The 113697-nt window shown below is 71.5% G+C and carries 103 protein-coding genes (2 of these 103 only partly in view); 55 read left to right on the top strand and 48 right to left on the bottom strand.

The features are described from left to right. From EJC51_RS06410 to EJC51_RS06400, 3 genes are all read right to left on the bottom strand, one after another. Window positions 1–943 carry the 5' end (the start) of a HEAT repeat domain-containing protein gene (locus EJC51_RS06410; protein ID WP_126270137.1) on the bottom strand. Its footprint begins 3020 nt before the window's first position, so the window shows 943 of its 3963 coding nt (coding positions 1–943); the start codon lies at window positions 941–943; its stop codon lies off the left edge, out of view. Window positions 944–973: 30 nt separating this feature from the next. Beyond that, window positions 974–1357, bottom strand: a complete 384-nt coding sequence (locus EJC51_RS06405; RefSeq protein ID WP_166682835.1) for a toll/interleukin-1 receptor domain-containing protein — start codon at window positions 1355–1357, stop codon at window positions 974–976. A 107-nt stretch (window positions 1358–1464) separates the two neighbouring features. Next, a complete protein-coding gene (locus EJC51_RS06400; RefSeq protein ID WP_126270135.1) occupies window positions 1465–3222 on the bottom strand; it encodes a serine hydrolase domain-containing protein in 1758 nt (585 codons plus the stop codon). 104 nt (window positions 3223–3326) lie between these two features. Between EJC51_RS06400 and EJC51_RS06395 the strand changes: the two genes are divergently transcribed. The 6 genes from EJC51_RS06395 (at window position 3327) to EJC51_RS06370 (ending at window position 9371) form a co-directional block, all read left to right on the top strand. Next, a complete protein-coding gene (locus EJC51_RS06395) occupies window positions 3327–4436 on the top strand; it encodes an NAD(P)H-dependent flavin oxidoreductase (RefSeq protein ID WP_126270134.1) in 1110 nt (369 codons plus the stop codon). Between the two features lie 64 nt (window positions 4437–4500). Further along, on the top strand, window positions 4501–6063 hold the full coding sequence (locus tag EJC51_RS06390; RefSeq protein WP_126270133.1) for an acyl-CoA synthetase: 1563 nt from the start codon (window positions 4501–4503) through the stop codon (window positions 6061–6063). A gap of 30 nt (window positions 6064–6093) precedes the next feature. Then, window positions 6094–6438: a hypothetical protein gene (locus tag EJC51_RS06385; protein WP_126270132.1), complete on the top strand. Its 345-nt coding sequence runs from the start codon at window positions 6094–6096 to the stop codon at window positions 6436–6438. Between the two features lie 378 nt (window positions 6439–6816). Continuing rightward, window positions 6817–7773, top strand: coding sequence for an ABC transporter ATP-binding protein (locus EJC51_RS06380; protein ID WP_126270131.1), 957 nt, complete (start codon window positions 6817–6819; stop codon window positions 7771–7773). Continuing rightward, the gene (locus tag EJC51_RS06375) at window positions 7770–8564 is read left to right on the top strand and encodes an ABC transporter permease (protein ID WP_126270130.1); all 795 of its coding nucleotides are present in this window, start codon (window positions 7770–7772) and stop codon (window positions 8562–8564) included. Before EJC51_RS06380 ends, EJC51_RS06375 begins: the two co-directional genes overlap by 4 nt. A gap of 12 nt (window positions 8565–8576) precedes the next feature. Then, window positions 8577–9371, top strand: coding sequence for a MerR family transcriptional regulator (locus tag EJC51_RS06370; RefSeq protein WP_126270129.1), 795 nt, complete (start codon window positions 8577–8579; stop codon window positions 9369–9371). A 156-nt stretch (window positions 9372–9527) separates the two neighbouring features. Here the strand turns inward: EJC51_RS06370 and EJC51_RS06365 are convergent, their stop codons facing one another. The 5 genes from EJC51_RS06365 to EJC51_RS06345 form a co-directional block, all read right to left on the bottom strand. After that, entirely contained in the window at window positions 9528–10226 is a 699-nt protein-coding gene (locus tag EJC51_RS06365) for an alpha/beta hydrolase (protein ID WP_126270128.1), read from the bottom strand. A 73-nt stretch (window positions 10227–10299) separates the two neighbouring features. Further along, complete coding sequence (locus EJC51_RS06360) at window positions 10300–10749, bottom strand: hypothetical protein (protein ID WP_126270127.1); 450 nt, start codon at window positions 10747–10749, stop codon at window positions 10300–10302. Then, window positions 10736–11041 carry a hypothetical protein gene (locus tag EJC51_RS06355; protein ID WP_244362529.1) on the bottom strand — a complete coding sequence of 102 codons (306 nt, stop codon included), beginning with the start codon at window positions 11039–11041 and terminating at the stop codon, window positions 10736–10738. Before EJC51_RS06355 ends, EJC51_RS06360 begins: the two co-directional genes overlap by 14 nt. Window positions 11042–11095: 54 nt before the next feature. Then, window positions 11096–11377, bottom strand: a complete 282-nt coding sequence (locus EJC51_RS06350) for a hypothetical protein (RefSeq protein ID WP_126270126.1) — start codon at window positions 11375–11377, stop codon at window positions 11096–11098. 139 nt (window positions 11378–11516) lie between these two features. Beyond that, complete coding sequence (locus tag EJC51_RS06345) at window positions 11517–13910, bottom strand: penicillin acylase family protein (RefSeq protein ID WP_126270125.1); 2394 nt, start codon at window positions 13908–13910, stop codon at window positions 11517–11519. Window positions 13911–13973: 63 nt separating this feature from the next. Between EJC51_RS06345 and EJC51_RS06340 the strand changes: the two genes are divergently transcribed. Further along, entirely contained in the window at window positions 13974–15467 is a 1494-nt protein-coding gene (locus EJC51_RS06340; protein WP_126270124.1) for an acyl-CoA synthetase, read from the top strand. Here the strand turns inward: EJC51_RS06340 and EJC51_RS06335 are convergent. Together EJC51_RS06335 and paaK are read right to left on the bottom strand one after the other, a co-directional pair. After that, complete coding sequence (locus EJC51_RS06335; protein WP_166682834.1) at window positions 15448–19998, bottom strand: toll/interleukin-1 receptor domain-containing protein; 4551 nt, start codon at window positions 19996–19998, stop codon at window positions 15448–15450. The two genes, EJC51_RS06340 and EJC51_RS06335, sit on opposite strands and share 20 nt — an antisense overlap. Window positions 19999–20064: 66 nt before the next feature. Further along, a complete protein-coding gene (gene paaK / locus EJC51_RS06330) occupies window positions 20065–21369 on the bottom strand; it encodes a phenylacetate--CoA ligase PaaK (protein ID WP_126270122.1) in 1305 nt (434 codons plus the stop codon). A gap of 207 nt (window positions 21370–21576) precedes the next feature. Here paaK and EJC51_RS06325 point away from each other — a divergent pair, with 207 nt between their 5' ends. Both EJC51_RS06325 and EJC51_RS06320 read left to right on the top strand, forming a co-directional pair. Then, the gene (locus tag EJC51_RS06325) at window positions 21577–22443 is read left to right on the top strand and encodes an alpha/beta fold hydrolase (protein ID WP_126270121.1); all 867 of its coding nucleotides are present in this window, start codon (window positions 21577–21579) and stop codon (window positions 22441–22443) included. 38 nt (window positions 22444–22481) lie between these two features. Continuing rightward, entirely contained in the window at window positions 22482–23165 is a 684-nt protein-coding gene (locus EJC51_RS06320) for an alpha/beta fold hydrolase (protein WP_126270120.1), read from the top strand. A gap of 47 nt (window positions 23166–23212) precedes the next feature. On the opposite strand, the gene EJC51_RS06315 is transcribed toward EJC51_RS06320, so the two are convergent. Then, entirely contained in the window at window positions 23213–24985 is a 1773-nt protein-coding gene (locus EJC51_RS06315; protein ID WP_126270119.1) for an alkaline phosphatase family protein, read from the bottom strand. Between the two features lie 114 nt (window positions 24986–25099). Then, on the bottom strand, window positions 25100–26710 hold the full coding sequence (locus tag EJC51_RS06310) for an acyl-CoA synthetase (protein ID WP_126270118.1): 1611 nt from the start codon (window positions 26708–26710) through the stop codon (window positions 25100–25102). Window positions 26711–26914: 204 nt separating this feature from the next. On the opposite strand from EJC51_RS06310, the gene EJC51_RS06305 reads away from it, so the two are divergent. The 9 genes from EJC51_RS06305 to EJC51_RS06265 all read left to right on the top strand — a co-directional run bounded on the left by EJC51_RS06305 (window position 26915) and on the right by EJC51_RS06265 (window position 36523). Further along, window positions 26915–27715: a crotonase/enoyl-CoA hydratase family protein gene (locus tag EJC51_RS06305; RefSeq protein ID WP_126270117.1), complete on the top strand. Its 801-nt coding sequence runs from the start codon at window positions 26915–26917 to the stop codon at window positions 27713–27715. Between the two features lie 12 nt (window positions 27716–27727). Beyond that, window positions 27728–28669 (top strand): Zn-ribbon domain-containing OB-fold protein, encoded by a 942-nt coding sequence (locus EJC51_RS06300; RefSeq protein WP_126270116.1) that lies wholly within the window; start codon window positions 27728–27730, stop codon window positions 28667–28669. Between the two features lie 5 nt (window positions 28670–28674). Then, entirely contained in the window at window positions 28675–29718 is a 1044-nt protein-coding gene (locus EJC51_RS06295) for a thiolase domain-containing protein (RefSeq protein WP_126276840.1), read from the top strand. Beyond that, complete coding sequence (locus tag EJC51_RS06290) at window positions 29715–30881, top strand: thiolase domain-containing protein (protein ID WP_126270115.1); 1167 nt, start codon at window positions 29715–29717, stop codon at window positions 30879–30881. The genes EJC51_RS06295 and EJC51_RS06290 overlap by 4 nt, the downstream gene beginning before the upstream one ends. Window positions 30882–30987: 106 nt before the next feature. Beyond that, the gene (locus EJC51_RS06285; RefSeq protein WP_097260181.1) at window positions 30988–31230 is read left to right on the top strand and encodes a DUF397 domain-containing protein; all 243 of its coding nucleotides are present in this window, start codon (window positions 30988–30990) and stop codon (window positions 31228–31230) included. A 162-nt stretch (window positions 31231–31392) separates the two neighbouring features. Continuing rightward, entirely contained in the window at window positions 31393–32304 is a 912-nt protein-coding gene (locus EJC51_RS06280) for a universal stress protein (protein WP_126270114.1), read from the top strand. Window positions 32305–32366: 62 nt separating this feature from the next. Then, window positions 32367–32975 carry a CGNR zinc finger domain-containing protein gene (locus EJC51_RS06275; protein ID WP_126270113.1) on the top strand — a complete coding sequence of 203 codons (609 nt, stop codon included), beginning with the start codon at window positions 32367–32369 and terminating at the stop codon, window positions 32973–32975. Window positions 32976–33084: 109 nt separating this feature from the next. Further along, window positions 33085–35967 (top strand): ATP-binding protein, encoded by a 2883-nt coding sequence (locus EJC51_RS06270; RefSeq protein ID WP_126270112.1) that lies wholly within the window; start codon window positions 33085–33087, stop codon window positions 35965–35967. A gap of 58 nt (window positions 35968–36025) precedes the next feature. Further along, window positions 36026–36523, top strand: coding sequence for a hypothetical protein (locus EJC51_RS06265; protein ID WP_097260169.1), 498 nt, complete (start codon window positions 36026–36028; stop codon window positions 36521–36523). Window positions 36524–36535: 12 nt separating this feature from the next. On the opposite strand, the gene EJC51_RS06260 is transcribed toward EJC51_RS06265, so the two are convergent. Continuing rightward, window positions 36536–38482, bottom strand: a complete 1947-nt coding sequence (locus EJC51_RS06260) for an N-acetylmuramoyl-L-alanine amidase (RefSeq protein WP_166682833.1) — start codon at window positions 38480–38482, stop codon at window positions 36536–36538. A gap of 271 nt (window positions 38483–38753) precedes the next feature. Beyond that, window positions 38754–39893 (bottom strand): aminoglycoside phosphotransferase family protein, encoded by a 1140-nt coding sequence (locus tag EJC51_RS06255; RefSeq protein WP_126270111.1) that lies wholly within the window; start codon window positions 39891–39893, stop codon window positions 38754–38756. Between the two features lie 275 nt (window positions 39894–40168). Between EJC51_RS06255 and EJC51_RS06250 the strand changes: the two genes are divergently transcribed. After that, window positions 40169–41659 carry a DNA-binding protein NsdB gene (locus EJC51_RS06250; protein WP_126270110.1) on the top strand — a complete coding sequence of 497 codons (1491 nt, stop codon included), beginning with the start codon at window positions 40169–40171 and terminating at the stop codon, window positions 41657–41659. A 50-nt stretch (window positions 41660–41709) separates the two neighbouring features. On the opposite strand, the gene EJC51_RS06245 is transcribed toward EJC51_RS06250, so the two are convergent. Both EJC51_RS06245 and EJC51_RS48600 read right to left on the bottom strand, forming a co-directional pair. Then, a complete protein-coding gene (locus EJC51_RS06245; RefSeq protein ID WP_126270109.1) occupies window positions 41710–43137 on the bottom strand; it encodes a PP2C family protein-serine/threonine phosphatase in 1428 nt (475 codons plus the stop codon). 264 nt (window positions 43138–43401) lie between these two features. Next, complete coding sequence (locus EJC51_RS48600; RefSeq protein WP_244362527.1) at window positions 43402–44970, bottom strand: sigma factor; 1569 nt, start codon at window positions 44968–44970, stop codon at window positions 43402–43404. A 188-nt stretch (window positions 44971–45158) separates the two neighbouring features. Between EJC51_RS48600 and EJC51_RS06235 the strand changes: the two genes are divergently transcribed. Beyond that, complete coding sequence (locus EJC51_RS06235) at window positions 45159–45572, top strand: SsgA family sporulation/cell division regulator (RefSeq protein ID WP_126270108.1); 414 nt, start codon at window positions 45159–45161, stop codon at window positions 45570–45572. A 24-nt stretch (window positions 45573–45596) separates the two neighbouring features. On the opposite strand, the gene EJC51_RS06230 is transcribed toward EJC51_RS06235, so the two are convergent. Together EJC51_RS06230 and EJC51_RS06225 are read right to left on the bottom strand one after the other, a co-directional pair. Continuing rightward, complete coding sequence (locus tag EJC51_RS06230) at window positions 45597–46022, bottom strand: DUF7144 family membrane protein (protein WP_244362525.1); 426 nt, start codon at window positions 46020–46022, stop codon at window positions 45597–45599. 43 nt (window positions 46023–46065) lie between these two features. Further along, window positions 46066–47166 (bottom strand): baeRF3 domain-containing protein, encoded by a 1101-nt coding sequence (locus tag EJC51_RS06225; RefSeq protein ID WP_126270107.1) that lies wholly within the window; start codon window positions 47164–47166, stop codon window positions 46066–46068. Window positions 47167–47283: 117 nt separating this feature from the next. Here EJC51_RS06225 and EJC51_RS06220 point away from each other — a divergent pair, with 117 nt between their 5' ends. Then, on the top strand, window positions 47284–48702 hold the full coding sequence (locus tag EJC51_RS06220) for a basic amino acid/polyamine antiporter (protein WP_126270106.1): 1419 nt from the start codon (window positions 47284–47286) through the stop codon (window positions 48700–48702). An 18-nt stretch (window positions 48703–48720) separates the two neighbouring features. Further along, window positions 48721–49980, top strand: coding sequence for an arginine deiminase (locus tag EJC51_RS06215; protein ID WP_126270105.1), 1260 nt, complete (start codon window positions 48721–48723; stop codon window positions 49978–49980). Between the two features lies 1 nt (window position 49981). On the opposite strand, the gene EJC51_RS06210 is transcribed toward EJC51_RS06215, so the two are convergent. After that, on the bottom strand, window positions 49982–50416 hold the full coding sequence (locus EJC51_RS06210; RefSeq protein WP_244362522.1) for a PaaI family thioesterase: 435 nt from the start codon (window positions 50414–50416) through the stop codon (window positions 49982–49984). Between the two features lie 76 nt (window positions 50417–50492). Here EJC51_RS06210 and EJC51_RS49135 point away from each other — a divergent pair, with 76 nt between their 5' ends. Next, window positions 50493–50921: a MarR family winged helix-turn-helix transcriptional regulator gene (locus EJC51_RS49135; RefSeq protein ID WP_126270104.1), complete on the top strand. Its 429-nt coding sequence runs from the start codon at window positions 50493–50495 to the stop codon at window positions 50919–50921. Window positions 50922–51015: 94 nt separating this feature from the next. Here the strand turns inward: EJC51_RS49135 and EJC51_RS06200 are convergent, their stop codons facing one another. After that, a complete protein-coding gene (locus EJC51_RS06200) occupies window positions 51016–52611 on the bottom strand; it encodes an alpha/beta hydrolase (protein ID WP_126270103.1) in 1596 nt (531 codons plus the stop codon). Window positions 52612–52907: 296 nt separating this feature from the next. On the opposite strand from EJC51_RS06200, the gene EJC51_RS06195 reads away from it, so the two are divergent. Next, window positions 52908–53531, top strand: coding sequence for a chaplin (locus EJC51_RS06195; RefSeq protein WP_244362520.1), 624 nt, complete (start codon window positions 52908–52910; stop codon window positions 53529–53531). Between the two features lie 153 nt (window positions 53532–53684). Here the strand turns inward: EJC51_RS06195 and EJC51_RS06190 are convergent, their stop codons facing one another. The 3 genes from EJC51_RS06190 to EJC51_RS06180 form a co-directional block, all read right to left on the bottom strand. After that, on the bottom strand, window positions 53685–54419 hold the full coding sequence (locus EJC51_RS06190) for a class I SAM-dependent methyltransferase (RefSeq protein ID WP_126270101.1): 735 nt from the start codon (window positions 54417–54419) through the stop codon (window positions 53685–53687). A 32-nt stretch (window positions 54420–54451) separates the two neighbouring features. Continuing rightward, on the bottom strand, window positions 54452–58735 hold the full coding sequence (locus EJC51_RS06185; RefSeq protein WP_126276837.1) for an aminotransferase class I/II-fold pyridoxal phosphate-dependent enzyme: 4284 nt from the start codon (window positions 58733–58735) through the stop codon (window positions 54452–54454). A 130-nt stretch (window positions 58736–58865) separates the two neighbouring features. Continuing rightward, entirely contained in the window at window positions 58866–59345 is a 480-nt protein-coding gene (locus EJC51_RS06180) for a nucleoside deaminase (protein WP_126270100.1), read from the bottom strand. 100 nt (window positions 59346–59445) lie between these two features. Between EJC51_RS06180 and EJC51_RS06175 the strand changes: the two genes are divergently transcribed. Together EJC51_RS06175 and EJC51_RS06170 are read left to right on the top strand one after the other, a co-directional pair. After that, window positions 59446–60222 (top strand): GNAT family N-acetyltransferase, encoded by a 777-nt coding sequence (locus tag EJC51_RS06175; RefSeq protein ID WP_126270099.1) that lies wholly within the window; start codon window positions 59446–59448, stop codon window positions 60220–60222. A 56-nt stretch (window positions 60223–60278) separates the two neighbouring features. After that, window positions 60279–61217 (top strand): NAD-dependent epimerase/dehydratase family protein, encoded by a 939-nt coding sequence (locus tag EJC51_RS06170; RefSeq protein WP_126270098.1) that lies wholly within the window; start codon window positions 60279–60281, stop codon window positions 61215–61217. A 37-nt stretch (window positions 61218–61254) separates the two neighbouring features. Here EJC51_RS06170 and EJC51_RS06165 read toward each other — a convergent pair whose 3' ends face one another. Together EJC51_RS06165 and EJC51_RS06160 are read right to left on the bottom strand one after the other, a co-directional pair. Further along, window positions 61255–62127, bottom strand: a complete 873-nt coding sequence (locus EJC51_RS06165) for a GNAT family N-acetyltransferase (protein ID WP_126270097.1) — start codon at window positions 62125–62127, stop codon at window positions 61255–61257. A 96-nt stretch (window positions 62128–62223) separates the two neighbouring features. Continuing rightward, entirely contained in the window at window positions 62224–62487 is a 264-nt protein-coding gene (locus EJC51_RS06160; protein ID WP_126270096.1) for a GlsB/YeaQ/YmgE family stress response membrane protein, read from the bottom strand. Between the two features lie 275 nt (window positions 62488–62762). On the opposite strand from EJC51_RS06160, the gene EJC51_RS06155 reads away from it, so the two are divergent. Continuing rightward, complete coding sequence (locus EJC51_RS06155) at window positions 62763–64211, top strand: M6 family metallopeptidase (RefSeq protein ID WP_126270095.1); 1449 nt, start codon at window positions 62763–62765, stop codon at window positions 64209–64211. Here the strand turns inward: EJC51_RS06155 and EJC51_RS06150 are convergent. After that, the gene (locus EJC51_RS06150; protein ID WP_126270094.1) at window positions 64204–64749 is read right to left on the bottom strand and encodes an ATP-binding protein; all 546 of its coding nucleotides are present in this window, start codon (window positions 64747–64749) and stop codon (window positions 64204–64206) included. The two genes, EJC51_RS06155 and EJC51_RS06150, sit on opposite strands and share 8 nt — an antisense overlap. 55 nt (window positions 64750–64804) lie before the next feature. Between EJC51_RS06150 and EJC51_RS06145 the strand changes: the two genes are divergently transcribed. Together EJC51_RS06145 and EJC51_RS06140 are read left to right on the top strand one after the other, a co-directional pair. Then, window positions 64805–65533: a phosphotransferase gene (locus EJC51_RS06145; protein WP_126276836.1), complete on the top strand. Its 729-nt coding sequence runs from the start codon at window positions 64805–64807 to the stop codon at window positions 65531–65533. A 71-nt stretch (window positions 65534–65604) separates the two neighbouring features. After that, a complete protein-coding gene (locus EJC51_RS06140; RefSeq protein WP_126276835.1) occupies window positions 65605–66372 on the top strand; it encodes an ArsR/SmtB family transcription factor in 768 nt (255 codons plus the stop codon). Window positions 66373–66459: 87 nt separating this feature from the next. Here EJC51_RS06140 and EJC51_RS06135 read toward each other — a convergent pair whose 3' ends face one another. Beyond that, window positions 66460–66900 carry an SPW repeat protein gene (locus tag EJC51_RS06135; RefSeq protein ID WP_126270093.1) on the bottom strand — a complete coding sequence of 147 codons (441 nt, stop codon included), beginning with the start codon at window positions 66898–66900 and terminating at the stop codon, window positions 66460–66462. A gap of 222 nt (window positions 66901–67122) precedes the next feature. After that, the gene (locus tag EJC51_RS06130; protein WP_126270092.1) at window positions 67123–67728 is read right to left on the bottom strand and encodes a sigma-70 family RNA polymerase sigma factor; all 606 of its coding nucleotides are present in this window, start codon (window positions 67726–67728) and stop codon (window positions 67123–67125) included. 117 nt (window positions 67729–67845) lie between these two features. On the opposite strand from EJC51_RS06130, the gene EJC51_RS06125 reads away from it, so the two are divergent. After that, window positions 67846–68844: a MerR family transcriptional regulator gene (locus EJC51_RS06125; protein ID WP_126270091.1), complete on the top strand. Its 999-nt coding sequence runs from the start codon at window positions 67846–67848 to the stop codon at window positions 68842–68844. A 12-nt stretch (window positions 68845–68856) separates the two neighbouring features. Here the strand turns inward: EJC51_RS06125 and EJC51_RS06120 are convergent, their stop codons facing one another. Further along, window positions 68857–70230 (bottom strand): cryptochrome/photolyase family protein, encoded by a 1374-nt coding sequence (locus tag EJC51_RS06120; protein WP_126270090.1) that lies wholly within the window; start codon window positions 70228–70230, stop codon window positions 68857–68859. Between the two features lie 37 nt (window positions 70231–70267). After that, window positions 70268–71800, bottom strand: coding sequence for an SDR family oxidoreductase (locus EJC51_RS06115; RefSeq protein ID WP_126270089.1), 1533 nt, complete (start codon window positions 71798–71800; stop codon window positions 70268–70270). Between the two features lie 162 nt (window positions 71801–71962). Here EJC51_RS06115 and EJC51_RS06110 point away from each other — a divergent pair, with 162 nt between their 5' ends. Next, the gene (locus EJC51_RS06110; RefSeq protein WP_126270088.1) at window positions 71963–72148 is read left to right on the top strand and encodes a hypothetical protein; all 186 of its coding nucleotides are present in this window, start codon (window positions 71963–71965) and stop codon (window positions 72146–72148) included. A gap of 32 nt (window positions 72149–72180) precedes the next feature. Here the strand turns inward: EJC51_RS06110 and EJC51_RS06105 are convergent, their stop codons facing one another. Then, entirely contained in the window at window positions 72181–73107 is a 927-nt protein-coding gene (locus EJC51_RS06105) for a LysR family transcriptional regulator (protein WP_207924888.1), read from the bottom strand. A 138-nt stretch (window positions 73108–73245) separates the two neighbouring features. Here EJC51_RS06105 and EJC51_RS49535 point away from each other — a divergent pair, with 138 nt between their 5' ends. The 8 genes from EJC51_RS49535 to EJC51_RS06065 all read left to right on the top strand — a co-directional run bounded on the left by EJC51_RS49535 (window position 73246) and on the right by EJC51_RS06065 (window position 80160). Beyond that, window positions 73246–73329 (top strand): putative leader peptide, encoded by an 84-nt coding sequence (locus EJC51_RS49535; protein ID WP_356352894.1) that lies wholly within the window; start codon window positions 73246–73248, stop codon window positions 73327–73329. A gap of 126 nt (window positions 73330–73455) precedes the next feature. Then, window positions 73456–74565 (top strand): dimethylsulfone monooxygenase SfnG, encoded by a 1110-nt coding sequence (gene sfnG, locus EJC51_RS06095; RefSeq protein ID WP_126270086.1) that lies wholly within the window; start codon window positions 73456–73458, stop codon window positions 74563–74565. 13 nt (window positions 74566–74578) lie between these two features. Beyond that, window positions 74579–75796: an acyl-CoA dehydrogenase family protein gene (locus EJC51_RS06090; RefSeq protein ID WP_126270085.1), complete on the top strand. Its 1218-nt coding sequence runs from the start codon at window positions 74579–74581 to the stop codon at window positions 75794–75796. A gap of 65 nt (window positions 75797–75861) precedes the next feature. After that, a complete protein-coding gene (gene ssuE, locus EJC51_RS06085; protein ID WP_126270084.1) occupies window positions 75862–76416 on the top strand; it encodes an NADPH-dependent FMN reductase in 555 nt (184 codons plus the stop codon). A 7-nt stretch (window positions 76417–76423) separates the two neighbouring features. Beyond that, window positions 76424–77608 (top strand): SfnB family sulfur acquisition oxidoreductase, encoded by a 1185-nt coding sequence (locus tag EJC51_RS06080; protein WP_126270083.1) that lies wholly within the window; start codon window positions 76424–76426, stop codon window positions 77606–77608. A gap of 22 nt (window positions 77609–77630) precedes the next feature. Further along, window positions 77631–78776, top strand: coding sequence for an LLM class flavin-dependent oxidoreductase (locus EJC51_RS06075; protein ID WP_126276834.1), 1146 nt, complete (start codon window positions 77631–77633; stop codon window positions 78774–78776). A gap of 40 nt (window positions 78777–78816) precedes the next feature. Next, window positions 78817–79641 carry an alpha/beta fold hydrolase gene (locus tag EJC51_RS06070; protein ID WP_126270082.1) on the top strand — a complete coding sequence of 275 codons (825 nt, stop codon included), beginning with the start codon at window positions 78817–78819 and terminating at the stop codon, window positions 79639–79641. 105 nt (window positions 79642–79746) lie between these two features. Continuing rightward, window positions 79747–80160 carry a RidA family protein gene (locus EJC51_RS06065; RefSeq protein ID WP_126270081.1) on the top strand — a complete coding sequence of 138 codons (414 nt, stop codon included), beginning with the start codon at window positions 79747–79749 and terminating at the stop codon, window positions 80158–80160. Here the strand turns inward: EJC51_RS06065 and EJC51_RS06060 are convergent. Next, a complete protein-coding gene (locus EJC51_RS06060) occupies window positions 80157–81194 on the bottom strand; it encodes an acyl-CoA dehydrogenase family protein (protein WP_126270080.1) in 1038 nt (345 codons plus the stop codon). The two genes, EJC51_RS06065 and EJC51_RS06060, sit on opposite strands and share 4 nt — an antisense overlap. A gap of 98 nt (window positions 81195–81292) precedes the next feature. Between EJC51_RS06060 and EJC51_RS06055 the strand changes: the two genes are divergently transcribed. Further along, window positions 81293–81649, top strand: coding sequence for a YciI family protein (locus EJC51_RS06055; RefSeq protein WP_126276833.1), 357 nt, complete (start codon window positions 81293–81295; stop codon window positions 81647–81649). After that, window positions 81646–82812, top strand: a complete 1167-nt coding sequence (locus EJC51_RS06050; protein ID WP_244362518.1) for an RNA polymerase sigma factor — start codon at window positions 81646–81648, stop codon at window positions 82810–82812. The genes EJC51_RS06055 and EJC51_RS06050 overlap by 4 nt, the downstream gene beginning before the upstream one ends. 72 nt (window positions 82813–82884) lie before the next feature. Here the strand turns inward: EJC51_RS06050 and urtE are convergent, their stop codons facing one another. The 6 genes from urtE to EJC51_RS06020 all read right to left on the bottom strand — a co-directional run bounded on the left by urtE (window position 82885) and on the right by EJC51_RS06020 (window position 88961). Further along, window positions 82885–83577 carry an urea ABC transporter ATP-binding subunit UrtE gene (urtE, locus tag EJC51_RS06045; protein WP_126270078.1) on the bottom strand — a complete coding sequence of 231 codons (693 nt, stop codon included), beginning with the start codon at window positions 83575–83577 and terminating at the stop codon, window positions 82885–82887. Beyond that, window positions 83577–84329, bottom strand: a complete 753-nt coding sequence (gene urtD / locus EJC51_RS06040) for an urea ABC transporter ATP-binding protein UrtD (protein ID WP_126270077.1) — start codon at window positions 84327–84329, stop codon at window positions 83577–83579. Before urtD ends, urtE begins: the two co-directional genes overlap by 1 nt. Then, entirely contained in the window at window positions 84326–85417 is a 1092-nt protein-coding gene (gene urtC / locus EJC51_RS06035; protein ID WP_126270076.1) for an urea ABC transporter permease subunit UrtC, read from the bottom strand. The genes urtD and urtC overlap by 4 nt, the downstream gene beginning before the upstream one ends. Then, window positions 85414–86310, bottom strand: coding sequence for an urea ABC transporter permease subunit UrtB (gene urtB, locus EJC51_RS06030; protein WP_126270075.1), 897 nt, complete (start codon window positions 86308–86310; stop codon window positions 85414–85416). The genes urtC and urtB overlap by 4 nt, the downstream gene beginning before the upstream one ends. Before the next feature lie 62 nt (window positions 86311–86372). Further along, window positions 86373–87641, bottom strand: a complete 1269-nt coding sequence (gene urtA / locus EJC51_RS06025; protein WP_126270074.1) for an urea ABC transporter substrate-binding protein — start codon at window positions 87639–87641, stop codon at window positions 86373–86375. Window positions 87642–87848: 207 nt separating this feature from the next. Further along, window positions 87849–88961 carry a substrate-binding domain-containing protein gene (locus EJC51_RS06020; protein WP_126270073.1) on the bottom strand — a complete coding sequence of 371 codons (1113 nt, stop codon included), beginning with the start codon at window positions 88959–88961 and terminating at the stop codon, window positions 87849–87851. A gap of 78 nt (window positions 88962–89039) precedes the next feature. On the opposite strand from EJC51_RS06020, the gene EJC51_RS06015 reads away from it, so the two are divergent. From EJC51_RS06015 to EJC51_RS06000, 4 genes are all read left to right on the top strand, one after another. Further along, window positions 89040–89477 (top strand): MarR family winged helix-turn-helix transcriptional regulator, encoded by a 438-nt coding sequence (locus EJC51_RS06015; RefSeq protein WP_126270072.1) that lies wholly within the window; start codon window positions 89040–89042, stop codon window positions 89475–89477. A gap of 122 nt (window positions 89478–89599) precedes the next feature. Further along, window positions 89600–90925 carry an aldehyde dehydrogenase family protein gene (locus EJC51_RS06010; RefSeq protein WP_126270071.1) on the top strand — a complete coding sequence of 442 codons (1326 nt, stop codon included), beginning with the start codon at window positions 89600–89602 and terminating at the stop codon, window positions 90923–90925. 413 nt (window positions 90926–91338) lie between these two features. After that, the gene (locus tag EJC51_RS06005; RefSeq protein ID WP_126270070.1) at window positions 91339–93723 is read left to right on the top strand and encodes a phosphoketolase family protein; all 2385 of its coding nucleotides are present in this window, start codon (window positions 91339–91341) and stop codon (window positions 93721–93723) included. Window positions 93724–93779: 56 nt separating this feature from the next. After that, window positions 93780–94673, top strand: coding sequence for an aldo/keto reductase (locus tag EJC51_RS06000; protein ID WP_166682832.1), 894 nt, complete (start codon window positions 93780–93782; stop codon window positions 94671–94673). On the opposite strand, the gene sph is transcribed toward EJC51_RS06000, so the two are convergent. Together sph and EJC51_RS05990 are read right to left on the bottom strand one after the other, a co-directional pair. Next, window positions 94674–95648, bottom strand: a complete 975-nt coding sequence (gene sph, locus EJC51_RS05995) for a sphingomyelin phosphodiesterase (RefSeq protein WP_126270069.1) — start codon at window positions 95646–95648, stop codon at window positions 94674–94676. Window positions 95649–95757: 109 nt separating this feature from the next. After that, window positions 95758–96216, bottom strand: a complete 459-nt coding sequence (locus EJC51_RS05990; RefSeq protein WP_126270068.1) for a pyridoxamine 5'-phosphate oxidase family protein — start codon at window positions 96214–96216, stop codon at window positions 95758–95760. 295 nt (window positions 96217–96511) lie between these two features. On the opposite strand from EJC51_RS05990, the gene EJC51_RS05985 reads away from it, so the two are divergent. Continuing rightward, on the top strand, window positions 96512–96904 hold the full coding sequence (locus EJC51_RS05985) for a VOC family protein (protein ID WP_126270067.1): 393 nt from the start codon (window positions 96512–96514) through the stop codon (window positions 96902–96904). 44 nt (window positions 96905–96948) lie between these two features. Further along, on the top strand, window positions 96949–98013 hold the full coding sequence (locus EJC51_RS05980) for an adenosine deaminase (RefSeq protein WP_126270066.1): 1065 nt from the start codon (window positions 96949–96951) through the stop codon (window positions 98011–98013). Here the strand turns inward: EJC51_RS05980 and EJC51_RS05975 are convergent. The 3 genes from EJC51_RS05975 to EJC51_RS05965 all read right to left on the bottom strand — a co-directional run bounded on the left by EJC51_RS05975 (window position 98001) and on the right by EJC51_RS05965 (window position 101012). Further along, complete coding sequence (locus tag EJC51_RS05975) at window positions 98001–98510, bottom strand: mycothiol transferase (RefSeq protein WP_126270065.1); 510 nt, start codon at window positions 98508–98510, stop codon at window positions 98001–98003. The genes EJC51_RS05980 and EJC51_RS05975 overlap by 13 nt on opposite strands. Before the next feature lie 28 nt (window positions 98511–98538). Then, complete coding sequence (locus EJC51_RS05970) at window positions 98539–100026, bottom strand: carotenoid oxygenase family protein (protein WP_126270064.1); 1488 nt, start codon at window positions 100024–100026, stop codon at window positions 98539–98541. A 68-nt stretch (window positions 100027–100094) separates the two neighbouring features. After that, the gene (locus EJC51_RS05965) at window positions 100095–101012 is read right to left on the bottom strand and encodes a LysR family transcriptional regulator (RefSeq protein ID WP_097260062.1); all 918 of its coding nucleotides are present in this window, start codon (window positions 101010–101012) and stop codon (window positions 100095–100097) included. Between the two features lie 159 nt (window positions 101013–101171). Between EJC51_RS05965 and mgrA the strand changes: the two genes are divergently transcribed. After that, entirely contained in the window at window positions 101172–102167 is a 996-nt protein-coding gene (gene mgrA / locus EJC51_RS05960; RefSeq protein WP_097260060.1) for an L-glyceraldehyde 3-phosphate reductase, read from the top strand. On the opposite strand, the gene EJC51_RS05955 is transcribed toward mgrA, so the two are convergent. Together EJC51_RS05955 and EJC51_RS05950 are read right to left on the bottom strand one after the other, a co-directional pair. Beyond that, on the bottom strand, window positions 102157–102456 hold the full coding sequence (locus tag EJC51_RS05955) for a DUF1905 domain-containing protein (protein ID WP_126270063.1): 300 nt from the start codon (window positions 102454–102456) through the stop codon (window positions 102157–102159). The two genes, mgrA and EJC51_RS05955, sit on opposite strands and share 11 nt — an antisense overlap. Before the next feature lie 63 nt (window positions 102457–102519). Further along, window positions 102520–102921, bottom strand: coding sequence for a nuclear transport factor 2 family protein (locus tag EJC51_RS05950; RefSeq protein ID WP_126270062.1), 402 nt, complete (start codon window positions 102919–102921; stop codon window positions 102520–102522). Window positions 102922–103265: 344 nt separating this feature from the next. On the opposite strand from EJC51_RS05950, the gene EJC51_RS05945 reads away from it, so the two are divergent. The 4 genes from EJC51_RS05945 to EJC51_RS05930 are packed head-to-tail and all read left to right on the top strand — an operon-like array spanning window position 103266 to window position 107587. Beyond that, a complete protein-coding gene (locus EJC51_RS05945; RefSeq protein ID WP_126270061.1) occupies window positions 103266–103676 on the top strand; it encodes a hypothetical protein in 411 nt (136 codons plus the stop codon). Window positions 103677–103726: 50 nt separating this feature from the next. Then, window positions 103727–106063, top strand: a complete 2337-nt coding sequence (locus EJC51_RS05940) for an ABC transporter ATP-binding protein/permease (RefSeq protein ID WP_126270060.1) — start codon at window positions 103727–103729, stop codon at window positions 106061–106063. After that, window positions 106063–106608, top strand: coding sequence for an SH3 domain-containing protein (locus tag EJC51_RS05935; RefSeq protein ID WP_126270059.1), 546 nt, complete (start codon window positions 106063–106065; stop codon window positions 106606–106608). The genes EJC51_RS05940 and EJC51_RS05935 overlap by 1 nt, the downstream gene beginning before the upstream one ends. Further along, entirely contained in the window at window positions 106598–107587 is a 990-nt protein-coding gene (locus EJC51_RS05930) for a serine/threonine-protein kinase (RefSeq protein WP_126270058.1), read from the top strand. The genes EJC51_RS05935 and EJC51_RS05930 overlap by 11 nt, the downstream gene beginning before the upstream one ends. Before the next feature lie 420 nt (window positions 107588–108007). Here EJC51_RS05930 and EJC51_RS05925 read toward each other — a convergent pair whose 3' ends face one another. After that, window positions 108008–109285: a streptophobe family protein gene (locus tag EJC51_RS05925; protein WP_126270057.1), complete on the bottom strand. Its 1278-nt coding sequence runs from the start codon at window positions 109283–109285 to the stop codon at window positions 108008–108010. A gap of 160 nt (window positions 109286–109445) precedes the next feature. On the opposite strand from EJC51_RS05925, the gene EJC51_RS47645 reads away from it, so the two are divergent. After that, complete coding sequence (locus EJC51_RS47645; RefSeq protein ID WP_165951333.1) at window positions 109446–110744, top strand: DUF6777 domain-containing protein; 1299 nt, start codon at window positions 109446–109448, stop codon at window positions 110742–110744. A 96-nt stretch (window positions 110745–110840) separates the two neighbouring features. Continuing rightward, window positions 110841–111296: an ATP-binding protein gene (locus EJC51_RS05915; protein WP_126270055.1), complete on the top strand. Its 456-nt coding sequence runs from the start codon at window positions 110841–110843 to the stop codon at window positions 111294–111296. 39 nt (window positions 111297–111335) lie between these two features. Here the strand turns inward: EJC51_RS05915 and EJC51_RS05910 are convergent, their stop codons facing one another. Both EJC51_RS05910 and EJC51_RS05905 read right to left on the bottom strand, forming a co-directional pair. After that, window positions 111336–112223, bottom strand: coding sequence for an RNA polymerase sigma factor SigF (locus tag EJC51_RS05910; RefSeq protein ID WP_126270054.1), 888 nt, complete (start codon window positions 112221–112223; stop codon window positions 111336–111338). A gap of 169 nt (window positions 112224–112392) precedes the next feature. Further along, window positions 112393–113190 (bottom strand): class I SAM-dependent methyltransferase, encoded by a 798-nt coding sequence (locus EJC51_RS05905; protein WP_126270053.1) that lies wholly within the window; start codon window positions 113188–113190, stop codon window positions 112393–112395. A 343-nt stretch (window positions 113191–113533) separates the two neighbouring features. Between EJC51_RS05905 and EJC51_RS05900 the strand changes: the two genes are divergently transcribed. Beyond that, window positions 113534–113697: the 5' portion of a helix-turn-helix domain-containing protein gene (locus tag EJC51_RS05900; RefSeq protein ID WP_166683004.1), read on the top strand. It continues 235 nt past the right edge of the window; the window shows 164 of its 399 coding nt (coding positions 1–164); its start codon is at window positions 113534–113536; its stop codon lies beyond the right edge, outside the window.

The following is a 113697-nucleotide window of genomic DNA, read 5'->3' as shown; positions in this document are numbered from 1 at the left end:
ACAGGTGATGCTGGATCATGTCCTCCAGCGACCCGGCGATCCTGCTCGTGTCGAGATCACGGCAGCGGATGAGGAGAGGGAGCCAGTCGGCGTCGGGCAGGGTGTCGACGTCCGGGAGCTGGCTCCAGTCGGGGTCGGACTTCAGGCGCAGCAGATACGCCGTCGCGATCCACCGCAGCATGGTGCTCTTCCCGGCGCCCGGGTCGCCCAGGACCACCAGGTGCTTCGACTGTTCGAGCCGCTCTCCGACCGAAAACCGCGATCCGGCCTCCGGTTCGTCGTCGGACTCCTCGTCCAGTTCCTGATCGTGCTCCTTGCGGCGCGCTTCGAGATCCTGGAGCTTTCGGTCGAGGTCGTGCGCGTCCATGCCCGGCGGGATGTCGACCGTGACGCGCAGGGACACGTACAGGCTGCGCAGCAGCAGATCCCTGGTGATGAGTTCGCGGTCCCCGATGGGGAAGTTGGCGAGATCGACGATGTCGCAGGTTTCCAGGGCGAGTTCTCGATAACGCTGTTCGAGCTGGTCCAGCCGCTGTTCGGCGCCGGCCGGCCTCCGGGTCGGGTAGTACTCCGACAGCGCCGCCAGGAGTTCGGCGACGGCTCTGGCGGGGTCCTCCCAGTACCGCGCGATCCGGCCGTCGAGCGTCAGGAAGTCGAGATAGGCGTTCTCCTCCATCTGGAGCGCGAAGATCCGCGCCTCTTGATGGCGTCTGGCGGCGTTGACGAGGAAGTTGGCCCAGCCCGTCCCGATCGCCCTGACGGTCCCGCACAGCACCACCGGGCTGCCCTGCGCGATCGCCTGCGACGCCTTCTGCATGAGGGAGTCGCCGACGAACAGGCTGCCGTGATGCACGACTTCGTACCCGGCGTCCTCCAGCGGCTTCGCGATCTCGGCGGCCACTGCCTCGTCGCCGTCGGCATGCGCGATCAGGATCTGGACCATCGTGCCCCCGAAAATGTTCAGCGAATGGCTTTAACGAATGGCCCTCAAGAGCTGCGCGCATCCCGTGTCCCAGTCCTGGGAGAGATCCGCGTAGCGGAGATCGGCCAGAATCGCCGGGGCGGAGCCACCGAACCTCACCGGCAGGATGCGGACCCCGCAGCCGTCCAGCTGGCGGTGGAGGGCCGACATCCATTCCCGGGAGATCCACGGGCTCATGACACCGGCCGCCGAATAGCAGAGCACCAGATAGGACGTTCCTTCGAGCCCGGTGGTGATGCGGTCGACGATGGAATCCCCGATTCCGATCTCCCATTCGTCGAACCACACCTGGTGCCCCGCGGCGGAGACCACCTCGGCGAGCCGCTCCGCCTGGGACACGTCGACCTTGCGATGACTGATGAAGACGTTCGCCATTTCCATCCCGGGTCGACGGTCGTGCGCGAGGAAAACCCGCGAACTGCATTGATTCACAAGGCTCATGTGATTCCCGACGATGCTACCTGCCTGTGGCAGCACCACCGTCAGTCGACGGCTGGGGCCCACCCCGCGGCGACGACCCGTCCGGAGTCGCCCGGCCGTGACTCGTCGAAGAGGACGACGTCAGCGGTCTCGACCCGCAGTCCGTCGACATACGCCCCGCGCCCGACGTACAGCCGGTCCGTGGTGTAACGCCAGCGCAGGGATAGCTGCCGGTGTGCCGGAAGTGCGGCCGTCAGCCGGTGCCACACCCGCCCCGACCAGCCGGTGACCGTGCCGGAGGAATGCTCCTCGGTCTCGGTCGTGAACGGCAGCGCGTGCCAGGTCGTGCCCTCGTCCGTCGAGGCCTCCAACGTCAGCGTGTCCGCCTGCGGTTCGGTGTCCCACCACAGGGCGCAGCGCAGGCGTGCGGCGCCGGAGGAGGTGTCCAGCGCCGGGAGCGTCAGGGTGGCCGTCGTGGCGTTCGCCATGCCGGAGAACCAGGCGGTACGGCCGTGCCGTGGGCGGACGGGGACCGCGCGCGCCAGATGGTTCGCGGCGGCGACCCGGGGTGCCGAGCCCGAGCGCCAACTGCGCACCGGGTGCACCGAGTTGCCCAGCACGATCAGGAAGGAGTCGGTCGTCGGGTCGAGGACCAGGGAGGTGCCGGTGAAACCGGTGTGGCCCGCGGTGCGCGGCGTGGCCATCGCGCCCATGTACCAGTGCTGGTAGAGCTCGAAGCCGAGGCCGTGTTCGTCGCCGGGAAAGGCGGTGTTGAAGTCGGTGAACATCAGCTCCACCGACTCGGGGCGCAGGATGCGCGCACGGCCGTAGACGCCGCCGTTGAGCAGTGTCCGCCCGAGGACCGCCAGATCCCAGGCGCAGGAGAAGACGCCCGCGTGGCCGGCGACTCCGCCCAGGCTGAACGCGTTCTCGTCGTGCACTTCGCCCCATACCAGACCCCGGTCGAGACCCGACCACGGTGTACGGGCGTCCTCCGTCGCCGCGATCCTCGGTTTCCAGGAGGTAGGCGGGTTGTAGCGGGTGCGGCGCATGCCGAGCGGGGCGGTGATCTCGTCGTGGAGGAGGGCGTCCAGGGTGCGGCCGGTCAGCTTCTCCAGGACCAGTTGGAGCGAGATCAGATTCAGGTCGGAGTAGAGGTACTTGGTGCCGGGCGGGTTGAGCGGCGCCTCGTTCCAGATGAGGCGCAGCTTCTCCTCGTACGTCGGCGCGTTGTAGAGCGGGATCCAGGCGCGGAATCCCGAGGTGTGCGTGAGGAGTTGACGGATGGTCATGCCCTGCTTGCCCGCGGCGCCGAACTCGGGGAGGTAGGAGGCGACGGTCGCCTCCAGTTCCAGGCGGCCCCGCTCGATCTGCTGGACGGCGAGGATCGAGGTGAACAGCTTGGAGACCGAGGCCAGGTCGAAGACGGTGTCCTCGGCCATGGGGATCTGGTCGGCGGGCGGGAACTCCACGCCCGTGTCCGTCTTCTCGTCGTACGCCGAGTAGCGCACCGCCGTCCCGATCGGCCGGTGCAGGGCCACGGTGCCGCCGCGTCCGGCGAGGAGCACGGCGCCCGCGTACCAGGGGTGCTTGGGGGAAGGACCGAGGAACGACTCGGCGTCGGTGACGAGTTGACGGAGGTGGTCCGCCAAGAGGCCCGCCTGCCGCGCGGATCCGTGGCGGAGCGTGGGCCGTCCGCCGGGGGGCGCCGCCGACGCGGGGCCGGCCGGGAACGGGGCGATGGCGAGGGCGCCCCCGAGTGCGAGGACTCTTCGGGTGAGCTGACGGCGGGACAGTCCGGTGTGCGCCTCATCAGTCATCGGGAAACTCTATCCCCGGCAGGTGACTTCAGCCCCGGCACGGAATCTGACGGAGCATCAGGAAACCTCTTCCGTCCTCCGGAGGACTGCGGCATCCTGCGCCCATGCAGACGGAGCTGAGCAAGAAACTGGGAGTCGAGCACGCCATCTTCGGCTTCACGCCGTTCCCCGCCGTCGCTGCCGCCATCAGCAGGGCCGGTGGCTTCGGGGTGCTCGGTGCGGTCCGCTACACCGCCCCCGACGACCTCAAACGCGACCTCGACTGGATCGAGGGTCACGTGGACGGCAAGCCGTACGGCCTGGACGTCGTCATGCCCGCCAAGAAGGTGGAAGGCGTCACGGAGGCGGACGTCGAGGCGATGATCCCCGAGGGGCACCGGCAGTTCGTCCGGGACACCCTCGCCAAGTACGGCGTGCCCGAGCTGGCCGAGGGGGAGGTGTCTGGGTGGCGCATCACCGGGTGGATGGAGCAGGTCGCCCGCACCCAGCTCGACGTCGCCTTCGACTACCCGATCAAGCTGCTCGCCAACGCCCTCGGCTCGCCGCCCGCCGACGTCGTGGAACGCGCTCACGACCGGGGCGTGCTCGTGGCCGCCCTCGCGGGCAGCGCCCGGCACGCGCTCAAGCACAAGGAGGGCGGCATCGACATCGTCGTCGCCCAGGGCTACGAGGCCGGCGGTCACACCGGCGAGATCGCCTCCATGGTGCTGACCCCGGAGGTCGTGGACGCCGTCGGCCCGCTGCCCGTGCTGGCCGCGGGCGGCATCGGCAGCGGACAGCAGGTGGCCGCCGCGCTCGCCCTCGGCGCGCAGGGCGTATGGCTGGGCTCGCTCTGGCTCACCTGCACCGAGGCCGACATGTCCTCGCCCGCGGTGACCCGCAAACTCCTCGCGGCGAGCTCCTCCGACACCGTCCGCTCCCGCGCCCTGACCGGCAAGCCTGCCCGGCAGCTGCGCACCGAGTGGACCGATGCCTGGGACGACCCCGACGGCCCCGGCGCCCTCCCCATGCCACTCCAGGGCCTCCTCGTCGCCGACGCCCTCACCCGCATCCAGAAGTACGAGGTCGAGCCGTTGCTCGGCACCCCCGTGGGACAGATCGTCGGCCGGATGAACCGCGAACGCAGCGTCCAGGACGTCTTCGACGACCTCACCCGCGGCTTCGAACAGACGGTGGACCGCATCAACCGCATCGCCGGAAGGAGCGGCCGGTGACCAGGACACGCCCGCCGGAAGAAGCGGCGAGGGACAGGCACACGTCCACCGGAAGGAGCGGCCGATGACCAGCACCACGAGCACACCCCCCGCCGGATTCTGGGCGCAGGCCGCCGTCGAGCCCGATCGCACCGTCCTCGTCGCCCCGGACGGCGAGGAGTGGACCGCGGCGCGGCTGCACGCCGCCGCCAACCGTCTCGTCCACGGCCTGCGTGCCGCCGGACTGCGTCGCGGTGACGCCTTCGCCGTGGTCCTGCCCAACGGTGTCGAGCTCTTCACCGCTCATCTCGCCGCCACCCAGGCCGGGTTGTACCTCGTCCCGATCAACCACCACTTCGTCGGCCCCGAGATCGCCTGGATCGTCGCCGACTCCGGCGCCAAGGTCTTCCTCGCCCACGAGCGCTTCGCCGCGCCCGCCCGCCACGCCGCCGACGAGGCGGGCCTCCCGGCCACGCACCGGTACGCCGTCGGCGCGGTCGAGGGCTTCCGGCCGTACGCCGAACTCCTCGACGGACAACCGGAGTCGGCGCCGGAGGACCGCGAGCTCGGCTGGGTCATGAACTACACCTCGGGCACCACGGGCCGCCCCCGCGGCATCCGCCGCCCGCTGCCCGGCAAGGCGCCGGAGGAGGCCTACCTGGGCGGCTTCCTCGGCATCTTCGGCATCAAGCCGTACGACGACAACGTCCACCTCGTCTGCTCGCCGCTGTACCACACGGCGGTCCTCCAGTTCGCGAGCGCGTCCCTGCACATCGGACACCGCCTGGTCCTGATGGACAAGTGGACACCCGAGGAGATGCTGCGCCTGATCGACACACACCGCTGCACGCACACCCACATGGTCCCCACCCAGTTCCACCGCCTGCTGGCACTGCCCGAGGAGACCCTCGCACGGTACGACGTCTCGTCGATGCGCCACGCCATCCACGGCGCCGCCCCCTGTCCCGACCACGTCAAGCGGGCGATGCTGGACTGGTGGGGCCCGTGCGTGGAGGAGTACTACGCGGCCAGCGAGGGCGGCGGCGCCTTCGCCACGGCGGAGGACTGGCTGAAGAAGCCCGGCACGGTCGGAAAGGCCTGGCCCATCAGCGAGTTGGCGATCTTCGACGACGAGGGCAACCGGCTGCCGGCGGGTGAACTCGGTACCGTCTACCTGAAGATGAACACCGGCGGCTTCTCGTACCACAAGGATGAGTCCAAGACGAGGAAGAACCGCATCGGCGACTTCTTCACCGTCGGTGACCTCGGCTACCTCGACGAGGACGGCTATCTCTTCCTCCGCGACCGCAAGATCGACATGATCATCTCCGGCGGCGTCAACATCTACCCCGCCGAGATCGAGTCCGCCCTCCTGTCCCACCCCGCCGTCGCCGACGCGGCCGCCTTCGGCATCCCGCACGACGACTGGGGCGAGGAGGTCAAGGCCGTCATCGAACCGGCCCCCGGCCAGGACCCCGGCCCGGACCTCGCCGCCACCCTCCTCGCCCACTGCGCCGAACACCTCGCCGGCTACAAGTGCCCCAAGACCATCGACTTCATCACGGAAATGCCCCGCGACCCCAACGGCAAGCTGTACAAGCGGAGGTTGCGGGATCCGTACTGGGAGGGGCGTACGCGGCCCGTGTGACCACCTGGAGAAGGACCTCTACGCCCGGCGATGGGGGGCGTCCCTCCCCTCATCGGCGGCATTACGGAGCGTGCCCCGTCGTTCGGCTTCGACGCGGCGCGTGTTGTCGCGCATGCGCTGCGTGCCCGGCACCTCGAAGTGTCCTGGGCCGCGGGGCTCGTGGGCCTGCGGGTCATCGGACTGCCGTTGACCGACCGGGTTCTGGACGGCCATCTGCTGCCCAGCGCTCTGCTCGCGGCGGCGGTGAGCGTCCGTGGCAAGGAGGAACGCCCGCCGCTCTCACGGCGGTTCGCCTCATGGTTGCTGCGCCGGCTGGGACGCCTGCTCTTCGCCGTCTTCCTCGCCGCGACAGTGCATTGGCAGGGGCGGGGGTAGGGGCCATGGTTGCAGGGCAGGACGGGCGGCAACGCCACTGGAACGTGGAGAACCAGTGCTGGGAGGAACGTCCCGCGAGCAGGCACGCCGCGACTCCGCCGCCGCCCCGCCGACCGGGAGAGGCACTCCGTCCGCGCCGCCTCGCGGCCCGGACGGCACTCCGGACGCTGACGTGCGACCACGACCACGGCTCATTTCCGGCCTCAGGAATCGGTTGCGGGGTGGTCGTGCTTCTTGGCGGCCTGTCACCAAGTACTTGGCGCGCTCATGCGACAGCCGACTGGCCGGTGTGAGGCAGAGGCCGACGTCTCGGGGCGCGCTGCCACGTAGCCGCAACAGTTGACCCTGACGCAGGGGCAACCTCTCAGCATGGTCGGCATGACGACGAGAACCAATGCGATCGAGGTCTCCGGGCTACGCAAGTCGTACGGTGACCACGAGGTGGTAGCCGGAGTCGACCTGACCGTCCCCGCAGGCACCGTGTACGCCCTGCTCGGACCCAACGGGGCCGGCAAGACCACCACCGTCCGGATCCTGTCCACCGTGCTGCCTGCGGACGCCGGTGAGGCTCGGGTCGCCGGGTACGACATACGCCACGAGGCAGACCAGGTGCGTGCGTCGATCGGAGTGACCGGGCAGTTCTCCGCCGTGGACGAGTTACTCACCGGGCGGGAGAATCTGCGGCTGATGGCCGACCTCGGTCACCTGGACCGGCGTCGTGCGGAGAGTGCGGTAGAGCAACTGCTGGAGCGGTTCCGCCTGGCTGATGCCGCCGACCGACGCGCGGTGACGTACTCCGGCGGTATGAAGCGGCGGATGGACCTGGCAATGACCCTGGTCGCAGGGCCGCGGCTGATCTTTCTCGACGAGCCGACCACGGGCCTCGACCCACGCAGCCGCCGTGACCTGTGGGACATCGTGCGGGAGCTGGTGGCCGACGGGGTCACCGTCTTCCTCACCACCCAGTACCTGGAGGAGGCCGACCAACTCGCCGACCGGGTCGGTGTGCTCGACGGAGGCCGACTGGTCGCCGAGGGCACCGCGGCCGAGCTGAAGCGGCTGGTCCCCGGCGGACACGTCGAGCTTCAGGCCGCTGACACTGAAGGCCTGGCCGACTTGGCACGCCAGTTCCCCGAAGCGAACCCGAACGTAACGGCGCTGACCCTGACCCTGCCGCACGACGGCAGCCTCACCACGCTGCGACGGCTGTTGGCCGAGGTCGACGACGACGCGGTCACCGGGCTCTTTGTACACACCGCGGACCTGGACGACGTGTTCCTGGCGCTCACCGACCACTCCACCGCCGACGAGTCTCCAGAAGAGGTGCCGGCATGAACACCGCGTCGTATGCCGTCCGCGATTCGGCGACCATGTTGCGCCGCAACCTGAAGCACATGGCCCGGTACCCGTCGCAGACGCTGATGCTGATCGGCCTGCCGCTGCTGTTCCTGCTGCTGTTCGTCTACGCCTTCGGAGGCACCATGGGCGCCGGTCTGCCCGGAACCCCGGCGAGGGAGCGCGGCGACTACCTGACGTTCATCACTCCCGGGATCTTGGTGATGGCAGTGGCAAGCGTGTCCATCAGCACGGCCGTCTCGGTCGCCACCGACATGACAGGCGGGATCATCGACCGGTTCCGGACCATGGCCATCGCCAAGGTCTCGGTGCTGACCGGCCACGTGCTGGGCGCGATGGTCCAGACTGCGCTGGCACTCGCAACGGTCCTGGGCGTTGCGTTCCTGCTCGGTCTGGAGACCGGCGCCTCAGCGATGCAATGGTCGGGCCTGGTCGGTCTGCTCGCGCTGTTGTCGCTCGCGATGACCTGGTTCACCGTGGCGCTGGGGCTGGCCAGTCCGAACCCGGAGGCCGCGAGCAACTGGCCGATGATCTTCATCATGCTGCCGTTCGTGGGCAGCGGATTCGTGCCGATCGAGTCGATGCCGACCGGGCTGCGATGGTTCGCCGAGTACCAGCCGTTCACGCCGATCATCGACGCCTTCCGCGGTCTGCTGGCCGGATCGCCCGATGGTTCGGACGTGCTCTGGGCCGTCGGCGGGTGCACGATGATCGGGCTGGTCGGCTACCTCTGGTCACGGCGTCTCTACCGGACCCGGGCAGCGAAGTAGGAGGCTGGTCCGATGCTGACTATCGGCGAGCTGGCGTCGTATGTCGGAGTGACAGTGCGCGCGGTGCGGCACTATCACGCCAAGGGGCTATTGCCAGAGCCGGAGCGGGACCACTCCGGCTATCGGAGGTATGGCGCCGGCGCCGTGGTCGAGCTGGTCAAGATCCGGACCCTCGCCGAGGCCGGCGTCCCTCTGGCGCGCGTGCGGGAGCTGCTGCATGCCGACGAGGAGGAGTTCGCCGCGGCGGTGGCAGAAATCGACAAGCGGCTGCGGACGGAGATCCGGGAGCGGCAGCGGCATCGCGAGCGGATCGCCCGTCTCGCCGCCGGGGACAGCCTGGCACTGCCCCAGGAGGTGGTCGAGTTCCTTGACCGGCTGCGGGCGCTCGGGGTCGACGAGCGGATTGTCCAGGTCGAGCGCGACGGCTGGATCCCGCTGGCCGCGCGCTCACCCGAGCGGGTCCCGGAGTGGATGGAACGAAAGCGGGAGCAGATCGCCGACCCGCAGATCATCGACTTCTATCTCACTCTGGGCAAAGCTCTCGACCGTACCGACGACGACCCACGCCTGGTCGAACTGGCCGACAAGCTGGCCGCCTACATCACGCAGATGGCCAACGAGCAGGGCGAGTTCTACGTCGACGACACCGGCATCGAACCACCGTTCGCCGAGCTGCTGGATAGACATGTGTTCGACACCCTGCCGCCGACCCGTCGGCTGATCGAACTGCTCACGAAGCGAGGCTGGACCGGCTGGACGAAGCTTGAGCGGGTGAACCCAACACAGGATGCGGCCGGAACTCGGTAGGAAGACGCTACAGGGCGGCGTTCCTAGCGGGGTGGGACCTTGCTGACGTTCACTGGCTCAGCCAACCTCCGCGGAGTCCCAACGCAAGGGACCTGGAGTCCCTCGACCTCGCCGAGTCGGCGTAGGCACTCGTCGTCGGCGCGGACTACAGAAGTATCAGCCCAGATGCCGGGCGAAGAACCGCAGCGAGTCGTCCATCTCGAACCGCGGCAGATCTCCGTGCTTGCCAGGGTTGGCGTGCAGCGTCTTCTCAGCCGAACCGATGGCATCGAACAACGCCTGGCTCTGTGCACGAGGGATCCGCTCATCGTCCCGCTGGACCAGAAAATGCACCGGCACGGTGATCTGCGCGGCGGTCCCGGCCAGCACGGGCGCCCCTTGCAGGCCCAGCACCGCGGCGCGGACTCGAGGTTCTGCGGCGACGAACGGGATACCGAGCGCGCAGCCCAGTGACACGCCCCAATAGCCCACCGGTCGGCCGCCGATATGGTCGAGTTGCTGGACTGCGGTCAGGACCGTCTGCCATTCCGCGATGGTCTGCCCGACCACGAGCGTGTACAGGGCGGTGTCCAGCCCAGCCGTTTCCTCTCCGGCGGCCATCCGCGCCCGGTACTCGGTCGCGAGCCGGTCGAACTCCTGGTCCCTCGGCCGACCGCCGTGGTGGGGCACGTCGGTCGCGGCGACCGCGAACCCGCGCTCGGCGGCGAAGCGATGCGCGCGGGCCAGGATGCCGGGGGCCTTCTTGTGTTGCCCGCCACCGTGTCCCATCAGGATCAGGGGGCGAGTGCCGTGGGTGTCTTCAGGCGTCCACAGCACGCCGGGGATCTCATCGAGAATGAAGAGCTGTTCGGTCACGCCGCCCCACGACGCCCTGGAGCCGAGTCAGTCTTCTGTCTAGCTTCTCTGAACCATCGGTGGCGGGTTGGGATTACGTCTCGTCGGGGCCGATTTCGGCGTTCAGTGCGCGTAGAGCGTCATCGTATTGGCGACGGTCGAACTGGAACGGACCGAATGCCGTGTACTCGCGAGTCTTGCGATGGGGTTGCTCAAAGGAGTCCCAGATCACGAGGCCGGCTGTCGTGGTGATACGGGCCAGGAGGGGCCAGCATCCCCATTCGCCGCATTCGCAACCGAGAACGGGTGTCTTGGGGCCCATCGCGTTGGCGGACCGTCCGAGGAAGTGATCCTGCATCGGGCCGAACTGGAAGAACTCCGGGATCAGACCGCCGTATGCGTCGCCTGCGGGCTGCATCCCGGCCGCGATCTCGAACCCGTCGATCAGCTCGGTAAGCGGTGCTCCGTCGATGCGGGGGACGATCACGAGCGGGCCGCCGTCGCCACGGTGCCGGCAGTGGAACCGGATGTCATTGCTGGTCATCCAGTGATTGTGCCAGCGAAGCCGTTCCCTCCATCTGGGGACTTTGAGCTGGGGCTATGCCTGGCATGCCGAGGTCGATCGCCGTACCGCCGGAAGTTTGTCGGTCCATGTGAACGAGCTTGTCTTCGGCGCCAGCCAAGCTGATCCGGAGCCCTTCGACCTCTCCGAGCCAGCCTTCGCGCTCGGCCTCGGCGATGCGGGCGACGAGGCTGTCGCGGATCACCTCCAACCGGCCGCACTGGGCCGGGTCGGGCCGGCTGGAGAAGCGAGCAGCCAACGCAAGCGTGTTCATGAACACAAGGGCCTGAAAAGGCGACCGCAGGTGCCGATGGAGACCTTGCGCTTCTCAAAGTGGTGAGGAAAGCGTCCCATTCCCCCTGTCGATATCGCGTAGCAGGCGGCGGATGATGGTGGAAAGGGCGTCCGCCAGTTCCGGGCTGACCAGCAGGAGCCGTTCGCTGTCAGGCTTGGCCAGGGCGACGCTCCAGGTGTTCCACGGCGAGGAATCCACGGCCGACCAGTCGTTCCAGGTGTTCCTGTCCGATGCGTACCCCAGCCCCGGCGGCTTCGTGGAGCAGTCGCTGACGAACGCGCACGACGCCGGGACCGCCGTCCTGCTGGAGTACACCGCGGACTCCTTCGGAGGCGAACCCGGCATCGGCCCGTGGCGCACCTGCAACCGCCACCGCTGCCACACCGCACTCGGCGGCCAGCCGCCCATCACCCGCGTCAACAACCCTGCGGGTCAATGCATCCAGCGCCGAGGCTCAGCGTTCGCGCACCCGCACCACCTTCAACCCCGGCGACGACAGGATGTCCTTCTCGCAGAACCGGGACGTCACCCAGCGCTCCTGCGAGAAGAGGCGGGTCTGGTCGCTGTAGTGCGGGGAGTTGGGGTTCGAGGACTGGGAGTAGGTGAGGAGGGTGCGGGCTACCGGGCAGCGGCTGCCGTTCCAGCCGACCGCCTGGATGTAGCTGGAGCCGGTCGAGACCTCGGTGTAGCCGCCGTTGGCCGCGTCCCACACCGGCTCGACCTTGTTCCAGACGCCGAGCGACTCGGTGCCGCCGGGGACCGGGATGCGCTTGCCGTTCCGGATGACGAACTGGTGGTCTCCCAAGGGGGAGTTGAGCGGGATGTTCGCCGTGCGGAGCTCGGTGACCGTGTCCGCGAGTGCCGTGGTGAACGCCGTGGTGCCCGTGTTGAGGGTGTTCGGGGTGCCGACCGGGTCGGCCGTCGAGAACGGCACCTTCCACAGCTGGGCCGCGGGGATGCGCCGCCACAGGCGGTCGAAGAGCAGCGCGCCCAGGCTGCCCGTGTTCGCCGTGCGGTCCCACGCCGCGAGCACCCCGCACGCCTCGGTCACGTCAACGGCCTTGCCGTCACTGCCCGTTGCCGTGCCGCCGGGCAACGCGGCACACGCCTTCGCCGCGTCGGCCGCGGTCAGGTCGCCGGCCGGTACCCGGTTGGCGAACTGCTGCGCCTGGAGGTCCGCCACCGTCAGATCGCCGCGCCGCGCCAGCGCCGCCACGTCCTCGATGGCCCCGCGCGTCCGCAGCGACCGCTGCGTGCCGATCGTGCCGAAGATCCGCTCGTACCTGGTCAACGGCCGCTCGGCGTTGGCCAGCCAGGCGCTGTCGTTGGAGTTCTCGGCGTACGGCGCGTCCGTGAGCGTCGGCATCTTCGCCGGGCCGAAGATCCCGGGCTGTACGGCGTCCGCGTCGCCGCCGAGCGCGCAGTCGCCGCGCGAGCCGTCGAGGACCGCGAGCCCCGCCGACGGGTAGGTGACCTTGCCGAGCGGGGTGGAGCAGCGCTGGGCCAGCTCGTCGGTGACGCGGGGGAGCACCTGGGACTGGGTGAACAGCGAGTGACCGGCCGCGTCGGCGGCGATCGTGTTCACCCACGGCAGCCCCTGCGTCCGCTGGAGGGACTTGAGCACGTCCGCGGTGCCGCGCGCCTTGCTGAAGCCGAGCGCGGTGTCGGAGGCACGAAGGTTGGCCGCGTTCGGGTCGTTGAGGGCGTACGCCGTCGTGGTCGTCCACGGCAGCGGGACGGACGCGCCGAGCGACGTGACGACGGGGCCGTACCGCGTCCACCACTGAGTGCGGGTGACCGGGGCGCCGTCCTTCGTCCCGACGGTGACCGTGCGTCGCGTCATCCGCTCCGGCTCGCCGTCGACGAGATACGTCGTCGGGTCGGCCGGGTCGAGCGTGAGCTGGTGGAGGTTGAGGGGGACGCCCGTGGCGACGGTGTGGCTCCACGCCACCCGGGCGTTGTGGCCAATGGACATCGTCGCCGAGCCGAGCAACGAGCCGCCGGAGACGTTCAGTTCACCCGGGATCGTCTGTTGCGACTGCCAGAAGCGGCGCCCGCCCTGCCAGGGGTAGTGCGGGTTGCCGAGCAGCAGTCCGCGGCCGTTCGCGGTCGTCGCGCCGCTGAAGGCGACAGCGTTGGACCCCATGTCGGCGGAGTCGGCGGCCAGCAGCTCCCGGGCCGCCCGGGCCGTGTCCTGGGCGTTCGGGGCGCCCGCGGCGGCCGTCGTCGGCGGCTGGGCGGCCGTGATCCCGTCCACACCCCTGCCCTGGCCGCCCAGTACGGCGAACGCGAACCCGCGTGCCGCGACGTCGAGTTCGGTCACCGGCCGGACCCAGGCGGCACCCTTGCACGCCGGATCGGTGATCCGGTTCTGCCGCAGCCAGGCGTTGTACCCGGCGGCGAAGCCCCGCATCAGGTCCTTCACTTGCCGGCTGGGGCCCACCGGCGCCGGTTCGGCGAGCAGCTTCTCCACCGTGCCGGACTCGCGAACTCCCTTGAAATAGAGGTCGCTCGAGAGGTTCCTCGTGGCCGAGGAGAGGGAGGAGTCGGGCGCGGCATCGGGGCCGAAGAAGCGGGACCGCTCGCCGCGCACGGTCACGAAACCGTCGGCGAGCGTGCACACCTGGTCGGCGGCCTGCGCCCACCCGGTGCCGAAGCCGAGGTTCGCGTAGTCCTTGGCGACGATGTGCGGAATGCCGTACTCGGTGTAGCGGATGGTGGCGGACAGGCCGCCGTGCGAGGGGTGTTGCTGCCGGCCGTGGCCCTGAGCGGCGGCGGCCGGCAGGGCGGAGGTGGCGGTGAGCAGGGCGACGGCCGCGACGACGGCACGTCTGAGGCGGGTGCGCATGGTGCCTCCCAACGTCATTGAGGGAAGGAGCGGTTGAGCGTACCAACCGGTAGGTTGACCTGTATGACGTCTGGACACGGCAGCACGGTTGACGGGGTGCTGCGCCGCAGCGCCCGGCGCACCCCGGCGCGGGTCGCGGTGGAGTACGGCGAGCGCTCATGGACGTACGAGGAACTCGACGCGGCCGTCTCCCGCGCGGCGAGTGTCCTCCTCGGCGAGGGCCTCGCGCCCGGCGACCGGGTGGGCGCCTACGGGCACAACTCCGACGCCTATCTCATCGCGTTCCTCGCCTGCGCCCGTGCGGGCCTCGTGCACGTCCCGGTCAACCAGAACCTGACCGGCGACGACCTCGCGTACATCGTCGGCCAGTCGGGCAGCACGCTGGTCCTCACCGATCCCGACCTCGCCGCCCGACTCCCGGACGGCGTGCGGACGTTGCCGCTGCGGGACGCCGACGACTCCCTGCTCGCGCGCCTGCCCGCGGCCCCCGCGTACGACGGCCCGGAGCCGCGCAGCGAGGACCTCGTCCAACTGCTCTACACCTCCGGTACGACCGCCCTCCCGAAGGGCGCGATGATGACGCACCGCGCCCTGGTGCACGAGTACCTCAGCGCGATCAGCGCCCTCGACCTGAGCGCCGGCGACCGCCCCGTGCACTCGCTCCCGCTGTACCACTCGGCGCAGATGCATGTGTTCCTGCTGCCCTACCTCGCGGTCGGCGCGACGAACGTCATCCTCGACGCGCCCGACGGCGACCGCCTCTTCGACCTGATCGAGGCGGGCCGCGCCGACAGCCTCTTCGCACCGCCCACGGTCTGGATCGGCCTGTCCAACCGCCCCGACTTCGCCACCCGCGACCTCGGCGGACTCCGCAAGGCGTACTACGGGGCGTCGATCATGCCGGTGCCGGTCCTGGAGCGGCTGCGGGAACGGCTCCCCAAGCTCGCCTTCTACAACTGTTTCGGCCAGAGCGAGATCGGCCCGCTGGCGACGGTCCTCGCCCCCGACGAGCACAAGGGCCGGATGGACTCCTGCGGGCGCCCGGTTCTCTTCGTCGACGCACGGGTCGTGGACGAGGACGGCAAGGAGGTGCCCGACGGCACGCCCGGCGAGATCGTCTACAAGTCCCCGCAGTTGTGCGAGGGCTACTGGGACAAACCCGAGGAGACCGCCGACGCCTTCCGTGACGGCTGGTTCCGCTCCGGCGACCTCGCGGTCCGCGACGCGCACGGCTACTTCACCATCGTCGACCGGGTGAAGGACGTCATCAACTCCGGTGGCGTACTGGTCGCTTCCCGTCAGGTCGAGGACGCCCTGTACACGCACGAGGGCGTCGCCGAGGTCGCGGTGATCGGGCTGCCCGACGAACGGTGGATCGAGGCGGTCACGGCGGTGGTCGTGCCGCGCGGTGAGGTGACAGAGGAGGCGTTGATCGCCCACGCCCGGGAGCGGCTCGCCCACTTCAAGGCGCCGAAGCGGGTGGTGTTCGTGGGTGAGTTGCCCCGGAACGCCAGCGGGAAGATCCTCAAGCGCGAACTCAGGGACCGGTTGGGCTGACGACTCCGTCCCGCAGCCGTTCGAGGTCGCCGGTGTCCGGGTTGACCACGAGGTCGGCCAGCGCCTCCGGGGGAAGCCACCGCAGATAGCCGGCGATCATGCCGAGCGCCGCGTAGGAGCCCGACAGGGCGGCCGCCTGGAGCCAGTACGCCCAGATGGCGTGTGCGTCGTCGACCGGGAGGATCTGGACCGTGGCCCTGCACAGCCTTTCGAAGGGGGCCAGTTCGCCGCGGCGGGCCATGGTGAGGGTGTCGGAGAGCGCCTCCCGGAGCAGCTCCGTCGCGTCGTCGGACCGGCCGGCGGCATCGAGGCCGATGGCCACCGTGGCGAGGTACTCGGAGCGCTCGGCGAAGCTGAGCGACGCCAGACCGCTCACGCGGGCCGGATCCACTTCGGCAGCGAGTTCGGCTGCCAGCTCCGCATCGCCGTCCGCGGCCGCCGCGGTCGCCAGCAGCGCGGTCAACGAGGCACGGACAGCGCGGTCGACGTCCATGTCACGCAGATAGTCCTCCGCGTAGCCGATCACCTGTTGGTCGGATGCCAGGCCGAAAGGCAGGTGCGGCCGGTCGAGGAACGTACCGGCGCAACGGACGGCCGCCAGATGAAGGCCTCGATCCCACAGGTACCAGGCGACAGCGGCGGCCGTCGCTCCGTCCTCGGGCCCCGTCGTCGGATCGAGTGCGCACCGCGCGGCCCACAGGTACCGGCTCACTGCCTCGGCGGAGCGGGCGGACGGGGACACCCATCCGGCTCCCTCGACGAACTGCTCGCAGGTCCGCAGCCATGCCCGGGCCTCCGTCTCCTCGCCGGCCCGCGCCATGACCAACGCCATGGAGGCCGCGCCGGTCGCCCTGGACACCGCCGCCGCGGCGATGGCGTGGTCCGACATCTCGATCGGGTACTCCACCCGGTCGCTGGACGGCAACGTGTCCGCGATCTCCGCTTCCGGACCCGAAGGCACACTCGTGGCGATGTCGGCGGCGATGTTCCGAGCCCCGCTGAGGTCGTACAGATCGATGGTGTCGGCCAGGATGTCGAGCCCGCCCGCAGCCTGCCGCAGGTCGGCCAACAGGCCGGGAACGGCATCGAGTTCGGCGGACCGTCCAGGTCGGCGAGCCGCCACGGCGGTCAGGACCATCGCACGCGCCCTGGCCTCGGGCACGACCAGAGCCCGGTCCTCCAGGGTTCGACGGGCCAGCCGCCGTACCTCCTCCGCGCGGCCGGCATCGGCGAGCAGCCTGGCCCGGACCGCGAGGGACAGCGGCACATCCGATCGGGCTTCCAGAGCCGTCACCAGCGGCGCCATCGGGCCGTCGAGGCCGTGGACGCGCAGCACGAGGGACACGGCCTCGTCCAGATCTCGGCCCGCGTCCAGTGCGCCCAGTTCCTCGGCCAACTCGCGCACCGCGTCCCGGAAGCGGTCGGTGAGACCGGGGTCGCCGGGGGAAGGCATCACCGCGGCGAGGGCGGTCGCGAGACACAGGGCCCGGCCACCGGGAAGGGAAGGGAGATCGGCGAGTTCGATCGCCTCGGCGAAACGGCCGCTCGCCGCGAGGTCCTTGACAAAGGTGAGCTTGAAGTTCGGCGTACCGCCCCATTGCTGCTCTGTCGCGAACGTCACCGCGGCGAGGTTCTGGGGCAGCGGCTCACCGGTCCGCACGAGGAGAGAGGCGAGGAGGACGGCCGCCTGCGCCAGGCCCTGGGGTATGCCGATCGAATGCGGCGCCCACCATTGAGGCCCCAGCGACTCTTCGGCGACCCGCACCAGGTGCCGCACGATGTCGACCGCGGTCGCGTGTGCTCCGCAGTGCCAGTGGGTCTCGGCGATGGCCCCGCCGATACCGACCGCCACCTCCACGTCGTCGGCCTGGAGGAACCGGTACCCCGCCGTGAGGTCGCCGGACGTCGCCCGCAGGAGGTCCGCCGCGTACGGTCGGCCTTGGGCCTCCGCCACGTCCGCGAGGCGCAGGCACTCCTCCCGCACGCCTCGGTCGAGGACCGCGTCGACGACGTCGTGGAGTGCCTCGCCCGCCGTGGTTCCGTCACTGATCGAACCGAGCAGCCCGACAGCGTCGTCGAGCCGTCCGGCCCGCGCGAGATGGCGCGCCAGCCCGCGGCGTCCGACCGGCACGTAGTCGGGGGAGAGGGCGTCGACCATGGCGCGCGCTTCGTCCAGGTCGCCGACGGCCGCCAGGGCGACGGCGTAGCGATACCGTGCTGCGTTCACGAAGTCTTCGTCCCGTCCCCGGCCCGCCGGCGGCTCCGGGTAGGCGTCGAGCAGCGCCCGTCCCACCGCCGGCTCGCCCTCGGTCGCCAGCTGCTCCACCGCCACCAGGGGAAGCAGATGGCCGTACAACTCCCAGGACGGATTGGTGACCGTCACCAGATCGGCCGTGGCGCCGGCCCGCCAGGCCACCGGGGCCAGCCGCACCAGCGAGTCCAAGGGGACCCGGGCCACCTCGACCAGCTCGTCCTCGGTGCCCTCCCACTCGTCCGGATGGGGGAAGTGCACCAGCGCGTGTACGGCGTTGAGGCCCGTGAGGCCTGCCAGCACCCCGCTCTCCACGCACCCGCCGAGCTCCGCGATCGTCTCCGCGGCGACCCGGCAGACCCGCCGGGCCAGGGACAGCTCGCCGCTGTCCACAGCGACCTCGGCCACCTCCAGCAGTGCCACGAAGCGCTCCATCGCGTCGGGGTGGTCACCCGCCCATCGCAGCGCCCGATCCAGGTCACCCGCCTTGGCCAGGGCGGCGATCAGCCAGGGCGACGCCTCGCGCAGCGTCACGGCGATCTGCCCGGTGAGGACGCTCAAGCGGGCGAGGTTCACCAGATCGACGGGCGGCTGCACCGCGACGTCGATCGCCCGACGTGTGTCGTCCAGGGCCTGGCCCAGATCGCCACGGCGCCGCCACTGCCGCTGGACCCACTCCCTGGTCACCACCTCGAAGAGGGTGGCCCGGTCGTCGAGCGCGGCGAGGTGACCGACCAGGTGATCGAAGACGTAACCGTCGTCGGCCAGTTCCGCCCAGCTCGCCGGGTTCTTCTCGTGGCGGTAGCTCGTGACGAGGGCCCGCGCCAGGGCCGGCGGATCGGGGTGCCGGATGCGCACGAAGTCCTCGTGGAGGCCGTGCAGTCGGAACCGGTCGCCCTCGGGAATGCTCTGGAGCAGCAGACGGCGTTCCAGGACCGGAATGACGAGCCTCGACTCCAGTGGCGTGAGCCGCCCCGGCCGTGACCAGAGCCGGACCAGCACCGCACGGGTCAGCAGTGCGCCCGGCTGGAATCCGGCCAGCTCCAGATAGCATTCGGCCGCCCGGGGATCGTCGGCCTTGAGCGCTTCGAAGGAGGCCGCGAGCACCGCCAGCACCGTGCGGTGCGGGTAGCCGGGGGAGAGCCCCGCCAGTTCGTCGAGCCGTCGGGCGTCGAGTGCCTCGGCGACGTCTCCCCAGGGCGTCAGGTTCGCGATCATCGCGCCGACGATCGCGAGGGCGAACGGCAGCCCGTCGCAGGCCTCCAGGACGACCTCCGCCTCCCGGGGCAGCGGGCCGCCGCCCGCCCAGTCGGCGAGGAGCTCGCGCGCGGTGTCCTCGTCGAAGCGGTCCACCGCGACCTGTTCGGCACCGAGTGCCGTCCCCACGGCCTGGTCGAGCGTGCTCAGCAACAGCCGCGCACCCGCCCCGAGGGCGCTCACGAACGGCATCACGGCTTCGGCGTCCCGTACGTCGTCCAGGACGACCAGCACTTCCCGGTTGCCGAGCGCGTTCGCCAGCCGGAGGTCGACCTCCCCTTCGCTCTCCGGCAGCAACGAACCCGGCGCCACCAGCCGCAGCAACTCGCGGGCGGCGGTGAGGGGTTGGAAGTCCGGACCCGCGGCGAGCCAGACGATGCCGTCGGAGAAGACCCGGCGGGTGCGGGTGGCCGCGGCGAAGGCGGCGGCCACCGTGCTCTTTCCGGACCCCGGGATGCCGTACAGCGCCACGACGCGAGGCGCCTGGCCGGCCTCCTGAGGGCCCATGCGGTCCGACAGGAGGGCGTCGGACAGCCGCGCGGTCAGCTCGGCCCGGTCGCGGGCATGCGGGGGCCGCCCCGGCAGGTGGAAGCACTGCCCGAGCGGCCGTACCGGCTCGCCCAGCAGTCTCGCGAGTTCGGCCACGGCCGCGTCGACCGGCTGCCGTTCGGCGTCGACCGCGTGATAGTGGGCGAGCCGGTCGGGAAGGTCGCTGAAGGAGACGGCCCGGACCACGGGTACGACGGGCTTGCCGATGTCGTCGGCGTACCGCCATTCCTGGTCGACGTAGTCGGAGGACAGGGCTCCCGGGGCGGCCAGCAGGACGAGCCGGTCGGAGGCTTCGATGGCGCGCCGGATCTCCTGTCCGAACGTGGTCCCGCGGTTGGGCATCGCCTCCCGGTCGAACCACACCCGGTACCCCGCGAGGGCGAGGCCCTCCAGCAGCGCCCGGCGGAAGCCGGGATCGTCCGCGCGGGCGTAGGACAGGAAGGCGTCGTACCGGTGCTCCCCCGAATCCACCATGCTCCCCATCGTCGCAGGGAGGGCCGGTGTGCGCTCAACTTCCTTACTACTGTTGGCTGTTCGACATCACTGCTTGTTGTTCGACCGCAGGTCCACGATCCGCCGGATCTTCCCCACCGACCGCTCCAGCGACTCGGGTTCGACGACCTCGACGGAGACCGACACGCCGATGCCGTCCTTGACGGCCGCGGCGATGGACCGTACGGCGGCCTCCCGGTCCTCCGGTGTGGCGTCGGGCCGGGCCTCCGCGCGCACGGTCAGCGCGTCGAGCCGCCCCTCCCGGGTCAGCCGCAGCTGGAAGTGGGGCGCGACGCCCGGGGTGCGCAGCACGATCTCCTCGATCTGCGTGGGGAAGAGGTTGACGCCCCGCAGGATCACCATGTCGTCACTGCGCCCGGTGACCTTCTCCATGCGGCGGAAGACCCGGGCGGTGCCCGGCAGCAGGCGTGTCAGGTCCCGGGTCCGGTACCGGATGACGGGCATCGCCTCTTTCGTGAGCGAGGTGAAGACCAGCTCGCCCTGCTCGCCGTCCGGCAGCACCTCGCCGGTGATCGGGTCGACGACCTCGGGGTAGAAGTGGTCCTCCCACACATGCAGTCCGTCCTTGGTCTCGACGCACTCCTGCGCGACGCCCGGGCCGATCACCTCCGACAGCCCGTAGATGTCGACCGCGTCGATCGCGAACCGCTCCTCGATCTCCCGGCGCATCTGCTCCGTCCACGGTTCGGCGCCGAACACGCCGACCTCCAGGGAGGTGCCGCGCGGGTCCACGCCCTGCCGCTCGAACTCGTCGAGGATCGTCAGCATGTACGACGGCGTCACCATGATGACGCGGGGTTTGAGGTCCTGGATCAGCTGGACCTGACGGGCGGTCATGCCGCCGGACGCGGGGACGACCGTGCAGCCGAGCCGTTCGGCACCGTAGTGCGCGCCGAGTCCGCCGGTGAACAGGCCGTATCCGTACGCCACATGGACCGTGTCGCCGGGGCGCGCGCCGGCCGCGCGCAGGGAACGGGCCACCATGTCGGACCAGAGCGAGAGATCGCCGTCGGTGTAGCCGACGACGGTCGGGCGGCCGGTGGTGCCGCTGGAGGCGTGGATGCGCCGGATACGGTCCCGGGGCACGGCGAACATCCCGTACGGGTAGTTCTCGCGCAGGTCGGCCTTGGTGGTGAACGGGAAGCGGGCGAGGTCGGCGAGCGAGCGGCAGTCGTCGGGGTGGACGCCCGCCTTGTCGAAGGACTCGCGGTAGAACGGCACATGGTCGTACGCGTGCCGCAACGACGCCCGCAGCCGCTCCAACTGAAGCGCCCGCAACGCCTGTCCGTCCAGCCGTTCCCCCGCGTCCAGGAACTCCGCCGCATCCGCCATCGGGACGTCCACCTCACCAACCACAGCAATCCGGGCGACCGATCATTCGGTCGAGGTCTCGGGGATCAGTAATCCAGGCCGCGGGGGATCAAGCAAGAGGTGGACGTCCACTTTTCCGGACGGGCCGGGCCGGCGGATTGTCCGGATGCGCCGGGCGGCGGACGGAATTCCGTTGCGGCCGGCGCAGTCGGTCGTGAGGATCACGGTATGCCGATCTTCACCGCGCCCGACGGAACCGAGCTCGCCTACCACCTGAAGGGCGCGGGCGATCCCCTCGTGGTCCTGCCCGGAGGGCCCATGCAGGCCTCCCGCTACCTCGGCGACCTGGGCGGCCTCGCCGCGCACCGGCAGCTCGTGCTGCTCGATCTGCGGGGGGCCGGCGACTCCGCCGTGCCGGTGGACCCGGCGACGTACCGGTGCGACCGGCTCGTGGACGACGTGGAGGCGCTGCGGGTCCAGCTGGGGCTGGAGCGCATGGACGTCCTCGCGCACTCGGCCGGTGGCAGCCTCGCCATGCTGTACGCCGCCCGGTACCCGGAGCGGGTACGGCGGCTGGTGCTGGTCACCGCCAATCCGTGGGCGCTCGGGACGGCGGCCCCGCCCGAGGACCGGCTGGCCGCGGCGCTCCTGCGGAAGGACGAACCGTGGTTCCCGGCGGCGTTCCCGGCCTTCGAGGCCTGGCTGAACGGGGCGCCTGACTACGATCCCGCCATCGCACCCTTCTTCTACGGCCGCTGGGACCAGGCCGCCGAGGAGCACCACGCCCGCGGCGACGAGGAGTTCAACGACGAGGCCGCGGACGTGTACGGCTCCTCCGGTGCCTACGACCCGCCCGCCACGCACACGGCGCTCTCCAGGCTGCCCGCCCCGGTCCTGGTCCTCGCCGGTGAACTCGACGGAGCCCCCAGGCCCGACCTGGCCCGCCGTACCGCCGACGTCTTCCCGCACGCCGAACTCGCCGTCCAGCCGGGCGCCGCGCACTACCCGTGGCTCGACGATCCGGAGTGGTTCGTACGACGGGTCGCCGCGTTCCTCGACGGGAGCGGAACCCCCGCTCTGCCCACGGCAGAGTAGGGGCCCGCCCTGTCGCGTCCCCGGATACGTTGCCCCGTATGAACACCGTCAAGGCCAACGGCATCACCCTCGCCTACCGCACCTGGGGCCCCGAGGACGCGCCGCCCGTGCTCCTGCTGCACTGCCGTGGCGCCGACGGCGCGGACTGGACCGAGGTCGCGGAACGGCTCGCCACGGGGCCGCGTCGGGTGTACGCCCCCGATCTGCGCGGTCACGGGCGCAGCGACTGGCCGGGCGGCTATGCGTGCGAGGCGATGCGTGACGACGTGCACGGCTTCCTCGACGCGCTCGGCATCCGGCGGGCGGATGTGGTCGGGCATTCCCTGGGCGGCACCGTCGCCTATCTCCTCGCCCAGCACGCCCCAGACCTCGTACGGCGGCTCGTCCTGGAGGACGTACCCGCGCCCTTCCCCCTCGACCCGCCCCGCCCGCCCGCCGAACGGCCCGCCGGAGACCTGCCGTTCGACTGGGCCATGGTCCGGGACACCGACCGGCAGCGGAACGCCCCCGATCCCGTGTGGTGGGACCACATGGGGCGGATCACCATGCCCACGCTGGTGATCGGGGGCGGGGCCACGAGCCTCATTCCGCAGGATCAGGTCGCCGCGGTCGCCGCCGCGATCCCCGACGCACGGCTCGTCACCGTCGACGGGGCCGGACATCTCGTGCACGAGACGTGTCCGGACGAGTTCTTCGCGGCGGTGGAACCCTTCCTCGCGTAGTGACCCGTTATTTCGCCGAGTAATCCCTTACGTGGTGGAGTGACCCGTTACTTCGCGTACGCCGTCATGAACCGGTCCCGGAACTTGTCCATGGCCCACACCGGCGCGTTCCCGGCCGGCTTGAGGCCCTCCGTCCAGCCCCAGGAGGAGATCCGGTCCAGCACCTTCGGGTCGCGGGCCACGATCGTGATCGGCACGTCCTTGTTGGTGTCGCCGCCGGTGACGGTCGGGACGGGCTGGTGGTCGCCGAGGAAGACGAGGACCGTGTTGTCGTCGCCGTAGCGCTCGACCCACTCGGTGAGGCTCTGCAACGAGTACTCGATGGCCTTGCGGTACTCGGTGCGCACCCGCTTCGCGCTCTTCCAGACCTCCTTGGGGTCCGTCCCCTCCTTCTTGATCTGCTCGAAGACCGAGCCGTCGCCGAGCTGGTCCCAGCCGATCATGTGGGCGATCGGCGACCAGGGGTTGTGGCTGGAGGCGAGGATGATCTCCGCCATGATCGGGTCGCGGTTCTGCTTGCCGTGCTCAAGGCGCTCGAAGGATTCGAGGCTGAACTGGTCGGGGACCGGCGTCCAGCTGAAGTAGGGGCCGTTGTAGCCGAGGTGGGTGGAGTCGTAGATGTGGTCGAGGCCGAAGTACTTGCCCTCGGGCCACGCCTTGCGCACCCCCGGCACGATGCCGACCGTGCGCCAGGCGCCGGTCTTCTGGAAGTAGCTGGTGAGGGTCGCGCGGTCGCCGGTGGTGAGGCTGCGGTAGCGCTGCTGGTTCTTGACCCACAGGCCGGACAGGAACGTCGAGTGCGCGAGCCAGCTGCCCGCACCAGTGACGGGCGAGCTGAGCCAGCCGCTGCGGGACTGGAAACCGGCCGCCTTGAGCCGGTTGTCGCCGTCCTGGAGGGCCGCGTCGATCTGCGGGGCCATCGCCGGGTCGTCGATCGCGACCCGGCCGTAGCTCTCGATGAACGTGAACAGCACGTCCTTGCCGCGCAGTCCGGTCAGCAGCTGGTCGGGCGGGGTGTTCGCGAAGGCGTCGACCTTGGCCTGCTTCTCGAAGACCTTGGCGTCGACGAGGCCGTCGTGCACCTGCTGGACCCGGTTGGCGACGAACTGGATGTTGCCCTTGGTGGCGAAGGTGAGCCCGCTGAACTGCACGCCCATGGTGAAGCAGACGATCCAGACGGTGCCCAGGACGAGGGTCGTACGGGCGGCCACCGCGCGGTGCCGGGCCATGAGGTTCGACAGCCGCACCACGGAGAGCGTGCACAACGCGAGCACGGACACGAAGAGCACGATCACCGCGGTGATCGCGAGCAGCTCTCCCGAACGGCCGTACGACTCCCGGACGAAGTCCGCCGCGTCGTCCAGCAGGATCCAGTCGAAGACCAGGTCGAAGGGGCGGGCCAGGGTCTGCCGGAAGCCCATGTCGAGGAACTTGACGACCGTGAACAGGCCCAGGAACACGCCCGAGGCGACGGCCGTGATCCGGCGCGCTCTCGTCGGTAGTGCCAGCAGCAGGCCGGCGAGAAGGATCGCCTCGACGGGCAGGCGCAGGAAGGACTCGAACCTGATCCAGTCGAGACGGTTGGGCACGAGCAGTGCGCCGAGCACCAGCGCGGCGGCCAGCACGGTCGTACCGATGGTCACACCGCGCGCGGTACGGGGGTAGCGGTGACGCCAGCCGAACCAGCCGGGTTTCCCGGAGGGCGCCGCCTCCTCCGGCCCTTCTGCCGCTTCCGCCTCAGCCGGTTCCTCGCTCCCGGTGGCGTCCGACGTCTCGGTGCTGTCCGACGACTGACGAGAGCGAGGTGTGAAGAGCGACACCCGGCGGTCCTTCCGTACGGTCTTGCGATTGCATGACGAACAAAGCCCTGGAGCGAGCCTGCCACCACCAGTACGTCCGTGTGTCACCGACGGTTCAATCGAGGGGGGCGGAATTCATCCGTCCGCCCGCGCCGCCACCTCTCGCGCCCACCGGTAGTCCGCCTTGCCGCTCGGGGAGCGCCGTATGGACTTCGCGATCACCAGCTGCCGGGGGATCTTGTACCCGGCGAGGTGGGACCGGCAGTGCGTCTGGATGTCGTCGAGCGACGGCTGCGCCGCGCCGTCCCGCAGCTGTACGACCGCTGCCACATGGTGGCCCCACTTCACGTCCGGCACTCCGGCCACCAGGGCGTCGTACACGTCCGGATGGGACTTGAGCGCCTGCTCGACCTCCTCGGGGTACACCTTCTCGCCGCCGGTGTTGATGCACTGCGACCCGCGCCCCAGGACGACGACGACCCCGTCCTCGTCGACGGTGGCCATGTCGCCGAGCAGCACCCAGCGCTCGCCGTCCTTCTCGAAGAAGGTCTCGGCCGTCTTCCGCGGGTCGTTGTAGTAGCCGAGGGGGACGTGGCCGCACTGTGCGACCCGGCCCACCTCGCCCGGCGCGATCGGCTCGTGGGTGGCCGGATCGACCACCTGGGTACGGGAGTTGACCCGGACCCGGAAGCCCCGCTCGGGGCCGGAGTCGTCCGTCGCGGTGCCGTTGAAGCCGGACTCCGAGGAGCCGAAGTTGTTCAGCAGCATCGCGTTCGGGACGAGGGCCTGGAACTGCCGGCGCACCGTGTCCGACATGATCGCCCCCGACGACGACACGCTGAACATCGACGACATGTCCGTGCCCTTCATGGGCCCTTCGAGTGCGTCGATCAACGGGCGCAGCATCGCGTCGCCGACCAGGGACATGCTGGTGACGCGCTCCTTCTCGACGGTCCGCAGCACCTCCTCGGGCGTGAACTTTCGGTGGATCACGACGCGTTGGCCGAAGTTGAAGCCGATGAAGGCGGTGAGCGTGGAGGTGCCGTGCATCAGCGGGGGGGTGGGGAAGAAGGTGATCCCCGAGCCACCCGCGGCGACCCGCTCGGCGAGTTCCTCGGGCTTCTTCACCGGCTCACCGGTCGGTGCGCCGCCGCCCATCCCCGAGAAGAACAGGTCCTCCTGACGCCACATCACACCCTTGGGCATCCCGGTGGTGCCGCCGGTGTAGATGATGAACTGGTCATCGCCCGAGCGTCGCGGGAACCCGCGCTCGGGCGACCCGGCGGCCTCGGCGTCCGCGAAAGCCACGGCGTCCGGCCCCGACTCCGCGTCCCCGACCCGCACCAGGTGCCGCAGCTTCTCCGTCAGCGGCAGCGCCGCCGCCACCCGCTCGCCGAACTCCGCGTCGAAGAACAGCCCCACCAGGTCGGCGTCCCGGTACAGGTACACCAACTCGTCCTCGACGTACCGGTAGTTGACGTTCACCGGCACGATCCGCGCCTTGAGGCAGCCGATCGCGGCCTGGAGGTACTCGATGCCGTTGTAGAGGTGCAGTCCGACGTGCTCACCGGGCCGGATGCCGTGGTCGATCAGATGGTGGGCGATGCGATTGGCGGCCGCGTCCAGCTCCGCGTACGTCAACCGGCGCTCCGCTCCGGTGCCGGGGATGTCGAGGTACACCAGCGCCTCGCGGTCCGGGACCGCGTCCACGACCGACTCGAACAGGTCGGCAAGGTTGTACTCCACAGCTCCTCCTGACCTCGCCCATGACCGGCTGCCGGTCATCAGAGCAAAGGGCGGCACAACTGTGAAGGGTCCGCGCACAACAAATCTGACTGTCTGTCAGAAAACTCTTGAAGAGGTCGGTCCGCTCCTGCAACCTGTTCTCGTTCTGCCGGTCCGTCGGCAGAGGGATGCTCGGCGGAGAGATGCTCGGAGGGGAGACGGTCCATGGGTGGGACGGAACACCTCACCGTGCGGCGCGAGGGCGCCACACTGGTGCTCACGCTCAACCGGCCGGAGGCCAAGAACGCGCTCTCGCTGGCGATGCTCGTCGGCCTGTACGACGGCTGGCTGGAAGCCGACGCGGACGACACGGTCCGCTCGATCGTGTTCACCGGCGCGGGCGGCTCCTTCTGCGCCGGCATGGACCTCAAGGCCCTCGCCGGGAAGGGCATGGAGGGCGAGCAGTACCGCGACCGCCTCAAGGCCGACCCCGACCTGCACTGGAAGGCGATGCTCCGCCATCACCGCCCCCGCAAACCGGTCATCGCCGCCGTCGAGGGGTACTGCGTCGCGGGCGGCACCGAGATGCTCCAGGGCACCGACATCCGCGTCGCCGGGGAGTCGGCGACCTTCGGCCTCTTCGAGGTCAAACGCGGCCTGTTCCCTATCGGCGGCTCCACCGTCCGCCTCCAGCGCCAGATCCCGCGCACCCACGCCCTGGAGATGCTCCTCACCGGCCGCCCGTACAGCGCCCGCGAGGCCGCCGACATCGGACTGATCGGCCACGTCGTCCCCGACGGCACGGCCCTGACCAAGGCCCTGGAGATCGCCGAACAGATCAACGCCTGCGCCCCGTTGGCGGTCGAAGCCGTCAAGGCGTCCGTCTACGAGACCGCCGAACTGACCGAGACCGAGGGTCTCGCCGCCGAACTCAAGCGCGGCTGGCCGGTGTTCGACACCGCCGACGCCAAGGAAGGCGCCCGCGCCTTCGCGGAGAAGCGCCCGCCCGTCTACAAGCGCCACTGAAGGAGGCCGGCGATGCCGGAAGTCCTGAAAGCCCCGCTGGTCGTCGAGTTCCCCTTCACCCGTTCCCTCGGCCCCGTCCAGAGCGCCTTCCTGACCGGCCTGCGCGACCGCGTCGTCCTCGGCGTACGCACCGGCGACGGCCGCACCCTCGTCCCGCCCGTCGAGTACGACCCCGTCACCGCGGAGGAGATCCGCGACCTCGTCGAGGTGGCCCCCACCGGCACCGTCACCACCTGGGCCTGGAACCACGAACCCCGCCGCGGTCAGCCCCTGTCCTCGCCCTTCGCCTGGGTCCTCGTCCGCCTCGACGGCGCCGACACCGCCCTCCTCCACGCCCTCGACGCCCCCGGCCCCGACGCCGTCCACACCGGCCTGCGCGTCCGCGTCCGCTGGGCCGAGGACCGCGTCGGCGCGATCACCGACATCGCCTGCTTCGAGCCGTACGACGGCGATCCCGCCCAACCCACCGGCCACAGTGGCGAGTTCGAGGACCCGGTCACCGGCATCGTCGCCGCCGCCCGCCTCGACTACACCTACTCACCCGGCCGCGCCCAGACCGCCTACATCAACGCCCTCGCCGACCACCGCGCCGTGGGCGAACGCTGCCCGTCCTGCCGCAAGGTGTACGTCCCCCCGAGGGGCGCGTGCCCCACGTGCGGAGTCGCCACCGCGGAACAGGTCGAGGTGGGCCCGGCCGGCACGGTCACCACCTTCTGCATCGTCAACATCAAGGCGAAGAACCTCGACATCGAAGTCCCCTACGTCTACGCCCACATCGCCCTCGACGGCGCCGACCTCGCCCTGCACGGACGCATCGGCGGCATCCCGTACGACCAGGTGCGGATGGGACTCAGGGTCGAACCGGTGTGGACCGACGGGGGCCGCTACCCCGACCACTACCGGCCCACCGGCGAACCCGACGCGGACTACGAGACCTACAAGGAGCTGCTGTGACAGCCGTGACCAGGGACATCGCCGTCGTCGCCTTCGCCCAGTCCGACATCCTGCGCACCACCGAGGAACAGTCCGAGGTGGAGATGCTCATGCCGGTCCTGCACGACGTCCTCGACCGGACCGGCCTGAAGACCGCCGACATCGGCTTCACCTGCTCCGGCTCCTGCGACTACCTCGCCGGGCGTGCCTTCTCCTTCACCCTCGCTCTCGACGGCGTGGGCGCCTGGCCGCCGATCTCCGAGTCGCACGTGGAGACGGACGGTGCGTGGGCGCTGTACGAGGCGTGGACCAAGCTCCTGTCGGGGGACGCCGACACCGCGCTGGTGTACTCGTACGGCAAGTCCTCGCCCGGCTCCGTCCGCGACGTACTGACCCGTCAGCTCGACCCGTACTACGTGGCACCCCTGTGGCCCGACTCCGTCGCCCTCGCCGCCCTCCAGGCACAGGCCCTGATCGACGCGGGCGACACCGACGAGCCCGCCCTGGCCGGCATCGGCACCCGCAGTCGCGCCACCGACAACACCCGTGCCCAGCTGCGAGGTTCGGTGCCGCAAGGGGACTATGTCGTACGACCCCTGCGCACCGGCGACTGCCCGCCCATCGGTGACGGCGCCGCCGCCGTCGTCCTCGCCGCGGGGGAGCGAGCCCGCGAACTGTGTTCCCGCCCCGCCTGGATCCGCGGCATCGACCACCGCATCGAGGCCCACGGCCTCGGTGTCCGCGATCTCACCGACTCACCCTCCACCCGCCTGGCCGCCGAGAAGGCGGGCGCCTTCGAACGGCCCGTGGACACCGCCGAGTTGCACGCGCCGTTCAGCTCGCAGGAGGTCGTGCTGCGCAAGGCGCTGCGGCTGGACGAGAACGTGCGGGTCAACCCGTCCGGTGGCGCCCTCGCCGCCAACCCGATGATGGCCGCGGGACTGATCCGCATCGGCGAGGCCGCCGCGCGCATCCACCGGGGCGAGTCCGACCGGGCCCTCGCCCACGCCACCTCCGGCCCCTGTCTGCAACAGAACCTGGTCGCCGTACTCGAAGGGGATCCGCGATGAGCAAGGAGCCCGTGGCCGTCACCGGCATCGGCCAGACCAAGCACGTCGCCGCCCGCCGGGACGTCTCGATCGCCGGGCTCGTCCGGGAGGCGGCCGGGCGCGCCCTCGACGACGCCGAGTTGACGTGGGCCGACATCGACGCCGTCGTCGTCGGCAAGGCGCCCGACTTCTTCGAGGGCGTCATGATGCCGGAGCTCTACCTCGCCGACGCGCTCGGCGCGGTGGGCAAGCCGATGCTGCGGGTGCACACGGCGGGATCGGTCGGCGGGTCCACCGCGCTGGTCGCCGCCAACCTGGTCGCGGCCCGCGTCCACGGCACCGTGCTCACCGTCGCCTTCGAGAAGCAGTCCGAGTCCAACGCCATGTGGGGACTGTCCCTCCCCATCCCCTTCCAGCAGCCGTTGCTGGCCGGGGCGGGCGGCTTCTTCGCGCCGCACGTGCGCGCGTACATGCGCCGCACCGGCGCGCCCGACACGGTCGGCTCCCTGGTCGCGTACAAGGACCGGCGCAACGCCCTGAAGAACCCCTACGCGCACCTTCACGAGCACGACATCACCCTGGAGAAGGTCCAGGCCTCGCCCATGCTCTGGGACCCCATCCGCTACTCCGAGACCTGCCCGTCCTCCGACGGCGCCTGCGCGATGGTGCTCACCGACCGGGCCGGGGCCGCCCGCGCGCCCCGGCCGGCGGCCTGGATGCTCGGCGGCGCCATGCGCAGCGAACCCACGCTCTTCGCGGGCAAGGACGCGGTGTCGCCGCAGGCGGGGAAGGACTGCGCGGCGGACGTGTACCGGCAGGCCGGCATCGCCGACCCGCGCCGGGACATCGACGCCGTCGAGATGTACGTGCCGTTCTCCTGGTACGAGCCGATGTGGCTGGAGAACCTGGGCTTCGCCGACGAGGGCGAGGGCTGGAAGCTCACCGAGTCCGGGGTCACCGAACTCGACGGCGACCTGCCCGTCAACATGTCCGGCGGCGTGCTGTCCACCAACCCCATCGGCGCCTCCGGCATGATCCGCTTCGCGGAGGCGGCCCTCCAGGTGCGCGGGCAGGCGGGTGAGCACCAGGTGGACGGGGCGCGGAAGGTGCTCGGGCACGCCTACGGCGGCGGCTCGCAGTTCTTCTCCATGTGGCTCGTGGGGTCCGAACCCCCTGATGCGTGAAACGCGACCCGGAAGGTCGTTGAAAGGTCCCCCTCACGTGGCCTGTCGGCGGCCGAAGTGGATCGCTAGGCTGGCCGCGGACGACGCAATCGGGAGGAGCACGGACGTGGCCGAGACCACCATCCAGCAGCAGCCGCTCATGGGCTGGGACAAGCCCGAGCTGGACCTCAGCACCGCCGAATGGCAGTCCAGCAGCCGTGGCCTGGGGGATGTCCAGATCGCCTTTGTCGAGGGATTCATCGCGATGCGCAACAGCGGCCGCCCGGAGAGCCCTTCCCTGATCTTCACACCCGCCGAGTGGGGTGCCTTCGTGTCGGGCGCGAGGGAAGGGGAGTTCGACCTCACCTGACAGCAGACGAGACGAGGTGACGTGTCGCGGCTCGGTGTGAGCCGCTGATCCGGGGGTGTTCCACCCGTTTTTCCGGACACGCGACCGTGAGCACACCTCCGGGGTGACCGCCTGAGCGAGGCTGGCCCCGGGGGACGGTCGTATCCCGGAGGTGAGGAACCCATGAGCACCCTGCCGGTCATCGCGGCGGTCGACGGTTCGGACGACAGCCTGCGCGCCCTGGACTGGGCCCTGGACGCCGCCCGCAGACGGCAGGCACCGCTGCGGGTGGTCCATGTACGGCAGTACGCCGCCTGGGCGCGGCCCGACGTACTGGCCGCCGGGCCGCCCGCGCCGGACGACGACCCGGTCCTCGACGACGTACGCGACCGCCTCGCGGACATCCCCGACCGGCCGGTCACGGAGTACCTCGCGCTGGAGGGCGCATCGAGCACCGTCGTACCCGAACTCGGCTCCACAGCCCAGCTGTTGGTCCTCGGCTCCCGGGGACGCGGTGGTTTCGCCGGCCTGCTGCTCGGCTCCAACGGCATGGCCGCGGCTCGCGACGCGGAGTGCCCGGTGATCGTGGTGCCCCCGCCGGGCCGCGAGGTGCATGAGGAGGTGGAGGTCGAGCCGGGCCCGCGCGTGGTCGTCGGCCTCCAGGTCGACGCCCCCGGCGAGGCGACGCTCGCCTTCGCCCACACCGAGGCCGCCCTGCGCGGCGCCCGCCTCCAGGTCGTCGCCGCCTTCCAGTGGCCGCTCCAGGCCTGGGCCGTCCCCGGCGAACTCGTCCCGCCGATCGTCGACCAGGACGCCGTCGAGAACGAGACCCGCACGCTCGCCGAGGGATTCCTCGCCCCGCACCGCAAACGCCACCCGGACGTGACGGTCGACATCTACACGGCGCCGGGCGACGCGGCGGGCCATCTCGTCGCCGCCTCGAAGGACGCCGAGCTGGTCGTGGTCGGCCGCCATCGGCGCAGACTGCTGGCGCCGGCGCGCATGATGGGCTCGGTGACGCAGGCGGTGCTGCTGCACGCGGCGAGCCCGGTGGCGGTGGTGCCGCCCGAGGCGGCGAATGGGGAGCGCGCCTAATGAGGAGCGCGCCTAATAGGGAGCCCGCCTAATGGGAAAGTGTGCCCTCTATCATTAGATCCATGCAGGACTCGATCAGCAGGGACGCCCGCCTCGCGCTCGACCTCGCCCTCACCGTCCGCCACGACGGCCAGGGCGGCGTCGCCGACGACCTGACCGACCCGGCCGGCCTCACGGCCTGGGTCCAGGCCCACCCCGGCACCGTGGCGCCGGGCTTCGCCGCCGGGGACGCGGAACTGGCCGCCGTACGCGAACTGCGCGCGGCGGTCCGGGCCTTGTTCGCCCGCGCGGTACGCCCGGGCGCCCCGAGCCCCGCCGACGCGGCCCGCCTGATGCCGGTGCCTGACGCCGTCGACCTTCTCAACACCGCGGCCGCCCGCACGCCCACGGTCCCGGTGCTGCACTGGGCCGAGGACGCCGATCCCGTCGTGGAGCACCGGGTGCCGGACGGCGAGGAGGACCTCACGGGGGTGCTCGCACGGGCCGCGATCGCCTTCCTCACCGGTCCTGACCGGGAGCGGCTGCGCGCCTGCCATGGGCCGCGCTGTGTGCGGTACTTCCTCAAGGAGCATCCACGCCAGGAGTGGTGCAAGCCGGCGTGCGGGAACCGGGCTCGGGTGGCCCGGCATCACGAGCGGCACCGGAGACCCGCCGACAGCCTCGGTCAGTAATGGCCGAACCGGGTCACGCGACCCGCCCGAGGCGTACGCTGAGGTGCCTGTAGGTCACGGTGTGCGCCCGCTCCCCGCGCGGACGTACCACCGCGGCAGGGGGTGTGCCATGGGTCGGCGCAGCATGCGGAGCAATCGGACGCTCTTCGAGCGCGAGAGTGAACTCGCTGCGGTGGACGAGGCTTTGGGAGAGCTCACCGGGCTGCGCCCCGACGGCGCCGAACCGGGCGGGCAGCGCCGCGGCGCGCTCCTCGCCTTCGCCGGACCCGCCGGACTCGGCAAGACCACCCTGATGGCCGAGGTCCGCCGCCGCGCCGCGGCCCGAGGCTGCACCGTCCTGTCCGCCCGCGGCGGCGACCAGGAACAGCGCGTCGCCTTCCATGTCGCCCGGCAACTGCTGCAACCCCAGTTCGCCGGCGCGGCGGAGGCCGATCTCCGTGCCCGGTTGGGCAGTTGGTACGACATCGTCGGCCCCGCCCTCGGCCTGTGCGCCCCGACCGACGGCGCCCCGCCCGACCCGCAGGGCCTGCGCGACGGCCTCGACTGGGTGCTCACCCATCTCGCCGTGCAGCGCGCCCCGATGGTCCTGGTCCTCGACGACGCGCACTGGGCCGACCCCGAATCCCTGGGCTGGCTCGCCGCGTTCGCACCCCGCGCCGAGGACCTGCCGCTCCTGATGGTGGTCGCCTACCGGCCCGACGAACTTCCCGACCACGCCGAGTCGTTCAGGGGACTTCCGGGGCGCGCGGGCGGTCGTCCCATCGACCTCGAACCGCTCAGCGCCGTCGCCGTCGCCCGCCTCGTCCGTGAGGCCCTCGGCACCCATGCCGACGACGCGTTCTGCCGGGAATGCTGGGCCGTCACCGCCGGCAACCCCTTCGAGACCGTCGAGCTCACCGCCAAGGTCCACGACCGCGGCCTCAACCCCACCGAGACCGGCGCCCATCTGCTGCGCGACCTCGCCGCCGCCGTCAAGGGCAGCGGCCTGATCGCCCGCCTCGAACGCCTCGGCACCTCCACCGTCCGCTTCGCCTGGGCCTGCGCCGTCCTCGGCACCGAGATCCACCCCACGCTCGCCGCCGCCGTCGCCGGGCTCGGCCACGAAGAAGCCGCCGACGCCGCCGACGCCCTGCGCGGCGCCCGCATCCTCACCGGCGCCGAGACCCTGGAGTTCGTCCACCCCCTCATCGCCACCGCCGTCTACCGGGCCATCCCCTCCGGCGTCCGTGTCGCCCTGCACGGCCAGGCCGCCTGGTGCCTCATCAACGACGGCCAGGGCCCCTCCGCCGCCGCCCGCCACCTCCTAGAGACCCACCCCGAGGGCGACAACTGGGTCGTTCAGCAACTGCGCGCCGCCGCCGCCGAGACCCTCCGCTCCGGCGCCCCCGACGCCGCCCGCAGCTACCTCGCCCGCGCCCTGCGCGAACCCCCGCCCTTCGAGGACCGGGCCGCCGTCCTCCACGAACTCGGCAGCGCCTCCCTGCTCACCGAACCCGCCACCACCGTCAACCATCTGCGCGCCGCCCTCGAAGAACCCATAGCCGACCCGGAGTTGCGCCACCGGATCGTCTACCGCCTCTCCCAGGTCCTCGCCCACAGCGACCGCCTCGCGGAGGCCTCCGACACCCTCGCCCGCGAGATCCGCGTCACCGACGACGCCCGCGTCAAGCTGCGCATGGTCTCCGAGCAGTTCATGTGGGACGCCTTCCGGGCCGACGAACCCGACCACCCCTCCCGCTCCCGCCGCCTCGCCAAACTCGCCGACCGCCTCAAGGGCCGCGACCTCACCGAGCGGTACATCATCGGCCTGCGCACCTGGGACGCGGTCCTGCGCGGCGAACCCGCCCACATCGCCCTCCACCACGCCGAGCGCGCCCTCGCCGGCGGCCTCGGCTGGGCCGAACCCGACCGCGGCTTCGAGGTACCGGTCCTGGTCGCGCTCGCCTTCATGTACGCGGACCGCCCCGGCCGCACGGAAGAACTCTTCGCCGCCGGCATCGCCGACTTCGAACGCCAGGGCTGGCGCGGCGCCCACCTCTCCTTCGGCTACACGCTCCTCGCCTACCTCCGCTACCGCCGCGGCCGGCTCGCCGAGGCCGAGGACTTCGTCCGCGCGGGACTGCGGCTGGCCGAACGCGTCGGCCCCGGCACCCCCGCCCACTGGTACGCCGTAGGCATCCTCATCGAGGTCCTCCTCGCCCGCGGCCGGGTCGCGGAGGCCGCGCGGACCGCCGAGGACTACGCCTTCAGCGAGCCCTTCCCGGCCGCCGTCGTCTTCCCCGACGCCCAGACCGTCTACGGCGAACTGCTCCTCGCCCGCGGCCTCACCAAGGACGCCGTGGGCCAGCTGGCCGCCGCGGGCCGCCGCCTCGACCCACGCGGCATCCGCAACCCCGCCTGGTGCCCCTGGCAGCTCCACCTGGCCCGCGCCGAGAGCCACGACACCCCCGAACGCGCGGTCACCACGGCCCTCGAAGCCCTCTCCAGGGCCCGCCAGTTCGGCACCCCCTCCGCCATCGGCCAGGCCCTGCGCACGGCGGCGGAGGTCTCCTCGGGTTCAGCGCGGGTGAAGTACCTGGAGGAGGCCGTCGCCCACCTGGAATGCTCCCCGGCCGGGTACGAGCTGGCGTGTGCGCTGGTCGCCCTGGGCACCGAGCTGCGGCGCACCGGGCGCGCCCCGGAGGCCGCCGAGCAGCTGTACCGGGGGCTGGACGCGGCGGTGCAGTGCGGCGCCGACGGGCTGGTGGAGGAGGCCCGCGACGAGCTGGCCGCGGCGGGCCTGCGCCCCCGCCGTCTGCACAGCACCGAGACGGACGCGCTCACGTCCCGGGAGCGCACGGCGGCCAACCTGACGGTGGAGGGCCTGGGCAAGGCGGAGATCGCGACGGAATTGCACATCGACGAGCAGACGGTCGTACGCCTGCTGTCGGCGGTGTACCGAAAGACGGGAACGGACAGCACAGGACTGCGGGAGGCATTGAAAGGGACCTGAGGGCAAGAGCGTCAAGGGGCGTCCGCCCCATCACCTCAAGGCCCCGTACGATAGGCACATGTCGTTCCTCCGCCGCCGCAGCGCGACTCCCGCCGGCCCAGACTTCGACGTGCTGGCCATGGACCCGGGCGACTGGCCCGGCAACCTCGGCGCCGGCCTGCTGCCCGCCCCCGACGGCACCTGCCAGGGCGTCTTCCTGCGCTACGACCTCTTCGGCGGCCGCGGCCCCGCGATGATCATCGGCAACCTCCCCGAGGGCTCCCCGGCCCGTGACCTCGCCGAGGGCGAGATCCCCTTCGAGGTCGCCCAGCTGCTGATCGCCCTGGAGAACGACGAGGAGGTGACCGTCACCGAGACCGAGGACATGCCCGTGATGCAGGGCGACAACCTCATGATCGTGCGCCGCCTCAAGCTCTCGGAGAGCCGGATCTCCTGCGTGCAGTTCGACCGCAGCGACAACGTCCTGGTGACCATCGCCGCCTGGGACCGCCCCATCACCGACGACCTGTACGCCCTGCTGAAACCGCTCCCGGCTGAGCTGTTCCAGCAGGGCTGAACCGGCCGCCCCCTAGCGGGACGGCCGCACGTCGACGTCGGCGGCCCGCACGAACGCCACGCGGTGGCCGTACTGGATCTCGTAGTAGAGGTCCTTGCCGACCACGACCTTGTGGGAGTCCGTGGTGAAGGTGACCGCGTAGTAGTACTCGCCGGGCACCTTGTCGCCGACCACGTACTGCTGGTTCTCCAGCACCTTGTACGGCAACGGCGACACCGCCTGCGCGGGCACCCCCGCCGGATAGGCGGAGGCCTCGGGGTAGGCGCGGCCGTACACCGGGATCTCCTTCAGGCCGGCCCTGGGCATGATGACCCGGCCGGACGCGGGCACGGCGGTCGGGTCCTTCGCCGGGTTCTTGAACCAGGCCTTCTGGCCCAGGTACCAGATCGCCGTCCAGTCCCCGTCGCGGTCGGCGACCGCGTACTGCTGGCCGGTGGAGACCCGCGAGGAGATGTCGTTCACTCCGGTCGTCGGTGCGGTGCCCCGGCCGATGTCCTTGATCAGCGGGTAGGACTCGCCGGGGCCGGAGTACAGGCGCACCTCGCTCGACCCGTGCGCCGCGCACGGCACGTCCTTGGTGACGCAGCCGGTGTACTCGGGCTGGTTCGTCGCGTAGCCGGGACGGATCGTCACCACCCCGGAGTTCTTCTTCGCGGTGGCCTTGAAGGGGTGGCCGAGCAGGGCGAAGTAGTGCCGCCAGTCCCAGTACGGGCCGGGGTCGGTGTGCATACCGGGGACGGTCGACGTGGTCGGGCCCGGCACGTTGTCGTGGCCGAGGATGTGCTGCCGGTCCAGCGGGATGCCGTACTTCTTCGCGAGGTACTTCACCAGCCGGGCCGACGAGCGGTACATGGCCTCCGTGTACCAGGCGTCCGGGTTCGCCAGGAAGCCCTCGTGCTCCAGACCGATCGACTTGGCGTTGATGTACCAGTTGCCCGCGTGCCAGGCCACGTCCTTGGCCTTCACATGCTGGGCGATGTGGCCGTCGGTGGAGCGCAGGGTGTAGTTCCACGACACGTAGGTGGGGTCCTGGACCAGGTTGAGGACGCCGTCCCAGGCGCCCTCCGTGTCATGGACGACGATGTACTTGATGCTCTGCGCGGCCGGACGGTCGCCCAGGTCGTGGTTGCCGTAGTCGTTGTCGCCGAACTCCTCGTACGGCGCCGGGATCCACTCGCAGGACACCGACTTCGGGCACTCGGTGCCACCGGTGTCGAGCGTGCGCAGGCCGGTCTCGGCGAGCTGCGCGGTGGCGGGGGAGAGGCCGGGCTGCGGCGCGAGGGCGACCTGCTGCCCGGCGTCCGTGGTGCGCTCCTCGCCGGTACGGATCACGTCGTACACGTCGTTGGCGTACGCCGCCGCCGTCGCGGTGTCGTCCGCGCCGGAGAAGCGGGCCACCGCGGCGTACCAGTCCGCCGGGTCGTCGCTGAGCGGCTCGCCCAGGTCCTTCTGGGCGTCGGCGAGCAGCGCGGCACCGCCGGCGACGTTCGCCGCCGGGTCGGTGCGCAGCTCCTGTGCGCTCAGGCCGGTCAGTTCCGCCGCCTTCGGCAGCGTCCTCAGCCGGGCAGGGAGCTCGGCGGGCGTCGGCACCTCGGCGGTCGGCAGGAGCGGCGTGCGGGCGCTGTCGCCGCGCGCGTCCTCCGTGCCCTCGCCGTGGTGAGTGGCGGCCCCGGCCAGGGCGGTGCGGGCGTCGGTGAGATGCATGGGGCCGTAGCCGCCGGTCACGCTCGGCGCCCCGGCGTGCGCGTCCCAGCGGGACTGGAGGTAGGAGACACCGAGAAGGACGCTCTGCGGTACCTGATACTCGGCGGCCGCCGAGGCGAAGGCCAGCTGGAGGCTGTTCGCCGACGTCTGCGCGCCGGACGGGGCCGCGCCGAGGAGGGGGAGCAGCAGGGCCGCCGTCGCGATGACGGTGCGCGTACGTCTGTGCCCGGAGGCACGGTGGGCAGGGACTCGCAAAGCAGCCTCCTGGGACGGTCGGGCGCGATGAGCCGTGCGGGGCCGGGCGTGCGTCAGTGGTACCGGCTTGCCGACGATCCGTCAATCATGCCCAGGGAAGGGCGAATTCCCTTGTCAACCAGGGGGTGCGGGAGTTTCGTGGCGGCGGCCCGCGGGCCTGCGGGGCGTCAGTGGCGTACACCAATGGACCGGCCCGACAGGGAAGGCGAGCGGACATACGAAGGTCCGCGGTGCGCCGCTGTCCCTGGCGCACCGCGGACCTTCGTCCCCGTCAGCGAGTGCCGACCGCCGCGCGTACGGCCCGCCGGGCCAGCTGGCAGTCGTCGTGCAGCCGCCTCAGCAGCAGCCGCTGTTCCTCGCCGGACGGCGCAGCACCCGGGTGGGCCGCTCCCGGTGCCGCCGGGGTCGTGTCGTGCATCGAACGCTGCACGGCCGTCTCGTACGTACGGATCTCACGGGTCAGCACGAGCATCAGATTGACCAGGAACGCGTCGCGCGAGGCCGGACCGGCCGACTGCGCGATCTGGCTGATCTGACGCCGGGCCACCGGCGCGTCCCCGAGCACCGACCACAGCGTCGCCAGGTCGTACCCCGGCAGGTACCAGCCCGCGTGCTCCCAGTCCACCAGCACTGGACCGGCCGGTGAGAGCAGGATGTTCGAGAGCAGTGCGTCGCCGTGGCAGAACTGGCCCATGCCCTGCCGGCCCGCGGAGAGCGCGATGCCGTGCAGCAGCTTCTGAAGGTCGCCCATGTCCCGGTCGGTCAGCAGGCCCAGCTCGTGGTAGCGGTTGATCCGCGCCGCGTAGTCCAGCGGGGCGTCGAAGGTGCCCGCCGGGGGCCGCCAGGCGTTGAGCCGGCAGATCGCGCCGAGTGCCGCCCTGATGTCCGCCCGGGGCGGCGCCTCCGCCGGGTGCCGGTGCAGGGCCGCCACCCGTCCGGGCATCCGCTCGATCACGAGGGTGCAGTTGTCCGGGTCCGCCGCGATCAGCCGGGGCACCCGCACGGGCGGGCGCTGCCGGACGAACGAGCGGTATGCCGCTATCTCGTGGCGGATCCGCTCGGCCCACGCAGGGGAGTGGTCCAGTAAACACTTCGCGACGGCCGTGCTGCGCCCGGTCGTCCCCACCAGGAGGACGGAGCGTCCGCTGCGGCGCAGCACCTGCACCGGAGCGAACTCCGGGCAGATCCGGTGCACCGACGCGATCGCCGTACGCAACTGCGCGCCCTGAGGGCCGGACAAGTCGAGTCTCCCGCTGAGCGGTTGGGTACCGATCCCCGGAGCACGCCGCGTCCTGCCGGCACCGAGTACGGGGGCCGCCGGGCGGGCGGGATCGAGGTAGGGGCCGCTGCCCGCCGGGCGGGGGTGCAGCGACCGGGGCGGGGCGGACACGGAGGACGATGCTGTGTACATGGGCGAAACAGATCCCTTCGTGTGCCAGCAGTGCAGGTATGTCTGCGCAAACGGGTTACGTCTGCGCCATCGCGCCACCCGGCCCGGCCGCCCGGGTGCACCCTGGGGAATGCACCCGTCATATGTAGGAGACCGGGTCGGGGTGGCGCGTTCCTACCTGACACCCGATGCCCAGTGGCACACCATCTGGCGCACCCTGGCGAACCCTGGCGAATAGTCGCCCGGCAACTCTCCCCGGGCTACTGTCAACTCAGCCGAGAACCTGGGGGCTTGACGTGAGCGGACAACCCAACACCCGACTTTCGGACCTGTTCGGCCTGGCCGGCTGGTCCAAGGGTGAACTCGCGAGGCTGGTCAACCGGCAGGCGGCGGCCATGGGCCACCCCCAGCTGTCGACCGACACCTCGCGGGTGCGGCGGTGGATCGACATGGGAGAGATCCCGCGCGATCCGGTGCCCCGGGTGCTGGCTGCCCTGTTCACCGAGCGTCTCGGCCGTGTCGTGACCATCGAGGACCTCGGTCTGGTCCGGCACGGGCGTGCGGGGAAACGGCAGGACGGCGGGAATGCGGAACATCCCGACGGTGTGCCGTGGGCGCCCGAGCGGACTGCTGCGGTCCTCACCGAATTCACGGGAATGGACCTCATGCTCAACCGACGCGGCTTGGTGGGCGCGGGTGCCGCGCTCGCCGCGGGATCCGCACTCAGCAGCGCCATGCACGACTGGCTCCACACCGATCCGGCCCTCACGGCCGACGCCCCCCAGTTCGACGATCCTCTGCACGCCGACCCCGCTGGGTTCGACCGCTACGAGGCCGCCCCCATCGGGTCGCAGGAGATCGAGGAACTGGAGCGCTCGGTCGAGGTGTTCCGGGCGTGGGACGCGGCCCGCGGCGGCGGGCTTCAGCGCAAGGCAGTCGTAGGCCAACTCAACGAGGTGGGCGGCATGCTCGCCTACCGACACCCCGACCATCTCCAGCGGCGCCTGTGGGGCGTCGCCGCCAACCTCGCCGTCCTCGCGGGCTGGATGTCGCACGACGTCGGTCTGGAGCCCACGGCCCAGAAGTACTTCGTCATCGCCGCCCATGCGGCCCGTGAGGGCGGTGACCGGCCGCGCGCCGGGGAGGCGCTCTCGCGAGCGGCTCGCCAGATGGTGCACCTCGGCCGGCCCGACGACGCGCTCGACCTGATGAAGCTCGCCCAGTCCGGCTCCGGCGACGAGGTGCTGCCGCGGACCATGGCGATGCTCCACACCGTGGAGGCCTGGGCACAGGCGTCCATGGGCAAGGGGCAGGCGATGCGCCGCACGCTCGGCCAGGCGGAGGACCTCTTCGTCTCCGACCGCAGCGATGTGCCGCCGCCGAGCTGGATGCAGATGTTCAAGGAGGAGGACCTGTACGGCATGCAGGCCCTGGCCTACCGCACGCTGGCGGAGCACGAGCCCGGCGCGGCCGTGCACGCCCAGCACTACGCGGAGAAGGCCCTGGCCCTGCGGGTCGACGGACGGCAGCGGTCGAAGATCTTCGACTTCCTGTCGATGGCCTCCGCCTGCTTCATCGCCGACGACCCGGAACAGGGCGGTACCTACGCCCGGCTGGCCCTGGTGTCGATGGGGTCCAACTCCTCGCACCGCACCTGGGACCGGCTGCGCCAGATGTACCGGCTCACCGCCGAGTACTCCAGCTACCCGAAGATCCACGAGCTGAGGGAGGAGATCAAACTGGCCCTGCCGAAGCCGGTGAAGGGCGGCAACAGCGCACGGGCATAGGGGGTTTGTGCGCTGAGACAGATTCCCGGCTAGTTGGTGAGCTTCCTCGGCTAGTTGGTGAGCTTGGCGATGAGCACGCAGGCGTCGTCCGCGCGCTCGGTCCCGCCGAACTCCTCGACGACCAGCCGTACGCAGTCCTGTGCGGTGTCGGCCTCGCCGAAGCGCGGCGCCAGGTCGAGGAGACGGTTCACGGCCTCCGTGCTGTCCTGCCCGGGCACCAGCCCGTCGGTGTGCAGGACCAGCAGGTCGCCCGCTTCGAGGGGCTCTTCGGCCTGTTCGTAGACGGCGCCGGAGGTCGCGCCGAGCAGGACGCCGTCCGGCGCGCTCAGCCTGCGCCCCGTCCCGTCGCGGAACAGCAGCGGGGCGGGGTGTCCGGCTTGCGCCCAGGTGAGGGTGCGGGTCTCGGGCCGGTAGCGGCAGCAGAGCGTGCTGCCCAGGGCCGGTTGGACGGTGGCGTCGAGTAACTGGTTGAGCCAGGACAGCAGTTGGCCCGGCCCGGTGCCCGCCATGGCCATACCGCGGACGGCGCCGAGCAGTGTCGCCATACCGGACGTCGCGGCGACACCGTGTCCGGTGAGGTTGCCGACGCTGAGCAGCATGTCACCGTCGGCGAGTTGGAGGGCGTCGTACCAGTTGCCGCCGATGAGCGCGCTCGTCGACGACGGCAGATAGTGCGCCGCGAGATCGAGGGGCTCCGGTCCCTGCTGCGGGAGCCGCAGGGAACCGCGCCACGGCGGCAGCACGGCCTCCTGCAGCTCGACCGCGAGCCGGTGCTCCGTCTGCGCGCGGTGCCGGTGGTGCTGGAGCGAGTCACGGGTCTCGCTCACCACCCTCTGACTGCGGCGCAGTTCGCTGACGTCCCGCAGTACGGCCCACATCGAGGCGGTGCTGCCGTCAGTGTCGAGCACGGGCTCGCCCATCATGTGCACCGTGCGCACGGAACCGTCCGTGTGCAGCACCCGGAACTCGCCGTCGATGGGCCGCGCGTCGACGAGACAGTCCGTGACCATCGAGGTCAGCTTCGGCCGGTCCTCGTCGAGGACCAGGGAGGGGAGTTCGTCGAGGGTGAGCGGGGGAGTGGCCGGGTCGCGTCCCAGGATCTGGTACAGCTCACCGGACCAACTCGCCTCGTCCGTCAGCAGGTTCCACTCCGCGCTGCCCACCCGGCTGAGCAGGGAGCCGCGCCGGGGAGCGGTCGGCGTGGACTGCTCGGCGGGCGCGGGGCCGGCGGGTGCGGGCACGGACGGGCCGTCCCGCAACTGGGCCAAGTGCGCGTCCAGGTCGTTGAGTTGATGCAGCGCCAGGTCGCAGAGCGCGCGCTGCCAGCGTCCCTGCGGGTCCGATCCGTCCTCCCGCGCGTCCCGCCGTACGGCGTCCACGTCGCCCTTGAGTCGTCGCGCCTGCGATATCAGCGCGTCGACCGAGCCGCGCCCGGGTGGCTGGGCGGCTGGGTGGTCCGCGGAGAGGTGGGACGGCATGACGCACTCCGATGCGGGACGGTACGACCAAGGCGGGCGGAGGGACCGTTACGACTGTTGCACAGCCCGCGACGCCCTGTAAGGGATTTGGCAACACACGATACGGTGGTGCTTCTGGCATATGCCACAGTCTTCACGGAGGGGTTTCGTCGTGCTGTTGCCGTACGCCGCCTGATGGGGCAAGTCGTAGGCAGCGTACGTGAGTTGACGGAACGCCGGGGGACTCGGGCGCGGATTCATCTGCGTGTTCTACGGTCGCGTGTTCTAAGAGGCGTAACAGATCAGGACAGGGCCGTGCGCCACGCAGATCCGGGGCGGGACGGTGGGCTCGGGAGCGGGCTCGACGGGGTGGGGATCGACGGGTGTCGGGTCGACGGATGCCGGGGTGTCGATCGGGGTGGGAGTCACCGGCGTGGGCGTCGGGGTGACCGGCTCCGGGGTCGGCTCGACGGGGGTCGGTGACGCGGATGTGGGCGTGGGTGGCACCACGCGCGGCGTGGGTGCGGGCGTCGGTGTGACCGGTGCCGGCGCGGGTGGCGTCGCGCCGGCGGAGGGCTGGGTGGCGGCCTCCGGTGCCGGGGCCTGGGCCGATGCCTCCTCCGCCTTCGCGGGTGCCTGCGGCGTGGTCCCCTCCTCCGCCTCCGCGGGTGCCCCCGGCGTGGCCCCCTCCTCCGCGGCGACCGTCCCCGGCGCCGCCGGGCTCACGCCGGCCGCGGCCACCCCCGGCACATCGGCGGCGGGCGCCTCGTCGCCGTTCCCGGCCTCGCCCGGCTCCGCCCCCGTCGGCCCCGCCTCCCGTGTCGGTGCGGGCGCGCTCTGCGTCGCGGCCGCTCGTGGCTCGGGCGCCGGCGCCGGGTGGCCCGCCCCGCTCAGCGCGATCCCGGCGGCGATCGCCGCCCCCGCCACCGACGCCCCGATCGCGGTCACCGTCGCGGCCGGCACCTTGGACCCGCCGGTCACGACATGACGTACGGCGTGCAGCAGGCCGTCACCCCCATGGGCCCCGGAGCCCGAGGCGGTGGCCGCGCCCGCACCCGCCGACCCGGCTGCCGACGGCAGCAGGAACGTGCCCGAGCCGCCCAGGACGAAGATCACCAGTGCCGGCCCCACCAGTGCCGGCAGCCGGTCGTTGGCGCGCATCAGCACCGCGAGCCGCGCCCGGCAGTCGGCGCAGTCGTCGAGGTGGGCGAGGAGCTGCTCGGACCGGCGAGGTGTGGACGCCTCGCGTACATGGGCCGGCATGCGGTCCCAGTGCGCCTGGCACCCCGGGTCGGCCGGGGTGCCGGGATGCGCCCGCAGGAACGCCTGGCGCATGCCCTCGCGAGCCCGGTGCAGCAGCACGGCGGTGGCCCCCTGCCGGGTGCCGATGCGGCGGCCGATGTCCTCCAGTGGGACGTCCTCCGCCTCCGCGAGCCACAGCGCCTTGACCCACCGCCGCGGGAGCTGACCGAGCACCCGGGACAGCAGGTCGACGGAGGAGACCCGCTCGGCCGGGTCGTCGCCGACGGCCGCCCCCTGGATGCCCTCGGCGGCCCACGGGTCCTGCGGGGTCTCGCGCGCCGCCGTGCTGCCGACCGTCGCGGCGAGATGGCGGACGGTCGTCATCAGGTACGCCGGGACGTTGTCGACCTCGTGGCCCGCCGCCAGCCGCCGCCAGACCCGGAAGTGCGCCTCGGCCACCAGGTCCTCGGTAACCCAGGGGTCACGGGTCAGTGAGTGGGCGTAGGCGATCAGGCGCTGCTGCTCCTGCTCGTAGACGCGGGTGTACGCGGCTATGGAGGAGTCGGGGGACTCCGAGGCGGACGTGGACGCGGCGGCGGGGCCGTCGGACATGGCAGGAACTCTCCCGTCCCCTGCGGTGGGTTCGGACAAGTTCGTAACCTTAGATGACGAATGCACCTTTTGAGGGTGACGCAGGTCACAGCAATTGATGAGGGCTTCCGCGTAATGCAGACGGCCCCTGCGAGGTCGTAAAGACATCGGCAATAGGGCCGACCTCCGACCCGTAGTGGAGACCGACCATGGACATCACCATCGAGCAGCCCGCCCAGGGCCGTCTGGTCACGGCCGACGAGCAGGAGCTGCCCGTCGCCGCGACCTTCCGCTACACCGCCGCCGACCCGCTCGCGGTGCACATCGACTTCCCGCCGGAGATCTCCCTCGACGGCGACGTGGTCACCTGGACCTTCGGGCGCGCTCTGCTGGAGGCGGGCCTGCGCGGACCGGCGGGCAGCGGGGACGTGCACCTGTGGCCGTGCGGCCGGGCCCGTACGGTCGTGGAGCTGCACTCGCCGTACGGGCTGGCGCTGCTCCAGTTCGACACGTCGGCGCTGCGCCGCTTCCTGCTGCGCACGTACGCGGTCGTGGCGGCCGGGCAGGAGGACGTCGGAGCGGAGGTCGAGCGGGGGCTGAGCGCGCTGTTCGGGAGCGTCTGAAGGGACTCTTGCCGCCGCCCCCTGTCAGGGGCGCCGGTCGTCCACCGCCATGGCTCTGGCCAGGGTCCAGACGGCGACGATGTCGAGCGTCATCACGCTGATCGACCACAGCGGATAGAACGGGATGAACATGAACTGTGTGATCAGGCTGATCGCGCCCAGCGCGGCGCCGGCCCCCGTGCCCCAGCTCTTGCCGAGGAGTACCCCCAGGCCGGCGGCGACGAGTCCGATGCCGACGACGATGTGGATCCAGCCCCAGGCCGTCAGGCTGAACTCGTAGGTGTAGTCGGGCGAGCTGAAGATGGTGTCGCGGGTGACGCCGACGACACCGAGGAGGATGCTGAGCGTCCCGCTGAGCTCCAGCGCCCAGCCGGCGAAGAGGGTGAGGCCGCCGCCCAGGTGTCGTGCGCTGTATTCGGGGCGTCGGACCCCGCTGGATGTCTGCGCCATTTCAGGGCCTTTCCGTGCGGTGTGGTCATCCCCGAGATCGGCCTCAGTACCGCAGCACCCCCGCGATCCCCCGGGCGTCGCCCAGCGTGCCGTCCGGGACGAAGCGCACGTCGGCGCCCGTCTCCAGGCACTGCTCGACGATCTCGTCCACGATGTCCTCGCGGGCGTCGAGGTCGTCGCTCGCGGCCGGGACCAGATGATCGCCACCGGCGTCACGCACGGTGATCCGGTAGTTCTCCTCCACGGCCAGCAGCCGCACCCGGCCCTCCCGGGCGTTCTGCCAGACCTCGTCGACGCCGGCCGCGAAGGCCCGCCGGCCGCGCGCCGTCTCCAGCTCGCGGGCCACGGCTGCGGTGTTCTTGCGGTTCTCGGCCTCGTGCAGCGGCCGTACCGCCTGCCAGACGGCGTCCGGCGTGCCGTGGGCCAGGCCGCCGTGCGGGACGTGCACGGCCTCCTTCGTGACGCTGCCGACCTCGTCCAGCACCGACAGCGCGGCCTGCTCGCCGGTGACGTAGAGCGGGCGTGGCTGGTCCCGGAGGATCTTGGCCATCGCGGTGTCGGCGTCGCGCAGGAAGTGGCGGGTGCTCTCGTCCCGGAACGTGCTCGGCATGTCGCCGATGCGTTCCTGGCGTTCGGCGTCGAAGTTCTCACGGTGGTCCCTGGTGAGCGGGAAGCCCGCCAGGTGCTCCTCGACGACACGGTCCGTGCCGCCGTTCCAGAGCGTGGCGCGGTCGGGGGCGACCGAGAGGACCCAGAAGGGGCGCTCGGAGGCCTGCGCGGAGACGAGGTTGCGGGTCAGGAAGGTGTCCGACAGTACGACGCGTTCGGGCACCGAACGGGCGAGCGACCACACCTGGTGCTCACCCGGCGCGGCGAAGATCACCAGACCGTCCTCGGCGTGGGCCAGGTCGACCTCGGTGAGGGCCTGGTCGAGCTGGCGGGCGACGTCGATGCGCCGCTCCCGGGGAACGGCCGGATCGGCCTCCAGCTGTTTCTTGGCCTCGGCCACGACATTGCGCAGCCGGACCGGGTCCTGGGTGTTCTCGGGTTCCCGGCGATGGGTCGGGGTCAGCACGGACACCGCCGGATAGGGGCGCGGGCGCCGCAGCTCGGAGAGGGTCGTGGGACTGAGTGCGTGCTCCATATCAGCACGATAGGACTGATTGCCCGATAGGGCATTAGGGGCAATCAAGTCAGGCAATCAGGGCATTTCGCTGTTAGCGTCGCTGGGGTCTCCTCATGACGGACGGATAGGTCTCCGATGAGTCAGGCCGACACCAAGACCCAGGCGCCCCCCGCCGCGAAACTGTCCCTGCCGACGCTCACCACCATGGTGGTCGGCTCGATGGTCGGCGCCGGTGTGTTCTCCCTCCCGCGCCGGTTCGCGCAGGAGACCGGGGTGGCAGGGGCGCTCATCGCCTGGGCCGTGGCCGGTACCGGCATGCTGATGCTCGCCTTCGTCTTCCAGACGCTCGCGGTGCGCCGGCCCGATCTCGACGCGGGTGTGTACGCCTACGCCAAGGCCGGTTTCGGTGAATACCTGGGCTTCTTCTCGGCGTTCGGCTACTGGGCGAGCGCCTGCGTCGGCAACGTGACGTACTGGGTGCTGATCATGTCGACCATCGGCGCGATCGCCCCCGCGCTCGGCGACGGCGACACCGTCCTCGCGGTGGTGCTCTCCTCGGTCGGCCTGTGGCTGTTCTTCGCGCTGATCAGCCGCGGGGTGAAGGAGGCGGCGGCGATCAACCGGATCGTCACGGTCGCCAAGGTCGTGCCGATCATCGTCTTCGTCATCCTGGCGCTCTTCTATCTCAAACCGAGCGTCTTCGCCGACAACTTCGGCGGCGCCGACTACGCCGGCTCCCTCTTCAACCAGGTCAAGGGCACCATGCTGGCCACGGTGTTCGTGTTCCTCGGGGTCGAGGGCGCGAGCGTCTACTCCCGGCACGCACGGCGCCGTGAGGACGTCGGCCGGGCCACGATCCTCGGCTTCGTGAGCGTCTTCGCGATCTTCGCGTCGGTGACGATCGTGTCGTACGGCATCATGCCGATGGCGGAGATCGCCGAACTGCGCCAGCCCTCCATGGCCGAGGTGCTGGAGCACGCGGTCGGCACCTGGGGCAAGGTCTTCGTGAGCGTCGGCCTGATCGTCTCCGTGCTCGGCGCCTATCTGGCCTGGACGTTGATGGCGGCCGAAGTGCTGTACGTGGCCGCCAAGGACGACGACATGCCCCGCTTCCTCAAGCGCGCCACCGCCGCCGACGTGCCCGTGCCGGCGCTCGTGATGTCCACGGTGCTCAGTCAGATCGTCCTCGTCGTCACCCTGTTCTCCGACGACGCCTTCAACTTCGCCCTCGACCTGACCAGCGCCCTGACCCTGATCCCGTTCCTGCTGGCGGCGGCCTTCGCGGTGAAGATCGGCTGGGGCGGACCGCGGGGCCAGTTGGCGATCGCCGTCGTCGCCACCGTCTACACCGCGTTCCTCATCTACGCGGCGGGCCTGAAGTTCGTCCTCGTCTCCTTCATCATCTACGCCCCCGCCACCGTGCTGTTCGTGATGGCCCGCAAGGAACAGGGCCGACGGCCGTTCTCCGCACGTGAGTTGGTGATCCTCGCGGTGTCGGTGGCCGGCGCGGCCCTCGGCATCGTGGCCCTGGCGGTGGGCTGGATCAGCCTGTGAAGACCCGGAAGGTGCACCGTGACCAGTAGTCAAGACACCCGTCCCGCGTACGGCGTCCACTCCGAGGTCGGCAGACTGCGCAAGGTGCTGGTCTGCGCCCCCGGGCTCGCCCATCGCAGGCTCACCCCCACCAACTCCGACGACCTGCTCTTCGACGACGTCATGTGGGTGGAGAACGCCCAGCGCGACCACGCCGACTTCGTCAACAAGCTGCGCGAACGGGACGTCGAGGTCGTCGAGTTGCACGACCTGCTCGCCCAGACCATGGCGGTGCCGGGCGCCCGGGACTGGCTCCTGGACCGGAAGATCGTCGCCAACGAGGTCGGCCTCGGCCTCGTCGAGCAGACCCGCGCGTACCTGGAGACCCTCGAACCCGAACGCCTCGCGAAATACCTGATCGGCGGCCTGGCCACCACCGACCTGCCCGAGGACTTCCGCTCCGGCTATCTCGACCTCGCCCGGGAATCCACCGGCGTACGCGAGTACTTGATGCCGCCGCTGCCCAACACCCTCTACACCCGCGACACCACGTGCTGGCTCTACGGCGGCCTCACCCTCAACCCGCTGTACTGGCCCGCCCGGCACGACGAGACGCTGCTCATGAAGGCCGTCTACAGCTTCCACCCCGACTACGTGGGCTCCACCGTCTGGTGGGGTGACCCCGAACTCGACTGGGGGCAGGCCACGTTCGAGGGCGGAGACATCATGCCCGTCGGCAACGGCGTCGTCCTGATGGGCATGAGCGAGCGCACCTCACGCCAGGCCATCACCCAGGTGGCCGCCGCGCTGTTCAAGAACGGCGCCGCCGAGCACGTCATCGTCGCCGGCATGCCGAAACTGCGCTCCGCGATGCACCTCGACACCGTCTTCACCTTCGCCGACCGCGACCTGGTCACCCTCTACCCGACCATCATGGACGGCGTCCACACCTTCTCCCTGCGCCCCGGCGACAAGGCGCCCGGCATCGAACTGATCGACGAGGGCTCGACCCCGTTCGTCGACGTCGTCGCCAAGGCGCTCGGACTGCCCGGGCTGCGGGTCGTGGAGACCGGCGGGGACGTGTACGCCTCCGAGCGCCAGCAGTGGGACAGCGGCAACAACGCGGTCGCCCTGGAACCCGGCGTGGTCTTCACCTACGACCGCAACACCCAGACCAACACCCTGCTGCGCAAGGCCGGCATCGAGGTCATCACCATCGTCGGCGCCGAGCTGGGCCGCGGCCGGGGCGGCGGCCACTGCATGACCTGCCCGATCGTGCGGGACCCGGTCGAGTTCTGAACTAGCCTTTCCCTACCGGTCCCTGGAGCAGGGCGATGTTGCCCTGCGCGACCGCGCACAGGCTCTCCGCGCCGGTGTCGTCGACCGTGACGACGTCGCAGCGGGTCACCACCCGGGTGCGGCCGGCCCGCACCACCCGGCCGTGCGCCCGCAGGACCGTGCCGGTCGCCGGACGCAGATAGTCGACGGTGAACCCGGACGTGATCAGGCCCGGCCCCGCGACGGTCGCCGCGGCGAGTGTGAGGGTGTTGTCGGCCGCGTAGGCGAGCACCCCGCCGTGGACGAAGCCGTACTGCTGGAGCAGCTCCTCTCGGATGTCCAGTTCCAGGGTGGCCTCACCGTCCCCGAAGGCCGTCACCCGGGCGCCCAGCAGTCTGCTGAAGGGCTGCTCTCCGAGGACCTTCCGGGCCAGCTCCAGATCCATCGTGTCGCTCACGCCGCTCACCCCGTCATCTCACTTCATCAGTGAAGTGAGGGTGGCGCGAGCCAGTGTCCTCTGTCAACATCGGCCCATGTCCGCCGAGCCCGACCTGCGCCTCTACTTCCTGCTCCAGCGGGCGGCCCACCGTCTGCGGACGAGCGCCGACCGGCGCTGCGTGGCCGCCGCGGGGGTGACCACGGCCCAGATCGGCGCGCTGTTCGCGGTGCGCGACGAGCCCCGGCAGACCCAGCAGCAGCTCGCCCGCACGCTCGGCCTGCGCGAGTCGGCGGTCACCGCGCTCGTCGCCCGGCTCACCGCGGCGGGGCTCGTCGCGAAGTCGGCGCACCCGACTGAACACCGGGCCGTGGTCCTGGAGCTGACCGAGGCGGGTGAGCGGGCGCTGACCGCCGCGCAGCCGGAGATCGACCGCTTCAACGCGGAGCTGCGTGCCGTGCTCGGCGACGACGGCTTCGGCCAGGCCGCCCAGGCGCTGCGACGGTTGGCGTACTGGGAGGCGTGACCCGCGCGCGAAGCCGGCGGGTCCACCGTCCGCCAGTCCGAGCGCGAGCAGCGGCCCCGCGGCGGACGGGTTCACCCGAGGACGGTGAAGGCGCTCACCGGTCGTCCTCCTCCGAGCCGCAGGAGCTGCCGCTGGGCGGCAGGGAGCCGTACAGCAGGAAGGTGTCGACCTTGCGCTGCACGCACTTCGAGGAGCCGTACCCGGTGTGGCCGTCGCCCTTGTTGTCGAGCACCACGGCCGCGTCGCCCAGCCGCTTCGCGGTCTCCACCGTCCAGCGGTACGGCGTCGCCGGGTCGCCGCGGGTGCCGACAAGCAGCATCTTCGGGCTGTCGACGTCCCGGACGTCCTCGCGGATGTAGTCGGTGCCCTTGGGGCGGCCGTAGCACATCAGGACCTCGGTCAGGCGGTAGCGGCCGAAGACGGGGGAGACCTCCTCGTACTCGGCGCGCAGCCGGCCGAGGTTCCGGGTGATCTCGTCGGCCCCGGGGCGGTCCGGGTCGTCCGCGCAGTTGATCGCCATCAGCGCGGCCGGCAGGTTGTCCAGCGGGACGTCCTCCTCGTCGGCGAGCCCGCCGTCGCCGTCGTCGCCGGCCGCCCGGCGCGGCAGCGCGTAGCCGCCGCCCGTGAAGCTCAGGACGCCACGCGTGTCGCCGTCCTCGACGAGCTGGGCGACGGCCCGCTCCAGGGACGGCCACAGCTCCCTGCTGTAGAGGGCCTGGGAGATGGCGCCCACGAGGTCCTGGCCGGAGAAGGTGCCGCCCCAGTCGGTCGGCACCGGGTCCTCGTCCAGGGAGTCGATCAGCCGTACCACCTGGTCCCGGGCGCTGCGCGGGTCCTGGCCGAACGGACAGGCGATGTCCTCGGCGCACCAGTCGATGAAGTCGTCCAGCGCCTTCTGCTGCCCTTCGGCGCCCACCAGGGCCTGCTCCGTCATGGGCTCGGTCAGGGTGTCGACGCCGTCGAGGACCAACCGCCCCACCTTCCCCGGGAACTGGGCCGCGTACACCGCGCCGAGCCGGGTTCCGTAGGAGAAACCGAGGTAGTTGAGCTTCTTGTCGCCGAGTGCCTGGCGCATCACGTCGAGGTCGCGAGCCGCGTCGACGGTGCCTATGTGGGGCAGGACGGGGCCGGAGTGCTCGGCGCACGCGGCGGCGGCCCTCTTCAACTGCGTGAGCACGGACCGCGGATCGTCGCTCACCTCGGAACCGTCGTCCGTCGCCGCCAGCGCCTCGTCGGTGCCGTCCCCGCAACTGACCGGCGAGGACCGGCCGACGCCGCGCGGATCGAAGGACACCACGTCGTAGCCCTTGGTCAGGCCCATGAACTCGTCGCCACCGGCGGCCAGTTCGCTGACGCCGGCGCCGCCCGGACCGCCGAAGTTCAGCAGCAGCGAACCCCGGGAATCGCCGGTCGCCCGGTATCGGGCCAGGGCCAGTTCGAGCGTGCCCGCCTTGGGCCGGGAGTAGTCGAGGGGGACGGTGACCTTGCCGCACTGAAGGTCCTTGGGCGCGTCCAGGCCCTTGCACCTGGACCACGTGACCTTCTGGTCGTAGAACCGCGACAGGTCCGGCTCGTCCTTGTCCTTGTCCGTGGTCACCGTCGGCAGCCCCGCGCCCAGCAGCGCCAGTCCGACCGCCCCGGTGACCGCGCAGTGCCGGAGCAGGGGCCGCCCAGACAGCTTGGCCAGCATCGATGCCTCCAAGGGCGCCCGTCGCGGACCGGGAGAACGGCACCCACGCTCACGATAGGCGGCGTCCGGAAGGGGCGCCTCCGGGCGGGCGGGATCATATGAAGTGCCTTATCCTGCGCCGCTCCGTACGCATTCGACGGTTTTACTGCTAGTTCGACAACCGTGCCGCTCGATGGGGTGAAAGGCCGATAAGCCATAACTCGGATTGGTTCACCCGCGTTCTATCCGGTGCGGGCGACTGCCCGTGACCAAGTCTGGAAGGCAGGGAACCTATGAAACGGGTTACCCGAAACGGTGTGATCGCCGTCGCCGCGGTGTCCGGCGCCATGGCTGTGTCGATGCCGGCGTACGCCGATTCCTCGGCGGACGGTGCCGCGGCCGATTCGCCCGGGGTGATCTCCGGCAACACGATCCAGCTGCCGGTGCACGTACCGGTCGACGTGTGCGGCAACACCGTGAACGTGGTGGGGCTCCTGAACCCGGCCGCGGGCAACAGCTGCGCCGACGAGAGCGGGGCGGCCTCCGGGGCACCCGCGGGCGCCACGGCCCAGGGCGACGAGCAGGACTCGCCCGGCGTGATCTCCGGCAACGGCGTCCAGCTCCCCGTCCACCTGCCCGTGAACATCACGGGCAACAGCGTGAACGTGGTCGGCGTCGGCAACCCGGCCACCGGCAACGAGTCCGTCAACACCCCCGGCGACGCACCCGGCGAGACCCCGCGGCACCCGGCCCCGAAGCCGTCCGTGCCGCCCAAGGCGCACCCGGGCCCCAAGGCCACCGTGCCCGCGCCCCGGCAGCCCGTGGCCTCCCTCGCCCACACCGGCACCGATCTCACGCTCCCGGCCGCGGCGGGCAGTGCCGCGCTGCTGCTCGGCGGAGCGGCGCTGTACCGGCGGTTCCGCCCCGGGGCGGAGCGCTGACCCCCTTCCCGCGAGGACGACGGAAGACCCTGCCGGAATGGCGACCGGCGGGGCCTCCGCCGCGCTCACCGAGGTGCTGCGACAGCCGTTGGTGGGGCCTCCGCGGTGCTCACCGAGGTGCTGCGACAGCCGTTGGTGGGGCCTCCGCGGTGCTCACCGAGCCGCCACGGTAGCCGTCAGGAGCACCATCCCCGAGTCCCCGTAGTCCGGCAGCGTCGGATCGGAATCGATGTGATGGACCGTCAATTCGACGGTCAGCGGAGCGAATACGGCCCTCACGGTCGCCGGGTCCACGGGGCAGCCCGGCCACCGCGACGCCGGCCCGATCCGGTACGTCGGCAAGTTCTCCATGAACGCCGCCACCAGACTCCCGCCCGGCGCGACGCACCGCACGAACGCGCGGCAGAAGTCCGCGAACTCCTCACGGTCCTCGGTGGCCCCCTCCGCGACGAAGTGCATCGACGCCAGCCCGTATCCGCCCCGTTCGAGGGCGCGGACGTCCTGGTGGACCACGTGCACGGGCGCGAGCGACCTGGCCAGCGTGGCGGGCAGGTCGGGGTTGAGGCGTCGGCACAACGCGTGGAAGGGCAGCCAGCTCGCCTCCGGCCCGCACAGGATCTGCCGCTCCAGGTAGGCGATGTTGCCGGCGCCCGCCTCGACGGCCTCGATGCGGCGGCTGGCGGCCGACGCGAGGATCAGCGGGTAGAGATTGGGTCCCGCGCCGAACTCCACCGACCGCGCGATCTCGCCCGGTGCGAAGCGGCGGTAGAAGGCCGAGTGGTGGGCGATGACGGCGGCGTCCGAGGGGTGCAGCTCGCGGTAGTTCTCCGCGAGGTAGTCCGCGACCGGCCAACGGTCCCAGTCCACGTCGTCGTTGTGCGTCGTCATCACCCACTCACCTCTTGGGCCGTCACCGACACTCACCCCTTCGACCGCAGCCGGAACCTGGCGGCCAGCCGCGACAGCGTCGCCGTGAGCCGCTCGATGTCCTCGTCGGAGTTGAGCGCCGTGATCTGGACGCGGAAACCGACCCGGTCACGGGGGACGAGGGGATAGGCGGCGAGGGTCACGTAGATGCCCTCCTCCCACAGGAACGCGGCGACCGCGTCGAGGTCGGACGGGTCCGCCAGCGGGATCTCCACGATGGGCAGCCGGTCCCTGTTGAGGGTCAGCACCTCCAGGTCGTCGAGATGGTCGAGCACCCGGACCGTCTTGCGGTACAGCTCGGCCCGTATGACGTCACCGCGACGCTCGTTGACGTCCAGACCGGCCAGCACGGTCGCGAGGGACGCGGTCGGCGACGGTCCCGAGTACAGATAGGGGGCCGCGGCCGTCTTGAGCCGCTCCTTGAGCCCGGTCGGCAGCGCGAGGAAGGCCAGCAGCGAGGAGTACGCCTTGGAGAAACCGGCGGTGAGGACGATCCCGTCGTACGTCTCCCCGGTGTGCCGCAGCACGCCGTTGCCGCGCGAACCGTACGGGCAGCTCTCGTCGGGGCCGCGCTCGCCGAGCACCCCGAAGCCGTGCGCGTCGTCCACGTAGAGCGTCGCGCCCCGGCTGCGGCACACGGCCGCCAGCGCGGGCAGGTCGGGCACGTTGCCGCTCATGCTGTTGACGCCGTCGAGGCACACCAGGCGGGGGCCGCTGCCGGGCACCGCGGCGAGCAACGCGTCCAGTTCCTCGGGACGTTCGGCGTGGAAGCGGCGCAGGGTGGCGCCCTGGCCGCGGGCGGCGACGCACCCGTCGTACACGGTCCGGTGCGCGGCCGCCTCGACGAGGACATGGCCGCCCTCGGCGAGCACCGGGATGACGGAGGAGTGGATGAGGGTGAGCGTCGGCAGCAGCAACGTGTCGGGGGCGCCCAGGAGTTCGGCCAGCCGCTCCTCGATCTCGGGGTAAGGCCGCGGGCTGCCGATGAGCCGCGACCAGCTCGGGTGGGTGCCCCATCGGCGCACCATGGGCTCGATGCGGGCGGCGATCTCCGGGTCCCAGTCGAAGCCGAGGTAGTTGCAGGACGCGAAGTCGATCAGCCAGTGGCCGCGGCTGCGGATGTGCCGGCCCCGCACCTCGTCGAGGACCGCGTCGCTCATCAGGCTGGTACGCCGCAGATGCTCCAGGTCGGCCCAGCGCACCGCCCGTTCACCCCGCACCGGCGTCTTCCCGGCGGCGGGCGCCCCGTTGCCGGCGGTCGCGCTCCGGACGCCTTCCGGCTCCCGCAGTACCCGTTCGCTCTGCTGCACCGTCATCGGCCGGGCGAACAGATAGCCCTGCCCGAACCGGCACCCCATCCCCGCCAGCAGGTCCCGCTGCCCGGGCTCCTCGATCCCCTCGGCGATCACCTGCATCCCGAGCGTGTCGGCGATGCGCACGATGCCCTCGACGAGCGCGACCTGCTGCGGGTCGCGTGTGATGTCGTCGATGAACGTCTTGTCGATCTTCAGCACGTCGATCGGGAAGTCCCGCAGATAGCGCAGCGAGGAGAAGCCGGTGCCGAAGTCGTCCACGGCGATGTGCACGCCCAGCTCCTTGAGCGCCTGGAGCACTCCCTGGATCTGGATGTCGTGACGCAGCAACAGCGTCTCGGTGAGCTCCAGTTGGAGTGACCCCGGCGCCAGCCCGGGCGTCCTGAGCGCCTCGCCGACCTGGTCGACGAAACCGGCGTCGCGGAACTGCCGGGCGGAGACGTTGACGCTGACGTATGGCGGCTCGCCCGGCCGCGGCAGCCGTTGCAGGCCCGCGATGTCCTGGACCGCGTTCTCCAGCACCCAGGAGCCCAGCACCGCGATGTGTCCGGTCTCCTCGGCCAGCGAGATGAACTGCTCCGGCGACACCGGCCGGCGGCGCGGGGACGGCCAGCGCACCAGCGCCTCGAAGCCGACCACCTCGCCCGCGGTGATGTCCACGACGGGCTGGTAGCGCAGCGCGAACTCCTTTCCGGCGACCGCCTGGGCGAGCCGGCTCTGGAGGTCGTGCCGCTCGACCATGCGGCTGTGCAGCAGTGGCTGGAAGCGCCGCCACTGCCGCTTGCCGGCCGCCTTCGCCGCGTACAGCGCCAGGTCGGCGTGGCCCAGCAGTTCCTCCGCGTCGGTGCTGTCCCGGGCCGTGGCCACCCCGACGCTCGCGGAGACGGTCACCGACTCCTCGCCGAGCACGAACGGCCGGGTCAGCGTCTGGATCACCTGTGCCGCCAGCAGCTCCGCGTCCAGCGGCTCGCGCGCGTCCTCCATCAGCACCGCGAACTCGTCGCCGCCGAGCCGGGCCGCCGTGTCGGTGCGCCGCAGCGCCTTGGACAGCCGGCTGCCGACGGCCATCAGCAGATGGTCGCCCGCCGAGTGCCCGAGGGTGTCGTTGACCAGCTTGAAGTCGTCCAGGTCGATGAAGAGCAGGCAGGTCAGGGAGGACTCGCGGCGGCCGCGCAGCAGGGCCCGCTCGATGCGCTCCAGCAGCAGGGTCCGGTTGGGCAGGCCGGTCAGGGAGTCGTGGAAGGCCCGCTGGGTCAGCTCGTGCTCCAGGCGCCGCTGCTCGGTCACGTCGCGCAGGGTGACCACGAGTCCGGCGACCGTGCGCTCGTCGCGGAAGTCGCTGCACCGCACCTCCACCTCGACCCGGCCGTCCCGGTGCCGCACCCACCAGTGGTCGTGGGTGGCCCGTGGCCCGCTCTCCCGTACGGCGTCGAGCTGCCGGGCCGCCCGGTTGCGGTCGCGCGGGTCGACCAGGTCGGGCAGGGAGGCCCCGACGAGGTTCGTGTGGCCGAAGACGGAGGCCGCGGACGGGCTGGCGTAGCGGACGGTGTTGTCGTCCTCGACGATCAGGATGACGTCGGAGGTGTTCCGCACGAGCGTACGGAAGTAGGCCTCGTTCTCGCGGCGGACGATCTCCTGGCGCAGCGCGACGCGCTCGACGGCCAGGCCCGCGTGGGAGGCGAGGATCTCCAGGGAGGCCCGCGTCTCGTGCAGCGGCTGGGGCGGGCCGCCGACCAGCAGCACCCCCGGGATCTGTGCCGCGGGCCGGTCGGGCGGTGTCATCGGGCAGGCGAGGACGGCGGGCAGCCCCCCGAAGCCGGCGGCGAGGACGCCGTCGATCTCGGCGCGGGACATCATGCGGCTGCCGTCGGGGGTGAACGCCGCGGCCCGCTCGGCGAGCAGCAGCCGGGTGCGGTGGCGCACCGTGGGGCCGAGCAGGGTGTCGACGGCCGTCTCGCAGGACCGGGCGACCTCCTCCAGCCGTACCGCCGAGACCAGCGAGGCCCCCGCCCGGCGCAGTGCCAGCTCCCGCGCCACCGCCTTGCGGTGGACCACGACGATGCCCGCCAGCCGCAGGATGACCAGCAGGAACAGCACACTGGAGAAGCCGGCGATCACGGCGGCGTGGTGGGGTGAGCCGGTGAGCCCCTCGTGGAGCAGGACGGCGGGCGCGATGAGGGTCGCGGCGGCCAGCAGGAGCAGCCGGCGCGGCCGGGGGAGCAGCGACACCTTCTGCGGTACGGCCGCGGTCAGCGCCACCATCGACGGATGCAGGGCGGCCAGTCCCCACGCCGTGTAGAAGACGATCCACCCGGTGTCCAGCAGGGTGCCGGTCTCCCACATGGAGTTCAGCTGGAGGATGCCGTACGCGATGTCGAAGCCCAGCAGTGTCGCGGTGCCGACGAACAGCAGCTGCACCGACCGGTTGTGGCCGTCCACCGGGCTGGGGGTGAGCAGCCGGGCCAGCAGGGCGAGGACCAGCACGTCACCGAGCGGGTAGGCGATGCTGATGGCCCGCTGCTGCCAGGTCTGCCCCTCCACCTCGGTCAGCGGCTGCACCAGGTACACCCACACCGGCAGCGCGAGACCGCTGGTGAGGATGAGCGCGTCGAGCAGGCTCGGCAGGTCGTGGCCCGACCACCGGTAGCGGACCAGGCCGGACAGGCCGATCGCGAAGAGCGGGTAGGTGGCGAGGTAGCAGGCGTCCGCGGGGGAGGGGAACGGGTTGGAGGCGCCGAAGTAGTCCTCCATCACGTTGTAGTACGTGTCGCCCGCGGTGAAGGTCAGCAGCCCGGCGGCGAGCACCCACCAGGGCCAGCGGTGCGCGGGGCGGTGCAGCCGGCTACCGGTGAGTACGGCGGCGACACCGGAGAGTCCGATGACGGCCCACAACGGCGTACGCGCGCTGGGAACCGTCAGATAGACGAGGGTGGCGACGGCGACCGCCGCGATGTAGGCCGCCATCAGCCGATGTGCCGGCAGCAAGGGCAAGCGCCTCCCCCTGTGGCGGAGACCGGGCCGTCCTACCTGGTCCGGGATCCTTACCGATCGTAGGCACCCCACCCGGACGGCTGCATCCCGAGCCCCACGGGCCTCAGCGCTCGTGGAAGCGGCGGTGCAGCGCGTGCACCTGCTCCGTGAGCTCCGGCACCGGCCCGTCCACCACCACGTCCGGCGCCACCTCCCGCACCGGCAGGGCGCGCACCGGAGCCGCGGGCACGCCCAACTGGCCGAGCCACTCGACCAGTTGCTCGGAGGAGGCCGCGTACACGATGCGGCCGAGACCCACCCAGGCATGCGCGGCGGCGCACATCGGGCAGTGCTCGCCGGAGGTGTACACGGTCGCCGCCGCGCGCTCCTCGGGGGTCAGGCGGGCCGCGGACCAGCGCGCCAGTTCGAACTCGGGGTGCCGGGTGCGGTCCCCCGAAGCGACCCGGTTGTGGTCCTCGGCGAGCACCGCGCCGTCCCCGCCCACCAGGACCGAGCCGAACGGCTCGTCCCCGGCCTCCAGCGCCTCGGCGGCCAGCTCCACACAGCGGCGCAGATACGGCAGCTCCTCGTCCTTCACGACCATGGCGTACGGCCCTCCTCGACCCGGCGGCTGCGGAATGTTCCCGGACATCATGGCCCGTAAAGGTGTTGCCCCGGGTGCCTCCTGGTGCTGGAGTGAACCCATGGATCATGACGCGGTGCTCGCCCTGTACGACCGGGACATGCGCGAGGGCGCGCAGCCGGACAGTCCGGAGTCCCGGATCGAACGGACGGGGAAGGTGGTCCGGCAGGTCTCCACCGCGCAGGGCTGGAACGGCGTGGTGTGGTCCGACCTGGACGCCGGCAGCGCGGACGCCGCGATCGCCGAGCAGATCGCGTACTACTCCGGGCTCGGTCACGAGTTCGAGTGGAAGCTCTACGGCCACGACCTGCCCGTGGACCTCGGACAGCGGCTCCGGTCGGCGGGGTTCACTCCGCAGCCCGAGGAGACCCTGATGATCGGTGAGGTCAACGACCTCACCCTGGACGCCGAGCCGCCCGAGGGCATCCGCGTCCTGCCCGTCACCGACCAGGCCGGTGTCGACCTCGTGGCCGACGTGCACGAGGCGGCCTTCGGCACCGACAGCACCCGGCTGCGCCACCAGCTGCTGGCCCAGCTCACCGCCGAGCCCGACACCGTGGTCGCCGTCCTCGCCCTGGACGGGGACACCCCGGTCAGCGCGGCCCGGATGGAGCTGGTCCCCGGCACCCGGTTCGCCGGCCTCTGGGGCGGCGGAACCGTCGAGGCCTGGCGTGGTCGCGGCATCTACCGCGCCCTGGTGGCCCTGCGGGCCCGCGAGGCCGCCGAACGCGGTTACCGCTACCTCCAGGTCGACGCCATGAGCACCAGCCGCCCCATCCTGGAACGCCTCGGCTTCGAACCACTGACCACGACGACGCCGTACCTGTACACACCGTGACGTAGCGCACGCGGACGGGATGTCACGCCGGTGCCCGCCCGATCCGTCGCAGAGTCATGACGACGAACCGGAGCGAACCCAGCAACAACCAGAGCCAGAGCATCCTGCTCGCGGGTGCCAGTGGCGTCCTCGGCCGGCACATCACGCGCGCTCTGACCGAGGCCGGGCACAAGGTCACGGGCCTCGGCCGCGGCCGGGACAACGGCGTGCGGGCCGACCTCATGGACCGCGACGCCGTGCTCCGCGCCGTCGACGGTCACCACTTCGACACGGTGATCCACGCCGTGACGGCCCTGAGCAAGCCGCCCCTGCGCCACCGCGACATGTACGCCACCGACGCGCTGCGCATCGAGGGCACCGCCCATCTGATCGAGGCGGCGCACGCGACCGGCGCCCGCCGCTTCGTCGCGGAGTCGATGGTCTTCGGATACGGCTACGGCGACCACGGCGACCGGGAGCTCGCCGAGGACGACGCCTTCGGCCCGCGCGGCACGAACCCGGAGTTCGAACGGCACCTCGCCGGGATGCGCACCAAGGAGCGGCTGACCTTCGAGGCCCCCGGTCTGGAAGGCGTGGCCCTGCGCTACGGCGCGTTCTACGGCCCCGGCGGCACCGAGAACCTCCTGCCCATGCTGCGCAGGCGGCAACTGCCCGCCCCCGCCGACCACGGCCACGTCGTCCCCTGGGTCGAGCTGACCGACGCGGCCCGCGCGATGGTCGCCGCCGTCGAGCACGGCCGCCCCGGCCAGGCCTACAACATCGCCGACCGCACACCCCTCGGGTTCCGCGCCCATCTCCTCGCCGTGGCGGAGGAGTTCGGGCTCCCGAAGCCGCTGCCCGTGCCGCTGTGGATGATGCGTCCGATGTCGTACGCCCACGCGATCATGGCGTCGACCTTGCGGGTGTCCCTCGCGAAGGCGGAGCGGGAGCTGGGCTGGACGCCGGTGTACCCGTCGGCTCGGGAGGGTCTGGCGGCGTTGCGGGCGGCGGCCTGAGCCAGGAGATCCCTCCCCTTCCAGGAGGGAGAGCCTTTCAGAGGTCCAGCTGGTACTCCACCGCCTTGTGCGTGGGTACGTAGCCGAGGGCCGCGTTGACCGCGAGCATCGGCGCGTTGCTGTCCGCGGTGTCGGTGAGGAGCCCGGCGAGGTCCGGGTGCCGCTCGCGGGCCCGGCGGATCGACGTCGCCTTCATCCAGCGGGCCAGGCCCCGGCCGCGGTGTTCCGGCAGGACGGCCGTGCCGTAGTGCTGGCCGTCGCCGAGTCCGTCACCGGGCACCACCAGTTCCGAGAAGCCGACGATCGACCCGTCCCCCCTGTCGACCGCGGCGACGGTGTGCAGCAGCTCCCCGCGCCGCGCGACCGCCTCGGCGGCCGCGACCACGCGCTCGACGTCCCACACGACCGTGCCGTAGTCGGTGCCCTCCATCGGCATGTCGTCCATGGCGCGCCGCGCATCGGCGTAGGACCGGGCCAGTTCGGCGGGAACCGTGCCGTCCCACTCGGTCAACTCGTAACCGGGCTTGTCCTGTTCGGCGAGCGCGGTGAGGTCGACGTCCTTCAGCGCGAGCCGCGCGTACGTCAGCGACAGCACCCGGCGGAAACCCCGCGCGGCGAGGAACTCGTCGGCGGGGGAGCCCTGTTCGGCCTGTGCGATGACCGACCGCCGCCCCTCGGTCCGGGCCGCGGTCACGGCGGCGTCCAGCAGCCGGGTGCCGACTCCGTGTCGCCGCTCGCCGGTGTGCACGGCGATCTCCAGTTCGGCGAGATGCTCCTGGCCCTCCTTGGTGAACAGCCGGAGGAAGGCGGACCCGACCGGTGCTCCGTCGGTGCCCGAGGCGAGCCAGGCAAGCCTGCGGCTCGACGTGCCGGGTTCGGGGTCGGCCAGGGGCGTGATGCGCAGGGTCAACGGGGCTCCGTCACGGTCGGGTTCGGGCGGCGAGCCCGCCGAAGCTAGCCGCCGCCCGACTCCGTACGCAACGGGTTATCGACCCGTCTCCTGCGCTCAGCGCCGCACCCTCGACCGGTCCAGCGCCGCGACACCCACCGCGGCGAGGCCGATCTGGATCAGCCACTCGACCCAGTCCACGCCCTTGGTGTCGGCCACGTCGAGCCCCGCCGCGATCGCCGAGCCGAGCAGCGCGGCGACGATGCCGACGACGATGGTCAGCAGGATGCCGATGCGCTGCCGACCCGGTACCACGAGCCGGCCCAGCACGCCGATGACGATGCCGATGACGATGGCACTGATGATCCCCGAGATCTCCATCCCAGCCCCTCCTCTCCAGACCCCCGCACCCGTTCACATGCCCCCGGAAACCGGTAACAGTCCGTGCCGTTTCAACCAACGGCCAACGTGGGGTCAAACGTTGACCTGGTGTGGGAAGTGGCGTCTGTTCAGTGCTCTGGCTGCCATGTACCTTTCAAATCAACGGTCAGGGATTCCTTCGACCGAAGTTCTACGCGCGCAGATCTGCCCCAGGTCTACGCGTGTAGCCCGGCCCGCACCCGCTCCCGCCCCAACCCCACTCGGAGGTACGCCGGATGCCCCAGCTCCCCAGATCCCGCCACAGACTCACCACCGCCCTCGCGGCCCTAGGTCTGCTCGTCACGGGCGCCGCCGTCGAGACGTCCACGGCCACCCCGGCCGCCGCGGCCACCCCGCACCGCATCCTGTTCGACAACGCCCACGCCGAGACGGCCGGCAACGCCGACTGGATCATCTCCACCAGCCAGCCCGACCCCCTGGGCGAGGACTCCTCCCCGTCGGCCGAGACCGACTGGACCGGCGCCCTCTCCTCCTGGGGCGTCGCGCTCCAGAAGACCGGCAACTACAGCCTGAAGACACTGCCCTCCGGTTCCAGCCTCACCTACGGCGGTTCCGGCGCCCAGGACCTGGCGAACTTCGACACGCTGGTGCTGCCGGAGCCCAACACGCTGTTCACGACCGCCGAGAAGACGGCGATCATGAACTTCGTGAAGAACGGCGGCGGCCTGTTCATGATCTCCGACCACACCGGCGCCGACCGCAACAACGACGGCGAGGACGCGGTCGAGATCCTCAACGACCTGATGACCAACAACAGCGTCGACTCCACCGACCCGTTCGGCTTCTCCATCGACTCGCTGAGCATCAGCTCCGACTACCCGAGCGCGATCAGCGACAGCACCAACCCGGTGCTGCACGGCTCGTTCGGCACCGTCACCAAGAGCCTGATCGCCAGCGGTACGACGGCCACCCTCAAGCCCGCCGACAACTCCTCCGTCAAGGGCCTTCTCTACCGCACCGGTTACTCCGGCAACACCGGGGCCTTCTTCGCCACCAGCACGTTCGGCAGCGGCCGCGTCGCGTTCTGGGGCGACAGCTCGCCCATCGACGACGACACGGGCCAGTCCGGCAACACGCTCTACGACGGCTGGAACGACTCCGGCGCCACCAACGCCGCCCTCGCGCTCAACGCCACCGAGTGGCTGGCCGGCGCGAGCGGCAGCGGGGGTGGGGGCGGCGGTGGTAGCACCTGCACCGCGGCCCAGCTGCTGGGCAACAACGGCTTCGAGTCGGGCAGCAGCACCTGGAGCGCCAGCAGCGGCGTCATCACGAACTCCGGCAGCCAGTCCGCCCGTTCGGGTTCCTACTACGCCTGGCTCGACGGCTACGGCTCCGCGCGCACCGACACGCTGTCGCAGGCGGTGACCATCCCGTCGGCCTGCACCACCGCCACGTTCAGTTTCTATCTGCACGTCGACACCGCCGAGACCAGCACCAGCACCGCCTACGACACCCTCAAGGTGCAGGTGCTCAACAGCTCCGGCACGGTCCTCGGCACCCTGGCCACCTACTCCAACCTCAACGCCGCGAGCGGCTACACCCAGCGCAGCTTCAGCCTGGCGGGCTACGCCGGCCAGACCGTGACACTCAAGTTCACCGGCACGGAGGGCTCCACGCTCCAGACCTCGTTCGTCCTCGACGACACGGCCCTCAACGTCAGCTGACCCTCGCCGCGGCCCATCCGGTCGCGGCCACCACCTCGGCCGCGATGTCGATCACCGTGCGCCCGTCGGTCACCACCCGCAGGGTGCCGGCGGGCGCACGCTCGTCCAGCATCCGCGCCTTGCGCGCGCTGCCGAGCAGCTCCCGCTCCAACTCGGACCCCAACTCCCGCCCGGTGAGCCGCTGCCGGGCCGTCTCGTCGGTGGCGGTGAGCAGAATCCGTACGATCCGCACGTCGTCGCCCATGACCCGCCGCCACATGCCGGTCGCCTCCGCCAGCACGGACACGGTGTTCGTGTAGACGAGCCTCCGGTACCCGAGTCCGGCGTAAGTGGCCCACACGGCAGTGATGTTGCGCTCGGCGACGAGCGCCCGGTGCGGATCGCCGGCGGGCGCGGGATGCACCGCTCCCATGAAGTCCCCGTCGAGCACGGCGTGCGCGACCTCGGCGCCCCGCAGTCGCGCGGAGACCTCCCAGCCCACGGTCGTCTTCCCGACCCCGGCCCGGCCGCCGATGAGCAGTACCTCGGAGTGGTCCATGGGCTGAGCGTGCCAGCCGGCCTCCAGGGCCGGATACTTCTTTTCCGTGGAGGAGATGCCGCTGGAGGGCGGAGCCGTCAGTGGGGCCGTACGGATCGGATCGACCGTGCGCCGCGTCCCGTCGGCCGGATCGGAGTACGTCCGCGAGCTGCTGGCGCTCTTCGCGGAACGGGGCTGGGAGGGTGCTCCCCGGCTTCTGGGGACGGACGAGCAGGGCCGGGAGGTGCTCGCATATCTGGAGGGGCGCGCGGCCGTGAGCCCGGAGGAGCGGGCCGCTGCTCGCCGTGACGAGACGCTCGTCCGTGTCGCCCGGCTCGTCCGGGAGTTCCACGACCTCACCCACGGCACACCGTTGGCGGGCGACCAGGACGTCGTCTGCCACAACGACCTCGCGCCCAAGAACACCGTCTACGCGGTCGACGGCACCGGATGGCGGCCGCTGGCCTTCGTCGACTGGGACCTCGCCGCCCCCGGCGAACGCGTGCACGACGTGGCGCATCTCTGCTGGCAGTACCTGGACCTCGGGCCCGGCGTGACGGACGTGGCGGAGGCGGCGCGCGGCATGCGGCTCGTCCGTGACGCCTACGGACCGACCGGCGGGGCCGGGCTGGTCGAGACGGTCCTGTGGTGGCAGGACCGGTGCCGGCGAGGCATCGAGGCCGGGGCGGAACGGGGTGAGCCGGCCCTGGTGGCGCTGTGCGAGCGCGGGGCTGTGGATGAGGTGCGGGCCGCGTACGAGTGGACCGCCCGGCACCGGCGGGAACTGGACGCGCGACTGCGCTGACGGCGGTCGGCGTTGACATGCAGGTGATTACCTGCATAACGTTGAGTGTGCGATCAGAGAGCGACCCGGGGTTGGACCAGGTCTTCAAGGCGCTGGCCGACGAGACGCGCAGGCGGTTGCTGGACCGGCTGCACGAGGAGAACGGTCAGACGCTCGGAGAGCTGTGCGAGCGCATCGCCATGACGCGGCAGTCCGTGACTCAGCACCTGTCCGTCCTGGAGGCCGCCAACCTGGTCAGCACGGTGCGGCGGGGGCGGGAGAAGCTGCACTACCTCAACCCGGTCCCGCTCCACGAGATCCAGGAGCGGTGGATCGACAAGTTCGAGCGCCCGCGCCTGAGCGCGCTCGGTGCCGTGAAGCGACGAGCCGAGGAAGCCATGACCGACAAGCCCACGTTCGTGTACGTCACCTACATCCGGAGCACCCCCGAGAAGGTCTGGGACGCGCTCACCGACGCGGACCTGACCGCGGCCTACTGGGGCCACGGCAACGTCTCCGACTGGCAGCAGGGCTCCCGCTGGGAACACGTCCGTACGGACGGCTCCGGCATCGCCGACGTCGTCGGTACCGTCGTGGAGAGCGACCGCCCCCACCGCCTCGTCACCAGCTGGGCCGCGCCCGAGGACGAGGGGCAGGACGACAAGTACTCCCGGGTCACCTTCGACATCCAGCCGCACGGCGGCATCGTCCGGCTCACGGTGACCCACGAGGACCTGCCCGACGACGGTGCGCTCAGTGACGTGTCCCAGGGCTGGCCGGCGGTGCTGTCCAACCTCAAGTCCCTTCTGGAGACCGGCAGTCCGCTGCCCGAGGAGCCGTGGCTGATGCCCAACGGCTGAGCCGCGCGTGAAACGGCCGGTCCGCGGGGCGCGGACCGGCCGGAGTCCTGTCCTTTCCGAACGTTCGGGGTCGGGTGCCCCCTGCTGTCACGTCCTGGTGGCGCTCTTCGCCGCCGCGCTGGTGCACAACAGCCCGAGGATCACGGCGAGGCCGCCGATGATGATGTTGTTGAGCGCGACCCCGGTGTCCGGGCTGTCGCCGACGACCCACGGGGCGACGATCATCCAGACGCCGACCGCGCAGAACGCCCAGCTCAACCCGTACATGCGCTCCGGGGTCTGGGTGAACCCGAGGGCCAGCAGGCCGATCGCGATGCCGACGATGAGGTTGTGCGTCACGAGGGCGGGCTGGCTCGTCGTGTAGTGGAGTATCCAGGGGGACACGGCGCAGTACAGACCGAGCAGGAACACCGGTCCGTCCACGAGCGCCACATCGCGACCGCCGAGCATACGGGCGTACCGTGCCCGCATTTCGGAAACATCGGGGTGACTGGTCATGTCACCCCGGGTGGGCGAGACGTTGGCCATGACTCGTCTCCTTCTGACTCGCAGGCTGACCGCGTCTGCTGCGGTGTGCGGTAAGCGCCGCCTGCGTACATTCTGCTCTTATTTTTCTTTTATGTGTAGATGTCCGTTGCGTCCCGCCGAGGGTGAGGCGACGGCCCCCGGGGAGCGCCGACTCTCCCCGGAGGCCGTCACGGAGCGGGCGCCGGTGCGCACACCGCGCCTCGCCTTCTACTTCGGCCGCTGTCAGGGTTCCGGATGCGGGTCCGGCTCCAGGAACCCCCGCAGCTGACGCAGCCCGCGCCGGGCATGGCTCTTCACGGTGCCGAGCGGCCAGCCGGTGCGGTCGGCGATCTGGGTCTGGGTGAGGTCCGCGTAGAAGGCCAGCCGCAGCACGCGCTGCTGGGCCGCCGGCAGCCTGGCCAGCCCGTGCTGCACGACGACCCGGTCCAGGACCGCCTCGGCGTGCCCGGCGGCGGGGGCGGCCGGCCCGTACGCCGAGCCCACGGCCGCCACGAGCTCCGTACGGCGCGTACGGGCGGACAGCGCGTCGGCGATCCTGCGCCTGGCGATGCCGACGATCCAGCCGCCGATCGCCCCGCGCTCGGGGCGGAAACCCCCGCGCCCGCGCCACACCCCGAGGAACACCTGCTGGGTCACGTCCGCGGCCTCCTCGGCGTCCCCCAGAGACCTTCGCGCCAGCGTGTGCACCAGCCCGGACCAGCGACGGTAGGCCTCCGCCAAGCACGCCTCGTCGCCCGCCACCAGCCCCCGGGCGACCTCCTCGTCGGCGAGGGCCGCTTCCCCGGTCGCCCATCGGGACGCGGGGGCGGTGATCGGCTGCTCGGTCATGGCGACGGCTCCTCACTGATCGGAACGCCTCACCGGGACTCGGCCCGGTTCGCCCATGGTGGGAGCCGTCGACCAAGGTCATCAACTTGCATCGGTTCTGCGTCGTATATTCGCGCCATGAGTGAGCCGCCCGAGCACGGAACTCCCGCGGAGAGGGCCGAGCAGGCCTCCCGGACCGCCGACGTCCCGCTCACCACCGGCGCCGTCGCCCGGCGGCTGGGCGTGTCGCCGACCACGCTGCGCTCCTGGGACCGCCGCTACGGCATCGGGCCCGCGGTACGGGACGAGGGACGGCATCGGCGCTGGAGCCCGCGGGACATCGAGGTCCTGGAGACGATGTGCCGGCTGACCTCGTCCGGGGTGCCGCCCGCCGAGGCGGCCCGCGCCGCCCGGTCCGGCACCGGTGCGCCCGGCCCGGCCGCCGAGGTGCCCGCGCGCGAGTCGCCGCGCTCCCGGGCGGCCGGCACGCTGCCGCTCGGGGACGTGCGCCAGGAGTGCCGAGGGCTGGCCCGCGCCGCCGTCCGGCTCGACGCCCCGGCAGTCGAGGAGCTGCTCGCCGCGGCCGTGGAGCAGTACGGCGTCGTCGCCGCCTGGCACGAGGTGATGATGCCCACCCTGCACGCGGTGGGGCGCAAGTGGGCGTCCTCCGGCGACCGTTACGTCGAGGTCGAACACCTGCTGTCCTGGCATGTCTCCACCGCGCTGCGCCGCCGCACCCCCACGGTCCCGCAGACGGCGGCCGGCCCCGTCGTCCTGGCCTGTGTGCCCGGCGAACAGCACACCCTGCCCCTCGAAGCGCTCAACGCCGCGCTCGGTGAACTCGGCCTGCCCACAAGGATGTTCGGCGCGGCGGTGCCGGGGGAGGCGCTCACCACCGCGGTGCGGCGACTCGGGCCGTCCGCCGTGTTCCTGTGGGCGCAGGCGCGTTCCACCGCGAACCTGCCGCTAGCCCGTCACGTCGCCGCCACCCGCTGGGGTGTGCGGGGCGCCCGCCGGCAGCCCGTGGTGGTCGTCGGCGGGCCCGGCTGGTCGGGCGCGGCGGCGCGCGAGATGCCGTGGCCGGCGGCCCTCAAGGACGCGGTCGAGCTGCTGTCCGCCGCCGCGACCGGCGCCTGACGGAGACCTCGGTCAGTCGAGTCCGCGGGACCGCTTGAAGCGGGCGAGACCGTCGGAGAGGTCGACGATCGGGTCCGGGTAGTCACCGAGGGCGGCCCGGTCCAGGCCGCGCAGCTTCCACGGCTCGTGCACCGACGGGGCGTCCAGCTCCGCCAGTTCGGGCACCCAGCGCCGTACGTACGCGCCCTCGGGGTCGTACCGCTTGGCCTGCGTGACCGGGTTGAGGACCCGGTTCGGTCGCGAGTCGGTGCCGGTGCCCGCCATCCACTGCCAGTTGAGCTGGTTGTTGGCGATGTCGCCGTCGACCAGGAGCTCCAGGAAGTACCGGGCGCCCTCGCGCCAGTCGACGTACAGCGTCTTGGTGAGGAAGCTCGCGGTCAGGAGGCGGCCGCGGTTGTGCATCCAGCCCTCGTGACGCAGCTGGCGCATCGCCGCGTCGACCACCGGGTAGCCGGTGCGCCCCTCCTTCCAGGCCTCGATGTCCTCGCCGGCCCTACGTCCGGACCGCCAACGGTCGTGCTTCGTGCGGTAGTCGGTGAGGGCGGCGGCCGGGCGGGCGGCGAGCACCTGCCGGTGGAAGTCCCGCCAGGCGAGCTGCCGTACGAAGGCCTCGGCGCCCGGTCCGCCGGACTTGCGCGCCCGGTGGGCCAGTTCGACCGGGGAGAGCGTGCCGAAGTGCAGATGCGGTGAGAAGCGGGAGGTGGCGTCGCCGGCCAGGTCGTCGTGGCGGTCCTCGTACGCGCCGACGCCGTCGCGCAGCCAGGACGTCATCCGCGCCCGGCCCGCCGCCTCACCGCCGGCGGCCAGGCCCGCCGAGACCCCCGACAGCCCGGCGCGCGAGGGCGGATCCTCCGAGCCGACCCCGTCCGGGACCCGGATCGTGCGCGGCGCGGCCATCGGCTCCCGCAGCCGTACGCCGCTCCAGTGCCGGAAGTACGGGGTGAAGACGGCGAAGTGGTCGGAGGCGGCCGGGGCCAGCGCGCCCGGGGCGACCGCCGAGGTCACCGTGTCGTGGACGTGCAGGCGGCGGCCGTCCGCCTCCAGGGCCCGCCGGAGCCGCTGTTCACGTCGCTGCGCGTAGGCGCTGAAGTCGGCCGCCATGTGCACCTCGTCGGCGTCCGTCTCCGTGGCCACCCTGCAGACCTCCTCGACGACGTCACCGCTGCGGACCACCAGGCGGCCGCCCCGCTCGCGCAGGCCCGCGTCGAGGTCCCGCAGACAGTCGGCGAGGAAGGCCAGCCGGTTCGGGGCGGCGAACCCGGCGTCCGTCACACCCCGGTCGCGCACGAACAGCGGCACCACCTGACGCGCCTCGTGCGCGGCCCGCAGCGGCGGGTGGTCGTGGAGGCGGAGGTCCGAGGTGAACAGGACGATCGAGACGTGCATTGCGCGGGCTCCGGGTGAGGGGGGACGGGCGACGGGGTCAGCGGCGGGTGGGGGCGGGGCGGTGCGCGGGTTCGGCCGACGCCCGGGCCGCGGCGCGGGCGATGTTGCGGGCCATGCCGCCGAAGACGAGGGCGTGGAACGGGGAGACGCTCCACCAGTAGAGGTGTCCGAGCAGGCCGCGGGGGTGGAACAGGGCGCGCTGGCGGTAGCGGGTGCGGCCGCTGTCGTCGGTCCGGGCGTACATCTCCAGCCAGGCCGGACCCGGCAGTCGCATCTCGGCGCGCAGCCGCAGCAGCCGCCCCGGTTCGACCTCCTCGACCCGCCAGAAGTCCAGCGAGTCGCCGACCCGGAGCCGGGCCGCGTCCCGCCGCCCCCGACGCAGCCCGACCCCGCCGACGAGACGGTCCAGCCGGCCGCGCAGCGCCCAGGCGAGCGGGAAGGAGTACCAGCCGTTCTCCCCGCCGATCCCCTCGATGACCCGCCACAGGGCGGCGGGCGGGGCGTCGACGTCGATCTCCCGTACGTCGGTGTAGAGGCTGCCGCCCGCCCAGTCGGGGTCGGTGGGCAGCGGGTCGCTGGGGGCGCCCGGAACGGACGCCGAGGACCAGCGGGTCGCCACCTGCGCGTCGCGGACCCGGCGCAGGGCCAGCCGGACGGCTTCGTCGAAGCCGATCGGGTGGCCCGGCGGATCCGCCACGTACCGGGCGATGTCGTGCTCCTGGCAGACGACCTCGTGCCGCAGGGACTCCGTCAGCGGACGCGCGATGGACGCCGGCACGGGCGTCACCAGACCGACCCAGTGACTGGACAGGCCGGGGCTGAGCATCGGCACGGACACGATGAGCCGGCGCGGAAGCTCCGCGACCGCCGCGTACCTGATCATCATCTCCCGGTACGTCAGCACGTCCGGCCCGCCGATGTCGAAGGCGCGGCTCACGTCGGACGGCATCCGGGCGCTGCCCACCAGGACCCGCAGCACATCGCGCACCGCCACCGGCTGGATGCGGGTGCGCACCCAGCTCGGGGTCACCATCACCGGCAGGCGTTCGGTGAGGTGGCGCAGCATCTCGAAGGAGGCCGAGCCCGAGCCGATGACGACCGCGGCCCGCAGCACGGTGGTGGGCACCCCGCAGGACAACAGGATGCGGCCCACCTCGGCCCGGGACCGCAGATGCGGCGACAGTTCCCGCTCGGGCACGTCCGCGGGGGTGAGCCCGCCCAGGTAGACGATGCGACGCACGCCCGCGGCACGGGCCTGCTCGCCGAAGATCCGGGCGGCCCGTCGGTCGGTCTCCTCGAAGGTGTCGCCGGTGCCCAGCGCGTGCACCAGGTAGTAGGCGACGTCGGTGCCGCGCAGCGCTCCGGCGACCGCGTCGGCGTCCAGCACGTCCCCGCGTACGACCTCCACGTCACCCGACCACGGCTGGTCGCGGAGTTTGCCGGGGGACCTGGCCAGGCAGCGCACCCGGTACCCGGCGGCCAGCAGCTCGGGCACGAGCCGGCCGCCGATGTAGCCCGTCGCGCCGGTCACCAGACAGCGCGGCGGCGCTCCGGTGTGTTCGTCGTTCATCTGCCGCAGACCCTTCGTGTCACGTCCCCCAGTGATCACTTCCACGTCTGGGGCCGTATCGGATGCGGTCTCTTCCGCAGATGGACTGTCCGCGGCGTTCCCGGGCAACCGCACAGTATGACGGTGGCCCGTCATACCGCCGTCGTACTGAACGGAAGATCGATGTCGGAGGTGATCGCCGATATGGGTGCGAAGGTGTTGGAGCGGTTCCCGGCAGGCGCTCCACGCGGATCGTGGCCGGCGGAGGAGTACGCGGCGCAGCGCCGCGCCCAGGGTGAACCCGCGACGGTCGTCATGGACCTGAAGTCCGACGCGTTCCTCGTGGTGCTCCAGGGCGACGACGACTGACCGGACCTGTCCCGACGGCCCTCACCCGCAGGTCACCGGTCAGCGTCGTCCCGACCGGACCCCGCCGCTCGCCGGGCCCGGCGCACGAACACCTCGTGCAGGTCCTGAGCCGCTCGCGGCACGGACTCGGCCCGGCGCCGCTGGAGCATCAGCAGCACCCGTGTCGTGTCACCGGCGATCGGCCGCCAGGTGATCGTGCCCTGCCGCTCCAGCGGGTCGCCCACCACACTGAAGTCCGGCAGCACCGTCGCCCCGAGCCCCTCGGCCACCATCAGCTTGCCCATCTCGGCGCCGTCGGTGGAGTAGGAGAAGGACGGGCCGCGACCGCGCAGCAGGCGGTGCACATAGCGGTGCATGACATATCCGGTCCGCATCGCGATCAGCGGCTCGGCCAGCAGATCGTCCACGGTCACCACCGTGCGCGCGGCCAGCGGATGGTCGGGCCGCAGACACACCACCGGCCGACCGCGCAGCAGCTCCGTGGACTCGATGCCCGCCGGGACGTCGTCGCCGTCCAGGTGGTTGACCAGGCCGAGATCGAGACCGCCCTCGGCCAGCGCCCGGTGGATCTCGGTCTGCTGCGCGCCGACCACCTCGACCTGGGTGTGCGGATGGCAGGCGCGGAAGTCGCGCACGGCGGGGATGAGCAGCGGCACGGTCGCCGCGTTCACCGTGCCCACCCGCACCATCCGGCTGATGCGGTGCTGCTCACCCGCCGCCGCCCGCAACCGGTCCACCGCGTCCAGCACGTTGACGATGTGCGGCAGCAGCTCCCGCCCTTCCGCGCTCATCGTCGCGCCCGAGCGTTTGCGCTCCAGGAGGTCCACGCCGAGCTCGCGTTCCAGATTCCGCACGGTCTCGCTCAACGCGGGCTGGGAAAGGCGCAGTTCCTCGGCGGCCCGGCGCAGGGAACCGAGCCGGGTCACCGCGGCGATGTATTCGAGCTGTTCGGTGCGCATGCCAGGCAGAATGCGGCCCATTTCCCGGCACGTTCAAGGGTTTCCCTGTCACACCTTCGTGAAATTCAATGGTCCGCGATACGAGACCGGTCGGGTTTACCTTGACGGCCCCGACCGGCGACTGTCACGATCGAGGACATGAAGATGCGACTGGACCTCACGCGGCGACGCCATGTCGACCTCGCACGCGTCTCCAGCGCCTCCTGTTGCCCCGCGGCCTGAGCACTGCTCAAGGTTCCCCGCGTCACGTCTGTTTTCTCGTTTCTCGCCTGAATTCTGCGCGCCCGCGCATTTCCTGAATTCGGCGTGCCCGAAAACATTACGCACCATCCGCAACAGGAGTTCCGCATGCCCGCAGAGCCCGTCAAATTCGCCTACTGGGTCCCCAACGTCAGCGGGGGACTCGTCACCAGCAGGATCGAGCAGCGCACCGACTGGGGTTACGACTACAACCGCGAACTCGCCGTCCTCGCCGAGAACAACGGCTTCGACTACGCGCTCAGCCAGGTCCGCTACATGGCCAGCTACGGCGCCGAGTTCCAGCACGAGTCGACCAGCTTCAGTCTCGCCCTCCTCCTCGCCACCGAACGCCTGAAGGTCATCGCCGCCGTCCACCCCGGCCTGTGGCACCCCGGCGTCCTCGCCAAACTCGGCGCCACCGCCGACCACCTGTCCAACGGCCGGTTCGCGGTCAACGTCGTGTCGGGCTGGTTCAAGGGCGAGTTCACCGCCCTCGGTGAGCCCTGGCTGGAGCACGACGAGCGCTACCGCCGCTCCGAGGAGTTCATCCGCGCCCTGCGCCAGATCTGGACCGAGGACCACACCGAACTCGCCGGTGACTTCTACCGGTTGCGTGACTTCTCCCTCAAGCCCAAGCCCCTCAACACCCCCGAACGGCCGCACCCGGAGATCTTCCAGGGCGGCAACTCCACCGCCGCACGCCAGATGGCCGGGCGGGTCTCCGACTGGTACTTCTCCAACGGCAAGGACTTCGACGGGGTCGTCGAGCAGATCACCGACGTCCGCAAGTCGGCCGCCGAAGTGGGGCGTACGGCACCGAAGTTCGGCCTCAACGGCTTCCTCATCGCCCGTGACACCGAGGCCGAGGCCCGCGACACCCTGCGCGAGATCGTCGCCAAGGCCGACACCGAGGCCGTCGAGGGCTTCGGCGCGGCCGTGAAGCAGGCGGGCCAGTCCACCGCCGACAAGAAGGGCATGTGGCAGGACTCCTCCTTCGAGGACCTCGTCCAGTACAACGACGGCTTCCGCACCGGCCTCATCGGCACCCCGGAGCAGATCGCCGAGCGGATCGTCGCCTACAAGAAGCTCGGCGTCGACCTGCTCCTGCTCGGCTTCCTGCACTACCACGAGGAGGTCGAGTACTTCGGCCGCCGCGTCCTGCCGCTGGTGCGCGAACTGGAGGCCCAGCTCCCCGAGTCCGTCCCCGCCCAGGTCTGAGGAGGCAACCGACATGAGCACCGCCACGCACACCGACTGGGAGCACCGGCCCGCTCCCCGGACCGCCCAGGACTGGATCGCCCGCGCCGCCGAGGTCGCCGCCGTCCTCGCCACCGACGCCGCCGCCCGCGACCGGGCCGGCGCCACCCCGTACGCCGAGGTCCAGCTGCTCAAGGACGCCGGTCTCGTCACCCTGCTCGGCCCCACGGAGCACGGCGGCGCGGGCCAGGACTGGCAGACCGCGTACCGGGTCGTCCGCGAGGTCGCCAAGGCCGACGGCTCCATCGGCCAGCTCCTCGGCTACCACTACCTGTGGAACTGGGCCGCCCGGTTGGTCGGCACCCGTGAGCAGTGGGAGCACGTCGAGGCCGAGGCCGCCCGCAACCGCTGGTTCTTCGGCGGCGCCGTCAACCCCCGCGACAAGGACGTGATCGTCACCGAGGACGGCGACGACCTCGTCTTCACCGGCCGCAAGTCCTTCTCCACCGGCAGCAAGGTCTCCGACGTCACCGTCCTGGAAGGCGTCCTCGAAGGCACCGACCAGCACGTCTTCGCGATCGTGCCCTCCGACAGCGAGGGCCTGACCTTCCACGACGACTGGGACAACATCGGCCAACGGCTGACCGAGAGCGGCGGCGTCACCCTCGACGGGGTGCGTACGCCGTGGTCGTCGGCGGCCGGCTACGTCGACAAGCGGTTCCAGCCGCGCACGTACAACACCCTCAACGTGCCCACCATCCAGCTGGTCTTCGTCAACTTCTACCTCGGGATCGCGGGCGGCGCCCTGGAGACGGCCGCCACTTACACCCGCACCAAGTCCCGCTCCTGGCTGCACGGCGGACACGAGCGGGCGGTCGACGAGCCGTACGTCATCGACATCTACGGCGACCTCACCGCCAAGCTGTGGGCCGTCGAGGCGCTCGCCGACGCCGTCGCCGCCGAGGGACAGAAGCTGCACGACGACCCCGACGCGGTCACCGAGCGGACCCGTGGCGACTTCGAGGTACGGGTGGCGGCCGTGAAGGCCCGCGCCACCGACGTCGCCCTGGAGGTCGCCGGCAAGATCTTCGAGGTGACGGGCGCCCGGTCCACGACCACCGCCGAGGGCCTCGACCGGTTCTGGCGCAACATCCGCACCCACACCCTCCACGACCCCGTCGCCTACAAGCGGCGCGAGGTCGGCCGCTGGGTCCTCGAGGGCGAACTGCCCGAACCCACCTGGTACTCCTGACCGCTTCCCCAGGGGCGCCCCCGGCTCGCCCGCCAGGGGCGCCCCGCCTCCCCGAAAGAGGACCCATGGCCACCGTCCTGTCCGTCTCCGGCAGCCCGTCCGCCTCCTCCCGCACCAACCGCCTGCTGCGCCACCTGGACCAGCGCCTCGTCGCCCAGGGGCACACGGTCGTCCCGCTCGACGTGCGCACGATCCCCGCCGAGGCCCTCCTCGGCGCCGACTTCCAGCACCCGGCGATCGTCGCGGCCACCGAGCTGTTCGCCCGTGCCGACGGCGTCGTCGTCGGCACCCCGGTCTACAAGGCCTCGTACTCCGGAGTCCTGAAGGCCCTGCTCGACCTGCTGCCGCAGTACGCGCTGACCGGAAAGACGGTCCTGCCGCTCGCCACCGGCGGCACCACCGCCCACGTCCTGGCCATCGACTACGCCCTGCGCCCGGTCCTGAACTCCATGGGCGCCGCCCACATCGTGCAGGGCTGGTTCACCCTCGACAAGGACATCACCCCGCACGAGGACGGGACCCTGTCCGTCGCCGCGACCGCCCGCGACGCCCTCACCCAGGTCGTCGACCAGTTCTCGGCCGCCCTCGGCCGCACCCCGGTCCTGGCAGCGGCGAGCTGAGCCGACGATGACCGCCCATGTGATCGCCGACGACGCGGAGGCCCTCGCCGTCGCGGCGGCCCTGGCCGACGAGTTCCGCGCCGGAGCCTCCGCGCGGGACACCGAACGCAGGCTGCCCCGCGCGGAGTTGGACCGGCTCTCCACGTCCGGCCTGCTCGCCGTCACCGTCCCCGCCGACCACGGGGGCGCGGACGTCGGCGCACCCACCCTCGCCGAGATCTTCCGGCTGCTCGCCACCGCCGACGGGAGCCTCGCGCAGATCCCGCAGAGCCACTTCGCCTACGTCAACGTGATCCGCCGGCAGGGCACCGAGGAGCAGCGCAAGTTCTTCTTCGCCGAACTCCTCGCCGGCCGCCGCTTCGGCAACGCCCAGTCCGAGGCGGGCACCAAGCACGTCCAGGACATCCGCACCCGTCTGACCCCGCGGCCGGACGGCTCGTACGTCCTCGACGGCGTCAAGCACTACTCGACCGGCGCCCTGTTCGCCGACTGGATCCCGGTGCTGGCCCGAGCCGAGGACGACAAGCTCCACGTCGCGTACGTGCCGGCCGACGCGCCGGGGCTCACGGTGGTCGACGACTGGGACGGTCTGGGCCAGCGTACGACCGCCAGCGGCACCGTCCGCCTGGCGGGCGTGCCGGTCCCGGCCGACCGGGTCCTGCCCCATCACCTCACCTTCGAGGGTCCGCAACTCCACGGCGCCGTAGCGCAGTTGCTGCACGCGGCCATCGACGCCGGGATCGCCGGGGGAGCGCTGGCGGAGGCGGCGGAGTTCGTGCGGACGAAGAGCAGGCCGTGGTTCGAGAGCGGTGTGGAGACGGCCGCCGAGGACCCGCTGCTGATCCAGCGGTTCGGCGAACTCGCCGTCCAGGTGCGGGCGGCGGAAGCGCTGGTGCGTGAGGCGGGGCGCGCCGTGCAGGCGGCACAGGCCGAGCTCACCGACGACTCGGCGGCCGAGGCGTCCATCGCCGTGGCCGCCGCCAAGGTGCGGGCCGCGCAGGCCGCCGTGGAGGTGGGGAGCGCGCTGTTCGAGGTGGCCGGCACCCGCTCCGCCCTCAACTCCCTCAATCTCCACCGGCATTGGCGCGACGCCCGCACCCACACCCTGCACGACCCGACCCGCTGGAAGATCCAGCACATCGGCCGGTACGTGCTCAACGGCACCCGGCCACCCCGGCACGGACTGCTCTAGCCCCATGAACGGAGACCCCCACGTGTCCCTCACCTTCCACTGGTTCCTGCCCACCAACGGCGACAGCCGGCACGTCGTCGGCGGCGGCCACGGCACCCCGGCCACCGTCTCCGGACGGGACCGGCCGCCGACGGTGGCCTACCTGAGCCAGATCGCGCGGGCCGCCGAGGACCTCGGCTTCGTCGGCGCGCTCACGCCGACCGGCGCCTGGTGCGAGGACGCGTGGCTGACGACCGCGATGGTCAGTCAGAACACCGAGCGCCTGAAGTTCCTCGTCGCCTTCCGCCCCGGCTTCGTCTCGCCCACGCTGGCCGCGCAGATGGCGTCCACCTTCCAGCGGCAGTCCGGCGGACGGCTGCTGCTCAACGTCGTCACCGGCGGCGAGAGCCACGAGCAGCGTGCCTACGGCGACTTCCTCGACAAGGACGGCCGCTACCGCCGTACCGACGAATTCCTGGAAGTCGTACGGGGGTTGTGGGACGGCAAGACGGTCGACCTGAAGGGCGAGCACCTCCGGGTCGAGGACGCGAAGCTGGCCCGCTTGCCCGACCCGGTCCCCGAGGTGTACTTCGGCGGCTCCTCACCCATCGCCGGCGAGGTCGCGGCGAAGCACGTGGACGTGTACCTCACCTGGGGCGAGCCGCCCGCGCAGGTCGCGGAGAAGATCGCGTGGGTGCGCGGGCTGGCGGCGCGGCACGGCCGGACCCTGCGCTTCGGCATCCGGCTGCACGTCATCACCCGCGACACCTCGGAACAGGCGTGGGCCGAGGCGAACCGGCTCCTCGACGGCTTCGACCCGGAGACCGTGAGGTCCGTCCAGGCCGGGCTCGCCCGCAGCGAGTCCGAGGGGCAGCAGCGCATGCTCGCCCTGCACGGCGGCGGCAACCGGGACGGCCTGGAGATCCACCCCAACCTCTGGGCCGGCATCGGCCTGGTGCGCGGCGGGGCGGGCACCGCCCTGGTCGGCAGCCACGACGAGGTCGCCGAGCGGATCAAGGAGTACCACGCCCTCGGCATCGACGAGTTCGTCCTCTCCGGCTACCCGCACCTGGAGGAGGCGTACTGGTTCGGTGAGGGAGTGCTCCCGCGCCTGGCCGCGCAGGGTTTGTGGCACCACCCGGCCGGGAAGGAGATCACCTCCTCGGCACAGGTGCCGTTCGCGAGCTGAGACCGCCGGGTCGTCCGGTGGGCACGGGAGGAGCGAGTCCGTGGGTGAGTGGCAGCTGACCAGGACGTACCGCAGCACGTCGGGGGAGGTCCGCTGGGACAGCCTCGGCGAACCCGGCCGCCCGCCGGTCGTCCTCAACCACGGCACGCCCTTCTCCTCGTACGTGTGGCGTGCCGTGGCCCGCGCGCTCGCCCGCCGCCACCAGGTGTTCGTGTGGGACATGCCCGGCTACGGCAGCTCGCGGATGACCGCGGGACAGGACGTCTCCCTGGCGGCTCAGGGAAGGGTCTTCACCGAACTCCTGGCGCACTGGGGACTGGACGAACCCCGGGTGGTGGCCCACGACTTCGGCGGTGCGGTGTCCCTGCGCGCCCATCTGCTGCACGGCGCCCGCTACCACTCGCTGGTGTTGGTCGACCCGGTGGCGCTGGCCCCTTGGGGCTCGCCCTTCTTCCGCCTGGTCGGCAAGTCCTCGGACGTCTTCGAGCAACTCCCGCCCGCGCTGCACCGCGCCCTGGTCCGCGAGTACGTCACCTCGGCCAGCAGCCCCGGCCTGCACCCCGCCGTCCTCGACCGGCTCGTCCAGCCCTGGCTCGGCGACGAGGGACAGGCCGCCTTCTACCGTCAGATCGCCCAGGCGGACCAGGCCCACACCGACGAGATCGAGGACCGGTACGGCGAGATCGCGATCCCGACGCTGATCTGCTGGGGCGAGGACGACACCTGGATCCCGGCCGCCAAGGGCCACGAACTCGCCGCCCGCGTCCCCGGCGCACGGCTCGAACTCATCCCCGGCGCCGGCCACCTCGTACAGGAAGACGCACCGGCGGAACTCACCGCGGCCCTGCGCGATTTCCTGGACTAGCTCGCCGGGGCCAGGGAAGTCCGGGCGCTCCATACGCCGAGGGATATCAGGTCATGCCTTCAGCTGTATTAGACGTATCTGTGCTGGTCACCTAGCGTTCTGCGTATGACAGAGCGACGCGCGATCCTCAGCGGCTCGACCTTCGAGGAGCACATCGGCTATGCCCGTGCCGTGGTCGACGGTGACTGGGTGCATGTGTCCGGGACGACCGGCTTCGACTACGCCACCATGACGATCTCCGACGACGTGGTGGTGCAGGCCGAGCAGTGTCTGCGCAACATCGAGGCCGCGCTGGCCGAGGCGAAGTGCACCTTCGCCGACGTGGTGCGGGTGCGCTACCTACTGCCCGACCGTGAGGACTTCGAGCCCTGCTGGCCGGTCCTGCGCCGCTGCTTCGGCGACGTCCGGCCGGCCGCCACGATGCTCGTGTGCGGCCTCGCGGACCCCCGCATGAAGATCGAGATAGAGGTGTATGCGCGGCGCAACAGCGAGTCATCCGACGCGTCGGACAGGCCCTAGCCGCCCAGCGCGTCGAGATGTGCCCGCCGCACGACCGACGTCTGGCCCTGGATCAGCAGGAACATCCCCTCGCGGGCCAGCCGTTGGGCCGGGTTGCGCAGGTCCATGGTGCGGCCGCCGCCGGACACGACCGCCGCTGTGGTGGCCGCCCGCATCAGGTCGTACGCGCGTGTCCTGAGGGCGAGCCGCTCCTCGACGTGCTCGTGCGCGACGGGGTGGTCGGCCAGCGCGTACGCCCTCCGGCGGACTTCGTCGACGCCCTCGCGCAGCGCCTCGGCCGTCTCATGCTCACCGTTGTCCGCCACGACCCGCAGCGCGGCGTACGCAAGACCGAAGACGGCCGGGGAGGCGTTGGTGCTGCGGGGGATGTCGAGGAGGGCGAACTTCTCCTGCGGGGTGCGCAGCAGCACGGACGACTCCGGCAGCCACAGCCCGTCCAGGTCCAGGGAGACCGTACGGGCAGCCGTCAGCGCGGCCAGCCGCATCGGCGCCGAGGGCCGCAGCCCCGGCTGCTCGCGGGCGTCGGCGAACGCGAACACGATCTCGTCCGCGTCGGTGATCCCCGCGAGCAGCATCACGTCGTTCAGCCCCCAGCCCGTGTACCAGGGCACGGTCCCGTCGAACCGCCAGCCGTCGCGCTCCGCCGTGGCCCGTACGACGACGCGCGGGAAGGCGCGGACATGGGCGTAGGCGATCCCGGCCAGCAGCTCGCCGGTCGCGAGCGGCCGCAACAGGCGCTCCCGCACCGGGAGTTCCGACTTCGCCAGCATCCGCACCGGCGTGTGGTGCTGGGTCTGGACGAACCAGGTCGAGCAGCACGCCCCGGCCAGGATCTCCTGGACCTCTCGCGCCACCGCGTCGGGGGCACCCGCCCCGCCGTACGCCTCCGGCCCGCTCACCCCGAGCAGGCCCGAGCGACGGATCGCGTCGAGGTGGCTCGCGGGCACCTCCGCCTGGTCGACCCGCTCCGCGTTCGGGACGAGGAGGGTGTCGGCGAGCTGCTGGGCGCTGGCGATCAGTGGCGAGGTGGTCATGGGAAGGATTCTCCCGATCTCGTCGTGCGCGGTGTCGATCCGGGGGTGTGCCGTTCGTGTAGGAGGTGAGAGAAGGACACGACGCCAAGGAGGACGTCATGCAGTACTACCTGCTCAGTGTGATCACCCCGACCGACGGGACACCGCCCGGGCCCGAGGCCATGGCGGAGATCGTCCGCAACCTCGGCACCTTCCACGACGAGCTGCGCGAGGCGGGCGCCTGGGTCTTCGCCGGCGGACTGCACGGCCCCGAGACGGCCACCGTGCTGCGCCCGAGCGACGGCGACGTCCTGATCACCGACGGGCCGTACGCCGAGGGCAAGGAGTACCTCGGCGGCATCTGCCTGATCAAGGCCCCCGACCTGGACGCGGCCCTGGAATGGGGCAGGAAGGCGACCTGGGCCACCACGCTGCCCATCGAGGTGCGCCCGTTCATGCACCAGGCGGAGGAGTGACACCGCAGCCCGTCGACGTCGAGGCCGTCTTCCGCGCGGAGTACGGCCGCGCCGTCGCCGTCCTCGTCCGCTTCCTCGGCGACATCGACCTCGCCGAGGAAGCGGTCCAGGACGCCTTCACCACGGCCGTGCAGCGCTGGCCGGAGTCCGGCGTACCGCCGAGCCCGGCGGGCTGGATCATCACCACCGCCCGCAACCGGGCGATCGACCGGCTGCGCCGCGAGTCCTCCCGCGAGGCGCGGCAGGCCGAGGCCGCCCTGCTGCACAGTCCCGACGCACCGGCCGAGGAGGGCCCCGTGCGCGACGACCGGCTCCGTCTGATCTTCACCTGCTGCCACCCGGCGCTCGCCCCTCAGGCCCAGGTCGCCCTGACCCTGCGCCTCCTGGGCGGGCTCACCACCCCGCAGATCGCCCGCGCCTTCCTGGTGCCCGAGCCGACCATGGCCCAGCGCCTGGTCCGCGCGAAGGCGAAGATCCGCGACGCCCGCATCCCGTACCGGGTGCCCCGTGACGCCGACCTCCCGGACCGGCTCAAGGGGGTCCTCGCGGTGATCTACCTGATCTTCAACGAGGGTTCGGCCGACCTGTGCGCGGAGGCGATCCGCCTCGGCCGGCTGCTGACCGAGCTGATGCCGGACGAGCCCGAGGCCACGGGTCTGCTCGCGCTGATGCTGCTGGTCGAGTCCCGCAGGGCGGCCCGGGAGGACGCCGACGGGGTCCTCGTCCCCCTGCCCGAGCAGGACCGCGACCACTGGGACCGCGCGCTCGTGGCGGAGGGGCACGCTCTCGTACGACGGTGTCTGCGCCGCAACCAGCCGGGGCCGTACCAGATCCAGGCGGCCGTCCAGGCCGTCCACAGCGACGGACCGCCCACCGACTGGGGGCAGATCCTCCAGCTGTACGACCAGCTGATGGCGCTGGCGCCCGGTCCGGTCGTGGCGTTGAACCGGGCGGTCGCCGTGGCCGAGGTCGAGGGCCCGGAACCGGCCCTCGACCTCGTCGACGCCCTCGACCTCGACCGCTACCACGTCCTGCACGCCGTCCGTGCCGACCTGTTGCGCCGGCTCGGCCGGGACGCGGAGGCCCGACAGGAGTACGAGACCGCCATCGCCCTGAGCCGCAGTCCGGCCGAGCGCGCCTACCTGCAACGGTTCACGCGCTGAGCGCGCCTCCGCCTCGCGGTGAGCGCGCCTGCATGGAGTGCGCCTGCATGGAGTGCGCCTGCATGGAGTGCTTCACACGCTGAGCGCCTCCCGCACCGCCACCTCCGACTCCTTGCCGCCCTCGCCGGAGGAGGTCACCCGGCCCGCCTCCAGCACGTAGTAGCGCTCGGCGGCCCGCATCGCGAAGCCGACGTGCTGCTCGACCAGCAGCACCGACAGCCCGCCCCGGGCCGCGAGGGCGAGGATGGTCTCCTCGATCTCGGCGACCACCGACGGCTGGATGCCCTCGGTCGGTTCGTCGAGCAGCAGAATCCGAGGCTCCGTCACCAGGGCGCGGGCGATGGCGAGTTGCTGGCGCTGGCCGCCCGAGAGCAGCCCGGCGCGACGGTTCGACAGCGCCCTGAGCGCGGGGAAGAGGTCCAGCGCCTCCGCCACCGCCGCTCTGCCGCGTTTGCGGCCGTCGGCCACGAGTTGGAGGTTCTCGGCGGTGGTGAGGTGCGGGAACGACTGCTGGCCCTGGGGGACGTACGCCATCCCGCGCGCGACCCGCTCGTGCGGCTTGCGGCGGGTGATGTCCTCGCCGTCCAGGCGGATCGTCCCGCCGACCGGCGTGAGCAGGCCCACGGCCGCGCGCAGCAGCGTGCTCTTGCCCGCGCCGTTGTGCCCGAGCACGGCCGCCACGCCGTCCCTCGGGACGGTCACGGACACCCCGTGCAGGACCGTGCTGCGGTGGTAGCCGACCCGGACGTCGTCGATCTCGAGCATCACGCCTCCTGAACCACGGCGGTGTCCTCCACGTGCCCGAGGTACACCTCCTGCACCTTCGGGTCCGCCTGCACCTGCGCCACCGTCCCCTCGCTGAGCACCTTGCCGGCGTGCAGCACGCTGACGCTGCGCGCGAAGGACCGCATGAAGTCCATGTCGTGCTCGATGACGACGACCGTGCGCTCCTCGCTGATGCGCTGCAACAGCTCGCCGGTCGCCTGCCGTTCGTCGTGGCTCATGCCGGCCACCGGCTCGTCGAGCAGCAGCAGCTTCACGTCCTGCACCAGCAGCATGCCGATCTCCAGCCACTGCTTCTGCCCGTGGGCGAGGGTGCCGGCGGGGGAGTCGGCGAGGTCGGTGAGGCCGACCGTCTCCATGGCCCGCGCGACCGCTTCCGGCACGTCCTTGCGGCGCCGCAGCATGGTCCACATGCTCCGGCCCGCGCCCGCCGCGATGTCCAGGTTCTGAAGGACCGTCAACTCCTCGAAGACGGTGGCGGTCTGGAAGGTCCGCCCGATGCCGGACCGGGCGATCCGGTGCACGGGCCGCCCGAGCAGCTCCGCGCCGCCGAACTTGGCCGAGCCCGCCGCCTTCACCAGCCCGGTGACCGCGTCGACGAGGGTCGTCTTGCCCGCGCCGTTGGGCCCGATCAGGAACCGCAGATCGCCCGGGGCGACGTCGAGGTCCACCCCGTCGACGGCGGTGAACCCGTCGAAGGTTACCCGCAGCCCGCGTATCTCCAGCTCGCTCATGCTGCTTCTCCCAACGGGACGGCCGCCGTCTTCTGCGCGGGGGGTGCCTTGCGCCGCCGCCGTACGAGCACCGCGAGCGAGGCCAGCCCGCCGGGCAGGAAGGCCAGCGCCACGATGAACAGCAGCCCCTGGAAGTAGGTCCAGGCCGCCGGGAACTCCTCCGACAGCGCGGTCTTGGCCCAGGCGACCGCGACCGCGCCCAGCACCGCGCCGACCAGGCTGGCCCGGCCGCCCACCGCGGCGCCGATGACGAACTCGATGGACGGGACGATGCCGATCAGCGCGGGCGAGATGATGCCGACCGCCGGCACGAACAGCGCGCCCGCCAGCCCCGCCATCCCGGCGGCGACGACGTACGCGACGAGCTTGACGTTCGCCGGGTCGTACCCGAGGAAGCGCACCCGCTCCTCCGAGTCCCGTACGGCGACGAGGAGTTCACCGTACCGGCTGTTGATGAGCTGCCGGGCGATCGCCATGAGCAGCAGCAGGGCGGCGGCGATGACGAAGTACACCATCCGCTGGTTGACCGGGTCGTCGAGGGAGTACCCGAAGAAGCCCTGGATGTCGGTGAGTCCGTTGGTGCCGCCGGTCGTGGCCTGCTGGCCGATCAGCCAGATGGCCAGCGCGGCGGCCAGGGCCTGGCTGAGGATCGCGAAGTACGCGCCCTTGACCCGGCGCCGGAAGATGAACAGTCCGAGCAGCGCGGCCACCGCCATCGGCAGCAGCACGGTCGCCGCCAGCGCGAAGGCCGGGTTCTCGAACGGCTTCCACCACCAGGGGAGTTCGGTGGCCGTGCCGTACAGCTGCATGAAGTCGGGCAGGTTGCCGGGCCCGGCGTCGGCGATCTTCAGGTGCATGGCCATCGCGTAGCCGCCGAGCCCGAAGAACACGCCCTGACCCAGCGTCAGCAGCCCGCCACGGCCCCAGGCCAGACAGATGCCGACGGCGACCATGGCCGTGCACAGGTACTTGGCGAGCAACCCGAGCCGGAAGTCCGACAGCGCGAGCGGGGCGATCGCGAAGAGGACGACCGCGGCACCGGCGAACCCCGCCCACGCCCGTGCCGAGCGGCCTGTGAGGACGTTCATACGAGACTCCTCGTGCGCAGCGTGTACAGCCCCTGGGGCCGCCACTGGAGGAACGCGACGATCGCGACGAGCACCAGCACCTTGGCGACGCTGACGGTCGTGGAGTACTCCAGGACCGACTGGAGCACCCCCAGCACGAAGGCCACGATGACCGTGCCCTTGAGCTGCCCGATGCCGCCGACCACGATCACCAGGAAGGCGTCGATGATGACGTTGGTGCCCATCGTCGGCCCGATCGGCCCGACCAGCGTCAGTGCGACGCCGGCGACTCCGGCCAGCCCGGACCCGATGAAGAAGGCGGTACGGTCCACGGTCGAGGTCGAGATGCCGGACACCTCGGCGAGGTCCCGGTTCTGCACCACGGCCCGGATGCGCCGGCCCAGCGGCGTGAGCCGCAGCGTCAGCGACAGCGCGACGACCGCCGCGACCGCCAGCCCCAGGATGAACAGCCGGCTGTTGGCGAAGGTGAGCGGGTCGTCGCCGCCGATGACCGTGATGTTGCCGGTCAGCCAGTCCGGCGCGCGGGTCTGCACATTGGGGGCGCCGAAAATGTCGCGGGCGAGCTGCTGGAGCATCAACGAGACACCCCAGGTGACGAGGAGTGTGTCGAGTGGCCGCAGATACAGACGGCGAATCAGCAGCCATTCCAGCAACGCGCCGAGCGCGCCCGAGACGAGAAATGCGACGGGAAGAGCGACCAGCAGCGAAATTCCCGCACTCGAAATGGACTTCTGCAGGACGTACGTCGTGTAGGCGCCCGCCATGATGAACTCGCCGTGGGCCATGTTGATGACGTTCATCTGGCCGAAGGTGAGCGAGAGACCGAGCGCGATGAGCAGCAGGACGGCACCGATGCTGATGCCGGTGAAGGTCTGACCGAGGATCACGGTCATGAGGCGGCTCCGGGGGACGGCCGCCGCGGGGCCCTGAGGACCCCGCGGAGGATGACGGTCGGTCAGGACAGGCCGGAGGCCCAGGAGTAGCCCTTGAGGAACGGGTCCGGCTTGACCGGCTTGCCGGAGTTCCAGACCTCCTTGATCTGGCCGTCGGTCCCGATCTCGCCGATGCGGGCGGTCTTGTAGACGTGCTGCGAGGCGCCGTCGACGGTGACCTTGCCCTCGGGGGCGTCGAAGGTGATGCCGTCGGAGGCGGCCTTCACCTTCTCCGGGTCGAAGGACTTCGCCTTCTCGACCATGGCCTTCCACAGGTAGACCGAGGTGTAGGCGGCCTCCATCGGGTCACTGGTCGGCTTGTCCTGGCCGTACTTGGCCTTGTACGCCTTCACGAACTTCGCGTTCGCCGCGCCCGCGGTGGTCTGGTAGTAGTTCCAGGCCGTCAACTGGCCCGCCAGGTACTGCGTGCCGATCGACTTGACCTCCTCCTCGGCGATCGACACCGAGACGACCGGCATCGACTTGGCGGTCAGACCGGCCGACTTGTACTCCTTGAAGAAGGCCACGTTGGAGTCGCCGTTGAGGGTGTTGAAGACGGCGTCCGCCTTCGACGCCTTCACCTTGTTGGCGATCGTGGAGAACTCCGTGGAGCCCAGCGGCGCGTAGTCCTCGCCGAGGATCGTCATGCCGTTGGCCTTCGCGTACGCCTTGATCTCCTTGTTGGCGGTGCGCGGGAAGACGTAGTCGCTGCCGACCAGGTACAGCTTCTTCAGGCCCTTGCTCTTGAGGTAGTCGAGGGCCGGGACGATCTGCTGGTTGGTGGTGGCGCCGGTGTAGAAGATGTACGGCGACTGCTCCAGCCCCTCGTACTGCACCGGGTAGAACAGCAGCGACTTGTTCTTCTCGAAGACCGGCTTGACGGCCTTGCGGCTGGCGGAGGTCCAGCAGCCGAAGGTGGCCGCGACCCCGTCCTCCTTGATGAGCTTCTGCGCCTTCTCGGCGAACGTCGGCCAGTCGGAGGCGCCGTCCTCGCTGATCGGCTTGATCTTCTTGCCGAGGACGCCGCCGGAGGCGTTGATCTCGTCGATGGCGAGCTTCAGCGAGTCGCGGACGGTCACCTCGCTGATCGCCATCGTGCCGGAAAGCGAGTTGAGCAGACCGACCTTGACGGTGTCACCGCTGACGTCGATCTTCGCCGCCTTGTCGGACGACGAGCCGGCCGCGTCGGTCTTGGCGCCGCACGCGGACAGCGTCACGACCGCCGTGAGGGCGGCGCCGACGGCGAGGAAGCCACGGCGAGGAACACGGGAACTGCGGGAACCGCTGGACAAACCAACCCCCTAGGGTGAACGGCCTGCTGAAGTGCGGTCCACAGACTCAAGTCCGCCTGTTTCCAGGGTGTTTCGCTCGACTTTCCCGGAGGCAACAAAAAACGCCCCGGACAGCGTGTGATCTGCATTCGGAAACAGAAATCACAATTCGCCCGAGGCATTCTAATTACTTTCTGTGGGAAGTATCTTGGCGGCGCCGGGCACCTGTCAAGGGCGGGTTCCGTGCAGATCGAGCTCCGTGAGGACGTCGAAGTCCAGCCCGTCCGCCCGCGCCAGATAGATCCGCTGCCGCACATGCCGGTCCCGCAGATGCATCAGGCCGCGCGGACCCTCGTACGACACCGTCCCGGCCGCCGCCCCGATCGCCGTCACGTCGAGGGTCCCGGCCCGCTTGAGCAGCGCGGCGAGCAACAGCACGCCCTCGTAACAGGATTCGCCGAGACTGCCGAGCGCGGGCGCCTCGATCCCGTACCGGTCGGCGTACTGGCCGTGGAGGTCGAGGGTGTCCTGGTTGGCGAGGGAAGCGAAGAAGCCGGCGGTGCTGTAGAGGTCCTCGGTGGCCGAAGGGCCGCTCGCCATCAGCATGTTCTCGTCCATGAGCGTGCTGAGCCGCAGACAGCGCGCGGCCAACCCGTAGGCGGCGAACGCCCGGTTGAAGCGCACGGCGTCACTGCCGACCAGCAGCATCAGCACCCCGTCCGCGTCCGAGCGCTCGATGCGCCGCAGGACCGGCTCGAAGTCATGGGTGCCGAGCGGGAGATAGACCTCGCCGCCGATCACCCCGCCGGACTCGCGAGCGTACGCGTGCGCCGCCCGTGCCGTACGCCGCGGCCACACATAGTCGTTGCCGACGACGAACCAGCGGCGCACCCCGCGCTCGTGTGCCAACAGGCCCATCGCGGGCCGAAGTTGGTCGCGCGGTGTCTCGCTCGTCAGGAACACCCCGGCGGTGTGCTCGCCGCCTTCGTACAGCGCGGTGTAGACGTACGGCACCCGATGGGCGATTCTCGGCGCCAGCGCCTGCCGCACCGAGGAGATGTGCCAGCCCGTGACACCCTGCACGACCCCCAGGTCCACCAGCGCCTCGACGTGGTCGGCGATCTCCCGCGGCGAGGCGCCCCCGTCGACGGGCAGCAGCTTCAGCTCCCGCCCGAGGACCCCGCCCGCCCGGTTGACCTCCTCGGCCGCCAGCTGGGCGCACAACTCGCAGGTCGGCCCGAAGATCCCGGCGGGCCCCTGCAACGGGAAGACCAGGGCCACGCCGAGCACGGAGGCGTCGGCGGTGAACCAGTCGGGGGCGGGCGGACGGGGCCGGAACATGACGTCATGATTTCGGGTCCGCCCGGTGAACTCCAGCCTGTCTCATACGATGTACGCACCCCGTGACCTAGGAGCGCGATGCCCCCCTCATCACCGCGTCAGCCCCGCGACCTGATGCAGCTTCTGACCCGGGCCGAGCGGCTGGCGGCGCGACGCCTCCAGGCGGCGCTGGACGAGGAGGGCTGCTCGCTCGACGCCTGGCGGGTGCTCGGGCTGCTCTCCGACGGGCAGGGGCACCACATGACGGCGATCGCCGAGGCCGCCTTCCTGCCGCCGCCGACGCTGACCAAGCTCGTCGACCACCTCGTCGACCAGAACCTCGTCCACCGCCGGGTGGACCCGCTGGACCGGCGGCGCATCCTCGCCCACCTCACCCCGCGCGGCCAGGAGTACTGGCGGCGCGTCGACCGCGCGGTCCGCGCCGACTGGCCCGCGCTGAGCGACGGGGACGAGGAACTGCTGCGCGGCCTGCTGGAGCGGCTGGCTGCCACGGTCGACGCGACCAGCCGGGTGTGATCAACCCGTAGCGCAAAGTTATGTACGTGGTGAGGGAATGTATGTCGGTGCAGAAAAGGTTGGCATTTGCATCTAACCGTCGAGGCCGTGCCCAGCGGCCCGCGCAGCACCAGTGAGGCACCGTGAACCAGCAGCCCACCCCCGAGCAGCCCGCCGACGTCGTGGCCCGACTGCGCGCCGCCTTCCGCACCGGCCGCACCAAGCCCCTCGCCTGGCGCACCACGCAGCTGCGCCGTCTGCGCGAGCTGCTCACGGAACGTGGCGCGGAGCTGGCCGCCGCCCTCCACGCCGACCTGGGCAAGAGCTCCACCGAGGCCTACCGCACCGAGATCGACTTCACGATCCGCGAGATCGACCACACCCTCGACCACCTGGAGGAGTGGCTGCGCCCCGAGTCCGCGCCGGTCCCCGCGCACCTCGGCGCCGACGCGACCGCCTGGACCCAGTACGACCCGCTCGGCGTCGTTCTCGTCATCGCGCCCTGGAACTACCCGGCCCAGCTGCTGCTCGCGCCGGTCGTGGGCGCCCTGGCCGCGGGCAACGCCGTGGTCGTCAAGCCGAGCGAGCTGGCCCCGGCGACGTCGGCCGCGCTGGCCCGGCTGCTGCCCGAGTTCCTCGACACCGAGACCTTCGCGGTCGTCGAGGGCGGCGTCCCGGAGACCACGGCCCTGCTGGCCGAGCGGTTCGACCACATCTTCTACACCGGCAACGGCACCGTCGGCCGTATCGTCATGCGCGCCGCCGCCGAGCACCTCACCCCGGTCACCCTCGAACTCGGCGGCAAGTCCCCGGCGTTCGTCGCCCCCGACGCGGACCTCGCCGTCGTCGCCGACCGCCTCGCCCGCGGCAAGTTCCTCAACGCGGGCCAGACCTGCGTGGCCCCCGACTACGTCCTGACCGACCCGGAGACGGCGGCGGCGCTGGAGCCGCTGCTGACGAAGGCGATCGAGGCGGTGTACGGCACCGACGCGTCCACCTCCGGCGAGTACGGCCGGATCGTCAACGAACGCCACTTCGACCGGCTCACCGGCCTGCTCGACTCGGGCCGCGTGGTCGTGGGCGGCGACACCGACCGTGCCCAGAAGTACATCGCCCCGACCGTCCTCGCGGACGTCGACCCCGCGTCGCCCGTCATGCGGGAGGAGATCTTCGGCCCGATCCTCCCGATCGTCACCGTGCCGGACCTCGACCAGGCGATCGACTTCATCAACGACCGCGACAAGCCGCTCGCCCTGTACGTCTTCGCCGAGTCCGAGGACACCCGCGCCCGCCTCGCCGCGGAAACCTCCTCCGGCGGCCTCGGCTACGGCCTCCCCCTCGCCCACCTCACCGTCTCCGACCTCCCCTTCGGCGGCGTCGGCGAGAGCGGCATGGGCAACTACCACGGCCGCTACTCCATCGAGACGTTCAGCCACCGCAAGGCAATCCTGAACAAGCCGCTGGGCTGAGCCGGGGACGCTGGTGAGGGGTGAGGGGTGAGGGGTGAGGGGTGAGGGGTGAGGGGGCGGGGGCCGGGGCAGGGGCCAGGGGCGAGGGGCGTCGAGCCGTTGGGCCGGGGATGCCTCGCCCCGTGTCGGCCTAGCCTCGCCCCGTGCCGGCCTTCGCCCGTGCCGGCCTTCGCCCGTGCCGGCCTTCGCCCGAGCCGGCCTCTGCCTGACGCGGCCTCAGCCCGTGCCAACCCCACCTCGGCCCGGTCTCAAGCGTGTACGTCGGCCCACCCGCCTCCCGAGTGGGCCCATCTGCCTGTCCGCATGTAGCCCGGTCGGCCCTGTCGGGTACCCGGCGTGACGGGTCAGGGTGGAGCTGGCACCGCCACCCGCACGCGACCGCCGTACCCCGACACCGACCGGAAGGGGAACCCATGTCCGCCGCCACCCGGCAGCAACCCGGCGTACTCACGGACGAGGAACTGACCTCCCTGGACGCCCACTGGCGCGCGGCGAACTACCTCGCCGTCGGCCAGATCTACCTCATGGCCAACCCCCTGCTGACCGAGCCGCTGCGCCCGGAGCACGTCAAGCCGCGGCTCCTCGGCCACTGGGGCACCTCACCCGGCCTCAACCTCGTCCACACCCATCTCAACCGGGTGATCAAGGCCCGTGACCTGGACGCCCTGTGCATCTGGGGTCCCGGACACGGCGGCCCCGCCGTCCTCGCCAACGCCTGGCTGGAGGGCTCGTACAGCGAGACGTACCCGGACGTCACCCGGGACGGACAGGGCATGGCCCGGCTGTTCAAGCAGTTCTCGTTCCCCGGCGGCGTCCCCAGCCACGTCGCCCCCGAGACCCCCGGCTCGATCCACGAGGGCGGCGAACTCGGCTACTCCCTCTCGCACGCCTACGGCGCCGCACTCGACAATCCCGACCTGCTCGTCGCCTGTGTCATCGGCGACGGCGAGGCCGAGACGGGCCCGCTGGCCGCGTCCTGGCACTCCAACAAGTTCCTCGACCCCGTCCACGACGGCGCCGTCCTGCCCATCCTCCACCTCAACGGCTACAAGATCGCCAACCCGACGGTCCTCGCCCGCATCCCCGAGGACGAACTCGACGCCCTGCTCAGGGGATACGGTCACGACCCGCTCCATGTGACCGGCGACGACCCGGCCACCGTCCACCGCGCCATGGCCGAGGCCCTCGACACCGCCCTCGACCGCATCGCCGCGATCCAGCACGCCGCCCGCGAGCAGGACGCCGGCGAACGCCCCCGCTGGCCGGTGATCGTGCTGCGCACCCCGAAGGGCTGGACCGGTCCCGCCGAGGTCGACGGCCTGCCCGTGGCCGACACCTGGCGTTCCCATCAGGTCCCGCTGTCCGCCGTACGCGACAACCCCGACCACCTACGGCAGTTGGAGGCCTGGCTGCGCTCCTACCGTCCCGAGGAACTCTTCGACGACCAGGGCCGCCCGCGTCCCCACCTCCTCACCCACGTCCCCGAGGGACCGCACCGGCTCGGCGCCACCCCGCACGCCAACGGAGGCCTCCTCCTGCGGTCGTTGCCCCTGCCGCCCCTGGAGCGGTTCGCCGTCCCCGTCGACAAGCCCGGCGCCACCCTCCACGAACCCACCCGCGTCCTGGGCGACTTGCTCGAACACGTCATGCGGGCCACCGCCGACCGCCGCGACTTCCGCCTGGTCGGCCCCGACGAGACCGCCTCCAACCGCCTCCAGGCCGTCTACTCCGCCAGCGGCAAGGCCTGGCAGGCCGGCACCCTCGACGTCGACGAACACCTCGACCGGCACGGCCGGGTGATGGAGATCCTCTCCGAACACACCTGCCAGGGATGGCTGGAGGGCTATCTCCTCACCGGCCGCCACGGCCTGTTCTCCTGCTACGAGGCCTTCGTCCACATCGTCGACTCGATGGTCAACCAGCACATCAAGTGGCTGCGCACCACCCGCCGGCTGCCCTGGCGGGCTCCCATCGCCTCCCTCAACTACCTGCTCACCTCGCACGTCTGGCGCCAGGACCACAACGGCTTCTCCCACCAGGACCCCGGTTTCGTCGACCACATCCTCAACAAGAGCCCCGAGGCGGTCCGGGTCTACCTGCCGCCGGACGCCAACACCCTGCTCTCCGTCGCCGACCACGTGCTGCGCAGCCGCGACTACGTCAACGTCGTCGTCGCCGGCAAACAGCCCTGCTACGACTGGCTGTCCATGGACCAGGCCCGCATCCACTGCGCCCGCGGACTCGGCGTCTGGGACTGGGCGGGCACCGAGGACGGCAGCCGGGAACCCGACGTGGTGCTCGCCTGCGCCGGTGACGTCCCCACCCAAGAGGTGCTGGCCGCCGCTCAGCTGCTCCGCCGCCACCTCCCCGACCTCGCCGTGCGCGTCGTGAACGTCGTCGACATCGCCCGCCTGCTGCCGAGCGAGGAACACCCGCACGGGATGAGCGACTTCGAGTACGACGGCCTCTTCACCCCCGACAAACCGGTGATCTTCGCCTACCACGGCTACCCCTGGCTGATCCACCGCCTCGCCTACCGCCGCACCGGCCACGCCCATCTGCACGTCCGCGGCTACAAGGAGATCGGCACCACGACCACGCCCTTCGACATGGTCGTCCGCAACGACCTCGACCGCTACCGCCTCGTCATGGACGTCATCGACCGCGTCCCCGGCCTCGCCGTCCGCGCCACCGCCGTACGCCAGGAGATGGAGGACACCCGGCTGCGCCACCACGACTGGATCCGCGAGCACGGCACGGACCTGCCGGAGGTGGCGGACTGGTCCTGGGACGGCTGAGTCATGAGTCCGCAATGGGTTCGTCCGCCGCGGCCCCCCTGTGTGAGACTCCGTCGATGACCTCCGAAACGATCACCGCGGACGCCGCGGGCACCTGGAAACTCGGCGACCTGCCCGTCAACCGCCTCGGCTACGGCGCGATGCGGGTGACGGGCAGCGCCGCCTTCCACCACGGGACACCGAGCGACCGGCGCCAGGCGATCGCGGTGCTGCGCCGGGCGATCGAGCTCGGCGTCAACCACATCGACACCGCCGCCTTCTACTTCTCCGCCCTGCGCTCCGCCAACGAACTGATCAACACCGCGCTGGCGCCGTACGCCGACGGCCTCGTCATCGCGGCCAAGGTCGGCCCCTTCCGCGACTGGACGGGGGAGTGGGGCACCTCCGCCCGCCCCGAGGACCTGCGCGGCCATGTCGAGGAGAACCTCCGGCAGTTGGGCCGCGACCACCTCGACCTGGTCTACCTGCGGCGCATGCGACAGGACTCGATCACCGAGCACTTCGGCGCTCTCGCCGAACTGCGCGAGGCAGGCCTGATCCGCCATCTGGGCATCTCCGGTGTCGAACCCCGCCACCTCGCCGAGGCCCAGGCCATCGCGCCCGTGGTCAGCGTGCAGAACCGCTACGCCCTGGACCACCCCGACGAACTGCTGCGCATCTGCGGTGAACAGGGCATCGCGTACGTCCCGTTCTACGCGGTGGCCGGGAACGCCGGCGCACACGGCGCCACCGCGGACCACGACGCCGAAGTGCTCGCCGTCGCGCGGGCGCACGGTGCGAGCCCCGCCCAGATCCGTATCGCCTGGACCTTGCACCAGGGCCCGCACCTGCTCGCCATCCCCGGCACCGGCAACCCCGACCACCTGACCGAGAACGTGGCGGCGGGCGCGATCCGGCTCACCGAGGACGAGCTGACCCGCCTCAACTCCCTTCACGCACAGGGAGATTGATCAGCCCGCGTACCCGACCGCGGGATAGTGGTCGGACAGGTTCGTGTAGGTGTAGTCCGTACCCCAGCTCGACACCGTCCACGGCGCCGACTCCTCTTTGACGACCTCGTTCTTCCAGACCGGCGGCCGGACATGACCCGCGCGGTGCAGGACGTAGTCCAGATCCTCGCGCGGGTCGTCCGGATAGCGGTCGTGGGCGATGGAGTTGTCCTGGGTGTCGAAGGAGTACGGGTGCCCGGTGCGGGCGTCGGCGCCGACCAGGCCGGCGTCCGCCAGCATCGAGGCGTACTCGGGCGAGCGCGAGTCGACGTTCATGTCACCGGCGACCAGGACCTGTTCGCCCGCCGGGATGTTCTTGGCGTCGAGGAAGGCGTCGATCGCCTTGAACTGCCGGCTCCGCATGGCAGCCGCCTCGCCCGCGTCACAACCGGGGTCGGTCGACTGGGCGTGCGTGCCGATGACGTGCACCTTGCTGCCGTTGACGTTCAACACCACATACGCGAACCCCTTGTTGGACCACCAGTCCGCACCGCACGCGTCCTTGTAGACGTACTGCTCCTTGCGCAGGACCGGCCACTTGCTGAGCACCGTCACCCCGCCGTCCTCGGGCGTGGTCGCGGAGTAGGCACCGCCGGTGGCGTCCCAGCCGTCCTTCGTCCGCCCGACGACCGGCGTCTGGTACGGGTACTCGCCCGCGGCGGCTCTCTTCAGCGCGTCCGACGAGGAGTTGTCGAACGCCTCCTGGAGCACGACGACGTCGTTCCCGTGGAAGAAGCCCGCCTTCGCGATCTCCGCGGCACGGTGGTCCTGGCCCCAGTTCGGGTACAGGGTCTTGCTGAAGAGAAACGTGTTGTACGTCAACACCCGTACGGCCGGGGCCGGTTCGGCGGCCGTCGCGGTGGGTGCGGCGGTGGCCGCGAGGGCGACGGCGAGTGCGGTCGCGCCCAGGGTGCGGCGCGGTGCGAAGAACGTCACTGGATCTCCCTGAGGGTGAAGGGGGTTGAGTGGCGCCGCACATCCAACCACCGGGGATTACTCTCAGGTAACTCCCGTGCACACACGAAATGTCGAACGGCGGTATGCCTCACACGACCCAGTCGCCGTCCCGCATGAGATACCGGCCCCGCATCTCGTGCACACCGTTGCGCGCCTGCACCGTGCGCGGACGCACCCGGAACCAGACGTACGGCAGGCTCTCCGTCCGCGGATCCCAGCCGGTCTTCGCCAGGAACCCCTCCACGGCGGCCGAGGGCACGGTGTCCGACGCGAACATCTCCGCCTCACCGTCGACGATCACGACGTCCTGGGTGTCCCCGAGCGCCAGCCGGGCCCGCCCGACGTTCCGCAGATTGCGGCCGGTCGGTGTCTTGAGCCGCGTCGCCAGCCACAGGGCCTCGCCGTCCCACAAGAACCAGAGGGGGACCAGGCAGGGCAGCCCGTCGGTGTCCGCCGTGGCCACCCAGACGTCCATCTCCCGCTCCAGCCGGGCGAGGAGATCACGCTTGCGCTGTCCGGGGTCGCGGGGCTGCTTGTCGATCTTCATGCCCGGGACGCTAACGGGTTCCACGGCACCCCGCATCGGTCGGCGGTCGTAGGGCCGCAGCCCGACTCGCGTGCAGGGCCGCAGTGCGACTCACGCCCAGCCCCGCCGCCGGCGCCCTTCAGTCCCGCCCCGCCGGCGAAGCCCCTCGGCCCCCGGCGACGCCCCTCGGCCCCGTCGGCCGACGCCCCTCGGCCCCACCGGCGACGCCCTTCAGCCCCCTCTGGGAAACAGGACTGGCGCCCGCGAAGTTTTACGTATAACCTCTCCGGCTAATCCCACGCCCCGAAAGGCCCCGATGAGACGCATCGCCCTGGTCACCCTCGTCGTCGACGACTACGACGAGGCGATCCGCCACTACACCGAGGCCCTCGGCTTCCGGCTCGTCGAGGACACCCCGCGTCCCGGCGGCGCCCGCTGGGTCGTCGTGGAACCCGGCACGGAGGCGGGCGGCACCGGCCTGCTGCTCGCCCGCGCCAAGGACGACGCCCAGCGCGCCCGCGTCGGCGACCAGACCGGCGGGCGCGTCGGCTTCTTCCTGTACACCGACGACTTCGCCCGCGATCACGCCCGGATGCTGGCCGCCGGCGTGACCTTCCTGGAGGAGCCCCGCCACGAGCCCTACGGCTCGGTCGCCGTCTTCCAGGACCTGTACGGCAACCGCTGGGACCTGCTCCAGCCCGCCGCCTGACCCTCCTCCCACCGTTCCGCCCCGCTCCCCAGGAAAGACCCGCCATGACTGCTACGCGCGTAGACCCCGACGTGATCCGCCGCCTCCCCAAGGCCGTCCTGCACGACCACCTCGACGGCGGCCTGCGCCCCGCCACCGTGATCGAGCTCGCGGCGGAGGTCGGCCACACCCTGCCCACCACCGACCCGGACGAGCTCGCCGCCTGGTACTACGACGCCGCGAACTCCGGCGACCTGGTCCGCTACATCGCCACCTTCGAGCACACCCTCGCCGTGATGCAGACCCGCGAGGGCCTGCTGCGCACCGCCGAGGAGTACGTCCTCGACCTGGCCGCGGACGGAGTGGTCTACGGCGAGGTGCGCTACGCCCCCGAGCTGAACACCCGGGGCGGGCTGGCCATGAGCGAGGTCGTGGAGACCGTCCAGGAGGGCCTCGCCGCCGGTATGGCCAAGGCGGCCGCCGCCGGGACGCCGGTCCGCGTCGGCACCCTGCTCTGCGGCATGCGCATGTTCGACCGCGTCGCCGAGGCCGCCGACCTCGCCGTCGCCTTCCGCGACGCCGGCGTCGTCGGCTTCGACATCGCCGGCGCCGAGGACGGCTTCCCGCCCGCCGACCACCTCGCCGCCTTCGAGCACCTGCGCCGCGAGAGCGTGCCGTTCACCATCCACGCCGGTGAGGCCCACGGCCTGCCCAGCATCCACCAGGCCGTCCAGGTGTGCGGCGCCCAGCGCATCGGCCACGGCGTCCGCCTCACCGAGGACATCGTCGACGGCAAGCTCGGCCGCCTGGCGAGCTGGGTGCGCGACCGCCGGATCGCCCTGGAGATGTGCCCGACCTCCAACCTCCAGACCGGCGCCGCCACGTCGATCGCCGAGCACCCGATCACGGCCCTGAAGGACCTGGGCTTCCGCGTCACGCTCAACACCGACAACCGGCTGGTGTCGGGCACGACCATGACCCGCGAGATGTCCCTGCTGGTCGAGGAGGCGGGCTGGACGGTCGAGGACCTGCGCACGGTCACGGTCAACGCCCTCAAGAGCGCCTTCATCCCGTTCGACGAGCGCAAGGCCCTCATCGAGGACGTCGTCCTGCCGGGCTACGCGCTCTGACGCAGGCCGCGGAGGTAGGCGGCCTGTCCGACGTGCTGGAGATCGTCGGACAGGACGCTGACCAGCCGCACGCCGAGCGTGACCGGCGGATCCCAGCGTGTGTCCACGATCCGCTCCAGGTCCGCCGCGGTCACCCCGCGCAGCGCCTCCAGGGTCTGCGCGTGGACGGCGTCGTAGTAGCCGGTCAGCAGCTCGGCGGAGTCGACCCGTACCTTCGCGACCTGCGCGGAGGTGTGGCCGTACCCGTGGTCGCGGGGCGGCAGGCCGAGGTCGAAGCGCTTCTGCCAGTCCTGGGTCAGCCACACCTGGTCGAGCCCGAAGGCGTCGGCCAGGTGGTCGTCCTGGACGCGGGTGAGGTGCCAGATGAGCCAGGCGATGGAGTTGGCGTCGGGGGTCGGCCGATGGTTGAGGTCGTCGGGGGTCAGGCCCTCGACGGCGGCGTGGACCTCTTCCTGGATACGGCTGAAACCGTCGATGAGGATGTCCTTTGCATGCATGCTCCCCACCATCGCGCACCCGGGCGCCTCATGCGTCCGGAATCCAGCTCCCGTGGAATCCGAGCGGCACCCGCCCCGGCAGATGGATGCGGGCCACCGGCTCACCGGTGAAGTCCTGGGCGGAGAGGATCACCAGGTCGGACGCCCCGCGATCGGGGTTGTGCACGTAGGCGATCGCGTATCCGTCGTCCTCGGCCGTGCTGTGTTCGCGCGGCACGAACACGGCCTCGCTCGCCGCCGCGCCGCGCGGCAGCCGGTGCACCTGGGTGGTGCCGCGCAGCAGGTCCTGCTTGATGAGCGCGTTGCCGAACGCCCGGTCGGGCGGGTTGCCGTCGACCGTCATATAGGCCTGCGCCATCTCGGCGGACGCCGCCGAGTAGCCGTAACGGTGCCGACGGGACACCAACGCCTCGTTCACGCGCGGGAATTCCTGCGGCCGGTCGTCGAGGGTGCGGGTCCGTACCCGGCCGTGGCGCAGGTCGATCGTCCAGCGGTCGAGCCGGGGTGTGCTTGCCCCGTACGGGCCCCCCGAACCCTTGCCCGCGACGAAGAACGGCGCGTCGAAGTTCGTCATGTCGACGACGATCTCCGACCCCTCCTCGTAGGCGTTGAGGGTGTGCGAGTAGTAGACCGGGTCGACCTCGAACCAGCGCACCGCGCCGCCCTTGCGGGGCAGCACCCCCACCCGTGCCGGGTGTTTGTCGTTCCAGACGTACGGGACGATGTCGCCGCGCTCGGCGCCCGCCGGGTCGAAGGTGACCGGCATGTCGAGGATGACCACGTGGTGCTCGGTGAGGGCGAAGTCGTGGATCATCGGCGCGTCCGCCACGGGGATCTTGGTAGTACGGGACACCCGGCCGGTCGGGCCGACGACCAGGTGCCGTACGTGGTCCCAGGTCGGGTAGTAGGCGATGGCGTGCAGCTCGCCGGCGTGGACGTCGAACTTGGTGTGCGCGGTGAGCGGGCCCTTCAGGGTGCCCCGGAAGTCGTACGTCCCCACGGTGTTGAGCTCGTCGTCGAGTTCGTACGGCAGCGGGCCGCTCTCCTGGAGCGTCAGGATGCGCCCCCGGTACGGGATCACATGGGTGTTGCAGGGGAAGTCGTCCGGCGGCACCGGTCCCGGGTAGGGCTCGCCCAGCTTCTTCGCCACCTGGGAGGAGCGCACCCAGCGGTTGCGGTACCACTCGGCACGGCCGTCGCGCAGCCGGACGCCGTGCACCATCCCGTCGCCGAGCATCCAGTGATGGGCGCGCGGGTCCTCGAGTCCCAGGACGTTGGGGCCGTTGCGCAGATAGCGGCCGTTGAGCTCGCGCGGGACGCGTCCGGTCACCGGCAGGTCGAAGGCCGTCAGTTCCTCCGTGACCGGCGCGAACGCGCCCTCCAGGAAGGGGAATCGGTGCGTCGTCGGCGTCTGGGGAGCGGCGACCGCCGCCCGGGTTCCCGTCCCGAGCAGCCCGCCCGCCGCCGCGACGGCCGCCGCCCCGCGCAGTACGTTCCGTCGTGTGTGGTCCGTCATTTCCCGAACTCCTGACCGCAGTTGTCGTGTGTGGACGGTCATGAGTCTGCGGTGGGGAACGGGCCCGGTCAGGAGGGGTGGGCCCCCTCCTGGGGTGTACCTACACCCCCTGTTTCCAGCAGCGCCATCAGGGCCCGGGCCGCCGGGCTGGTGGCCTGTTCGGGCGGCAGCAGCGCGACGGTCTCGTACACGGCCTCCCCGGTGCCCTTCATGGGCAGTGCGGTCAGCGACGGGCGCTTGTGCCGGAAGTGGCGCGGCACGACGGCCACGCCGAGGTTCTCGTCGACCAGGTCCAGCAGGCTGTGCACGTCGTTCACCTCCAGCGCGACCGCCCGCCGTACCCCCGCGGCGGCGAACGCGGCGTCGGTGGTGCGGCGCGGGCCCCAGTCCGGGTGGAAGTCGACGAAGACCTCGCCGCCCAGGTCCTCCGGGGTCACGGCGGCCCCGGCGCGCGCGAGCCGGTGGTCGGGATGGCACAGGACGGTCATCGGCTCGGCGGCCAGCGGTACGACGCGCAGCTGGTCGGTGTCCTCCTGCGCCGTCCGCACCGCGAAGGCCAGGTCCAGGCGGCCGGCCGCGACCTCCTCCGCGAGCGCGCCGGAACCGGCCTGCCGCAGACAGATCTCGACGTCCGGGTGCCGGCGCCGGAACGAGGCGAGCAGCCCCGCCACGTACACCCCGGCGATGCACTGCTCGGAGCCGAGCGCGAGCATCCCGCGCAGCACCCCCTGCACCGCGGCCACCGCCTCGTGGGCGGACCTGACCTGCGCCAGGATGCGCTCCGCCTCACCGAGCAGCGCCCGCCCGGCCGGGGTGAGCGTGACCCGTCGGGTCGTGCGCACGAACAGCGGGGTCTGCAGCTCCCGCTCCAGCGCCCGGATCGAGGCCGACAGGCCGGACTGGGACACCAGCAGCCGCTCGGCGGCCCGGGTGAAGTGCTGGTCCTCGGCGACCGCGACGAAGTGCTGGAGATGGCGGAGTTCCATGACTCGGAAGCCTACTCAGAAACCCGTCCGCTGAATTCCATCGGATTCTTCTGTTGGACCAATGCCCCCAGGTCGCGAAAGAGTGGGTATCGGTAGGGGACACCGGTTCTCAGGTGACCGTGGTCCTCGGAGAACCGTGCCAACCCCTCTGGAGTCGCGTTGTACACCGCACACCCCGACCGCTACGCGGAGATGCCCTACCGGCGCACCGGACGCAGCGGCCTGAAGCTTCCCGCGATCTCGCTCGGCCTGTGGCACAACTTCGGCCCGGCGGACCGCACCGTCGAGACCCAGCGTGCCATCCTGCGCCGCGCCTTCGACCTCGGCGTCACCCACTTCGACCTGGCCAATAACTACGGCCCGCCGCCCGGCGCCGCCGAGTCGGCCTTCGGCGAGGCCCTGAAGTCCGACCTCGCGGCGTACCGCGACGAGCTGATCATCTCCACCAAGGCCGGCTATCTGATGTGGCCCGGCCCGTACGGCGAGTGGGGCTCCCGCAAGTACCTGCTGTCCTCGCTGGACCAGAGCCTCACGCGGATGGGCCTGGACTACGTCGACATCTTCTACTCGCACCGCCCCGACCCGGAGACTCCGCTGGAGGAGACGATGGGCGCCCTGCACTCCGCCGTGCAGCAGGGCAAGGCGCTGTACGTCGGCATCTCCAACTACTCCGCCGAGCAGACCCGCGAGGCCGCCCGCATCCTGGGCGAGCTGGGCACCCCGCTCCTCATCCACCAGCCGCGCTACTCGATGCTCGACCGGCGCCCCGAGGACGAGGGCCTGCTGGACGCCCTGGACGAGCTCCAGGTCGGCTCCATCGTCTTCTCCCCGCTGGAGCAGGGCGTGCTCACCGGCCGCTACCTCGACGGCATCCCGGAGGACTCGCGGGCGGCGAGCGACAGCCCGTTCCTGAGCTCCGACGCCCTCACCGAGGACCTGGTCGCCCAGCTGCGCGAGCTGAACGACATCGCGAAGTCCCGCGGCCAGACCCTGGCGCAGCTGGCGCTGGCCTGGGTCCTGCGCGGCGGCCGGGTCACCTCCGCCCTCGTCGGCGCGAGCAGCCCGCAGCAGATCGAGGACAGCGTCGGCACGATCGCCAACCTGGACTTCGACGCGGAGGAACTGGCCCGTATCGACGCGGTGATCAAGAAGTAGGGACCGTGCACGGAGTGAGGCGTTCGTGGAGGCGGACGGTCACCGTGTCGCCCGCCTCCTTTCCGATGGCCCTGCGCACCTCGGCCTTCACCGGCAGCTTGTGCCGCCCGTCGCCCAGGGCCATGAAGGAACTGCGGAACGGATGTCCGTCGATCGTCCCGCTGACCTTGACCAGGCCCCGGGTGCCGAAGAACGCGACGGACTCCGGCCAGACCAGGTAGGTCCAGCCACCCTCGTTCGGGCTTTTGACCAGCTCGGCGGTGAACTGCCGGTCGATCTTCGCGGTCATGACGTCCGCCTCTCGCTCGTGGTGGCCTCTCCTTCAGGAGACCGCCACGGGCGCCGGAACTCATCACCCCTCGGTCGGCACCCGGTCCAGGAACCCCAGCACCGACCGGATGCGGCCCTGCCCGTCCAGCGTGATCACGTCGAAGCCCGCCACCGGCGCGGAACCTCCCCCAGAGGGGGTACCCCCAGCCTCGTTCACCAGCTCCCAGGAGAAGCGCGCGGTGTCGTGATGGCCGTCCACGACCCCGGTCCGGCGGAAGACGAACCCCGGGAACTGCTCGTGCGCCGCCGCGATCACCGCGGCGATCTGCTCGTGGCCGCTGACGGCGGCCAGCGGGTCGGTGTAGCTGCCGTCCTCCGCCCAGGCGGCCGCCACCGCTTTCGTCAGGGTCTCCTGGTCGACGGCGTTCCAGGCCTCGAAGTAACGTGCGACGGCAGTGTCGTGACGCTCGGTGTTCGCGGACATGCGGATCAGCCTCCGTTGAGGTCGTCTCTGCTGGTCAGGGCCCGAGTCCCGCTCGCGGTGACCCGGTACCGCAACCTTGCCCGCCGTGCCGCGGCCCGTCGATTACTCCTCGGGTAATCGACAGGTCGCCACGTTTCGGCCAACTCCCCGCGTGAATATGCCAGGAGAGTGGCCAAAAAGTCGTGGTGACAGTGTTTCAGTAGTGAACATACTCAACTGAAAGGGCATTCACATCCAGCGAGGATGCCATCACGCACCGCACATGAGCCGCGATGACCGTGAGTCCGGAGCCGCATCGAAAGCGAGGACAGCCGACAGGCGCACTACGCACCGGGGGAGTGAACGTGCACGACGAATTCCTGTGCCATGTCACCGCGTACGGAACCTGCGGAGGGCAGCGTATCGGCGTACCGCTGGGCAGTTACCGGGCCCCCACGTTGGCCCTCGCCCTGTGGTGGTTACGGGACCGGGCGTCATGGATCGCCGAGCGTCTCGACCCGCAGCCCGAGATCAGCCGTGTCCCGCCGAGCGCGCTCGTCCCGGTCGGCCCCTCCGTGCCCGACGTGCCCGCCGTGCTCCGCGCCTGGTGCGGGGACGCCGCCCAACAGGAGCTGGTCGCCGAGGAGTTGGCGGCCGGACGGCTGATCCGGATCGCCACCAGCGACGACACCACCGAGTACGAGCTCCTCGCGGAGTCGGTCGACGCCCTGCGCATGCAGCGGACGATCCCGGCGCTGGTCGTCTCCGTCGGCTGAGGCGCCTCGCAGAAAAGGCGCACACCAGGACGAATCGATAGAATCTCGGCATGGCAGAGCGGCCGAGCGCGCCGACTGCGCCCGAACTCCTCCTGGAGACCGAGGCGGGCTCCACCGTGATGAGTCCGGGCCACGACTACCACGTCGGACGCGACCCCCTGAGCGACATCGTGATCGACGACGCCCGGGTCTCGTGGCACCACGCGGTGCTGCGGCCCGAGGCCGACCACTGGACGCTGGCGGACGAGCACAGCACGAACGGCACCTACGCCGACGGCCTGCGCATCCAGGAACGGGACGTCGGCCCCGGCTGCGTGATCCGCTTCGGCAGCCCCTCCGACGGACCACGGGCGGTCCTCGTCGCCCCCGAGCGCCCGTCGGCGGTCACGGCCGTGTCGATGCCCGGCCTCACCGGCACCTTCCGGCAGCCCACCACCGTCCGCCCGCTGCCCACCCGCACGGTCCGCATCGGCCGCGCCGACGACAACGACCTGGTCATCGACGACCTGGTCGTCTCCCGCCGGCACGCCGAACTGCGCGCCCTGCCCGACGGCAGCTACGAGATCGTCGACCTCGGCAGCCACAACGGCACCTACCTCAACGGCAGCGCCGTCACCCGCGCCCTGCTCGGCCCCGGTGACGTCGTCGGCATCGGCCACTCGGCGTTCTGCCTGGTCGGCGACCAGTTGCAGGAGTACGTCGACACCGGCGAGGTCTCCCTCGACGTACAGGACCTGACGGTCGCCGTCGACCGCGGCCGCAAGACGCTCCTCGACCACGTGTCGTTCCCGGTGGGGGAGAAGTGCCTGCTCGCGGTGGTCGGCCCGAGCGGCGCCGGCAAGTCCACCCTCCTCGGCGCCCTCACCGGCCAGCGCCCCGCCGACCACGGCACGGTCCTGTACGACGGCCGCGACCTCTACCGCGACTACGCCGAGCTGCGCCAGCGCATCGGCCTGGTCCCGCAGGACGACATCCTGCACGCCCAGCTCACCGTCCGCGCCGCCCTCACCTACGCCGCCGAACTGCGCTTCCCGCAGGACACCGCCAAGGCCGAGCGGCAGGCGCGGGTCGAGGAGGTCATCGACGAACTCGGCCTGCGCCAGCGCGCCGACCAGCCCGTGCACAGCCTCTCCGGCGGCCAGCGCAAGCGCGTCAGCGTCGCCCTGGAACTGCTCACCAAGCCCTCGCTGCTCTTCCTCGACGAGCCGACCTCGGGCCTCGACCCCGGCATGGACCGCTCGGTGATGCACATGCTGCGCGGCCTCGCCGACGACGGCCGGACCGTCATCGTCGTCACCCACAGCGTCCTCAGCCTCGACGTCTGCGACCGGCTCCTCGTCCTCGCGCCCGGCGGACGGATCGCCTACTACGGGCCGCCCGAGGACACCCTCGCCTACTTCGGCTACGAGCAGTGGCCCGAGGCCTTCGAGGCCTTCGAGCGGGACCAGGACCGGGACTGGGCCGGCGAGTTCCGTACCTCGCCCTTCCAGCGGCAGTACGTCACCGAGGCCTCCGGCCAGCCCCGGGTGCCGCGCTCCGGGCCCGTCGTGATCGCCCCGCCGCCCAGGCCGCGCAGCCGCGGCGCCCAGCTCGGCACCCTGGTCCGCCGCTACGCCACCGCCCTCAGCGCCGACCGCACCTTCCTCGCCATCATGATCGCGCTGCCGTTCGTGATGGGCGCCATGGCCCGCGCCCTGGCCGGCAGCAAGCTGACCCAGGAGACGGCGATGAACGCGCTGCTGATCCTGTGCGTCGGCGGCGTCCTGACCGGGGCCGCCAACGCGGTGCGCGAACTCGTCAAGGAACGCACCATCTACCAGCGCGAGCGAGCCGTGGGCCTGTCCAGATCGGCGTACCTGATGTCGAAGATCGTCGTCCTGGGCACCGTCACCGTCCTGCAAGCCGTGGTCCTGACCCTGGTCGCCCTGCTCGGCGTCGACCTCAACGCGCCCGGCGGCGAAGGCGTGTTGATGCCGCCCCTTGTCGAAATCACCGTCGCCGTCGCCCTGCTGGCGTTCACCGCGATGATGCTCGGCCTGCTGATCTCCGCGCTGGTGCGCAAGGAGGAGGTGACGATGCCGCTGCTGGTGCTGCTCGCCATCGTCCAAGTCGTGTTCTGCGGCGCCCTGTTGAAACTCGACGGCGTGCCGGGCCTGGAGCAGCTGTCCTGGCTGGTGCCCGCGCGCTGGGCCCTGGGCGCGATGGCCGGCACGGTGGGCCTCGCCCGGATCGTGCCCGGCGAACTGACGACCGATCCGCTGTTCCGGCACTCGGCGAAGGTGTGGCTGCTCAACGTCGGGATGCTCGTCGTCCTGTCCGCGCTCTTCGGGTACGTCGTCTCCCGCCTGCTGCGCCGCCACGAACCGGCCGTCCTGCGGAAGTCGTGATGACCACCCCCGGCTTCCGGCCCACCCACGTCGTCCCCCAGCACGGCATGCCCGCCTGGGAGGCCCCCGACCCCGCCCGGCCCACCGTGTCCCTGGACCCGCTGCTGCCGGTCCAGCTCCTGGAGCGGCGCGGCGACTGGGGACACGTCCTGTGCGCCAACGGCTGGTCGGCCTGGGTCGACGGCCGCTTCCTGGTCGCCGTGCCCAAGGACCCGCCCGTCGCGGACGCCCCGCTCGCCCGCACCGCCGACCCCCGCCCCCTGCTCGCCCGCGCCGAGGAGACGCTCACGCGCTACCGGTCCGCGGTCGAGGAGCTGGCCGACGGCGCCCTGGACGCCGAGGCCTTCCACAGCCGCACCCGGGGCCTGCGGATCGGCGTCGTCGTCGACGGCGAGTCGGTCTGGCTCTACGACGCCCAGCACGGCCGCTGGGTCTACGCCGACGGCACCCGGCTGAGCACCTACGCCGCCGAGGAAGGGCCCGTCGTCGCCGCCGGGGACCCCGGGCACGCCGCCACCCAGGTCGTGACGCCCGATGGCCCGTGACACCAGCCTCTTCTCCGGCCGGCCCTCCGAGCTGATCGGCCGGCAGATCGCCGGCTACCGCATCGAGCGCGAGATCGGCCGCGGCGGCATGGCCGTCGTCTACCGCGCCCACGACCTGCGCCTGGACCGCACGGTCGCCCTCAAGCTCCTCGCCCCCGAACTCGCCCGCAACGACACCTTCCGCCGCCGCTTCACCCACGAGTCGCGGGCCGCCGCCGCGATCGACCACCCGCACATCGTCCCCGTCTTCGAGGCGGGCGAGACGGACGGCGTCCTCTACATCGCCATGCGCTACGTCGAGGGCAGCGACCTGCGCCATCTCCTGGACCGCCGGGGCCCGTTGGCGCCCGGACCCGCGCTGCGGATCGCCGCCCAGATCGCCTCCGCGCTGGACGCGGCGCACGACCACGGGCTGGTCCACCGGGACGTGAAACCCGGCAACATCCTGATCGCCCGCGGCACCGACAGCGACCACCCCGAGCACGCCTACCTCACCGACTTCGGCCTGACGAAGAAGTCCCTGTCCCTGACCGGCTTCACCACGGTCGGCCAGTTCGTCGGCACGCTCGACTACGTGGCCCCCGAGCAGATCTCCGGCAAGCCCGTCGACGGCCGCTGCGACGTCTACGGCTTCGCCTGCGTCGTCTACGAGGCCCTCGCGGGCCACCCGCCGTTCCGCCGCGACGACGACATGGCCCTGCTCTGGGCCCACCAGTACGACGAACCGCCCCCGCTGACCGAGTCCCGCCCCGACCTCCCGCCGGCGGCCGACACCGTCCTCGCCACGTCCCTCGCGAAGAGCCCGGACGACCGCTACGGCACCTGCCTCACCTTCGTCTCCGCCCTGCGCACGGCCATGACCGGCGACCGGCCGGCCGGCCACGCACCGACGCAGGTGGCCGTGCGGGTCGCGAACTCCGCGGTGGCCGGCCCGAAACAGCCGCCGCCGTGGGCGCAACCCGTCTTCAGGGGCGGCTAGCCGGGTCCGTCGCGCCCCGCCGCCGCACCGGCCGCGCCGGCAATCCGCCGAGCAAGGCCGTGACCAGACCCCAACCTTCGTCTCCGCCCTGCGCGCACGGCGACGACCGGTGTCCGGCCGTCCACCGCCGCAGGTGGCCGTGCGGGTCGCGAACTCCGCGGTGGCCGGCCCGAAACAGCCGCCGCCGTGGGCGCAACCCGTCTTCAGGGGCGGCTAGCCGGGTCCGTCGCGCCCCGCCGCCGCACCGGCCGCGCCGGCAATCCGCCGAGCAAGGCCGTGACCAGACCCCAACCTTCGTCTCCGCCCTGCGCGCACGGCGACGACCGGTGTCCGGCCGTCCACCGCCGCAGGTGGCCGTGCGGGTCGCGAACTCCGCGGTGGCCGGCCCGAAACAGCCGCCGCCGTGGGCGCAACCCGTCTTCAGGGGCGGCTAGCCGGGTCCGTCGCGCCCCGCCGCCGCACCGGCCGCGCCAGCAACCCGCCCAGGAAGCCCGCGGCCAGACCCCACAGCGCGCCCAGCCCGACGGCCGACCACACCTCGGGTTCGAGGAACAGCTCCCCACCCAGGTCGCCGCCGAGGTCGCCGATGCCGAGGACCGACAGGCCGTAGTGGGCGGTGATGCGGCCGAGCAGGCAGATCATCAGGACGGTCAGAGCGAGGGCGACCGCCAGGTGCAGGGCGTGCTGCCAGGCGCGCATCCGGGCGGGGGAGCGGGCCGCCATCACGAACGCGGCGGCGAGCAGCAGCACCGCGTCGACGACCAGCAGCCACCACACCCTGCCGTCGTGGTCGGCGAGGGTCGACAGATTCAGCGTGGCGGTGTCCTTCGAGCGCAGCACCTCGTCGAGGACGTGCGGCATCGGCAGCCCGAACGGGCCCTCCACCCGGCCGTTCCAGGTGGCGCCGAGGCCCAGCGTCAATGCCAGCCAGACCAGGTTCGGCAGGCCGAGAAGGATCACGGCCAGGGTCTCCACCGCGTGACCGCGCGTCACCGCCACGACCAGGGCGACCACGATGCCGAGGGCCACATAGGCGAGCAGGAGCACGACCATCGCGTACGCCGCCGGCCGCACCGACGCCTGAAAGCGCAGCAGCCGGCCCGGCAGCGGCGCCCCGCGCGAGACCAGCAGCGCCAGCGCCAGCACCCCGGCCAGCCAGAGCAGGCCGAACAGCAGCGTCAGCGGGAGGTCCGTCTTGAAGCCGACCTCCGGGGTCACCCCGAACAGGTCGCCGAGGTCGGAGAGCGCGCTCTCGCCGAGGGAGAGCGTGAAGGTCTGGCGGGCCCCCAGGGCGAGGGCGATCAGGCCGAGCAGCCACAGCACGGCGACCCGCGCCGCCCAGCCCGCCAGCTCCGTGGCGCTCGCGACGGCGCGGTGCCGCAACGGCCGGAGAAAGGCGGCCGCGACGACGAGGGCACCGGCCAGCGTGACGGACAGCGGGATGACCGTCAGACCCGCCTGGGTGTCGGCGAGACCGCCGGCGTTCCCGGAGAGTTCGATCGTGCCGCCCACCGCGGTGACGACCGTCGCCGCGACGACCCGGGGGAACGCCCCGTCCGGAAGGTCCGTCGCCCCGGCCGCCCACAGCCCCAGGGCCGCGGTCACGCCCATGACGAGCAGTCCGGACAGCACGGTGACGGCGGCCTGTACCCAGCCGTGCGGGGCAACGGCCTGGTCGGAGCGGGTTCTCGGGCTCACCCTGCCCACGCTAAGCAGCGCCCGGGGGACGCGCCCGCCGGGAGGGCCGTCCGCGTCGGCTTGCGAGCGGCACCGGGCCGGAGCACACAATGGAATCGTCGTGGATAAAAGCGGTGTAAGGGTAAAAAGCCGCAGAGTCCCACGTCGGGAAGAAGGGCTCGTGAGCGCCGAACCTCCGTCCTCCGGCCGGCCCACCGGACCGCCCTCAGGTCCGCTGTCGGGTCCCTCCCAGCCGCCCTCGGGGCCGCCCTCGCAGCCACCGGGCAGCAGCGGTGGTGCCCCGCCGCAGCCACCGGGCAGCAGCGGCGGGACACCCTCGCCGGAACCCCACCGCCCCTGGTGGCGGTCCGTGCCGAGGGTCGCCGTCCTCGCCACCGCGGTCGTGGCCGCCGTGGTGCTGGCGCTCGTCTTCAGCCGCTCCGACGGCGGGGGCGGCGGCACCGCCAAGGGCGGCGAGGTCTTCCTCCAGGCCGCCTCCAAGACCGGCCCCGAGCCCTTCACCGAGTCCACCGCGAACGACAGCTCCGCCCCGCCCGTCTCCGCCTCCCCGGCGACCGGGTCGGCCGCGACCAACGCGGTACGGGGCGTCGACGGCGGCGCGCCGGGCCTCTACGGCGGCACCCGCAACGTCTCCAGCTGTGACGTGGAGGCCCAGATCAAGGCCCTCCAGGCGGCCCCGGCGAAGAACAACGCCTTCGCGTCCGTCGCCGGCGTCCAGCCGTCCGGCGTGCCCGCCTACCTGCGCGCGCTCACCCCCGTGCAGCTGCGCATGGACACCCGCGTCACCAACCACGGCTACCGCGACGGCGCCGCCACCAGCTACCAGGCCGTCCTCCAGGCCGGCACCGCCGTCCTCGTCGACAGCCACGGCGTGCCCCGCGTCCGCTGCGCCTGCGGCAACCCGCTCACCCCGCCGGTCGCCCAGCAGACCACCCCGAAGCAGACCGGCGACCGATGGGCGTCGTACCGGCCCTCGAACGTCGTGGTCGTCGCGCCCTCGGTGACCGTCATCAACGTCTTCGTGATCTACGACCCGGACGACGACGCGTGGATCGCCCGCCACCGCGGCGACACCGGAGGCAAGGACCAGCACACCCACCCGCCGGTGAACCCCTCGCCGTCCGTGAGCGTGACGACGCCGACGGCCCCCACGACACCGACGTCGCCGCCCACGTCCCCGTCCTCCCCGGCGCCGTGCCTCTCCACGGCCACCGGCACGCCCACCGGCCCCGCGACCGGCACGCCCACCGGCTCGGCGACGCCCTGCCCGCCGACGTCGGTGACCCCGTCCTCGCCCACCCCGAGCTCCGAGTCGCCGGCGCCCGAGACGACACAGCAGGACACGCCGGACGAGCAGTCCTCGCCCGACACCTCCGCGCCGCAGCCGCCGCTCGCGTCCGACACCACGACCGCTTCGGCGTCCACGCACCTCTCGCCCCTGACGTCACCGGCCATGTGACCGACACGACCCGTTTTGGGGACTGCGGCGCCTCGCTCGGGGTACGAGCACTGGTGCAGCAGCGTCCGGCCAGTCCGGCTTCCGAGAGAGAAACGCATGATCGAGCACCTGGACGGGGCAGTGATACCGACTGGTTTCGATGTGCCCGTCGACCCACTCCGGCGGGCGGCCCACTACACGGGCGAACCGGGCTGTATCGCCGAGGCCCGGCACTTCGCAGCGCACTTCCTCGAGCAGCTCAGGACCGAGTGGTGCGCCGAGATCGGCGCCCGGGCCGACGACGAGGTGCTCCTGGTGGTGAGCGAGCTGGTCACCAACGCCGACCGGCACAGCAACGGGCCGTACATCCTGGACCTGGAGGGCACGGACGCCGCCGTGACCGTGTCCGTCTACGACAGCAGCGCCGCGCTGCCCCTGCGTTTCCCGAAGGACCCGGAGCGGGTCGGCCGGCACGGCCTGGAGATCGTGCACGCGCTGGCGGCCGAGGTCACCGCCGAGCGGGTACCGGTCGGCAAACGGGTCACCGCGACCCTGAGACTCGGCGAGGGGTGACCGCCGCGGCGGTCCGGCCGGTCACCCTCGCCCCGGTTCTCAGGCGCAGCCCAGCTCGCCCAGCATGCCTTGGCGCAACCGCGCGATGATCCGCTTGATCAGCCGGGACACATGCATCTGCGAACAGCCCAGCTGCTCGCCGATCTCCGCCTGGGTGGCCTCCTCCACGAACCGCAGATGGATGATCTGCCGGTCACGGTCGCTGAGCTCGGCCATCAGCGGCGCGAGCGACTGGAAGTCCTCGACCAGCCGCAGCCCGTCCTCCTCGACGCCGATGAAGTCGGCGAGCACCGACTCGCCGTGCTCGGGCCCGTCGCCGGTGAGGGCGGCGTCCAGCGAGGCGGAGTTGTAGCCGTTGGACGCGATCTGGCCCTCGATGACCTCGTCCTCGGAGATGTTCATCAACGTGGCGAGCTCGGCCACGGTCGGCTCCCGGTCCAGCCGGCTGGCCAGCTCCTCGCGCGCCTTGGCCAGCTCCACCCGCAGCTCCTGTAGCCGCCGCGGGACGTGCACCGCCCAGGTGGTGTCCCGGAAGAACCGCTTGATCTCGCCGACTATGTACGGCAGCGCGAAGGACGTGAACTCGACCTCGCGCGTGAGTTCGAACCGGTCGATGGCCTTGATCAGGCCGATCATGCCGGTCTGCACGATGTCCTCCATGTCGTCGCCGCGACCGCGGAACCGGCCGGCGGCGAACCGCACGAGGGACATGTTCATCTCGATCAGCGTGTTGCGCGCGTACTGGTACTCGTGTGTGCCTTCCTCGAGCTCGGTCAGGCGCTGGAAGAACTGGCGGGACAGCGCCCGCGCGTCACGCGGAGCGACACTCCGCGGGTCCACGACTCCTGGCAGCGGTCCGTCACCCGTGCTGGTCCCGGCGGTCCTCTCGACGAGCTGTGCCTCCGACCCGGTCACGGCGGTGTCCATGTCCTCTCCCACGTCCCACGTCATGGCTTCACCAGCGGGCGACCCGCCGGTCCTCATCCAGCGCGTACCCCTGGTGACGCGGGCCATGCCCCAGGCGTGGTGCCGGGATGTGAGAAAGCGGTGGACGGCCCGTGTGGCGTGCGGCTCCAGCGTGCGACTATGACGGACGTCACAGATCCACTCGTGAAGATTCGGTGCGCGTGGCCGTGATCAGCTCGTGGAGATAGCGCTTGGTGACCCGGCCGCCGTAACCGGAGTCGATCAGCTCCCGGATGCAGCCCAGCAGGCCCTCGCGGCGCGCGGCGTCCAGCGCCCGGTGGTTCGAGTAGGTGAGCAGCACGTCCAGGTACGCGTCGGTGGTGTACGTGATCTCCTGGAAGTACCGGGTCACCGCGACGTTCTCGAAGCGCGGGCAGCGCTCGAACTCCTCGGCCCGCGTGGGGATCTCGGCCGCCTCCCTCAGCAGCAGACCGGGCGGCGTGGCCGGGTCCCAGCGCTGGTAGCACCGCTGGGACCGGTGGAAGAACTCCGTGGTGCCGCCCGCCACATGGTCCGTGACGACGACGCCGAGCAGGCCGCCGGGCGCCAGCGCGTCCGCGGCCTTCTCCGCCCGCGTGTCCGGGTCGAGCCAGTGCCAGGCGGTCGCGCACACCATGAGGTCGAAGGGCTCGGCCGGCAGGGGCCACTCGTCGAAGTCCGCGACCTCCACGGACACATGAGGAAACGCCCGCAGCCGCCTTCGGGCCGCGGCGGCCATGTCGGGGCCCAGCTCCACCGCCGTGACCTCACCCCCGAACTCCGCCAGCGGCAGGGTGAGTTGACCGGTACCCGGCGCCACCTCCAGGACGCGGCGCCCGGGCCCCAGACCGGCCGCGCGGGCCAACTGGGCGACCAGGCCGGGCGGATACGTGGGCCGGGCCCGGTCGTACAGTTTCGCGTCCTCGTTGAACGTCTCCCGCAGCGCCATGCCCGCACCCTTCGCCCTCCGCGATTCCACCCAGGGCAGAATGCTGATCCCTTCCCAAGCCGTCCAACGCTTTTAGGCTGGGAAGGTGAGCGAACAAGCGCCGAACCACGCCCGCGTCATCCCGCTGCGCCCGATTCCGGGCCGCCCCGAGACCGCCCGCCCGTCCGCCGCCCGCTCAGGGACCACCGGCCAGGGAGCCGCGCGCCCCGAGAGCGCCCGCCCGGGGGCCACGGGTCAGGGAGCCTCGCGCCCGACGACCGCCCGCCCAGGGATCACCACCTCGCCCGCCGTCCACCCCGCGACCGACCGCCCGGCCGCCGCAGTCCCGGGAACCGCCCGTCGGCTGGCCGACCGCGCCGCGCCCGTCCGCGCCGCGCCCGTCCGCCCCGTCGCCAATCGCCCCGTCGCGGATCGCCCCGCCGGCTCGCCGCCCCCCAAGGAACCCCTGTGGCGGGACCTCGTCGGTGACGTGCTGCGGCGTGAACGGCTGGCCCAGGAGCGGACGTT

This window comes from Streptomyces aquilus (assembly GCF_003955715.1).
Lineage (GTDB): Bacteria > Actinomycetota > Actinomycetes > Streptomycetales > Streptomycetaceae > Streptomyces > Streptomyces aquilus.
The sequence above is the reverse complement of the archived record's forward strand: the minus strand, read 5'-3'. Positions and strand labels throughout refer to the sequence as shown.

Coding starts and splice junctions, on each gene's coding strand:
- EJC51_RS06135 (WP_126270093.1), bottom strand. CDS start 66,900: ATGGCCAACGTCTCGCCCACCCGGGGTGACATGACCAGTCACCCCGAT.
- EJC51_RS06390 (WP_126270133.1), top strand. CDS start 4,501: ATGACCAGCACCACGAGCACACCCCCCGCCGGATTCTGGGCGCAGGCC.
- EJC51_RS05965 (WP_097260062.1), bottom strand. CDS start 101,012: ATGGAACTCCGCCATCTCCAGCACTTCGTCGCGGTCGCCGAGGACCAG.
- EJC51_RS05985 (WP_126270067.1), top strand. CDS start 96,512: ATGAGACGCATCGCCCTGGTCACCCTCGTCGTCGACGACTACGACGAG.
- EJC51_RS06305 (WP_126270117.1), top strand. CDS start 26,915: ATGGGTGGGACGGAACACCTCACCGTGCGGCGCGAGGGCGCCACACTG.
- EJC51_RS06090 (WP_126270085.1), top strand. CDS start 74,579: ATGAGCACCGCCACGCACACCGACTGGGAGCACCGGCCCGCTCCCCGG.
- EJC51_RS06340 (WP_126270124.1), top strand. CDS start 13,974: ATGACGTCTGGACACGGCAGCACGGTTGACGGGGTGCTGCGCCGCAGC.
- urtC (WP_126270076.1), bottom strand. CDS start 85,417: ATGAACGTCCTCACAGGCCGCTCGGCACGGGCGTGGGCGGGGTTCGCC.
- EJC51_RS05980 (WP_126270066.1), top strand. CDS start 96,949: ATGACTGCTACGCGCGTAGACCCCGACGTGATCCGCCGCCTCCCCAAG.
- EJC51_RS06190 (WP_126270101.1), bottom strand. CDS start 54,419: ATGACGACGCACAACGACGACGTGGACTGGGACCGTTGGCCGGTCGCG.
- EJC51_RS06270 (WP_126270112.1), top strand. CDS start 33,085: ATGGGTCGGCGCAGCATGCGGAGCAATCGGACGCTCTTCGAGCGCGAG.
- EJC51_RS06405 (WP_166682835.1), bottom strand. CDS start 1,357: ATGGCGAACGTCTTCATCAGTCATCGCAAGGTCGACGTGTCCCAGGCG.
- EJC51_RS49135 (WP_126270104.1), top strand. CDS start 50,493: ATGTCCGCCGAGCCCGACCTGCGCCTCTACTTCCTGCTCCAGCGGGCG.
- EJC51_RS06345 (WP_126270125.1), bottom strand. CDS start 13,910: ATGCGCACCCGCCTCAGACGTGCCGTCGTCGCGGCCGTCGCCCTGCTC.
- EJC51_RS06160 (WP_126270096.1), bottom strand. CDS start 62,487: ATGGAGATCTCGGGGATCATCAGTGCCATCGTCATCGGCATCGTCATC.
- EJC51_RS06320 (WP_126270120.1), top strand. CDS start 22,482: ATGAACACCGTCAAGGCCAACGGCATCACCCTCGCCTACCGCACCTGG.
- EJC51_RS06125 (WP_126270091.1), top strand. CDS start 67,846: ATGAGTGAGCCGCCCGAGCACGGAACTCCCGCGGAGAGGGCCGAGCAG.
- EJC51_RS06380 (WP_126270131.1), top strand. CDS start 6,817: ATGACGACGAGAACCAATGCGATCGAGGTCTCCGGGCTACGCAAGTCG.
- paaK (WP_126270122.1), bottom strand. CDS start 21,369: ATGGCGGATGCGGCGGAGTTCCTGGACGCGGGGGAACGGCTGGACGGA.
- EJC51_RS06255 (WP_126270111.1), bottom strand. CDS start 39,893: ATGTACACAGCATCGTCCTCCGTGTCCGCCCCGCCCCGGTCGCTGCAC.
- EJC51_RS06400 (WP_126270135.1), bottom strand. CDS start 3,222: ATGACTGATGAGGCGCACACCGGACTGTCCCGCCGTCAGCTCACCCGA.
- EJC51_RS05910 (WP_126270054.1), bottom strand. CDS start 112,223: ATGGACACCGCCGTGACCGGGTCGGAGGCACAGCTCGTCGAGAGGACC.
- EJC51_RS06065 (WP_126270081.1), top strand. CDS start 79,747: ATGACAGAGCGACGCGCGATCCTCAGCGGCTCGACCTTCGAGGAGCAC.
- EJC51_RS06020 (WP_126270073.1), bottom strand. CDS start 88,961: ATGTTCCGGCCCCGTCCGCCCGCCCCCGACTGGTTCACCGCCGACGCC.
- sfnG (WP_126270086.1), top strand. CDS start 73,456: ATGCCCGCAGAGCCCGTCAAATTCGCCTACTGGGTCCCCAACGTCAGC.
- EJC51_RS05955 (WP_126270063.1), bottom strand. CDS start 102,456: ATGACCGCGAAGATCGACCGGCAGTTCACCGCCGAGCTGGTCAAAAGC.
- EJC51_RS05990 (WP_126270068.1), bottom strand. CDS start 96,216: ATGAAGATCGACAAGCAGCCCCGCGACCCCGGACAGCGCAAGCGTGAT.
- EJC51_RS06385 (WP_126270132.1), top strand. CDS start 6,094: ATGGGGGGCGTCCCTCCCCTCATCGGCGGCATTACGGAGCGTGCCCCG.
- EJC51_RS48600 (WP_244362527.1), bottom strand. CDS start 44,970: ATGTCCGACGGCCCCGCCGCCGCGTCCACGTCCGCCTCGGAGTCCCCC.
- EJC51_RS05940 (WP_126270060.1), top strand. CDS start 103,727: ATGGCAGAGCGGCCGAGCGCGCCGACTGCGCCCGAACTCCTCCTGGAG.
- EJC51_RS06180 (WP_126270100.1), bottom strand. CDS start 59,345: ATGGTCGTGAAGGACGAGGAGCTGCCGTATCTGCGCCGCTGTGTGGAG.
- EJC51_RS49535 (WP_356352894.1), top strand. CDS start 73,246: ATGAAGATGCGACTGGACCTCACGCGGCGACGCCATGTCGACCTCGCA.
- EJC51_RS06395 (WP_126270134.1), top strand. CDS start 3,327: ATGCAGACGGAGCTGAGCAAGAAACTGGGAGTCGAGCACGCCATCTTC.
- EJC51_RS06110 (WP_126270088.1), top strand. CDS start 71,963: ATGTCGGAGGTGATCGCCGATATGGGTGCGAAGGTGTTGGAGCGGTTC.
- EJC51_RS05905 (WP_126270053.1), bottom strand. CDS start 113,190: ATGGCGCTGCGGGAGACGTTCAACGAGGACGCGAAACTGTACGACCGG.
- EJC51_RS06245 (WP_126270109.1), bottom strand. CDS start 43,137: ATGCCGTCCCACCTCTCCGCGGACCACCCAGCCGCCCAGCCACCCGGG.
- EJC51_RS06005 (WP_126270070.1), top strand. CDS start 91,339: ATGTCCGCCGCCACCCGGCAGCAACCCGGCGTACTCACGGACGAGGAA.
- EJC51_RS06275 (WP_126270113.1), top strand. CDS start 32,367: ATGCAGGACTCGATCAGCAGGGACGCCCGCCTCGCGCTCGACCTCGCC.
- EJC51_RS06355 (WP_244362529.1), bottom strand. CDS start 11,041: ATGAACACGCTTGCGTTGGCTGCTCGCTTCTCCAGCCGGCCCGACCCG.
- EJC51_RS06290 (WP_126270115.1), top strand. CDS start 29,715: ATGAGCAAGGAGCCCGTGGCCGTCACCGGCATCGGCCAGACCAAGCAC.
- EJC51_RS06120 (WP_126270090.1), bottom strand. CDS start 70,230: ATGCACGTCTCGATCGTCCTGTTCACCTCGGACCTCCGCCTCCACGAC.
- EJC51_RS05935 (WP_126270059.1), top strand. CDS start 106,063: ATGACCACCCCCGGCTTCCGGCCCACCCACGTCGTCCCCCAGCACGGC.
- EJC51_RS06300 (WP_126270116.1), top strand. CDS start 27,728: ATGCCGGAAGTCCTGAAAGCCCCGCTGGTCGTCGAGTTCCCCTTCACC.
- EJC51_RS06220 (WP_126270106.1), top strand. CDS start 47,284: ATGAGTCAGGCCGACACCAAGACCCAGGCGCCCCCCGCCGCGAAACTG.
- EJC51_RS05915 (WP_126270055.1), top strand. CDS start 110,841: ATGATCGAGCACCTGGACGGGGCAGTGATACCGACTGGTTTCGATGTG.
- EJC51_RS06230 (WP_244362525.1), bottom strand. CDS start 46,022: ATGGCGCAGACATCCAGCGGGGTCCGACGCCCCGAATACAGCGCACGA.
- EJC51_RS06175 (WP_126270099.1), top strand. CDS start 59,446: ATGGATCATGACGCGGTGCTCGCCCTGTACGACCGGGACATGCGCGAG.
- EJC51_RS06225 (WP_126270107.1), bottom strand. CDS start 47,166: ATGGAGCACGCACTCAGTCCCACGACCCTCTCCGAGCTGCGGCGCCCG.
- EJC51_RS06265 (WP_097260169.1), top strand. CDS start 36,026: ATGTCGTTCCTCCGCCGCCGCAGCGCGACTCCCGCCGGCCCAGACTTC.
- EJC51_RS06325 (WP_126270121.1), top strand. CDS start 21,577: ATGCCGATCTTCACCGCGCCCGACGGAACCGAGCTCGCCTACCACCTG.
- EJC51_RS06150 (WP_126270094.1), bottom strand. CDS start 64,749: ATGGACCACTCCGAGGTACTGCTCATCGGCGGCCGGGCCGGGGTCGGG.
- EJC51_RS06335 (WP_166682834.1), bottom strand. CDS start 19,998: ATGGTGGATTCGGGGGAGCACCGGTACGACGCCTTCCTGTCCTACGCC.
- EJC51_RS05950 (WP_126270062.1), bottom strand. CDS start 102,921: ATGTCCGCGAACACCGAGCGTCACGACACTGCCGTCGCACGTTACTTC.
- EJC51_RS06130 (WP_126270092.1), bottom strand. CDS start 67,728: ATGACCGAGCAGCCGATCACCGCCCCCGCGTCCCGATGGGCGACCGGG.
- EJC51_RS05975 (WP_126270065.1), bottom strand. CDS start 98,510: ATGCATGCAAAGGACATCCTCATCGACGGTTTCAGCCGTATCCAGGAA.
- EJC51_RS06170 (WP_126270098.1), top strand. CDS start 60,279: ATGACGACGAACCGGAGCGAACCCAGCAACAACCAGAGCCAGAGCATC.
- EJC51_RS06015 (WP_126270072.1), top strand. CDS start 89,040: ATGCCCCCCTCATCACCGCGTCAGCCCCGCGACCTGATGCAGCTTCTG.
- EJC51_RS06080 (WP_126270083.1), top strand. CDS start 76,424: ATGACCGCCCATGTGATCGCCGACGACGCGGAGGCCCTCGCCGTCGCG.
- urtE (WP_126270078.1), bottom strand. CDS start 83,577: ATGCTCGAGATCGACGACGTCCGGGTCGGCTACCACCGCAGCACGGTC.
- EJC51_RS06360 (WP_126270127.1), bottom strand. CDS start 10,749: ATGACCAGCAATGACATCCGGTTCCACTGCCGGCACCGTGGCGACGGC.
- EJC51_RS06060 (WP_126270080.1), bottom strand. CDS start 81,194: ATGACCACCTCGCCACTGATCGCCAGCGCCCAGCAGCTCGCCGACACC.
- ssuE (WP_126270084.1), top strand. CDS start 75,862: ATGGCCACCGTCCTGTCCGTCTCCGGCAGCCCGTCCGCCTCCTCCCGC.
- EJC51_RS06185 (WP_126276837.1), bottom strand. CDS start 58,735: ATGGCGGCCTACATCGCGGCGGTCGCCGTCGCCACCCTCGTCTATCTG.
- EJC51_RS06000 (WP_166682832.1), top strand. CDS start 93,780: ATGACCTCCGAAACGATCACCGCGGACGCCGCGGGCACCTGGAAACTC.
- EJC51_RS05970 (WP_126270064.1), bottom strand. CDS start 100,026: ATGACGGACCACACACGACGGAACGTACTGCGCGGGGCGGCGGCCGTC.
- EJC51_RS06280 (WP_126270114.1), top strand. CDS start 31,393: ATGAGCACCCTGCCGGTCATCGCGGCGGTCGACGGTTCGGACGACAGC.
- EJC51_RS06375 (WP_126270130.1), top strand. CDS start 7,770: ATGAACACCGCGTCGTATGCCGTCCGCGATTCGGCGACCATGTTGCGC.
- EJC51_RS06105 (WP_207924888.1), bottom strand. CDS start 73,107: ATGCGCACCGAACAGCTCGAATACATCGCCGCGGTGACCCGGCTCGGT.
- EJC51_RS06200 (WP_126270103.1), bottom strand. CDS start 52,611: ATGCTGGCCAAGCTGTCTGGGCGGCCCCTGCTCCGGCACTGCGCGGTC.
- urtB (WP_126270075.1), bottom strand. CDS start 86,310: ATGACCGTGATCCTCGGTCAGACCTTCACCGGCATCAGCATCGGTGCC.
- EJC51_RS06115 (WP_126270089.1), bottom strand. CDS start 71,800: ATGAACGACGAACACACCGGAGCGCCGCCGCGCTGTCTGGTGACCGGC.
- EJC51_RS06235 (WP_126270108.1), top strand. CDS start 45,159: ATGGACATCACCATCGAGCAGCCCGCCCAGGGCCGTCTGGTCACGGCC.
- EJC51_RS06055 (WP_126276833.1), top strand. CDS start 81,293: ATGCAGTACTACCTGCTCAGTGTGATCACCCCGACCGACGGGACACCG.
- EJC51_RS05930 (WP_126270058.1), top strand. CDS start 106,598: ATGGCCCGTGACACCAGCCTCTTCTCCGGCCGGCCCTCCGAGCTGATC.
- EJC51_RS06370 (WP_126270129.1), top strand. CDS start 8,577: ATGCTGACTATCGGCGAGCTGGCGTCGTATGTCGGAGTGACAGTGCGC.
- EJC51_RS06145 (WP_126276836.1), top strand. CDS start 64,805: ATGCCGCTGGAGGGCGGAGCCGTCAGTGGGGCCGTACGGATCGGATCG.
- urtD (WP_126270077.1), bottom strand. CDS start 84,329: ATGAGCGAGCTGGAGATACGCGGGCTGCGGGTAACCTTCGACGGGTTC.
- EJC51_RS06155 (WP_126270095.1), top strand. CDS start 62,763: ATGCCCCAGCTCCCCAGATCCCGCCACAGACTCACCACCGCCCTCGCG.